Here is a 115,343-nt window from a genome sequence, read left to right as displayed (position 1 = left end):
ACCTGACACCGGCAGGTAGTCTTCCCAGGATTCCACGCCATTAAGGTAGGCTGTTAACGTGTCACCAGCAGCCATATTGCTATAAGGAGAAACCCGGAATGTAGCAAAACGTAAAAGGTTTTCGGGAATGATAACGCCACTAACATTTTCGTCAACTTTCGGCGCGGGAAGCATTTGAGCAGTAGACATCACGGTAATTTTGAGGTCAACAGAGGATGCTTTGGTGCCGTCAAATCTATCTATTTCGTAGTGTAAAGAGATGTCACTGTTATTATTTAGCAAAAGAATAGCATAGGGTAACTCAAATGAGATCTCTTCATTCAACGTTCCCGCAGTGATAGTCAGAAAGTCATGCCAGTTTGCCACGCCTTCCAGGTAGAGGTATACCGTATCACCTGCCTGCATTTCATCATAGACGGGAATTTTTGCCAAAACACCTGCCGTCGTGTTCTCCAGCAGGAGAATACCATCAGACACTTTTTCAACGGTTGGAGCAGGAAGTGCTTCATTAACCCATGACCTGATGCGCAGCGACAGCATTTCTGATGCCAGACTGTTACCATTCTCATCCGTAACCTGGTAGCTAACTCTAACACTGTTATTAATATTGACGTCGATGTAGTTTTTGGGAACGCGAAAGTTAACAGGTTTATTGAGAATCGAAGATGATACACGTAACCAATCAGCAAAATTACCTTCAGGAACAGCTGACGCCCATTTAAGGTCTATGCGGTCATTCAACATCATACCATTCCAGGGGAGAATCCTTACGGTAAGGGCAGTTTTAATCGTATCGGGATCGATCAGATCGCCACTAATTTCAGGAATCAAAGGCGCAGCCAGGCGTTTAATAACTTTTAACTGCAACTTTTCAGAAGTCAGGATACTGCTAGCGCTCGTGGTGTACTGATAATAGAGGGTAACAACCCCGCCTGCCAGAATTTTAATCGCTGCCTCATCAATGATAAATGAAACAGGAGAACTTATTGACGTTATTTTTTCAGATAAGAAACGATTAAAGTTATCTCCATTATGGGTCACCCCAGACCAATTAAGGATAATCTCCGCGCCGGGTACCATTGCGGTGAAGAGAGGAACAGTGACTGTGACGGCACTGAGATAGCCGTCAAGTGTACCTGATACCGCTTCCGCAACCTCCGGTTTGGGTAGAAGAGAACTCTGCGCGCCCGAAACTGAAATAGTCACTTTTCTTGAGGTTATTTTGCTGCTGTCAGAGGCGCTTATCAATGTGTAAGAGACAATAAACTCCCCCTGGACCAGTGCCAGTAACTGCGTGTATGGAACAGCGAATTCAAGAATAGAAGGAAATCGACTTATAGTGAGGTAATCCTCATATCGGGTCGTGCTACCCGAAGCGGTTCGCCCATTGACAACGAGCTGAACTGAATCATTAATGTTAAAACTATCCGTATCAATCGTAACCTGGATGATTGCGTCACGTTGCCCGAGGCTGTCAATATTTATAATATAATTAACCGAATCCTTAACAATCGGAGCTTTAAGATAATAGCCACCGGCACTGACGGAAATTGCTTTGGAAGGTGACCACTTGGAGTAGTTATTCACCTCATCCCGCACTTCATAAGTCACCAGCAAGTTATCACTATCCCCAGCCTCTTTAATGGTATTTTCATCAATTGTTATCGTAATCGGTTTAATGAAATCATTCTCACCGACAACGTGGCTGATGATTTTCCCTCCCCAGCTGAGGTTTATTTTATCTCTGATGCGCATATTGATATAGGGTTCAATACTAATCGGCACCCCTTTCTTTGCCTCATCAGCCCCAACACCGTTATAAATGATTGATGGTGGAATACCGGGTGGTGAAAAATTTTCATTCACATTTTGAGTTTGAGGATTAGGGTCGATCCCCCCGGGTTTATCCAATTTAATCCAAAGTGTGGAAGTGTTTGAGCTGTCGCTTATCCCACTGTCAGTATGTGTAACCGTATAGTATATTTTAAACCACCCAGCCTTAATATTTTCTGGGGGGACGATAATGTGAATGGAATCATTCACCTCCTCTTCAGACAAGATATAACTTTTAACGGGATATAATGCTGAATTCTCATCTGACTGATAAATATAGACATCAATGAGGTCCCCTTTCCTCATAATAGAGTAAGCCTCACAAATTAGCAGAAGGCCATCTATTGATGTAGTAAAACCAACCCCGATCCCACCGACAACCGGATGACTAAGAGGAATTATAATATCACTCAATTTATTTACGGAAAAAATTCCTTTAAATTTATCGTTACTCATATTCACTCTCTTTTCCAGGATATAAGGGTTGGTTTTTTAAACGAAAAAATTAGATATTATTACCCCGCAGGGCCTTTAAGATCGATTTTTACAGAGCTGACTTCGGAATCAAAGACATACCCCAACTGCCCTATAGAATAATAACATCTGGCAGATCCATAAATGACACCCTGAATATAAGGTGCATAAGGAATAACCATTACCACGGATTTATTCAAATTCGCCTTAGTGATAGTCGTTGACGTAGAGAATTTGGTACTGTCAATATCCTCACCTTGACCATTCGTTTTAGAATTTCCAATCCAGTGTAAGGTAACCACGTCTCCTTCTGCCATATTTTCATAGGCGTTGATCAGAACTGATGTTGATGGATTAACCTGGTCGCCTTCAACAAACCATCCACGTGCATTTCTTCCCAGTAAATCGGGTGCCAGAAGACCATCTGGACCGCCAGGTCCGGCTAAATGAACATCAACATATGTCGTCTGACCCAAGTTATCGTTGGTGGCATTGATGAGATCATAGGTTACTTCCCACGCAGTATTTTCTGGTGTGCTATCTACAGTATTAGCATCAATTTCAATATTAAACGCTGCTTTACTTTCATTGATGTCTTCTTTTTTAACTTTATAGTCTATATATTCACCCGATGACCGCCCCCCCCAATAAACACGTATAGTATCGTCTACTACTGGTGTTTCATAGTATGGAACAGTAACGACAGCCCCTTTACGAAGGTCGCCGGGTAGTAATTTGTTAGTTTCTTTTACACCATTACCTACAACTGTAGCCTCGGCTAAATTTTCATTAACGTCCGTCGTTTTATCAGGATCCTCAGGTCCAGGTATATTCAGATCGACTCTTACAGGATTGACATCGGACGTTGTTACAACCTTACCGCGCGTAACCTGATAATCTACTTCCCATGTTCCGCTCTTGGTTTCCCATATTTTTTCCCTGGGTATGACAAACTCAAGTACGTAAGCGTCAAGAGGTAATGGATTAGGTACAGTAAGTGAAGGTGAAATCGGCGAGTTACGCCATCTCAATGTAATAACATCGCCTGGCAAAATATTAGTGTATTTTGGTATAAGTGCGGTCACTGGCACGCGTGTTGCAGCATCAGTAATGGGACCATTTTCTGCCAGTGGCACTCGTGCCGGCGTCAGGAACTTAGCCGCAGGGTTGATTATGACCGATATCGAATGATCAGGCGATCTCACGCTGACATTCCCCGCCCTGTCGATCAGGCTATAGTATATAATTGCACTTCCCTCCCCACCGTCTATAATAACCTGCTCCGGCACATCTATAGAAATATAGTCTTTATTAACATCCTCTTCAGTAATTATATAACCTGGCAAGCGTGACGCCGTGCTATTACCGCCAATCCAGGTTATCCTTATAGTATCACCGGCATCAATACGTGTGTACGAAGGTATAAGCAGGGGGAATTTATTACCCTGAGAAATAATTTCTTCCCTTGTTATCGTATTTTCATATTCGTCCGCGATGAAAGCAGGACCAGAGGGGTTGGGAGCATCACGATCGACTATCACATTCAGAGGAAAACTTAAGCTCGAGACACCCGACGCTGCTTCAACAACGTACTGGATCTTATAGGGTCCAAAGGTTAAAAAGCGTTCTGATAACTTTAATTTAATAGGAAAATCTGTCTCATCGGGATCGTCCATAACATAACTAGCGATAAATGTCGTATCATTATCATCTAAGTAGACAAAAATCGCATCGCCTTCATCCATCCTTCTCCAGGCAGGGACCAGCAGTTCCAACCCCTGATTAAATAGATCAACCGGGACAGTGCCATCAGCCAGCAGCCCTTCAATCACCGGTGCTGTTAAAACGGGTACTGTAGGTTTGCCTGTTTTTACTTCAAGCGACTGCAGCTTTCTTTTTCTTTCTTCAAGTCGTTTAGAAATATCATTTTCATGGAATTCATTAATTGCTGACATACCCTTCTCCTCTTAATTTAACTTCAATTTATTCATTATCTTCACTTTTGCTGTAAACCAGGCCCTGCACGATGATTTCACCGTAGTTAATAAAAGACTCCTCAACGAAGATCCCGGTTGAGCTATTCATCACTGTAACCTTATTACCTATTAAATTATACTCACTGGTCCAGTAGGGTGTATTCGGTAGCCATTCACTGTAAACCGAAAGGTCACCCCACTGTTCGTATAAAGATTTCAGCGTTGATTTTGAGAGTAGCTTTTTATCTTTATCCTGAATAATTTCCTGCAAGCCTATTTTAGTTTTGGTCGGGTAGAGGTAATTATGAACATCAAATATATGATTTGACGTTTCCCCTGTGACTTTATCTTTAGCAATTATTTCACAGCTTCCTGTGAAGTAAGAAACAGCCGTGGCCTCAGCGGAACCATAATCATCACTTACAAGGCTAATATTATTTTTTTTCTCATCGCCAACACTCCATTCAACCTCTCCTGAGCCACCGCTGGTGTGCAGCAGGATACTGGCACCCTCCCAAATAAAGGTCGGCTCACCATAATAAAGCGTTTGATTCCTACTCTGCACCCGCTCAATTTTAAATATATCTCGTATTTTAATAAAATCAAAATCCGTAAAGACAACGTTTTGTTTGTCTTCAACAATAAAGCAACTCAATTCAACATGTTCAATTTGAGTACTGGTGAAACTAACTTCTACAAAGCCATCCTGGTTACTGCTAGTGGCATAGACGCCAGCCCTGCTATTGACAAAAATGGCTGCACCATCAACTTCAAATACCACACGAATATTAGCCACAGGTGCATCTTTACTTTCTATATAAAGACCAACGGTATTGATATCCCTGCCGTCAGATACCGCATTATTTTTCACTTTTTCAAGACGTAACGTCAGTTCCGCCATCTGGGCATCTTTCATAATTTACATCCTGCCAGGTTAGTTTAAAATAAAAGAATGTTGCACTCTCTACCTTATTACATTTCTTTATATCATCCACGACACTTAATAAGCAGGACGTTAATAAGAACCCACCCTATAGGCCACATTTAAAACATTTCCATTTACTTCCCATTCCTGCGTGCCGTTAGCGATATTGAAATATGTGGTAGAAAATACGCCGGTATCATTCGTCCAGTAATTGGACCGGGAAATCGTGTTCCAGGGAGCGTATGCCCTTAAGCTACCCCATTGGGTAAACAACGTTTTGTATGCACCCGGACTCAGAATATTATTTCCATATATACTTTCTGTCTGGTAGATGGTCCGCCTGGTTGCATCTATGTTGACAAAATTAGTAATCTGGAAGTTGTAGGAGACCTTCTCTTTTGTTACGCGATCTGTCCCTTCAATCAGACAAATCTGTCGGGGTCGATTGTGTATCGTCACTATTCCACTTCCTTTGCTGTCACTTTCAATAGTGACTTCAGCTGACGACTGGATGACGTTCCATTCTACATTGCCACTTCCACCGGTGGTATCTATCCGAAAGCTTGCTCCCGGCCAGGCAGTCGTTGGCTCCCCGGTTAACCTGAATAATCGGTTAGCATTGGCTACCTGACTTATTTTTAGGACATTGCTGTTTGCAATGAAATTAATGGGTAAAACCTGTTGCGTAGATTCTTCTCTGAATACCTCTGAAGTCACATTTACCTGTTCTGCCACTTTGTTAATCACAGAAAAGCGCACCAGGCCGTAAGGATCGGTATAATAGTGGTCAACCATTTGGCCATTACGTTTCAAAAGGGCATTACCACTCACTCTTACTAAAATATCTATGCTTCTTGCAGGATAGTAATCATCATCCATACAGTACACTTCAACAATATTTTCTGCTGTCCCGTCAGCTTTGGCATCGTTTTCAATGATTTTGGCATGCAGGTAAAAGCCGCTCTCTGACCTCAAATGAATTCTATTCATTAAACACCTCTAAGGATTGTTTTAAACAGCCCACCACTACAATAATATGAATACCCAAAGTCGATGACTCCAAATACCAGCATATATATAACCTCACCCGTAAATATTTGAACAACCTGACTTCCTTGTTACACACTAAATTCACCTGTAACCATTAACAGAGAAAATTCGCATTCCGTTAGCTCTTTAAAACTAGCATTTTCTCAGCTAAATTAAACAGGCATTAGTTTTATTATTTGTTGCTTAAGGCTTTTAAATTTTTAACTTCAATAATAAGCTTACCAATCAACTCATTACCCTGGAAAAACATCACTTTCATTTAATCCTGCTTTAACACCTGCTATATTTTAAAATTACATGACCAGGCAACAGAAAATATATTTATTTTCCGCAGGTATAAATTCTTGTTCGGTTTTTAAGTCTATAAAGGTGCTGACCGATCGCTTAACACCAGTCAGCACGGGTTGATCAGGCGAGACGCAGCCACCCTTCAATCAGGGCATGCTGTAGCAGCATCACTGTTTTTCCATCTTTAATCCGTCCTTCGCCAATCATCGTCCACGCCTCTGGGAAAGAGACTTCCATGACGTCAATGTCCTCATCCTCTACGCCGCCGCCTGCGTTTTCACGCAGCGAGTCATCATATTCGGCGGCGAAGAAATGCAGCAGTTCGGTGACCCCGCCCGGTGACATATACATATCATAGAGCTTTCGAACCTCCCCCACGGCGAAGCCCGTTTCCTCAATCGCTTCTTTACGAATACAGTCTTCCGGGGAATCGTCATCCAGCAGGCCAGCACAGGCTTCCACCAGCATCCCGCTCTCATTCCCGTTAAGCCAGGTGGCAATACGAAACTGCCGGGTGAGGATGACGCTATTCTTTTCGCGGTTGTAGAGAAGGATGGTTGCGCCATTTCCGCGATCGTAGACTTCGCGCTTATGCCGAATCGTTGAGCCATTGCTGGCGGTGAGATCGTAGGTGTAGTTACGCAGTACAAACCAGTTTTCTGACAGGACTTTGTTCTTAATGACTTCGATTTTGGCGGACATCTGGACTCCATTGCGTTGCCGGGAGTCTGCCATCTTAAGTCTGCAAGGCAGGGAAAACTATCTCAATTCTGAAGGTGCGGCCGGGCTGGATTGCTCACACTGATGCTTATCAGGCCGGGAGCTTAAAAAAAGGCGGCTCCACAGAGCCGCCTTTTTATGCAGTAAAAGCAGTGGATCCCTTTACTCAGCCTTAGGCTGCTGATGCTCAGTTGCGGCCACGGCATGAACCCGTTTGCGAACACCAAACCACCCCAGGATCAGCAGGAGCGCAATCAGCGGAATCGACGCAATAGTCCAGGTCCCGTTCGGGTAGTCAAATGCCATCAGCACCAGTACGCTGGCCAGGAACAGCAGCGTCAGCCACGAGGTAAAGGGTGCCCAGGGGAGCTTAAAGCTAACGTCCTCAGCCTTGCCCTCTTTGATCGCTTTACGCAGGCGCATCTGACAGACCACGATAAACGCCCATGAGGAGATAATGCCCAGCGAGGCAATATTCAGCACAATTTCAAATACCCGCGACGGAACGATGTAGTTCAGCCAGACGCCAACGACATAGACGCCGATAGTGACCAGAATGCCCATATAGGGAACCTGCTGACCGCTCATCTTCGACATAAACTTGGGTGCTGACCCGCCCATCGACATCGATCGCAGAATGCGTCCGGTCGAATAAAGGCCAGAGTTAAGGCTGGAAAGCGCGGCGCTCAGCACCACGATATTCATGATGCTTCCGACGTAGGGCACACCCAGCTTGCTGAAGAAGGTCACAAATGGGCTTTGACCAGCCTGGTAAGCGTTCCACGGCAGCAGCAGCACCAGCAGGACGACCGAGCCAACGTAGAACAGACCGATACGCCAGATAACGCTATTAATCGCTTTCGGCAGCATGGTTTTCGGATCTTTGCACTCCCCGGCTGCGGTGCCGACCAGTTCAATAGAGGCGAAGGCAAAGACTACCCCCTGCACCAGCACCAGCGCAGGCAGCAGCCCATGAGGGAAGAAGCCGCCGTTATCACTGATCAAATGAAAGCCAGTTGCATTGCCATCCAGCGGCTTACCGCTGCCGAGGAACACCACGCCGACAATCAGGAAGATAGCAATGGCCAGGACTTTAATCAGGGCAAACCAGAACTCCATTTCGGCAAACCACTTCACGCCGATCATATTCATGGTGCCGACAATCGCCAGCGCGCCCAGGGCAAATACCCACTGCGGCACGTCACCAAATGCCCCCCAGTAGTGCATATAGAGTGCAACTGCGGTGATATCAACAATACCGGTCATGGCCCAGTTGACGAAATACATCCAACCCGCGACGTAAGAGGCTTTTTCGCCAAGGAACTCGCGCGCATAAGAGACAAAGTTGCCGCTGGAGGGGCGGTGTAACACCAGTTCGCCTAGCGCACGCAGAATGAAAAACGAGAAGATGCCACAAACTAAATAGACAATCGCCAGCGCAGGGCCGGCAATTTGCAGACGCGCGCCTGCCCCGAGAAACAGACCCGTACCGATCGCACCACCAATAGCAATCATCTGAACGTGACGATTATCCATTGCTTTGTGATAGCCGGAGTCATGAGAGTTTAACCAACGTCTTCTGGCGGCGCGTTTATCCGCCCCTGCTTTTTTATCAGCTTTCATTATCTGTCCTATTAACCTGTCCACAGTGATAGGCGCAATCAACCCGGCGATCCGATCTGTCGCTGACCGACCAAACGATTGCGCGGCAGCACGAACGCCCCGGCACCAGCCCACTTTCTGTAATTATATGCCTGTTGAAAGTGGGAAAATTGCGGCGATGCATCCTAACCGTTCTACAAAGATGACGCAAAAAATCTGCAGTGGAAATCGTGTGCTTTTGTAATTTTTGCTCTCCAGCGCAAAAAAAATGTGAGACCGCTCGCGTACGACCGGCTTTCATCCGGGGCTTTTACCGCCCCTGTTTTCAGCGTGGCGGGATCAACTGAACGCGATATACTCACTCGCCTTCAGGGGGATAAATTATGTTAAAACGCTCAGTGACGGGCAGTCTGGCTCGCGTACTGTTTGCCATCGTATTGCTTTCGGTTCTGTCTGGCAGTCTGGCCCTGCTTACGCTTTCAGCCAGCCTGAACGATGCCGAGGCGGTAAATATTGCGGGTTCGCTACGGATGCAAAGCTACCGCATCGCGCTGAACGCCTCGACCGGAAAACCCGGGATTAATGAAGATATTCTGCGCTACCGGGAAACCCTTGAGGCACCGGCGCTGCGGGCGATTGACAGGCGCTATGTGCCCTTTAGCGTCCGTGAGCGCTATCATGAATTGCTGCATAGCTGGCAATCCCTTCAGCCTGCGTTGCAGGCGGGGAATACGCTGCCTTACCGGCAAAACGTCGCCCTTTATGTCGACCAGATCGATCGTTTTGTGCTGGCGCTACAGCGCTGGGCGGAACTCAAAATGAAGCTGGTCGCCGCGGCCAGCCTGTTGGGCTTTGTGACCATTACCCTGCTGGTATTCTGGACGCTGCGTTCGGTCCGCCGCCAGGTGGTGGTACCGCTCCAGACGCTGGTAACGGCCAGCGAGCAGATCGAGCGCGCCCATTTCCGACACGTGCCGCTGGATACCGCGCTGCAGAACGAGCTGGGGGTCCTGGCGCGGACGTTTACCCGCATGTCCGGTGAGCTGGAAAAACACTACCACCTGCTGGAGGAGACGGTGAGGGAGAAAACCCGTGATTTGCGGCAGGCTAACCGTCGTCTCTCCCTGCTGTATCGCTGTTCCGAAACCCTGGGAAGCCATCCTGATATCGCCCACAGCCTGCCGCTGGTGCTCCAGCAAATCCTCCAGTATGAGGATCTTAGCTGTATCTCTCTGACCGCACCGCCCCTTGGTAAGATAACCGCGGGCATGCCGGATCGGGCGATGCCGTGGCACAGCCAGCCTCTGTCGCCTGCCACAGGACATGCAATCGAGCTGCGCTGGCAGGCAAAAAAGAGTAAATCACGGCTGATGCAGGGGTTAGCCCCCCTCCTGTCGCGCTCGCTTCAGCTGGCTCAGGCCCAGCAAAAAGTTCAGCATCTTCTGTTGATGGAGGAGCGTGCCACCATTGCCCGGGAGCTACACGACTCGCTTGCGCAGTCACTCGCCTGGCTTCGCATTCAAATCGCCCGTCTGAGACGCGTGGTGAGCGAGGATAACGCGCCCGCCAGGGCGGTCGTCGGTGAAATGGATCTGGCGCTAAATGAAGCGAATCGTCAGCTCCGTGAGCTGCTTACCACCTTTCGCCTTTCGATAGAACCGGGTGAATTGTTAACTGCACTTCACCAGGTGATTAACCCGCTGCGTGAGCAAACGCGCGCGGTCATTACGCTCACCGGGGAACCCGCCAGCCGCCAGCTGGAACCGCAAAAGCAGATCCACGTGCTGCAAATCGTTCGGGAAGCGTTACTGAATGCTATCCGCCACGCTGAGGCTTCGGAGATTATTGTGCGATGTGGCATGGGTAAAGGCGGCGATAACCAGATTGAAATTAGTGATAATGGCTGCGGGATCCCCCCCCTGCCCAGCCCGGAAGGACACTATGGGCTCTCCATTATGCAGCAGCGGGCCAGCGGCCTTAACGGACGGCTGACTATCACGCCTTCACCAGGCGGCGGCACAAGCATACTGCTACAGTTTCCAGCGGCCTGAGAGTGCGCGGGCGTCTGATAAGCGGTGGCACGTTAATTTACATTTTCTCCTAAATTTCTCCACGATTCTTCACCGCCTGACGAGTAGAGTTAAACCGGGTCAGGCGGCAGCGAACAGCATAATAAAAAACGTCGCTAAATGGATTTCAGCGATGCCCGCCAGCGGACAGGATGAATGCAATACCTATCCCAATCAATTAGCCTGGAGCGCCCGTTAATGGCGAATTTTTTTATCGATCGCCCAATCTTTGCCTGGGTGATAGCGATTTTGCTTTGCCTGACCGGCACACTGGCAATCTTTTCCCTTCCCGTTGAACAATATCCACAGCTGGCTCCGCCCAATGTACGCATTACGGCGAACTATCCTGGCGCCTCAGCGAAAACGCTGGAAAACACCGTCACGCAGGTGATTGAGCAAAATATGACCGGGATCGACAACCTGATGTATATGTCTTCCCAGAGTAGCAACACCGGTCAGGCGACCATCCAGCTGACGTTCACCGCAGGCACCAACCCCGACGAGGCGCGCCAGCAGGTGCAGAACCAGTTGCAGAGCGCATTGCGCAAGCTGCCACAGGCGGTTCAGTCGCAGGGCGTGACGGTGACCAAGACGGGCGACACTAATATCCTGATGGTGGCATTCGTCTCTACGGACGGCAGCATGAAGAAGCAGGATATTGCCGACTACGTGGCCAGTAACCTTCAGGAGCCGCTGAGCCGCATTGACGGCGTGGGTGAAGTGGATACCTACGGATCGCAGTATGCTATGCGCATCTGGCTCGATCCCAATAAGATGATTAACTACGCGCTGACCACCTCCGATATCGTCAACGCTATAAAGTCGCAGAACAGTCAGGTGGCGGTAGGCCAGCTGGGTGGGCTGCCCTCGGTTGACCGACAGGCGCTTAATGCCACCATTAACTCGCAGTCGCTGCTGACCACCCCCGAACAGTTCAGAAATATCACCCTGCGCGTCAATCCGGATGGATCGGAGGTCAGGCTGGGCGATGTGGCCGAGGTCGGGCTGGGAGCTGAAAAGTACGATCTCCTTAGCCAGTATAATGGCCAGCAGGCCTCAGGGCTGGGGATCAAACTGGCCTCCGGGGCCAATGAGTTAGACACTGATAAGCGGGTACGGGCCCGTATCGACGAGCTGTCCCACTATTTCCCCCATGGCCTTGAGGCGAAAGTCGCCTATGAGACAACGCCGTTTGTAACGGCGTCCATTGAAGATGTGGTGAAAACCCTTATCGAAGCGGTGCTGCTGGTCTTTGTGGTGATGTACCTGTTTCTGCAAAACCTTCGCGCGACCTTAATCCCTACGCTGGCGGTGCCGGTTGTGCTGCTCGGCACCTTTGCCATCCTCTCAGCCTGTGGATTCAGTATCAACACGCTGACTATGTTTGCCATGGTGCTGGCGATTGGGCTGCTGGTCGACGATGCAATCGTGGTAGTTGAAAACGTCGAGCGAATAATGAGCGAAGAGGGGCTTGCCCCTCGTGAGGCAACGCGTAAATCAATGGGGCAGATCCAGGGGGCGCTGGTTGGCATCGCGCTGGTGCTGTCGGCGGTATTTATTCCCATGGCTTTTTTTGGCGGTACGACAGGCGCTATCTATCGTCAGTTTTCAGTCACTATCGTCTCCGCGATGGTGCTGTCGGTGCTGGTGGCAATGATCCTGACGCCAGCCCTGTGCGCCACGCTGCTTAAGCCGCTGGAAAAAGACCATCATCACGGTCGCCGGGGGTTCTTCGGCTGGTTTAACCGNACGTCGTTTCTGCCGCTGGAGGACAGGGGCATCTTTACCACGCAGATACAGCTGCCGCCGGGCTCGACATTACAGGAGACTAACAGGGTCGTTGATAAGGTCGAAAAGTACTATCTGACGCAGGAAAAAAACAATGTTGTATCAGTATTTTCAACCATCGGCGCGGGTCCGGGTGGTAATGGGCAAAACGTCGCGCGCATGTTCGTACGGCTGAAGGACTGGCAGGATCGTCCCGGTGCCAGTAATACCTCATTTGCCATTATTGAGCGGGCGACAAACGCCTTCCGCAGTATCAAAGAGGGCCGGGTTATTGCCAGCAGCCCGCCAGCCATCACGGGTATGGGGAGCGCCGCGGGATTTGATATGGAGCTGCAGGATCATGCGGGCGTAGGACACGACGCGCTGATGAGGGCGCGCGATCTGCTGCTGGCAAAAGCGGATGCCAACCCCGCGCTGGCGCGTGTGCGTCACAATGGTCTGGATGACACCCCACAGCTGCGGATAGATATCGATCAGCATAAGGCGCAGGCGCTGGGCATATCGCTTGACGATATTAACAACACGCTAGAAACCGGCTGGGGCTCCACCTATGTTAATGACTTTCTGGATCGGGGCCGGGTGAAGAAAGTTTATGTTCAGGCTGCGGCCCCCTATCGCATGCTGCCGGACGATATCGGTAAATGGTACGTGCGCAACAGCAGCGGTGGCATGGTGCCGTTTAGCGCTTTCGCCACCACCGCCTGGGAAACAGGCTCGCCCCGGCTGGAAAGGTACAATGGCTACGCATCGCTGGAGATTGTGGGAGAATCAGCCCCCGGCGTGAGTACCGGTACTGCGATGGACATCATGCAACAGCTGGTCAGCCAGCTGCCCGGCGGGATTGGCCTGCAATGGACGGGTGCCTCATTACAGGAGCGAATGACCGATTCTCAGGCCCCGGCGCTCTATGCTATTTCGCTGCTGGTGGTGTTCCTTTGCCTGGCGGCGCTTTATGAAAGCTGGTCCATTCCGTTTTCCGTCATGTTAGTGGTGCCGCTGGGCGTAATTGGTGCGCTGGTAGCCACCTGGCTACGCGGCTTGGAAAACGACGTCTATTTCCAGGTCGGACTGTTAACGGTTATCGGCCTGTCGGCGAAGAACGCCATTCTGATTGTTGAATTTGCGAATGATATCAACAGTCAGGGCCGTGCTCTGCTGGAATCAACGCTGGAAGCAGCCCGGCAGCGTCTGCGCCCCATCCTGATGACCTCGCTGGCCTTTATTTTCGGCGTGCTCCCCATGGCTATCAGTAATGGCGCTGGATCAGGCAGCCAGCATGCGGTTGGCACCGGCGTAATGGGTGGAATGATCTCGGCGACGGTACTGGCGATTTTCTTTGTCCCCCTGTTTTTTGTACTGGTTCGCCAGCGCTTTCCGGCCAGCGCGAAACCCGCAGGCGAGCAGGACAGATAATACGACCCAATAAAAAAGGCAGCGACAGGGCTAAAACCAGCCACCTAAGATGGCGAGGATCAGCCACCTAAGATGGCGAGGATCACAGCCTGCCGCTGCCTTGCATTGGGTTCAGGTACGCAGAAAAGTGTCACCGCTATTTCCTTATACCGGATGCCGATTGCGCGAAATTAACGCGCCAGCATCGCTTCTATAAATTCTTTCCAGTTCCCCAGCTCGACATCAATCATGCTACACCCCCGCGTTAAGATGGCTTTATTATAAGAATATTCCTAATTTTATAAAAACACTTTCACTCACTTACTGCTATCGGCAACGCTTATCAAAACTGTAATTAGCAGATGAGTTTAGGAGAGCAGATGAATCCAATGGTTCTGGTAAGGGAAAGCGGGATGGCTGATGTCGACTGGCACCAGCTTGCAGCATTGATCGAGCGGGCGGGGCTGAGCCACCGTGATCCTCGAACGCTACAACGTGCGTATCAACACTCTTCATTTGTCTGGTTCGGCTATGTTGATGGTGTTCTCATGGCTACCGCACACGCGATAAGCGATATGACCTGGGCCTCTTACCTCTCGGACGTCATTATTGATGTGGATTATCAGGGGAAAGGGTACGGTGGTCAGCTTATGGCAGCAATAATGGAAACCCTGACACCCTGCGGCAAGGTCTTTATCTATTCAATGCCGGAAAAAATTAGCTTCTATCAGCGCCTGGGCTTCGCCGAACTGACGACCGGCATGATCTATGCGCAGGGTGAGGCGCTACTGCGGCTGGAGGAAAAGGGGTTTATCAAAGCCCGCATTCAGGGAGCCTGAGACGCTCCTTTACCTCATGCCCAGGCGCGCACTGAGCCCCTGAACGAAATGATGTGATGATTGCATCGTTCAGGCATATAGCCATGGCCTATGCCGTTGTGCCGGACGCTATTTCAGTACGATTACCTTATCGTAACCACCGCTTTCGCTGTCGATATGCGTCTTTGCGTCGGGATGCTCGGCCAGCACGGCCTCAACAATATGGTTAAACTCTTCGCAGCGGCTCGGCTGCTTACGAATAATCACGATCGTAGACTGGGTCTCTTCTACCGTATGGGCAGAAGATGCTTTCATATAGTTCATATTGTCCCTCCGTTGCTGAGTCTGCTGCTTTAATGGTATCCCCGCCTTCCCTGCTGTCATGCAGGCGCATCCGATGTAGACTAACCGCCTGAACAGTCTTGAATAGTATAGAAACCCACAGAAAAAAGAAGGGAACCGTTATGCTTACAATGTATGGCATTAAAAACTGCGACACAATCCGAAAAGCGCGTAAATACCTTGAGGCACAGGGCGTGGCGTTTCAGTTCCATGACTACCGCGCAGACGGCGTGGATGCGGCCCTGGTGCAAAAATTTATTGCTACGCTGGGCTGGGAGGCGCTACTAAATACGCGCGGCACCACCTGGCGTAAACTGAGCGACGAACAGCGCAACGCAGTAAATAATGCCGAAAGTGCCCTGGCGCTGATGGTCGAACAGCCTGCCACGATCAAACGCCCGTTGCTCTGCGGCGCAGACGGCTCTATGCTGCTGGGTTTCAGTGAAAGCACCTACACGCCGTTTATCCAGGAGAAGCCGTAATTATGTTTTGTCCGGTCATTGCGCTGACGCAGCAGCTTATTCGACGCCCCTCCCTCAGCCCGGATGATGCTGGCTGCCAGGCCATTATGATCGAACGCCTGCGGGCGATGGGTTTCACCATTGAACTGATGCCCTTTGGCGATACGCTAAATTTCTGGGCCTGGCGTGGGCAAGGCGAGACGCTGGCGTTTGCCGGCCACACCGATGTGGTTCCTCCCGGAGACGGCAACCGCTGGATCAACCCACCCTTTGAGCCGACGATTCGTGACGGCATGCTTTACGGTCGTGGCGCGGCAGATATGAAAGGTTCGCTGGCGGCGATGATTGTCGCGGCTGAGCGCTTCGTCAGGGCTTTCCCTGACCACAAAGGCAGGCTGGCCTTTCTGATCACTTCAGATGAAGAAGCCAGCGCCACGTACGGCACGGTAAAAGTGGTCGAGGCGCTGATGGCCCGTCAGGAACGGCTGGACTACTGTCTTGTCGGAGAGCCATCCAGCACCGAAGTTGTCGGAGATGTCGTGAAAAATGGTCGCCGCGGCTCAATGACCGCCAATCTGACTATCCACGGCGTTCAGGGGCATGTTGCTTATCCTCATCTGGCCGATAACCCGGTTCACCGCGTGCTGCCCGCGCTAAATGAACTGGTGGCCATTGAGTGGGATCGGGGCAATGAATTTTTCCCGCCCACCAGCATGCAAATTGCTAACGTGCAGGCCGGGACCGGCAGCAATAACGTTATTCCAGGCGAATGTTTCGTACAGTTCAACTTCCGCTTCAGCACTGAGCTGACCGATGAGCAGATCAAACAGCGCGTAGAGGCGCTGCTGGAAAGCCATCAGCTACGCTACAGCCTGGAGTGGAAGGTCTCCGGCCAGCCGTTCCTGACGCCAACCGGGGATCTGGTGAGCGCGGTGGTGAACGCGGTTGCGCACTATAATGAAATTAAGCCGCAGCTGCTGACCACAGGCGGCACGTCGGATGGCCGCTTTATTGCCCGGATGGGCGCGCAGGTGGTCGAGCTGGGGCCGGTTAACGCCACCATTCATAAAATCAATGAGTGCGTTAAGGCGTCGGATCTGCAACTGCTGAGCAGGATGTATCAGCGCATTATGGAACAGTTAATCGCTTAAAGGAGTAGATATGGAACTATTAAAAGAGTACTGGTGGGTTCTGGTCATCGTGGTGATGGTAGGCATACTGATGAACGTCTACAAAGACCTCAAGCGCATCGATCCCAAAAAATATCTGGATAATAAGCCCGATCTTCCCCCGCACCGTGATTTTAACGATAAGTGGGACGATGGTGATGACTGGCCGAAGAAGAAATAGGGCCGGGCTTAAAAGATTGCAGGCTCAACCGCTTAGGCTGTGGAAACACCGCTGGCGCCGTCGCGTATCGCTGTCATCGTCGCTTTCAGCCACTGACTGCGCGGCGCATCCAGCGCTTCCAGGGCCTGCTGCGCCTCCAGGCGCCAGCCGGTCAGTAGCGCTTTGCGCCCGCTCAGCCCGTACCGTTCACAGAGTATAGCGGCTTCCACACCCTCCTCTACCGCCCCGTGCAGTAATGCCAGATCGAACACGCTGTGGTGCAGCAGACGCCCAAGCGATCCTACGCAGGCCTCGAGCGGACGCTGTGCCCACGCAAAGCCAGCCAGCTCATACCAGTCATCGTCATTAAGTCGCCGATCGGCTACGACCGGAAAGTCGAGGCCGGGTAGATCAATCCTTTTTTTCAGCCATGGCCAGTCGCACACCAGCCGCTGTACTGCGCGGGTGCATAGCGTTTTACCCCGATCGCTAACCGGCAGCATCGCCATTGCGCTATAACAGCCGCTGCTGGCCTCCTTTTGACTGCCCAGTCGTACCAGAGAGAAGCCACACGCGCGCCAGAATGCCCACAGCGATTCGGTAAAGCCAAAACTGACCGAGAGAAAATCGAGCTGGGCGGATTTGTCCAGGGTGCGCAGCACCATTTCCCGCCCCACGCCCTGGCGACGCAGTGCGGGAGCGATGGCAATGCGGCTGATGCGACGCGAGCGCATCTGCGCTGCCTCTGCAAAGCCAGCATGGGCCGCAAGCGACTGCGCAACAAGATTACCACGCGGGCGGCGAAAGCCAGCCCAGACGGCGTTCGATAGCGTCTCCGACAGCCCGCCCTCATCCGTCAGCCACAGCGCCCCCTGTACCTGCTCGCCCTGCAACGCAGCGCTAAAATGCATCCCCGGTGCGTCCATCATCCGCCGCAGATCCAGCGGCGACGTGCGATAGTGCGCGCTCGCCAGCAGCTGATAAATGGCCGAGAGCTGAGAAGGGTTGTGCTGCCAGTCAGCCTGTTCGGGAAAAATATAGCGAACGTCGCCTGCCCCAGGCTCGGGTATGAGGTCTGCGAACAGCAGCGCATCTCCGGTAAAGCGCTCGAGCGGATCGTCGGCGGCCCAGCGCAGCGGCTCGTCCAGCGTCAGCAGAGTGGCATCCGGCAGGGTGGCACAGAACTTCAGTAAAAAACCGCGCCCCGTTCCCTCGTACCCCTGAAGCGTAGTCGTCAGTAATACGCGCGGGTAAAGCCTGACCAGCCGGGTAAGAAGCGGCGTGGGGATGGCAGCCGCCTCATCGATCAGCAGCCAGTCGATGCCTGCCGGAAGGTGATCTGGAGGCGTTTCCAGCAGGCGGTCCGGTGCGATAAACGCAAATTGTTCGCCCGCGAACTGCTCCAGCACGGCGGTTGATACTTTTCCCGGAGCCGTGACCAGGCAACGTCCGGGCCAGCGCGCGGCAAGCTGGCCCGCCAGCGCCGACTTCCCCCTGCCCCGGGGGGCAATCAGCACAAAAATCCCCGGGTCGCTGGATAGCAGCCGGTTCAACAGCCTCTGCTGCTGTAGCATATGCTTCGGCTGCCAGTCAGATTCTGTGGGAACGGGAGAAAAAGATGAGGATTGAGATGGCGTCGCAGCCCTCGGCCAGTCAGGATCCCCGGGCAAGTCAGGATGCAGCACCGGCAACGCCATCGGCATCGGCATCGGTGAAGGCTGATTTGGTTGAGCGATCAGTGCAACGTCCTTATCCTGCTCAATCAACCCCTGTAGCCGCCGGATAAAGTTTGGCGTGGCGACAGGTAAATCACGTTCACTCCAGCGCAGCGAATCGTTATCCGGTAGCGCCGCCCAGCTCTGCCAGGGCGGCACCAGCATCAGCAGCCAGCTTCCGGCCTTGAGCGTCCCGGCGAGCACCGCCAGCGCCTCGGCGTGAAAACCCTGGCGCGCATCGAAAACCGCGTGAAGAAATTCGCGCCCCAGCAGCGTGCGCAGCGCAGGAAAAGCGCAGTGCAGTGGGCTTTGCGGCTTATCTCCCAGCCACAGCCAGTCGCCGGGAAGCGCATTGATCCACTCCCCTGCCTGTGCCTCTGCCCACGCCGACGTACCGCTTAGCACCAGCAGCCGGCGCTTACCCTGGCACCTGAGTGCCACAGTTTGCCGCTGTAAACCTTCGGTCTGCTGCGTTAAACCGTCAGTTTTCAGCGGCAAGGCTTCATCCTGCTGGGGGAGGCCAGCAGCTTGCCCTAATGCGCCACCAGGCTGTTCAGGCGCACCGGATTTCTGAGGCGGCAGCTGGCAATGCGTTTCCTGCGTCAGGCGGTCAGTCATGGATTAATGCGCAAAGGTATTGCACTGCCCCTGGTCGCCGCTGTCATAACCTTTTTTAAACCAGCTGTAGCGCTGCTGTGAGGTGCCATGGGTAAAGCTGTCCGGCACCACGCGCCCCTGACTCTGCTGTTGCAGGCGATCGTCGCCAATCGCTTCGGCCGCGTTAAGCGCCTCCTGCAAATCGCCCGGTTCCAGCACCTTTTCCTGCTGCATATAGTGTCCCCATACGCCCGCAAAGCAGTCGGCCTGTAGCTCCATTTTTACCGACAGCTGATTGACCTGCTTCTGGCTGGCACCCTGCTGCATCTGGCGAACCTTTGGTTCAATACCCAGCAGCCGCTGCACATGATGCCCGACCTCATGCGCAATTACGTAGCCCTGAGCAAAATCGCCATCGGCACCGAGTTTGTTTTTCATCTCGTCATAAAAGGAGAGATCGATATAGACCGTGCCATCGTTGGGGCAATAAAACGGCCCCATCACCGACTGTCCGGTACCGCAGCCGGTACGCGTGGCGCCGCGATACATCACCAGCTTCGGAGGCGTATAGGTTTTTCCCATCTGCTGGAAGATTTTCTGCCAGGTATCTTCGGTCGTCGCCAGGATAACCGAGGTGAACTTAGCCGCTTCATCCTGTTGGGGAGCAGAACGCTGCTGCTGCTGCGCAGGCTGAGAAACAGTGGTTGAACCGCCACTCAGCAGTGGCGTTAAATCATAACCGTAATAGCCCGCGATCATCACGATGACCAGCAGAATAATGCCCCCTTTCCCACGGGGGATACGCATCCGGCCTCCGCCCATTGAGGCGGGTTGATCATCACGGCGATCTTCTACATTATCGCTCTCACGACGCCCTTGCCAACGCATACACTACCCCTTGTTATTATCGCCCAGCGGCGGGTGCAGTGATTTTAGTCGGGAGAGCGGGCGAACACCAGTCCGGAGGCTAACCGCTGCCGCGCACTGCGGAATATGGCGCTGCGCGGATGACAGACGACTGCTGTCAGTTCAGCTTTAGTCGGGACTTCTGGCGACTGCTGTCAGTCCAGCTTCAGCCCCGACTTCTGGCGACTGCTGTCAGTCCAGCTTCACGCCAAGGCGGTTAGCGACTTCTTCGTACGCCTCGATCAAACCACCGAGGCTTTGACGGTAGCGATCTTTGTCCATTTTGTTCAGCGTCTCTTTATCCCACAGGCGCGCGCCGTCCGGTGAGAACTCATCCCCCAGTACGACTTCACCTTTGAACAGGCCAAACTCCAGCTTAAAGTCCACGAGGATCAGACCGGCATCCGCAAAGAGTTTGCTCAGCACCTCATTGGCGCGGTAAGTCAGCTCACGCATGCGCGCGAGGTTCTCTTTATTCACCCAGCCGAAGGTTTCGCAGTAGGACTCATTCACCATCGGATCGTGCTTCGCATCGTCTTTCAGAAACAGATCGAACAGCGGTGGGTTGAGGACCAGCCCTTCCTCCACGCCCAGACGTTTAACCAGCGAGCCTGCCGCACGGTTACGCATTACGCACTCTACCGGCACCATATCCAGCTTTTTTACCAGCGCTTCATTGTCTGAAAGCAGCGCTTCCATCTGGGTTGGGATCCCGGCTTCCTGCAATTTGCTCATAATGAAATAATTAAATTTATTGTTAATCATTCCTTTACGGTCAAACTGCTCAATACGTTCACCGTCCAGTGCTGACGTATCGTTGCGGAATTCGAGAACCAACAGATCCGGGTTTTCGGTGCTGTAGACGGTCTTCGCTTTGCCGCGATACAACTCAGCCAGTTTTTTCATCTTGTATAACTCCAGGCGTTAATTCGGGATTGAACAGAAATTACCGGTCACTATTCTATTATCTGCGGCGAAAAAATCGAAGCAATCGTTTACGCAGCCGCAAATAAAAAAGGCCGGACGTATCCGGCCTGATGCTTTTACTTGCTAAATGCGGCCTGGAAGACCGGGACCAGCGCATCATTTTGCGACTGGGTCAGCGTATGCCCTTTCGGATCGAGGAACTGCAGGCTGCTGCGGTTATCCAGATCGCCGACCTGTAGCTTATAGTCACCACTGGTCAGGCCCGGATCTTTCGCGCCCAGCTGGTCCCAGGTCTCGCTGTCAGGCGTTTTGTAGGTCACTTTCAGGCTGCCCTGAGAGTGATTTTTGTCGGTTACCTTCATGCCAACGCGCTCAAGCGCAGCGGGCAGACGTTCCCAGACGGTATTGAACGGTGCACGGACGATAAGGTCAGGCAGGCCGGTATCGTCAGCCCCACTCTGAACGTCAATCTGCGTAGTGCTGCGTTTTGCGGCGGCATCATCGCGCAGGGTTTCGATTTTATCCAGCCCCATGCTCAGCTCATTCAGCATCTGCGCGGTGTAGCGCTGCTGCTGAACCGGCGAGTTGACGCCTTTGTTTTCCTGCTGTAGCTCAAGCAGCTTAACGGTTAACGCCTGCTGGTAGCCCTGCTGCTGTACGCTGATCTGGTAGCGGCCACGGTACTGATGGTCTTCATCCGCACGGTTCCACTGAACCCAGTCGGTCGTCAGCGTCTGGCTGGCGTCGGTGCGGCTGGCAATCGGGTAGTTCCGGGCCTGTACCACATCAACCACCTGTGGCCACAGCGCACCGCTGCGGGTGTTATCCAGCATCAGCACGCCGGAGTTACCGGCAAACTGGGTGCGCGCGCCGTTAATCAGCGCCAGAGGCTGCGCCGGTGGCCGAATGTCCAGGGCCTTACCGACTGCGCCTTTACTGCTGACCGACGGGATGTCGTAGTCACCGTTTTGCAACGGAAGGATCATTCCGGCCGGAGCGTGCAGATCGCTGATATCCGCCGCTTTCAGATAGGATTCATCACCGCTGACCTGGCGCTTATAACGCTGATCGCTTGAGCAGGCTGCCAGCAGCATGACCAGTGACAGGCCAACGACTTTTGCGACCAAAGTTTTTTGTACTGAGTAAGCCATTACTTCTCCATAAATTTAAAGCAGACCCGCGTTTTTCAGCGCCTGCTCAACAACCGGACGACCGGCATCAGTCATCGGCGTCATCGGTAGACGCAACGTGTCGGTTGCAATTAATCCTAACTTTTTCGCTGCCCATTTGACCGGAACAGGATTAGGCTCAATAAATAGCTTCTGGTGCAGGTGCATCAGTCGCTGATTAAGGCGTCGCGCTTCTTTAAAATTACCCGCTTTTGCGAGTTCGCACAGTGCAGCCATTTCACGAGCGGCAATATTTGCCGTAACGGAGATAACGCCCTGCCCGCCTAACTGCATAAAATCGAGGGCGGTAACATCATCGCCGCTGACAAGGACGAAATCATCTTCAACCAGCTCTTGGATCTGACTAACCCGCGATAAGTTCCCGGTTGCTTCCTTGATTCCGATAATATTTTTGATTTTCGCCAGTCGACCCACGGTTTCGGGCAGCATGTCACAGCCGGTACGGGAAGGAACGTTGTAGAGCATCTGCGGCAGATCGGTGCTTTCAGCAATGGCTTTGAAATGCTGATAAAGCCCTTCCTGAGTGGGACGATTGTAGTAGGGGGTGACGGTCAGGCAGCCAACCACGCCGCTGTTCTCGAAACGTTTCGTTAGTGATATGCCCTCTGCCGTGGCATTAGCACCGGTTCCGGCGATCACCGGAATACGCCCATCGGCCAGTTCCAGCGTCATCATCACGACATCGCCATGTTCTTCATGGCTGAGCGTGGCGGATTCACCGGTGGTCCCCACCGAAACAATTGCCGAGGTTCCGCTGGCGACGTGATAATCAATCAGTTTTTTCAGACTCGCGCGGCAGACATGCCCTTTATCATCCATCGGCGTAACGAGTGCAACAATACTTCCCGTAAACATTAGCCATCCCCTCCATAAACAAGTGCTTCATGGTACGTTTGACCGCTATTGAAAAGCAAGCAGACAAGCCGCCAGGCCCCTTGGCAGAGGGTATTTTTTATGTTTACCTTACTGTTATCACAATTGCTAATTATCAAGACGGACAGGAAGCATCATTTTGCCGCAGTCTCAGCTTCATCATCTGGCTATTACCGCCGTTGGCGTTGACCGACCGGGAATAGTAAACACTATTACCCGCCATGTTAGCAGCTGCGGCTGCAATATCGAAGACAGCCGCCTGGCCATGCTGGGTGAAGAATTCACCTTTATTATGCTGCTCTCCGGCAGCTGGAACGCGATCACGCTGATTGAGTCAACGCTGCCGCTGAAAGGGGCCGAACTTGAGCTGCTGATCGTGATGAAACGCACGACGTTTCGCGCACGACCACCGATGCCCACCACGGTTTGGGTGCAGGTTGAGGTGATCGATTCCGCTCACATTATTGAACGCTTCACCGATCTGTTCTATTCCCATCAGATGAACATTGCTGAGCTGGTCTCGCGCACGCAGCCAGCGGAGGAGAATCAGCCTCCCCTGCTCTACATTCAGCTGACGGCACATAGCCCGGCTCATCAGGATGCCACATTCATTGAGCAGGCTTTTAACAAGCTATGTACAGAACTGGATGCGCAGGGCACTATTAGCGTGGTCAAATATCCACAGCACGAAGAGAAAATGGAGAGTAACGATGAATCCACTGAAAGCCGGTGACCTTGCGCCGAAATTTAGCTTGCCCGATCAGGATGGCGAACAGGTAAATTTGACCGACTTCCAGGGGCAGCGCGTTTTGGTTTATTTCTATCCCAAAGCGATGACGCCGGGCTGTACTGTCCAGGCGTGTGGCCTTCGAGACAGTATGGACGAGCTGAAAAAAGCGGGCGTCGACGTGTTAGGGATCAGCACCGATAAACCTGAAAAGCTGTCGCGTTTTGTTGAAAAAGAGCTGCTGAATTTCACCCTGCTTTCCGATGAGCATCACGAGGTTTGCGAACAGTTTGGCATCTGGGGCGAAAAAACCTTTATGGGTAAAACCTACGACGGGATCCACCGTATCAGCTTTCTGATCGGTACCGACGGCAGGGTTGAGAAAGTGTTTGATGATTTTAAGACCGCTAATCATCACGATATCGTGATGGACTACCTGAAAGCAGTCTGACCTGTTGAAGGGCGAGCTCATCGCCGGACGCAGAGGGTAAATCAGAAGGGCGAAATGCTTCGCCCTTCTGCCACGATCAATCACTGCTACGGCAATCGCACGTAATCTATAATGGCAGCGACAGCAGACACTGCTTTTCACATCGCGCTTAATGCTGCTACGGCAATCGCCGCTTCTCATGATGATGCTCTTCAGGCCAGGCGTGGACGACCGCCTTAACCAGCGTAGCCAGCGGGATGGCGAAGAAGACGCCCCAGAATCCCCACAGTCCGCCAAAAATCACCACGGAGAGGATAATCACCAGCGGGTGAAGGTTGACCGCTTCTGAAAACAGCACGGGTACCAGAATATTGCCGTCCAGCGCCTGAATAATCAGGTAGACGATGATCATGGTCCAGAAATCCCCGCTCAGCCCCCACTGCGCCAGGCCCACGCCAATCACCGGAAGGGTAACGGCAAGCGCCCCCACGTAGGGGATTAATACGGAGAACCCCACCAGCACCGCCAGCAGCAGGGCATAGTTCATGCCAATAGCCAGGAAACCAATCCAGGTGGCGATCCCGACCACCACCATCTCCAGTACCTTGCCACGAATATAGTTTGATACCTGCTGGTTCATCTCTACCCATACCTGCCCCGCCAGCCCGCGATTGCGCGGCAGGACACGACCGATGGCGGCCAGCATCTGCGCTTTATCCTTTAGCAGAAAGAAAACCATCAGCGGCACCAGCACCAGATAAATCGCCAGGGTCATCAACCCGACCAGCGAGGCAAGTGAATATTTCACCAGCTGATCGCCCATCCCGCTAAGCCGGCTGCGCAGGTTCTCCACCACGATATCAACAATGCCGACGTCCATTAGCGTAGGAAAACGCTCCGGCAGGCGGGTGGCAAAACGGTACAGCCCGGTCAGCATCGTGGGCAGCTCGTGGGCCAGGTTAATGCCCTGCTGCCAGGCCACCGGTGCAACGATCAGTACCAGCACCAGCAGGATCGAGGCAAAAATCACCAGCACGATGCTGGCCGCCCAGGTGCGTGAACAGCCCATACGTTCCAGGCGCACGGTCGGCCACTCAAGCAGATAGGCCACCACCAGCGCCACCAGCAGCGGTGCCAGCAGGCCGTTAAAGAAAAACAAAATGCAGAAGGCGGCAATCAAAATCGCCAGCAGCGCGATAGCCTGGGGATCGCTGAAACGGCGGCGATACCACTGTATTAACAGGTCGAGCATGGCGTAAATCCTTGCGTACTAAAAGTGGCGGGAGTGTACCTGAAACGGGCTGCCGCTGTCGCGTGGCAGGACAGCGGCGCTTATGGCGCAGCCATCCCGCAGGATTGGCTGATTATCACGCAGTTGCGCCCGGCATTTTTTGCCTGATAGAGCGCGTCATCCGCCTGCTTAAACGTTCGCTCCATCGGCATATCGTCAGCTGACCATAGCGCCACCCCAATCGAAATGGAGATGCTGCCAACGGTTTCCAGCCTCTGCTGCTCATTTTTCTGCCGTACGCGTTCGGCAATGGCCGCCGCCATTTCGCGATCGGTCCCGGGCAGGATCATTAAGAACTCCTCGCCGCCGCTGCGACAAATAACATCGGTCTGCCTTGAGCTGCTAACCAGCTGCCGGGCCACCGTTCTGATCACGTCATCACCCACGTCGTGACCCCAGGTATCATTAACCCGCTTGAAATTATCAATATCTAAAGCCAGTACCGCAAAAGGCTGGCGCGTGGCGAGAAAATACTCCAGTACCGCATTCAGGCCACGGCGATTGAGCAAGGACGTCAGGGGATCGGTTTGCACTTCAAATTTCAGGCGGCCAATTTTTTCCTGCAGCATGCCGATACCGGCGAGTAAGGCACGTTTAATCTGCGAGGCTTCATAGTACCAGGAGCGAATATCTTTGATCTCGCCGGATACGCCCTGCGCATCCATCTGGCTGGCCTTGCGCGCGAGCTGCCATAAAGGCAGGGCGATCAGCCGCGCCAGAATCCAGGCACACACCAGCGTCAGTAAGGCAAAGGGTACCGAATGCTGCAACACTTTCAGCAGCAGGCTGCTGAGTGGCGCGAGCGTGGCCTGCGTCGGTTTCATCGCGACGATAGTCCAGCCCGCAGTCGGCACGGTCGCGTAACCGGCCAGCATCGGCGTACCGCCAGGTGGGGTAACCTGACCGGAACCGTTCCCGTTGGCTTTTTGCTGCGAATCGCTGATTAACGGTGGGATTTTCTGCCCGATAAGCCTGCCATTCTGATGATACAACACGCGGTTATCATCATCGACCACATACAGCGACGATCCGTCACGGTAAAATTGCTCACCCAATAGCGCATTGAGAATGCTTTTTTTCTTCAGGTAAATAGTGCCGCCGACAAAGCCGAGGTAGCGTCCATTTTTCGCCCGGATCGGCCAGGAGACGAAGACCATCAGATTATTGGCCGCCGAAATGCTCGGGCGTGATATCAGGGGCCTGCGCTCTGAAAGCGCCTGCTCGGTGGCCGCCGTTTTCAGATGCATACCCTTCAGCATCAGCGACTCCGGTGAGATGGCCCGGACCCAGCCGCTGGCATCGACGATTGCCACGGAGTTAAAGCTGTTAGTCTGCTGCCGAAGGCGCTCGACCTCATGCTGAAGCACCGCGTCGCTCTCCTTTTCCGCGCCCAGTATTTTTGCACTATAGGCAAGCTGCGACTGGGCCAGCTGAAAGAACATTTCGGTCGTGGAGGCCAGCTTGGTGGCGTAAACGCGGTTAGACTCCAGCGTATTATTGATCAGCACTTCTCGCTGTACGCGCCAGGTGGCATACAGCGAATTGGCCAGCGTAATGACGATGCTGGTGATGGCTAAAAGCGTAATAAGCGTACGCAGGTCCGTTTTTGGCCGACTCAGCCTCAACATAGACCCACCTCAACGAGACGTTTCATATCAAGCGCCTTATTATTATCTGTGCGCGTTTGTCTGGAATTTGCGTTATGCCCTGGTAAAGCACGGCGCTGATTGTACAGGTTTCGTGCTTTTTGGGAATATTTGAAAGCTTTACCACGGCAATAAACTTCCCTGTTTTGCAGGTTCGTTTATAGTGCGGCAGGTATGTCAGAGGGAACGAGGCGGGTCGGTGACCCGCCGGAGAGAGTGAGACCGCGAGATTACATGGCGAGGAAAGCGTAACCCTGGTTTTCCAGCGTGGAAACGGTCGTCGGGCTGGAGAGCGCGTGGGTGACAGATTTATCGATCCAGTCGCGCTGGAAGTGGTGGAACGCAACGGACTGGTCGCATACGGATACGTCAACGCCGCTGGCCCGCAGCTCGCTAATTAGCTTGAGATTTGGGTTATCAATACCGAACATCTTTTTGTAGTGCGCGTTATTCAGCATCGCGGGGGTACCGTCTCCGGTGACCGACACCACAAACTTCAGCTTATCCGTCGGCACGCCGGAAGCGACATAGAGATTGACCACGCGCGCAACGCGTTGCAGCCCCAGGTTCGGATCGTTAGGGCCATTTTCAGCTTTGGTGATTTGAAAAACGACCTTATTGCTGTCACCCACCGCAGGTTTATACGCCGCGTCAGATTCGTAATGAATTTTCCCATACCCATCGACCGTCGGCGTGGTCCAGAATCCGGCGGGATCGGCTGGCTCGCTGCTAAAGCGCTCGCTAATTTTCGACGCTATTTCAGGCGCCTGAGAAAAACTGGCACCAACAAAACCCGCAACGACGGCGATTAAAACATAGGATACTACTGGACGCATGAAATGCTCTCCACTCAGGACAAGGAGCCAAACGGCTGATAAATAAAATAAGCAGGAATTCGCAAAACCTCTGCCGTAAAAGAGATATACCACAGCAATAACGGAATGTTTGCAGTGGTTTATTCTGCGAATTTGCCGCTGGTTACAGGATGAAACACCTGATGCGTCTTCATTACTTATAAAATAACTAGTTTCAGCGCAGACATTAAAAATAGCCGTCCCGCCTGTAAAATGAGCGCAGGTATCGGACTCTGGTAATGACTTAGCGAATATCAGTGAATAGAAAAGGGTAGAATAGAAATAAACGGATCTGTTTTCCTTTTTTTATAGTAACGTGCTGGATCGATAAATTTAAGACTCAGCAAAATAATCAGTAGATTTACTTAACATTTTGATGCCAGTAAAGACCTGTCCGGCGAAAGCTTTTCAGACTTTACCTAATCAAACTTCATGCCATCATCAAATTAATTGAATAAATTTACCTAACTTTAATTTCGTTCCGCGTGTACCCCGCATTTTCTCCCCTCTTTACACCAGGTAAACTACCCTGTCGGGATGATGATACCCCTGGCCTACCGAGGATGACAGGCTAGCGCCTGGGGCACAGGCGGCATCCGACGCCCACCTGCCTCAACCTGTTCAAATTTTTCCATGCAAAAAAGGGCCTTTTGAACATTTTGCTTACTTTATTGTTCCCGCTGGCCGTTTCCTTCTCGTTTCACCTTCATTTACTATAGATTGATGTCACGATTGCCGGATGGTCGCCGCAAAGCAAGCTATCCGTTTCCGGCCACGCCGAGCTTCATTGCGATGAGATTCAGGATGCTAAACCGTTTTAAACAATGCGCGATTGCGTCGTTACTGTTATCACTCTCAGCCACCGCTGTTCCTGCGTCAGCCGACATCAGCGACAATCTGCCTGAAATCGGGACCACGGCGGGCAGTACGCTGTCGATTAACCAGGAGCTGGCGATGGGCGATTTCTACGTTCGCCAGCTGCGCGGCAGTACGCCTTTGATCAATGACCCGCTGCTGAATGATTACATTAATCAGCTGGGACAGCGGCTGGTTGCCCACGCCTGGTCGGTGAAAACCCCGTTTCACTTCTTTCTGGTCGATAACGATGAAATAAACGCCTTCGCCTTTTTTGGCGGCAACGTGGTGCTGCACTCTGCCCTCTTTCGCTACACCGACAACGAGAGCCAGCTGGCCTCGGTGATGGCGCATGAAATTTCCCACGTCACCCAGCGCCATCTGGCGCGGGCAATGGAGCAGCAGCGGCGTGACGCTCCCCTGACCTGGGTGGGTGCACTGGGATCTATTCTGCTGGCGATGGCCAGCCCGCAGGCAGGCATGGCGGCGCTCAGCGGCACGCTGGCGGGATCGCAGCAGGGAATGATTAGCTTCACCCAGCAAAATGAGCAGGAGGCCGATCGGATCGGGATCCAGGTACTGCAACGCGCAGGATTCGATCCCGAAGCGATGCCGGACTTTTTGCAAAAGCTGGCCGATCGCTCACGTTTTTCGTCTAAGCCCCCGGAAATTTTGCTAACCCACCCGCTACCCGACAGCCGGCTTACCGATACGCGCAACCGGGCAAATCAGATGAAACCGGTGGTGGTACAGTCTTCCGAGGATTTTTACATGGCTAAAGTACGTACGCTGGGCATGTATTCACGGGGCGGTAATCAGCTCAGCGACGACCTGCTGGACACGTTAAGCAAGGGCAACAGCCGGGAGCAGACGGCAGCACGCTATGGCAAGGCGGTGCAGTTTTTGCAGGCCAAAAGCTTCGATAACGCGCAGAAAATTATTGCCCCGCTGCTGGCAAAACAGCCGGATAACGTCTGGTATCTGGATATCATGACCGACATTGATATCGGCCTGAAGCAGCCGCAGCGGGCCATTGCGATGCTGCAGGCGGCGCATGCAGCCAGCAGCAACCCGGTGGTTCAGCTCAACCTGGCTAACGCCTATGTGGAAGCAAAACAGCCCGCCGCAGCCAGCAAAATCCTCTATCGCTATACCTGGGCGCATAAGGACGACCCTAACGGCTGGGATCTGCTGGCGCAGGCCTGTGCCGATCAGGGGCTGACGGACGAAGAGCAGGCTGCACGGGCGGAAAGCATGGCGCTAAACGGCCAGTTGGATCAGGCTATTCGCAGCCTCAGCAGTGCTAGCGCCGCCGTACCGCTGGGCAGTCTTAAACAGGCGCGCTATGACGCGCGTATCGATCAGCTGCGAATGCTCCAGCAGCGTTTCCGCCAGTATCAGCGCTCATAAGCATTGAGCGCTGCGCGGATAGCCACCGTGATTGTTTCGTCAGAATTTCAATGGCTGATTAATTGCGCTCACAGGCAGGATAAAATTACCCTTATGATTAAATAATCAATTCAGTGATAATATCACAAATTAATACGGCGTTTATGTCGGTGATATACATGTCGTTTAATTACGGATGGTAAGATGCGTAGCCATGATTAATGCCCCTCTATTTATAACTCATGGTGGAAAGCATGAAAAAAACGACAGGTCTGACCGTCCTTATTGCCGGGCTGATTATGAGTGCAACCGCCATGGCGGATAGCCACAGCATTTCGGTCGGTTACGCTCAGAGTAAAGTGCAGAACTTCAAGAATATGCCCGGCGTTAACCTACAATACCGCTATGAGTGGGACTCGCCGGTGAGTTTACTCACCTCGTTTACCGCGTTACAAAATGACGAGGATGAATCAGGCAACTTCATGGGTATAAAAACCAACGATCATGTTAAAGCGGAATATTATTCTTTGATGGTCGGCCCGGCCTGGCGTCTTAATGATTATATCAGCCTGTATGCACTGGCAGGTCTGTCGCACAGTACGATGGAGCGCAACGCCCGTGATTATGACTACTATGGACATCCGGAACGCATCAACTTTTCCGACAGGTCTAATGCCTTCGCCTACGGCGCCGGCGTTATTTTTAATGTAACGGAGCACGTTACTCTTAATGCGGGCTATGAAGGTTCACGCACGAGCGTTGAAGCGCAAAAACGTTCAGTTAATGGTGTAAACGTTGTAATGGGGTACCGTTTCTGATGAAACAGGCACCCTGCTAATAATTGAATACGTTGTTACATTGCAGGGGCGGCTACAAAAGAGGGTAACACCCATCCCGGATGGTTACCCCATTTCACGCTTCGCTGACTTCGGCAATAAACTTTTTTACTCCCTCCTGACGTTCTCTTTATTTTACAGTGGTCCTAAATCGGTCTCTTCCCGCACGATAACATTATACCTGTGATGACAAAAAAGTTAATTTATCGTACCACTGTAATTTATTTTCACCTCCAGATCGCCTCAAGCCCCCTTCCTCCTTAATAGATAATTTAAAGAAAAAACACTTTCCAATCTGAACAACTCAAATTACTGATAATTATATTTAAAGTTATTTAAAAATATTACAGTCTCACCTTTAATATCATAAGGCTATTCCTAAAGAGCGTTTTTCTCGATAGCGAGCATTAACTGACGATAGACATTTCAGCAGCTAAGTGATGTTATTTCATTCAGCAAAAAGCAATTTTGCGCGTACGAAAATAGTTATTTCTACAAAAAAAACGCCTTAAACATGTCGTTTAACGTCATGTGGGCTTTGTCTTTTCTCTCTGGAGGAAAACACTTTGTTTAAATTAAATCCTGTACTTCTGAGCCTTATCGCTGCGCAAGGTATGTTATTCCCTTTATCAAATGCCTCCGCGGTGGAACTTAAACCCTTCACGCCTGAATTTAACGATAATAAGGTTGGCGCTTATTGCCTGTGCGACGGCAGTACGCAGACGCTAAGCGGTTTACCGCGCTTTACGCCGGGTGTTAGCGGCGAAGTCAGCATCACGCTGGGTGAATTACAGCGCGCCGGCCGCATTCAAAGTGATAATTTAATTGGCAGGGAACGTGTCGACGTGGGTGATAAAAATCTCAGCGTTGGCGTTCCCGATCGCGATAATCCCGATGCCGAATGGACCTCCGTGTCGGTTTATGACAGTGACGGCATCAGGGATTTGACGCCCATCGGTCTTAATACGTCCGTACAAGACTTTGTGGACGTAAATGATGCGCAATATATTGACGCGCGCGTGGCGTCGGTTGGCAACGGCACGCTTAACATAGACATCGGCGAGCACGGTGCTGCGCCCAGCGCCAGTAGCAATAGCTGGTCGATGGCGGCAAAACAGAGCCAGCTATTTTCCGCCACCCGACAGGGGCATCTCAACTGGAATTCAGACAACCGTATCACCTTCACCGCTGCCACAACGCCCTACGACGATCATTCGCTGGCGCTGGAGGATGAGAAAGTTGTCACCTGGGCCGGCATGTTTACCGTCACCGCGCTGGATGGCGGCACCAGCACCTTTAACGTTAACAGCCTGGACGATTTGAAAAATTACAATAACTGGCTAATCGATCAGCTTTCGAACGGCAACCTGCGGGCGAATAGCTATGATACCGAATTCAATAAAGCCTTCTCGTACGGTTACTCTGCCGTCACCTACGCCATGGGAATTAAAAACTATAAGGATGAGATCACGCAGCCGCTGGGGGATCAGGTCGTCATGCGCGCCGATGGCCCCAACGCCAGTGTGAAAATCAATGCTGGTAAAACCCTGGAGGTGCAGGACAGCCACACCGCTGCCGTACGCGCCAGCAATGGTGCAACCGCCATTATTGACGGCAAACTCGCCACCACCGGGCCGATACTCGCGGAAAGCAGTGGCCTGGAGCTGAACACCGGCGCCACCGGGATCAATAACGGTGTGATCAACGGCGGTTTCTTCAATAACGCCGACGGCACGGGGGTGGATACCAGTACGCTGGGCTATACCGATAAGGCCGTGGCCGTGAATGAAGGCAGCCAGTTTACTAATAACGGCGTGATTAACCTCGCCCTCGGTAACAGCTGGGGCAGTAAGGCCATCGGGCTCGACAACGGGAGCGCGATCAATAATGGCAATATTAACGTCGGTATAGCGGATGTGTATAACAGCGGCAATACCCGGGGGACCGGGGTGAATTACGGCTTCGGCGGCTCCTTTATCAACGCTGCGGGCGGCACCATTTATATTGGCCGCACCCCGCAGAATGCGATAACGGATGCCACCAGCGATGTCGCCGTTAATCTGGCCGGAACCGTTGCCGCAATTGACCCTTTCAACGACGGGGAAGCGATCAACGAGGGTCGTATTGTTATCGGATCCAAAGTGCAGAACGCCGTCGGCATACGCATTGATGGGGGAACAGATACCCTGGCGCTTAATGCTGGCGTGATCGATGTGAACGGGCGTGCACAGTCCGGACCCGCAGAAAATATCGCCATGCAGGCCATTGACGCCGGCAGCGGCGGACGGATTGGTAATACCGGCACCATCAACCTGAACGGCGATAACAGCACCGGCATTAAGGTCACTGCCCGAATTGGAAGGACGGCCAGCGTCTACTCCTCCGGTACGATAAATGTTAACGGCGATGCCGATGCCTGGAACGGGACGCGCAACACCGCCGTCTGGGTGACGGGCTTACCGGGACAGTATGGTATACCGGCCGGCAGAGCCAATGCGGATCTCACCGGGCCCATTAATCTGAACGGCGATGCGGCCATCGGTATCCGCGCAGAGGGCTCTGCCACTGTTAACGTCTCACCTGTGGCGGTGCCTAAACTGTCCGGCGGAGACTATCAGATTGCCTTCCTCGCCATCGGTCCGGATGCCAAAATTAACCTGCCCGCTAACCTTAATTACGCCAGCAGCGGCAGGTATTCTACTCTGTTCCGTAATCAGGACGGCGCCGATTTCGATGGCACCGGCCTGACGCTTACCGCCAGCGGGGACGGCTCAACCGCCATTGTCGGCAGCGGTGGCGGGACGGATATCGCCACCCATAACGCGATCCTCAATATCAGCCCATACGGCACTGGCGTGCTGGTTGAGGGGGGTGCGCAGGGCACGATTGATGCCGCAACCCGGTTCAACCTGACGGGCATTAATGCCGTGGCGGCTACGGCCGACGGCGATAAACACGATCTGTCAATGAAGGCCACCAATCCGCCCGCCCAGCCTTACGCCACCACCTCGCTGACTAACCATGCTGCGATAAGCAGTATTTATAGCGGCACGACTGGCCTGCTGGCGCTGAATCAGGCGCAGCTGGTTAACACGGGCAATATCAATTTAGCGGGTGAATCCAGCAACGGGATTATTGCGCGCTATGGCGCTAACGTAACGAACAGCGGCGACATCAGCGTGACCCGCAGTGGTATCGGGCTTTATGCCGACGGTTACCCCTACGTTGGCGACGGCACCACGCCAACGATCATCACCAATACCGGAACGCTAAACGTCATCGGCGGGACAAGCCAGGTGATGTCACCCACCTACGGCGCCATCGCCTACAACTCGCTGGGCCGTATTGACCAGAACGGCACCATCAATCTGTATGGCAACAATGTTGTTGGCGCAAACGCTTTTAACGGCGCCAGGATAAATCTTGGGTCAGAAAGTAATGTGGTGTTTCACGACGCCAACCAGACCGCCTATCAGGTGCAGGACGCAGACAGCAGTATTTATAGCAGCAACGGCGGCAGCATCAACGTCAGCACCGACGGGTCGACGCTCTACCGCGCGACCAATGGGGCTTACCTCTATCCGCTGGTCTCCGCTAACGTTGCGCTGAATGGCGCAAACAGCACCGGTGTGGATGTGTCTGGTGCTAATACTTATGCCTATCGCACCGATAATTATGCCGTTAACGGTGAGGGCGCCACGGCCATACGCGCCAGCTGGGGCGCCCAGGCAATCATCTCTAACCCCATCACGCTGAATGGCAATAATACTCTGGGCGCGAGCAGCAGCGGCGATGAGGCCGATATCTATGCCGCCTCCCTGATTAATGGCGGTGGCACAAATATTACCGCCCTGGACGTGAGCGGTGCCTCCAGAATATTCAATCAGTATCAGGGAAGGGTCGATCTGAGCGGTCCCAGCAGCACCGGCGTGCGCGCGCATGATGGCGGTACATTTATCAACCGTGGCTACGTCCATGTGGCCTCGGGGACCGGCGTAGATATTAGCGCCGGGGATGGCTATTTTGTGCCAACGGATAGCGAGCTGCGGGTGGATGACGGCATCGCCGCGCTGCGCGTTGGCAGCGGCGCCGCCCTGAAGATTTACGGCGACGGCCAGGGTGCCAGCTTTATCGGGGCCGGCGGCGCGGCGGATGCGCTATTGCTGGACAGCGGCGCGCAGTGGCTTGAGGCTAACGATATCATCCTGACTGCCTCGGGAAGCGGCAGCGCCCTTCACAACCGCGCGGGAACGGAGAATATCTCCCTGCAAAACGTCAGGCTCGACGTTCAGGGCGGTACCGGCATTCGCTCCTCACGGTCATTCGATGCGGATGGCAGCGCGTCAGTGATGGTTAACGGCAGCGGTACCGGCTATCTGTTTGCCAGTGAAGATGGCTCCACCACCAGTAACGATCTGCTGATCGGCCCCGGCTACGCCATTGATGTCACCGGCACCGGTACCGGCGTGCGCGCCAATACCAGCGGGCGGGTTGTATCCCAGGGCTCGATTAACATTGCGGACAGCAACGGCGGCTCAGCGATTGTCACCAGCACCGCCAGTGAGGTGCTTAATCAGGGATCTATCACTTCCCAGAGCGTGGCGTCACCGATCATTGACCTGCGCGGTGGCCAGACGGTGTTTATCAACGAAGGCACCATTACCGCACCGAACCCCGACACCGTGGTGGTGGCAGGCGGGGCAACCAATGATGTGATTGCCCTGCTGGACGGTAAGGTGGTAGGGGATGTCGATACCGGCAACGGCACCGACTCCCTGATCATGACCGGCGGCACGCTGAACGGCAGCCTGACCATGGGCACCGGCACCGATAACCAGGCCGTTCTGCAGAAGGTCAGCCTGGCGAACACCGCGCATATCACCACGGCAGGTGGGACGGGCAGCACCCTGACCCTAAGTGATATTGAGGCGCGCGGCGGCTCCTTCGCGGCGGACAATCTCAGCAAGGGTACCAACATCGGCGCGGGATGGAGCACGCTGAACTTCTTCCGCTCCCTGTGGCACTTAACGGACAATATCAAACTGGCGCACAGTACCATCAATATCGACAGCGGTTCGACGCTGTTCGCCGGGGATAACGTCAACCCCGTCCTCCAGGGGGCGACCGGGGATTCACTGATCGTCAATAACGCCGGTACGCTGGATCTGACCAACGGCGGTACGGCGGTGGGCGATACCCTGACCATCGACGGTGACCTGGCCTCGGCGGGTGGCCGCCTGCGGCTCAACTCAAATGCCACGCAGAGTGACACGCTGCGCGTCAACGGTAACGTCAGCGGGACGACGTTTATTGACGAGACCCTGAGGGGCGGCGCGCTGGCCGACACCAACCGCAATGGGGTCGTCGACCCTGCTGAGGGCGTGTCGCTGGCGCAGGTTTCCGGTAACGCCAGCGCGGGAAGTTTTGCACTGCAGCGCGGCTACGTGGCGTCGGGGCCCTGGCAGTACAGCCTCTACAGCTTCGCGCCGGGCAGCAGCGATGCCAGCCAGCGCCAGGTGAATGGCGACGGTAACGCCTTCTGGGATTACCGCCTCGCCAATACCTATGTCTGTGAAGATGGCTCGCTGTGCCAGCCTCAGCCCGGTAACGGCAAAGTGGCGGCGCGTCCGGCAGTCACCCCACAGGTGCCTTCTTACATTTCGGCACCCGTTGGCCTGGCCTATTACCAGCTGGCGGTGACCGACGATCTGCATAAGCGCCTCGGCGAGCTGCGTCAGCAGCAGCGTAACCCGGATGCCCTCGGCGGCGAGATGTTTATCCGCTATCTCGGCTCAAACCTCACCTACCAGAGCAATCGCGGGCTAAGCCAGTATGGTTACGACGTCGACCTCGACTACAGCGCCGTACAGCTGGGCGGCAACCTGCTGAAAATGGACGGCGCGCATGACAGCCTGCGCGGCGGCGTGGCCTATACGCGCGGCAATACGCGTATCCGGCCTCATGCGGCAGATGGCTACAGCTCAACCACCTTCGACAGCGACAGCGTGGCGCTGTACGGCACCTGGCAGCGTGATAACGGCCTCTATCTGGACGGTTCGCTGGCGTGGAACTGGCATCGCGGGGAGACGGATATCGCCCGTGAGAAAAAGGTCGCCTCACCGAAGGGTAACGGCTGGACGGCCTCGCTGGAGTCAGGCTATCCGTTTGAATTCGCTAACGGCGTGCGGCTTGAACCGCAGGCGCAGCTGACTTATCTGCGTCTTAAAATGGACAGTCTCACCGACAGCGATCGTACCCGCGTCTCCTGGGATACTTACGATCAAACCATCGGTCGCGTGGGGGCCAGGCTGGATCGTACCTGGGAAGATGACAGTCAGCGGCAGTACACGCCTTACCTGCGCACCGACTACTATCGTGGCTGGGGCGGCACGGCGAAGGGGAAGGTTGGTTCGACGGAGAGTGATGCCAGCCAGAACTTTAACAGCGGCAAGTTTGGTCAGATGTGGGACGCAGGCATCGGTGGCACCACCACCTTTAAAAACGATGTATCGCTCTATGCCGAAGCCGATTACCGTAAGGAGATCGACGGCAGCGGCGCGAAAGGCTGGCGTTACAATGCGGGCCTTCGCTGGTCATTCTGAGTCGTTAGTATCACGGGCTCTCAGAGATCCAGCGCCTCCTTAACGAAGGGAATCGTTAGCTTGCGCTGGGCACTGATTGAGGCACGATCGAGCTTATCGAGAGTGACAAACAGGGTGCGCATCTCTCTGTCGAGCCTTTTCAATAAAAACCGCCCGACGTCCTCGGGCAGTTCAAACCCACGAAGTCTGGCGCGAAGCTGGAGCGCCTGAAGTTTGTCTTCGTCACAGAGTGGCTGAAGCCGATAGATCTGCCCCCAGTCCAGCCTGGAGGCGAGATCGGCCAGCTTTAAATTCAGCTGACGCGGCGGACGATCGCCAGTGATCAGCAGGCGGGTTCGCCCGGTTTCAAGAATGCGATTGTAGAGATCAAATATCGCCATCTCCCAGAGCTCGTCCCCGGCAATGCATTCAATATTATCAATGCAAATCAGCGACAACTGCTCCATCCCGTCCAGTACTTCCGGAACAAACCAGGTACGCTTATCCAGCGGCACGTAGCCGACGGCCTCACCGCGATCGGAAAGCTCGGCACAGGCGGCGTGCAGCAGATGACTGCGCCCTCCCCCTTCGCGCGACCAGAAATAGAAATAGCTGCCATGCTGCTGATGCAGTGCGCTTTGCAGCGCAGCGATCAGCGACGGATTTTCACCCGGCCAGAAGCTGGCGAACGTTTCGTCATCGGGCAGATAGAGTGGCAGAGAGAGCTGTGCCGGAGTGTTCAGAAGCACCTCAGTATTGATCGGGCAAAATCCGGCGGAAGTTTATCACACCTTCGCAGGGATAATAAACGCAGGCCGCCGTTGCGCCAGGATCAGCGATCGTCGCTATCCTCGGGATCGAGAATGATCTCCTGTGGACGTACCAGGTCGATCGCTTTAAAGATGAGGCTCAGCAGAATACCCACCAGCGTGGCCAGCGCCATTCCCTTTAGCTCCGCCGCCCCAATATGCACGGTGGCCCCGCTAACGCCGATGATCAGAATAACGGACGTCAGGATCAGGTTCTGTGCTTTGTTATAATCCACCTTCGACTCAATCAGTACGCGGATCCCGGAGGTGGCAATCACGCCGTACAGCAGCAACGAGACGCCGCCCATCACCGGTACCGGCACCGCCTGAATCGCCGCCGCCAGCTTACCCACGCAGGAGAGCAATATCGCCAGAATCGCCGCACCGCCAATCACCCAGGTACTGTAGACGCGGGTTATCGCCATGACGCCGATATTTTCTCCATAGGTGGTATTGGGTGTGGATCCGAAGAAGCCGGAAAACACCGTGGATATGCCGTTAGCAAACAGGGAACGATGCAGGCCCGGATCTTTCAGCAGGTCTTTTTTAACGATATTCGCGGTCACCACCAGATGGCCAATATGCTCGGCGATAACCACCAGCGCGGCGGGCAAAATCGTCAGCATGGCAAACCATTCAAAACGCGGGGTATAAAAGGTAGGTAGCGCAAACCAGGGTGCCGCCTCAACCGGTGCCCAGTTAACGACACCCATTGCCCCGGCAAGCCCGTAGCCCACCAGTACCCCGATAAGGATCGGGATAATCGCCAGGAAGCCGCGAAACAACACCGAGCCCAACACCGTCACCGCCAGCGTAACCAGCGAAATAATAATGCTTTTATCGTCAACCGCTGCGCCGCTGGCCGGTAACAGCCCCGCCATGTTAGCCGCCACGCCCGCCAGCTCCAGCCCAATTACCGCCACAATGGCACCCATCGCCGCCGGGGGGAACATCACGTCCAGCCAGCCCGTTCCGGCCTTTTTCACCACCAGCGCCACCAGGCAGAAGAGCACGCCGCAGAGAATAAACCCGCCCAGCGCGACCTCATACCCTAACGGCAGCAGCAGCAGCACCGGCGAGATAAAAGCGAAGCTGGAACCGAGGTAGGCCGGGATTTTGCCTTTACAGATAAACAGATACAGCAGCGTACCGATGCCGTTAAACAGCAGCACGGTGGCCGGATTAATATGAAACAGGATCGGTACCAGTACCGTTGCGCCGAACATGGCAAAAAGGTGCTGAAAGCTGAGAGGAATAGTTTGCAGCAGCGGTGGCCGCTCGCTTACGCCAATTGCGCGACGCGTCATATCTTTACCCTTTCTTTAATTATACCCAATAAAAAGCCGACTCTGCGGTCGGCTTAGCGTTTAATAGCGGCGTACTTATTTAGTACCGAAGATCTTATCGCCGGCGTCCCCGAGCCCGGGAATGATATATCCCTTATCGTTCAGCCCCTGATCCACCGACGCGGTGTAAAGTTCAACATCCGGATGCGCCTTCTCCAGCGCCGCGATACCTTCCGGGGCAGCAACCAGTACCAGCACCTTAATGCTGGTGCAGCCTGCGTTTTTCAGCAGGTCGATGGTGGCGATCATCGATCCGCCGGTGGCCAGCATCGGGTCAACGACCAGCGCCATGCGCTCTTCAATATTAGAGACCAGCTTCTGGAAGTAAGGCACCGGTTCCAGCGTTGTCTCATCGCGATAAACGCCGACCACGCTGATGCGCGCGCTCGGCACGTGCTCCAGTACGCCTTCCATCATGCCCAGACCGGCACGCAGAATGGGCACCACGGTGATTTTTTTGCCTTTAATCTGGTCAATTTCTACCGGGCCATTCCAGCCTTCGATGGTGACCTTTTCGGTTTCTAAATCGGCGGTGGCTTCATAGGTCAGCAGGCTTCCCACTTCCGACGCGAGCTCACGAAAACGCTTGGTGCTTACGTCATGTTCACGCATCAGACCCAGTTTATGTTTGACCAGCGGGTGTGTGACTTCCACGATTTTCATTGTTCTACTCCCGGAGTGTTAAGCTGCAAAAAAAAATCGCGAGATTATAGCGCTATTTTCTCATCATGCTCTATGACTTAATGCAACTTCTGCCGTATCCGCGCACTTCCGTCATCATAATCTGACACCTGACCCAGCACAACGCGTGGTAAGAAGGCGCTCGCAAACGTTTGCCTGCGCTGTTAGAATTGCCGCGCTCTATTTTCAATACCACCAACCGCAAACCGCGTGGGGACTTCGCAGTGACCGACAAAACCTCTCTCAGCTATAAAGACGCCGGCGTAGATATCGACGCAGGCAATGCTTTAGTCGATCGTATCAAAGGCGTTGTGAAAAAGACGCGTCGCCCGGAAGTCATGGGTGGGCTGGGCGGCTTTGGTGCCCTCTGTGCGCTGCCGCAAAAATACCGCGAACCGATTCTGGTTTCCGGCACTGACGGCGTGGGCACCAAGCTGCGCCTGGCGATGGACCTGAAGCGTCACGATACCATCGGTATCGATCTGGTGGCGATGTGCGTCAACGATCTGGTGGTACAGGGCGCCGAGCCACTGTTTTTCCTGGACTACTACGCCACCGGTAAGCTGGATGTGGATACCGCGGCCAGCGTGATAACCGGCATTGCCGAGGGCTGTTCACAATCCGGCTGTGCGCTGGTTGGCGGCGAAACGGCCGAAATGCCGGGGATGTATCACGGTGAAGATTATGACGTCGCCGGGTTCTGCGTCGGCGTGCTGGAAAAGTCAGAAATTATTGACGGCAGCAAAGTCAGCGATGGCGACGTGCTGATTGCCCTCGGCTCCAGCGGCCCGCACTCCAACGGCTATTCGCTGGTGCGTAAAATCCTTGAAGTCAGCAATACCGATGCACAACAGACCCAGCTTGAGGGTAAATCGCTGGCGGATCACCTGCTGGCCCCTACCCGCATCTATGTCAAAAATATCCTCAGCCTGATCGAGCAGGTTAACGTTCATGCTATCGCCCACCTGACCGGCGGCGGCTTCTGGGAAAATATTCCCCGCGTGCTGCCGGACAACACCCAGGCGGTGCTCGCCGAGTCAAGCTGGGAATGGCCTGCGGTATTCGGCTGGATGCAGAAAGCAGGCAACGTCAGCCGCTTTGAGATGTATCGCACCTTTAACTGCGGCGTCGGCATGCTGATCGCGCTCAGTGCTGAAGAGGCGGATAAAGCGGTACAGCTGATGACCGATGCGGGCGAGAAGGCGTGGAAAATTGGCGTGATTAAGGCGTCCGATTCCGACGAGCGTGTGGTCATTAACGCATGATGCGGCTGGTGGTGCTGGTTTCCGGTGAGGGAAGCAATCTGCAGGCCATTATTGATGCCTGCCAGCAGGGGCGAATCAACGGCAGCGTGGCCGCCGTGTTCAGCAATAAGTCAGAGGCTTATGGCCTGTCGCGCGCCCGCGCGGCGGGCATTCCGGCCCATGCGCTTGCTGCGTCTCAGTTTGGCGATCGCGAGGCGTTTGATGCGCAGCTTGTGCAGGAAGTGGATGCGTATGCGCCCGACCTGGTGATTCTGGCCGGTTATATGCGCATCCTCGCGCCGGCCTTTGTCGATCGCTATGCCGGTCGTATGCTAAATATCCACCCCTCCCTGTTGCCGAAATACCCCGGTCTGCATACTCATCGCCAGGCGCTCGAAAACGGCGATAGCGAACACGGCACCTCGGTGCATTTTGTGACCCGTGAGCTGGATGGCGGCCCGGTTATTCTTCAGGCGAAGGTGCCGGTATTCCCCGACGACAGCGAAGAGGATGTGTGCGCCCGCGTACAGCATCAGGAGCACGCCATCTATCCGCTAGTGGTGAGCTGGTTTGCTGCCGGGCGACTGGCGATGAAGGATGAAGCCGCCTGGCTGGACGGCAAACCGCTGCCGCCGGAGGGATATGCCTGGGATAGCGTCTGAGCAAGTAGGGGTATTGTGCGAGCTGAAGACGTGTGAAAGCGGCTGAAGGGCTCAGCGACTAAAGAGAATTAACACGGGAAATCAATGGGGATGGAACCTGAGGAAAGCCCGCTTAGCCGGAACACCACAGACGATATCCGTCCCAATCATATGGGGCCATGTCCTGCCGTCAAGGGCGTTGAGCGTCTCCAGAACGCCATGTGATTTTTTTGTAAATCAGCTCCACCACGTCCAGGTGGTTCCGCTTTTCCCCGTACTGAGATTTGACGTCATACAGGATCGGCCCCACGCTGACGACCGTCACGCCTGCCATCATGGCCCGCAACGTCGACAGAGCCGCGAATATCCGCGCCGCCGTCGTCTTTGAGCCATAAAGAAGCTGGAGTAGCCATAGCTTTAAACTCCATTTTAAAGAGAGTAACAGCGGCGAAGCTGGTGACCTTTACCAACCGCCCGGACGCGCGCTGGCAGCGAACGGTTTACGGTATGGACGGGAATAAAGCATGGAAATAATTCGTCTGGCCGGGCTGCTTTCGCTAATGACGTTGACGGCCTGTCAGGGGCCGATCAGCCCAGTACCTTACTCAAAACCGGTATGCCCACCGAGTGGAAATTTAATTTTTCACGCCCAGGGTGCTGCCTGCACTGGTGACGTTTGCTGTTGTTCAGGATTCTGACGAAACGATTTACCGGTTTAATACGCTGAACAGTTCACCCGATCTGCCTAAAGTTATCGGTGAGTGGAATGACAAGGATCGCGCTCCCGGAGGCTACTGGAATCACGTTGAGCGTCCTCCTAAACATATTCTTTTTTGCTGGGATTCCATTATTGATAAAAAGGTCAATAAAACGCATCTCACTTTATCAGCTGCCGTTGTGGAAAAGATGCGCAGTCCCAGCGGGAAAAGTGATCCGTACAATAATACCTATGACACTGTGCTAATTGGTCTGGCACCGGAAGGAAAGGTGGCGGTCTGGCTACAGGGCATAGGATTTGAGCCTAATTACCGTATAACGCCGTCAGTCCTGAATTTTCTTATGGATATGACAAAGATATAAAGGATTTCATCAAAGGGAAAAAATATCCTTACGGTGAGTGGTAATGGCAGCACACGAAAGGATCCTTTTTTAAAAAAATCGCATTACTAAAATTCCTTAACGTGAGTTTTCGTTCCACTGAGCGTCAGACCCCACTACCGCGCCCGTTCAGGTAACTAATCACTTGAGTCCAACCCTGAAAGACACGAAAAATCGCCAGTGGCGGTAGCCATTGGTAAGCGGAATGTACGAGAGAGATATTTGAGAGGTCTTAAAGTTTGGGCCTGACTGCGGCTAAACTGAAAGAACAGTTTTGGTTTCTGCGGTCTCGTACATCCAGTTACCTCGGAGTTAAGAGTTGATAGCTCTGAACTCCGGCAAAAAAGCCACCGTTGATAGCGGTGGTTTTTTTGTTTACAGGGCAGGAGATTACGCTCAGAAAAAAGGATCTCAAGCAGAGCCTTCCACGATCACTGCCATCATCTCAAAATAAGGAGCCTTTGATAGTCAGGCTTTATCTTGCGAACATGTTCAATACTGCCATCAGGATAGGTTATCACCATCCCAACCCCCCGCTCCCTATCAGCCTCAAGTAACACTCCCTTGTCAGCATGAAACATTGGCTCTATCACTATCTTTTTAGTATCAAAAAGCCTGTAACGCCTGCTCCATTGTCCATAATCCGTATCCCCCCCAAACATTTCAATAATCGTCTCATTAAACATATGACTGATATATGTCATCGGGAAAAAATCCGTCTTTAAAACAAGATCTCCACTGCCCTCTTTCGCCCTTCCTGTTCCGTATCCGTCACTAAGCCCGTAATTATCAAAATCAAAGATATAGCTGGTTTCAATAACCTTTTTACCCTTCACGAGAGGATTGTTATCCGCGATCTTAAAGCTGACGCGGAGAGAATTAAGCTGCCACTGGCACGGGCCTCCCCCGTCAATGGCGATGCGCTGCTGCCAGATGTTACCGTTACCCTGTTGGCTGAACGCCTGCTTAAAACCGTTAAATCCGCGTATTTCATAGGCTTCATTACTCGAATTATAGTCTTTGCTCTTACACTGTTCCGAACGGTAAAGCATCTGCATCGGCAACAGCGTAATACCCTCAGGCACCCTGACGGCCACCGTCACCCGTCGCGCATTATCCGGCGGTAACAGCGTTTGATCCGTACGCCTATCACACCCTGATAGCAACACAACAGCAGGCAAAAACACAGCGATATTAGATAGAAAATTCAACTTCTTCCTCCGTTACCGCCGTAAAGCGGAGCAGAGCATTCTTCCCGGTTTCCTCTGTCTGCGTCCGTTGCAGCGTAACCGGCAACATGTTCTGGAGGGCAATGAACTGCCGGTTACGCTCAACCTCATCCGGATTGCTGTAGGCCGCGCTTTTCTCAACTTCCTCCCGGAATTTTTCCCGCATCGTTTTCCTGCTCATCTTCCGCGCCGGATCGGCCAGCTCCAGCACCTGATTATGGATATAGGGCAGGTAGCGGTGCGCCATCGAGTGACTGCGGGGATCTGTACCGAGACCGTCCAGCGTGGGGTTGGTGTTTTTCGGAAAGGTCTTTTCCAGACTGGTCGGGTTCAGGCACTGGATAAACGCTGCCTGATGCTCGCCGGTTGCTTTCAGACACTCATCGTTCAGGGAGGGCACCAGAAAGAGCTTAACGGCCACAAAATGCCGGGCATATACCTCACCATCAACCAGACTCTTCCGGTTCGGGCTGGTGAGCTTAATCGAACACTGCTGCGCCCGGAAGAAGACTACGGTGTTGCCGTGATGCCAGTAAGGATCTGTTTTCAACCGTATCCCCGTTTTTAACTCCATGTCTTTCTGCCAGAGAGAGACCGGCAGCCCGGCAACCGAGGTCGTCAGCCAGTTAAAACCCAGCTTGTCGCCCAGCGGTCCCAGCGTCTGATAGAACAGATTGTCCATATCTGTTTCCAGCGGCACCTGTGGCACGGTGTCGTTATCATTGACGTGCCGGTAGTGGGTAATACTGTCCAGAAACGGCATCGCCGCGCGGGTAAACGAGCGCGGCATCCCGTAGGTGTACAGCACAGGCCGATAATTTTTCATCTCGGCGGCATACAGCAGCGCCAGAGATCCGCCCAGACTGTGACCGCAGATAAACAATTTTTTCGCTCCACCACCTTCATCAAGAGACTTATTTATCGCCTGAAATATAGGCTCAAACTTCCGTTTAGCCAGCTCATAGGCTTCCAGAAAACCGCCGTGAACATTACCCGCTCCGGCAAGCTCCGGCAGGCACTTCTTCGGCCCGAATGAGGCATCCGTCAGGGCGTTCAGAAGGCTGTCTGTTCCGCACCACGCAACCAGCACATGAGTACCGCACTCGGCCGTAAAAAAGCGGCTATCACCTTCCGAAGGCTCAATGTCTTTTGTATTCAGATATACAGGTGCCAGATAACGATCGCGAAATGGCACGTCCACCGTCAGCGTGTGAAAGTAAGACGGAAACTCGGCAAACTGCGGGATGCAGGACAGGTCCAGACATTTCTGCCGGAAGAAGTAATCGACTGTTTTATTCTCTTTTTCGGCTGAATAAGCAAGGTCGGCCATGATACCGAGGTTCAGCCCGTTGGCGAGGTCATACTCTTTCGTATCATGCAGATCCAGCACCCACGCCCGGAACGGGCAGATCTCGATAACGTGCCGCTTATCCAGTGCCTCCCGCGCTATCTCTGTGCCTTTCAGTGACCGTCCCGGTGGAAAATGAAACTTCGGCGGCACCGGCTCAGTCCAGCCCTCGATCTCCGGTAGCCGATCGCAAAGCTCCCCGATGGTCACATAGTGATGGATGTACCCGGCAGCCTCGGCTTTTTCCTGCACGTCTGAGCGCCATTTGGGGTCGCGGGTTTCCGGCCGGAACATGTTGTTGCTCACCGGCTGGCTGTTCGGGTTGCGCCGCAGGCCCAGCGGGCGTTTTTCCATCTCGTCGGCCAGTGGCTGGGCGTCGGTCTTCACGTCAACCGCTATCCAGTACAGGTCGTCGAAGCGCACCACGCCCTGACCGTCGGTAACGCCCGCCGGAGGATTGGGCGGCGGAGCCGGATCGTAGTCGTGGCCGAATTTTCGCCACATATCCACACCCTTCGCTGACGCCAGCGGATGGTACTCCAGCCTCACGTTCAGCCCGGAAACCGGGGTATTGTTCTCATCCATGAACTGGAGTTCAAGCCTGTATTTATGCTGTTCACCGCGACACTGAACGACTTTATATTTAGGCCTGAGACTGGTGACACAGGTATTGTCGCCAATAATTTCCATGCTAATTCCTTGCACATTAGAAGGGTACGCCCCGCATCATACGCCGAATAGAAATTAACCTAAATCCCTTATATCAGGGGTCTGACGCTCAGTGGAACGAAAACTCACGTTAAGCAACGTTTTCTGCCTCTGACGCCTCTTTTAATGGTCTCAGATATCCTTTGCTCACCAGTTCTGCCAGCGTGAAGGAATAATGGCCGAGCATATTGATATGTCCGTGGCAAAGCGGGGAGAGGCGTGCGATATCTTCATCATTCAGTGTTTCGCCCTGCACCCGGAGATGATCCAGGGCTGCCTGCATATAAATAGTGTTCCATAACACGACGGCGTTAGTGACCTGCCCCAGTACTCCCAACTGATCTTCCTGACCGTCGGTATATCGTTTTCTTATCTCACCTTTTTGACCGTGACAGATGGCTCTGGCAACGGCATGGCGGCTTTGCTGGCGGGCAGATCATTAACTCTGGCACTGAACAGCGTGAAACCGGCCTGGCCGGAGCTGGCCCTGCCGGGCGTACACTCTGATATTGGCGGCGGCTACAACCCCGACGAGCACGAAATCCATTTTCTGACCCACCCGCAGTTTGAAACCGTGCCGCTCGCTAAACCTGACAGCAATACGCGGATTTACCAACAGGCCGGTGGAAAGTCTATCCGTATGGTGTCTGGTAGATCTGTCCTGGTTAACCGTAGCGCCCGGTAATATAATCCTCGGTGCGCCTCTGGCGCGGTGTGGTAAACAGCCTGTCCGTCTCATCAAACTCCACGACGCTGCCCTGATGCATAAACGCCGTATAGTCCGAGACGCGCGCGGCCTGTTGCATATTATGGGTGACCAGAATCAGCGTGAAATGCTGCCTGAGCGTGCACATCAGCTCCTCAATCACCAGCGTGGAGATCGGGTCCAGCGCCGATGTCGGTTCATCAAGCAGCAAAACCTCAGGCTCAATGGCAATGGCTCTGGCGATCACCAGCCGCTGCTGCTGGCCGCTCGACAGCGTTAGCGCATTCTGCCAGAGATTCTCTTTCACCTCGCCCCACAGCGCGGCGGCGCGCAGCGCGCTTTCTACCGCCTCATCCAGCACGCGCCGGTCGCGTACGCCCTTAAGCCGCAGGCCGTAGGCCACATTTTCATAAATCGTCTTTGGGAAAGGGTTAGGCCGCTGAAAGACCATGCCTACCCGTCGGCGCAGCGCCGACAGATCCGCCTGTTCGTGGAGAATCGACTGCTGATTCAGCAGAATATCGCCCTCTGTCCGGCAGCCCTCGATCAGATCGTTCATGCGGTTAAAGCAGCGCAACAGCGTCGACTTCCCACAGCCGGAAGGACCGATCAGCGCGGTAATGCGATGTTTAGGCACCTGCATACTGATGCCGTTAAGCGCCTGTTTAGCGCCGTACCACAGCGACAGGTTATCCAGCGTCAGCGACGTTTCCGGCATATTTTGCATCACTTTCCTTAACCCTCGTTAGTTCATCAACGCGCGATAGCGCTCGCGGAGGCGGTGGCGCAGTATCATGGCCAGCAGGTTCAGGGCCAGAATAATTAACACCAGCAGCAGCGCGGTGGCAAAGACCAGCGGGCGGTCTGCCTGCGCGTCTGGACTCTGAAAAGCGAGATCGTAGATCTGGAAGCCAAGGTGCATAAATTTACGGTCCAGATGTAGAAAAGGAAAGACCGAGTCCAGCGGCAGCTCAGGCACCATTTTCGCCACACCAACCAGCATCAGCGGTGCGGTTTCCCCCGCCGCCCGCGCCACCGACAGAATTAATCCGGTAAGCATGGCAGGTACTGCCATGGGCAGGGTGATATGCCACAGCGTTTCGGCCTGCGTGGCGCCTAAGGCTAACGACCCCTGCCGCAGGGAGGCGGGAATACGCGACAGCCCCTCCTCGGTGGCGACAATCACCACCGGCAGCGTCAGCAGCGCCAGGGTCAGCGAAGCCCACAGCAGGCCCGGCGTACCAAAGGTTGGATTAGGCAGAGAGGTCGAAAAGAACAGTCTGTCGATGCTGCCGCCCATCATCCAGACAAAGAAGCCCAGCCCAAACACCCCGTAAACAATAGAGGGGACGCCAGCCAGATTGATTACCGCAATGCGTACCAGACGGGTCAACAGGCTATTGCCCGCGTACTCATGCAGCCAGATGGCCGCGACCACGCCCAGCGGCATCACCACCACTGACATCAGCAGCACCATCAGGATGGTGCCAAAAATCGCCGGGAATACGCCGCCGTTACCCGGCCCCTCGCCCGGCGGGTTGCTGACAAAGTGCCAAATCTGCCAGCCAAAATGCTGCCATTTTGCCCCGATGCTCATTGCGTTGGGATACCATGCCGCGAGGATTTGACTCAGCGGGATGCGATGCTGCTGCCCGGAGACATCCCGCAGGATCAGCTCCGTGCTATCGTTTTCGCGGTTAAGATCGTTCCGCAGCTGGGTACGCTGGGAGAACTGCCGCTTGAGCTCCGCGCTATCGGCCAGCAGAATGGAGTCCGTCTGTGCGCTGTAGCCCTCTGCTTTTTGCAGCCGCTGGCGCTGCGCGGCAAGCTGTTCCAGCTCGTTGTTTAACCGGGCCATACTGACGCGGCGGATTTTATCAACCTGAGCCTGACGCTCACGGCTCTGGTTGATGCGCTGCTGGAGCGTATGTTGCATATTAACGGCAGTCAGCGGCTGCCCCTTTTCCAGCAGCCCGTCAAACCAGCCAAAGGCTACCCCACCCTGTCGTCGTTGCAGCACCAGCAGGTTTGCGGGCCGCTCCTGACGCAGGATATCGCTGCTTAACAGGCTGCGGAAACCGGTTCCGCCCACCTCTCGGCTGCCGGTGTTAATCAGCAGGCGCGTCAGTTCGCTAGGCAGACTCGCCGGGAGGCGCGCGCCACTCTCCTGAAGCTGCTGGCGGGTGACCTTCTGCGACTGTGCTATCTCGCCCAGCAGCGAAAATTGGGACGTGTTCAGCAGCAGCGTTGTCTCGCCGGAGAGCGGTGGGCGGGTATCGCCCTGCAACGGCGTTGTCTCGCTGGGCTGCTGCGGGCGCAGACTCCCGGAGGCGCTCTCACCCGGTAGCTGAACGCTAAACAGCGTTACCGGCTGCGGCCAGAAATAGCTCAATCCCTGCCAGCCGAGCAGCGCTATCAGCGCCAGAAAGGCCAGCAGACAGAGCGCAACCGCTCCCCCGGTCAGCCAGCGCCAGCGGTGATTAACCCGTGCTGCTCTCATTCCTGCCCCTCCCGCCAGGCAATGCGTCCGTGATAGCTTATCCTTACCGCCCTCATCCCTGCCCCTCCTGTCTGGCGAAGCGTCGACGCAGCCGCTGACGAATAAGCTCAGCCAGCGTGTTCACAATCAGCGTGAACACCAGTAGCACCAGCGCACTTAAGAACAGAATGCGGTAGTGGGCGCTGCCGCTGGCGGCCTCGGGCATTTCAATCGCGATATTCGCCGCCAGGCTTCTGACGCCCTCTAGCAGCCCGCCCCCGGTGACCGGCGTATTGCCCGTTGCCATCAGCACAATCATCGTCTCTCCCAATGCGCGGCCAAAACCTATCATCAGCGCAGCGAAAATTCCGGCGGAGGCAGAGGGTAACACCACGCGTGACAGGGTCTGCCACGGCGTCGCGCCAAGCGCCAGCGATCCCTGCCCCAGCGAGGCGGGAACGCTGAAAATGGCGTCTTCCGCGAGGGTAAAGATTAGCGGCACCAGCGCAAACCCCATCGCCACGCCCGCGATCAGCAGATTACGCTGCTGATAGCCTCCGCTCAGCCGGTCGGCCAGCCCCTGCCTGAACAGGGCGTGCTCCAGCAGCGGAATACACCACAGGCAAAATACCGTCGTCAGCAACAGTAAAGGCAGCAGCAGCCAGATCTCGCGGCCTTCATCGCACAGCCGCCTGCGCCAGCGCGACGGCAGACGGGCGGAGGCCCAGCTACAGAGCAGCAGCACACCGGCCAGCATTAGCGGCAGCAGCAGGACACCGGCAAGCCTGTCGGCCAGCTGCGGCGCCAGCCACAGTCCGGCGATAAGCCCTATCACCACGCTGGGCAGCGCGCCCATCATCTCAATAGCCGGTTTAACCCAGCGCCTCAGGCCGGGGCTCATAAACCAGGCGGTGTACATGGCAGCAGCCAGCGCCAGCGGCGTGGCAAACAGCATCGCCAGCCCGGCCGCCTTAAGCGTGCCTGACACCATCGGCACCAGGCTGTATTTCCCCTGATAATCATCATCAGCCGAAGTGGACTGCCAGACATAGTCCGGCGAGGGATAGTTTTCATACCATACCTTCTGCCACAGGCTGCGCCAGCTGATATCCGGCCAGGGGTTTGACAGGCGCAAATGCTGCCAGCGGCCCTGCCGCTCAATCAGTATGCCATCCCCCTGGGGTGCAAATGCGGCGCGGATGACGCCCGGTCCCAGCGGACAGGTGAAAATCGCCCCCGGCTGTTTACTGGCGTACAGGGAAAGGGTCCCCGCCGGGCTGACGGTAGCGAATACGCGGCGGTGCGCCTCGCTGAACAGCAGCGGCTGGGCGCGGGCGTCGCTGAAATAGCGGATCTGACGCAGGTGAAGCCCGGTTTCACTGGCCAAATCGAACCACTGCGAGAGGCCCTTCTGGTCGGCAAGCAGCAGCGACTGGCCGCCGCTCAGCAGCAGCATCTGCTGCGGCTTCTGCGCCAGCGTAATGCTGTCGCGCAGGGTCAGACCCTGCTCACCGATCTGCCAGACGCGCAGCAGCGCCCCCGAGAGGGTAAACAGGCGCTGACCGTCCGGCGCCAGCAGCATTTGGTTGATATCACTGACCGCCATGCTAAAGCTCAGAGGCGGCTGGGAGGGCTGAAACTGTTGCAGCGTCAGGCGCTGCGGGCTGGCCTGCGCCACCAGCCAGCGATCCGCCTGCGGATGCGCCAGCGCCAGTACCTGAGCGTCAGGATCGGCGGCGATCGGCGCCTCACCCAGCGGGAATCGCCAGCGCGGCTCCGCCTGACTAAAATCAGGCACCACCAGCAGCAGACCGGCGGCGCTTTTTAGCAGCACGTTGCTATTATCCGGGGTCGCCGTTGCGTTCACCCTGCCACTGCCCTGTAATGCTGCAGCCGCGTTCACGCTGCCAGTGCTCATTGCTGCCACCGCGTTCACATTCCCCGTCCCCATTAATGCCGGGGAGGAAGCCGTCTGACCCGCGAGGGGAATAAACTGGCCTTCGCCAACATCGTCAATGCGCCAGCCCCACTGTTGCTGCGGACCCAGCCCCATTGCCACCACGGGCCGGGCCTGCCCCAGCGGGATAGCCTGGCTGCCCTCGACGGCGGGGGAGCTGAACAGCGGCACCACAACCCCTGCCAGCCAGACAAATAGCAGCAGCATAACCAGCAAAATGGCCAGCCCACACGCCATCACCACGCGGCGCGTCAGCCGGTCTATAAGCTGGCGTCGCCGGTCGTTAAACTGAGCGGGAATGGGGGTTGGGATCATGCTATGTGTCGCTTTCCTGTGCGCTGAGGGCCTTATGTTGCCCGTATGCGGTTAATAAGACAATGAACAATGTCCGTTGGACATTGCTGCCCTACTCTCGCCATAATAAAGACGGACAATGACCGGCCAAAGGCAAGTTGGGTCGTGAATCTGCAAATGGAGTACAAATGGGTCAGGAAAAGCTTTATACCGTTAAAGAGTTGAGCTGGCTCTCCTTTAACGAGCGCGTCTTACAGGAAGCAGCCGATAAAACCAACCCGCTGATTGAGCGCATGCGTTTTCTGGGCATTTATTCCAATAACCTTGAAGAGTTTTACAAGGTGCGCTTTGCCGATCTTAAGCGCAGGATCCTGATTGGTGAAGAACAGGGATCCCCCAGTACACCGCGCCATCTGCTAAAAAAAATCCAGGCGCGCGTGCTGAAGGCAGACCAGGAGTTTGACGGCCTGTATAACGACCTGCTGCTGGAAATGGCCCGTAACCAGATTTTCCTGATCAACGAACGCCAGCTCTCGCCCAATCAGCAGAGCTGGTTACGTCACTATTTTAAACATCATCTGCGCCAGCACATCACGCCTATCCTGGTCAATCACGATACGGACCTGATTGAATTTCTTAAGGATGATTACACCTACCTGGCGGTGGAGATCATCCGTGGCGAGGAGATAAATTACGCGCTGCTGGAGATCCCGTCCGATAAGGTGCCGCGTTTTGTTAACCTGCCGCCCGAAACGCCACGGCGCCGCAAGCCGATGATCCTGCTGGACAATATCCTCCGCTACTGCCTGGGCGATATCTTTCGTGGCTTCTTTGACTATGACGCGCTGAACGCCTACTCGATGAAGATGACCCGCGACGCCGAGTACGATCTGGTCACGGAGATGGAGTCGAGCCTGCTGGAGCTGATGTCCTCAAGCCTTAAGCAGCGTCTGACCGCCGAGCCGGTGCGCTTTGTTTATCAGCGCGATATGCCGGATGCCATGGTGGAGATGCTGCGTAAGAAGCTCAATATCTCCAACTATGACTCCATTGTGCCGGGTGGGCGTTACCATAACTTCAAAGACTTTATTACCTTCCCAAACGTCGGCAAGGCAAATCTGGTCAACAAGCCGCTACCGCAGCTGCGCCATATCTGGTTTGACCGCTTTCGTAACGGTTTTGACGCCATTCGCAACCGCGATGTGCTGCTTTACTATCCCTATCATACCTTTGAGCACGTGCTTGAACTGCTGCGCCAGGCTTCGTTTGACCCGGCGGTGCTGGCGATAAAAATTAATATTTACCGCGTGGCAAAAAACTCGCGCATCATTGATGCGATGATCCACGCCGCCTACAACGGCAAGAAAGTGACCGTGGTGGTTGAGCTACAGGCGCGTTTTGATGAAGAAGCCAATATCCACTGGGCTAAACGGCTGACCGAGGCGGGCGTTCACGTTATTTTCTCCGCGCCCGGTCTGAAAATTCACGCGAAGCTTTTTCTGATTTCCCGACGCGAAAATGGCGAGATCGCCCGCTATGCGCATATCGGCACCGGCAACTTCAATGAAAAAACCGCGCGGCTCTATACCGACTACTCGCTGCTGACCGCCGATGCCCGCATCACTAACGAAGTCCGCCGGGTATTTAACTTTATTGAAAACCCCTATCGGCCCGTCTCGTTTGAACACCTGATGGTCTCACCGCAAAACTCGCGCCAGATGCTTTATCAGCTGATCGACAGTGAAATTGCCAATGCGCAGAACGGCATTCCCGCCGCCATCACCCTTAAGGTGAATAACCTTGTCGATAAGGGCCTGGTTGACCGCCTCTATACCGCCTCCAGCGTGGGCGTTAGCGTCAGCCTGCTGGTGCGTGGCATGTGTTCCCTTATTCCCAATCTTGAAGGAATTAGCGAAAATATCCGGGTGATCAGTATTGTTGACCGCTATCTCGAGCACGATCGCGTCTATATTTTTGAAAACGGCGGCGACAAAAAGGTCTTCCTCTCCTCCGCTGACTGGATGACCCGCAACATTGATTATCGTATCGAGGTGGCAGTGTCAGTCCTGGATCCTATTCTGAAACAGCGGGTGCAGGATATTATTGCCATCCTCTTCAGTGATACGCTTAAGGCGCGCTTCGTAGACAAAGAGCTAAGCAACCGGTATGTTCCGCGCGGCAATCGCCGCAAGGTACGCGCGCAGCTGGCCATTTACGATTACATTAAATCTCTGGAACAACCTGACTAACTTTATGCCTATATCCCAGAAAAATACGCCTAAACCGCAGGAATTCGCCGCAATTGATTTAGGCTCGAACAGTTTTCATATGGTGATTGCCCGCGTGGTCGATGGCGCGATGCAGGTGCTGGGCAGGTTAAAACAGCGCGTCCATCTGGCTGACGGGCTGGACCATAACAATGTGCTGAGCGAAGCCGCCATTGAGCGCGGGCTAAAAAGCCTGGCGCTGTTCGCCGAGCGTCTTCAGGGATTTAGCCCAACCAATGTCACCATTGTCGGCACGCATACGCTGCGCCAGGCGGTTAACGCCGAGGATTTCCTGCGCCGCGCCGCCGACGTTATTCCCTATCCGATTGAAGTGATCTCCGGCAATGAAGAGGCGCGTCTGATTTTTATGGGCGTCGAGCATACTCAGCCGGAAAAAGGTCGCAAGCTGGTGATTGATATTGGCGGCGGTTCTACCGAGCTGGTGATTGGCGAAGACTTTGAGCCAAGCCTGGTCGAGAGCAGACGCATGGGCTGCGTCAGTTTTGCTAATCTCTACTTTCCCGGCCGCGTGATCAGTAAAGAGAACTTCCGCCGGGCAAGGCTGGCCGCGGCGCAAAAGCTGGAGACGCTGGCCTGGCAGTATCGCCTGCACGGCTGGCAGTATGCGCTGGGCGCGTCCGGCACCATTAAGGCCGCCTGCGAAGTGCTGCTGGCGATGGGGGAAAAAGAGAAGCTGATTACCCCCGAGCGTCTGGAGATGCTCTACGCCGAGGTGATGAAGTATAAATCTTTCGACGCGCTCAGCCTGCCGGGGCTGTCAGATGAGCGCAAGGTGGTGTTTGTTCCCGGTCTGGCCATTCTGTTCGGCGTTTTTGACGCCCTGGCGATCCGTGAGCTACGCCTGTCCGATGGGGCCCTGCGCGAAGGCGTACTGTATGAAATGGAGGGCCGCTTTCGCCATCAGGATATCCGCAGCCGCACCGCTCAAAGCCTGGCAAATCATTACGCCATTGACAGCGATCAGGCGCGACGGGTGCTGGAGACCACGGAAGGGCTTTACCATCAGTGGCGCGATTGCAACCCGAAGCAGGCGAACCCACAGCTGGCCGCCCTGCTGAAGTGGGCGTCCATGCTGCATGAGGTCGGCCTGACCATCAACCACAGCGGATTACAGCGCCACTCCGCCTATATTTTGCAGAATACTAACCTGCCGGGTTTCAATCAGGATCAGCAGACCCTGCTGGCCACGCTGGTGCGCTTTCACCGTAAAGCGGTAAAAGTAGACGAGATGCCGCGCCTGACACTGTATAAGAAAAAGCAGTTTCTGCCGCTGGTTTTCCTGCTGCGGCTGGGTGCGGTACTGAATAACCAGCGTCAGGCCACCTCAACGCCAGCAACGCTCCGGTTAACCACCGACGAAGGCCACTGGACGCTGACTTTCCCTCACGGCTATTTCAGCCAGAATACGCTGATCCAGCTCGATCTTGAGCGCGAGCAAAACTACTGGAAGGATGTGACCGGCTGGCAGCTTACCATTGAGGAAGAGCCTGGGGCATGAACATCTCTCATCCGGCGGACGATCGCTACTACACCGAGAAATATCAGCTCACCGCCACGCACTCCGAAGTGGTTGACGCGATGACGCTGCTTAAGCCCGGCCGGGCGCTGGATTTGGGCTGTGGCAGCGGTCGCAATGCGCTCTATCTGAATGCTAAAGGGTTTGACGTCACGGCCTGGGATAACAACCCGGCCAGCCTCGCCCGGCTTAACCAGATAATCGCCAGCGAAGGATTAAGCAATATTCACACCGCCGAAAAGGACCTGAACGCCCTGCGCTTCAACGGCGCTTATGACTTTGTTTTTTCTACGGTGGTGATGATGTTTCTAAAGCCCGATGTCATTCCCCAGCTGATTGCGGATATGCAGGCCAGCACGGTCAGAGGCGGCTATAACCTGATTGTCGCGGCGATGGATACCGAAGATTACCCCTGTAACCAGGGGTTCTCATTCGCCTTTCGCTCAGGCGAACTGAGTGAATATTATCGCAAATGGCATATTGTGAAATATAACGAGCATGTGGGCCAGCTTCACCGCACCGACAGCGAAGGCAGGCGCATTTCTCTGCGCTTTGCCACGCTGCTGGCGCAAAAGGATCTGGTAAAGGCGTAACGCCCGATACAGGCAGCGGCTGCGCCATGCAAAACGCAGACAGGCTGTGAATCCGGCCATAGAGCCCCGGTTGGCGCATCCCGGCGGTCTGCTTATCTGCTGACTCCACCCGTAGCACCATTTGGAACCGCTATTGCGGAGCTGGGCCCTCGTCCGGCTTAGTCGGCGGGATCGGCTCAACGCTTTCGCACAAATCCTGTAGCGCGCAGGGCTGGCTGATAAAGTCGCCCTGCAGGTAGTCCACCCCCAGCAGGCGCAGCAGCCGCTCGGCCTCTTCCGACTCCACGCCCGAGGCGATAACCTGCATGCGCTTTAGCCGGGCTATCATGCAGATGGACTCAATAAGTTGATAATTCAGGCTGCTGCTAAGCATATTGCTGACAAAGGTGGGGCTGATTTTCAGCATATCCATCTGCACCTCTTCCAGCTGGTTATAGCTGGCATAGCCGCTGCCAAAATTGTTAATCGCCAGCCGACAGCCGAGATGCCGAAGCTGAGTAATTGAGCGGTTTCCCCAGCTGTAGTCGGCCAGCATGGGCGACTCTTCCACTTCAATAATCAGCTGCCAGGGCTCAACGCCATACTCCTGCATAAAAACCTGCAGTTCGCGGGCCAGCTGTGGCCGACACAGGCTGGAGGCGAAGAGCCGGATGGCAAAGCGTACGCCCGGCAGTTTTTCCCTGTGGCGCTGTATAAAAGCCAGCGCCATCATGATCACCTGACGGTCTGCTTCCCACGTCAGGCCAAATTCATTGATAACGGGTATTAAACGCGAATATTCGACCCACCCGCCATAGCGGTCCGCCATCTGAGGCCGGATTTCGTAATAATCATCGCCGCGAACGCCAGCGATCTTTTGCACCATCAGCTGAAAACCGCCATGTTTAAGCGCGGTCTGCGTATCATTCAGCAACGCGATCTTTTCAGCAACCTGCCGCTGTGCCGTCTGCCCCCGACGCTGCTGTAGGTTTTCCGCGACGCCACTGCGCAGTGAAACCTCTGCCATGGCGCTTAACTCACCCAGCAGCTCATGCAGATGGTTGACCGGTGGCCGGACGCTACAGTAGCTCAGTCCCACGGCCGGATGGATCGGCAGGCCATCCCAGCTAAGCTGATAATCTTTCAGTCTTACCGCAACATTCTCAATGCGCTCAACGTGGTGGTCATAATTCAGACGCATCACCAGATCGAAACCCGGCAGCTGATAGACGTCCTCCCCCGGCTGTAATTCAGGCATCAGATGGATAGCAAGGCTGCGTTTATAATGGATGCGCATCTGTAGCCCGTAAGTTCTGCTCAGGCGGTCCAGATCAGGAATACTCAGGAAGCAGAGCGTTGAACGCGGGCTCTCTGCCAGATCCTGCGCCAGCGCGCGCAGGTTAGGCAGCCTGAACACCGGGTCGCTGAGCGAGGCGCGTTTTACCCTCGCCAGTGCGAAGCGCTGCCGCGTACTGATACTCGCCATCAGCAGGATAGTCAGCGTAAACACCAGCATATTGACGGAGATGACCGCCAGATGGTGGGGGTCCGTCTCCGGAGAGAGAAAGCGATCGCGCAGCTGGTAAATGCAGAGTAAGAGCATCGCCCAGCTTAGGGAGGTAATAAGATAGCCGAAGCGCACGGCTGACCACAGCATCAGCGGCAGAAACAGGGGCAGACCATAATCCGTATTTAGCAGGTTTTCATCGGCCTGTTCGAACTGTAGCTGCACCCCCAGCAGAAAGATCAGCAGGCCGGCCCATAGCGTCAGCTCAGCCTTACTGACGCCCGTGGCCATTTGCCTTACGGCCCGACGGGCGAGCAGGCTAATAAACGCTGGCTTGCGAATGCTGCGTATTACAAAGTAGCACAGCTGGATCATCACCAGGCAGGAGAGCAGCACTGACTGATAATTAAGCAGCGTGTGCAGCGACAGGGCTGAACGGGAAAATACGGAGTGATTAAACGGTGTCAGCCCCAGCAGCGTCATTACATGCATAGTGAACACAAACAGCGTGGGCGTCATAAATGCCAGCCAGAACAGGCGAACTGACATCATGCGGAATTCCCCGTAATCAACCCCCCAGCGCTGGCGACTATGTAAACGGTAGCCCGCCCAGCACAGCATCAGAACGGTAAGGAAAACAGCGACAATGACGCTGGCCGTAAGCAGGTTGTAGCGAAAAAAGTAGTAGCTGGCTAACCCCAGCGCGATGCCCGGAAAAGCGGCCCAGTCATAAACCAGCAGCATCGCCACCAGCATTGCCAGCGGAAGATAAATCAGATACACGTAGCCATCCGCCATCCACAGCCGGATGGAGAGCTGGGTACACAGCGGCATCAGGATCAGCGGAAGTAGCAGGGGTAATCCCAGTCTGCTGTGATAAAAATATTTGAACCAGTGGGTAATTCTCATTGGGCTCGATATGCTGTGCGAAAATAACGATGATTCCCCGGGCGGGCTGCCTGACGGGGGACACTCTTTTGCGCGCCATGGTAAAGTCTATCAACTACTATAACTTGATCTAAGTCAAATTAGTGCAATTTTCATCCACATCAGTTTTTACCTTTGCGTGAATCCGCGCTTATTCAGCCACTCCCCGTGAACCTCTGCGATCTCACCCTTTATTGACTCGTTTTCATTGATCAAATCACGCGACTGTGTCTAAATTGCACTATTGCCCGCATGGGCTAACCTCAGGACAAACTGCGTGAACAGGGCTATGCCATTACCCCGACGTAAAAAAACCAGCCGGATGACCCTCATCGTACTGCTGGTGAGTTTTATTCTTCTTGCCGCCAGACTCATTTTTGTAATCCCGGGCGCTATTGAGCATCATCAACAGAAACAGCACGACGCTCCCGTACCTACCGTCATAGCGAAATAGCTGTATGAGTAACCGTTTACGCCTCTGAATAGCTGCATGAGTAACCGTTTGCACGTCTGGTGACGCAAAAAAAAACGGGCTTAGTCGCGGCTAAGGCCATATTGCGCAATACTTATCCCCCCGACTTTCTTTTGCCAGACACAAGGGAATTTTTATGTCTGTAGCTTTATCTCACGCCCAACAGCTCTCTGAAATACGCAGTCGTATTCTCAACCTGCTGCTGAACGATGGCGATCTGGTCGATACGCTGCTTGGACGTCCACTGAAAGAGTCCCCTGCCGATGCCAAAGCACATCAGGAGCAGGCTGAAGAGATCGCCCAGTATATCCCACTGCTGCACGCGGCTGACCTTGCCGATCTGCTGGAAGCGCTCCCCGAAGAGGAGCGCCTGGCGCTGTGGCAGCTGATCGGCACCGATCGCCGTGGACGCGTCCTGATCGAAGCCTCGGAAAGCGTCTGGGAAAGCCTGATTGAAGAGATGAGCGACCGCGATCTGCTGCGCGCCATTGAACCTCTGGATATCGACGAACAGGTCCACCTTGCTAAATATCTGCCGCGCGATTTAACCGGCCGCCTGCTCACCTCCCTGGAACCGTCACTCCGCTCCCGCGTGCTGGAAGTGATGGATTTCGACCGCGATCGCGTGGGTCGCATTATGGATTTCAATCTGATCACCGTTCGGGCAGATATTACCCTGGGGACCGTTCAGCGCTTTTTGCGCCGCAGAAAAGTGATCCCGGACGGGACGGATAAAATTTTTATCACCGATAAAAACAATATGCTGCTGGGTGAGGTTACGCTCACGGATATCCTGCTCAATACGCCGAAAATGAAGGTCTTCGACGTTATGAATGCCAGGCCGACCACCTTTCTGATTAATGACAAGGCAGAGGATGCCGCAGGGGCATTTGAGCGCTATAACCTGATCTCCGCAGCGGTGATTGATATTAAAGGAAAGCTGATGGGGCGCGTCACCGTCGAGGAAATTGTAGACCTGGTGAATGAAGAGAGCGACAGCAATATCCGTAAAATGGGTGGCGTAAACCCGGATGAGGATGTGTTTGCCCCGGTCAGAAAAGCCGTACGCACGCGCTGGACGTGGCTGGCCGTCAATCTCTGCACCGCGTTTGTTGCCTCGCGGGTGATTGGCCTGTTTGAAGATACCATCTCTCAGCTGGTGGCGCTGGCGACGCTGATGCCAATCGTGGCGGGCATTGGCGGGAACACCGGTAATCAGACCATCACCATGATTGTCCGTGCACTGGCGCTGCATCAGGTCGAACCGGGTAACTTCTCCTTCCTGATTGGCCGCGAGCTGGGCGTCGCACTGATTAACGGGCTGTGCTGGGGAGGCATTATGGGTGGCGTCACCTGGGCGATGTACGGCAACCCGGAACTGGGCGGCGTCATGATGCTGGCAATGGTGCTAAATTTGCTGCTGGCGGCGCTGATGGGCGTCCTTATCCCACTGATTATGACCAAACTCAAGCGCGATCCCGCCGTTGGCTCCAGCGTATTGATTACCGCCCTGACCGATACCGGCGGATTTTTTATCTTCCTGGGTCTGGCAACGATCTTCCTGCTGCACTGATTTTCCGGCAGCCTTCAGGGCTGCCGGGGCGCTGTACCACATTTCCGGCAGCGGCTTGCCATCATCGCCTGCCGTTTCGCATTCAGGCTGGCTGGCTTCCAGCAGGCCGGTAATGAGTTCGAACAGCGGTGGGAATGCATTGCCCTGTTCCTGATGGTCATAATCGGGGATGGCGTCCAGATCGTGCTCAAGCGAGAACGTCAGCATGCTGCCGGCCAGACGGGCCAGTTCAGCCCATACCTGTTCCGGATATTGCAGAGTATCTGGGGAGTGATCTGGCAAAAATTACTACCAGAGTGCCTGAGAAACAGTAATGCACGTAGACTGGGGAAACACGTATTTCAATTGGCGATGCACGCTTATTGAGCAATGAAGAAAATATTGTCGCAATCAGAATCGACAGTAAGAGTGAAGTCGGAATCGTCAGTCCTGACTTTGAGTGCACTGGCATCGTCACGATTTGGCCCTTGATTATCCCTATGAGGACGCCAGTAACCATCGGTACAAAGCAACAATATCTCTCCATCTCGCCAGTTAAAATTTACCTGGTCTGGCGCGGTAAACCGACGAGCTTTTAAAACCCGGGTGAGGAAGCAAGCATAACTTTCATCTAACTCTGGGAAGGTGTTAACAATAATATGAGGCTCGTTAATCCAATTAATATCGTAGTGATTGCTTATGCCCAGTCTACAATCGCCGACATAAACAATCTCTCCGCTACGATCCTTTAAGTCAATGTCGATCAGAGTATAACTAGCACTCTCGGTAAGATAGTCAGGGACCAGTGTCCGGTGAATATCTTTCAGAAGCGATACGACTGATTCATGTTCTTGCTTTATGTAACTCGTTAACAGTGTTTTTGCCCAATATTCAGCCAGGCGTCTGGGTGCTTTACCTTTATCTGACGCATCAACAATAACCGCAGAAAAATGGTTATCATTCGCTCTGATGGCCACATAATCATTATTATTCTCATGTGATGAGCCTTTTTGACTCTTCCAGGATATATTCATTAGCATGAGGTCCTGGTGACTATCTCTTCAATACGCTCGAATATAACCCTTTCACGCTGGGAACTATTGTTGCTTTGACTGCTTACCGCATATTCAAAATTAATATCGTCCAGCAGCTGGCTAAATTGCTCTGAGATAAACGCTTTAACCGCATATGATGCATTGCCCAGTTCACTCATCAATTCTTCACGCCCATCGATTAAATTTATGATATCCTCAATGTCGCGGCTTGTTAATGCGTCCCCTTTACCTCTTCCAAGCCAGGCTTCAAGTTTGGTGGCAACAAAGTACTCCGGAGAAACAATTCTTATAATAATGTCATCATTAAGTTGATAATTAAAAGCATTGTCCATGGCTTCTTTATACCATCTGTTACTGAACCCCAGAATTGATTCATCATCTGGCATAATATCTACACGCAATTCATTCAGGCGCATGGCGCAAATGGGGATATCTTCATCTTCATCGGGGGCAACAATCTTGAACCCCCTATTATTTAATTCTTCCTGAAGAGCATGATATTTTGCATAACTAATTACATGAACAATTAAGTCCACATCATCTGTATGCCGGACCTGCTCTGCAGTAACCTCGTCCGTCAGTAAAAGTGCAGTAGTACATCCTCCGACAAAAGTGACCTGCTTCAACAAATCAGGACCCAGTGCCAGAGCCACTTCGACCAGCATACGATGTTGCTGTTTAGCTTCCATGAATCATATCCCCATAAATATTTTTTCCAGCATATTTGCAGCTAAGGCCGCCTCACGCTGGTTTCCGAGCCTGATGGCATCCACCAGAGCAAGCATTGCATATAAATCACCATCCTGCCGAACAGCATGGGGAACGGTGTGGAACAAAGGTATCACTTTCAATCCTTTACTTTTTGCTCTTTCATCAGACCAGACCGCGATTAACTCACCCGAACTGAAAAGCCTTTCGTTTAACACAGGAGCAGAAAAAGAAGTGGCTATTCCACGAGTCAACTCTCCCATCCTGACGGGGAAGACATACCTTATTCCGTAGATGATAAATTCGAGCAGGGATTTCTTATTTGTTCTCGGCACCCCATATTTTCGGTCTTTCTTAGCCAGACCAATATCCATGCATCTCTTAATAGAATCTGCTATTTGTGTTTTACTTATACCCGTAGTTTTTTCCAGGCCACGAACCGTATAAAGACTTCCACGGTAAACTTCAATCTCACTAAATTCAATGATTCCTTTTTGCTCCAATACCTCTTCTTCTGTGACGTCCCAGTCCTGCCATGACTCAGGCCATGGCCTTAATTTTTCAGCACCGCCCAGATGCTTTTCCTGACGTTGCAGCGATACCAGCTTCAGCAACAACAAAATGTCTTGACCTTTCATGCTCTCCTCACCCCCCATGTCCTATGTCCCGGGACCAGGGACAATACTGGTTTGGTTAAATTAATAAAGCAAGTTAAATTTTAAATCGAGCCGGGTCACAGAGAATAAAGCGAGGTTTGTTACTCACATCGTTCATCGGCAGGCAGAGGGTATAGGTGATGCTCAGCACGCTCCGGATCAAGGTCGAGCACCCAGTCCTGACTCAATGTAGTCCTTGCGCTTCGCTAGTCCTTCACCACTATCAGGCTGGGCAGAGGAGACTCTACCCCCCCCCCCCCCCCCCCCCCCCCCCCCCCCCCCCNACCCCCCCCCCCCCCCCCCCCAAGCTAACGCCAGACACAAAAACAAAAAAGCCCGCAGTTACGCGGGCTTAGAGATGTTTTACTGCTTTTACGTGCAGGCTGTTGCCAGACGTTAAATCATTCCCACTCAATCGTCGCCGGCGGCTTACCGGAGATATCGTAAACGACGCGGGAGATACCGTCGATTTCGTTGATGATGCGGTTAGAAACGCGACCCAGGAACTCGTAAGGCAGATGCGCCCAGTGGGCGGTCATAAAGTCGATGGTTTCCACCGCGCGCAGGGAAACGACCCAGTCGTATTTACGACCGTCGCCCATGACGCCGACGGAACGTACCGGCAGGAACACGGTAAAGGCCTGGCTAACCCTGTTGTACAGGTCGGCTTTATGCAGCTCTTCAATAAAGATGGCATCTGCACGACGCAGCAGATCGCAGTACTCTTTCTTCACTTCACCCAGTACGCGCACGCCCAGACCCGGCCCCGGGAACGGATGACGGTAGAGCATGTTGTACGGCAGGCCCAGCTCCAGGCCGATTTTGCGCACTTCATCTTTGAACAGCTCTTTCAGCGGCTCAACCAGGCCCAGCTTCATCTCTTTCGGCAGGCCACCGACGTTGTGGTGCGACTTGATCACGTGGGCTTTACCCGTCGCGGAAGCGGCCGATTCAATCACATCCGGATAGATGGTGCCCTGCGCCAGCCATTTCACCTCGGTCAGGCGGGTTGCCTGCTCGTCGAACACTTCCACAAACACGCGACCAATGGTCTTGCGTTTCGCTTCCGGTTCGTCAATGCCCGCCAGCGCGTCCAGAAAACGTGCCTCGGCTGGAACGTGAACAATGTTCAGGCCGAAATGGTCGCCAAACATATCCATAACCTGTTCGGCCTCGTTAAGGCGCAGCAGGCCATTATCGACAAACACGCAGGTCAGACGATCGCCGATGGCGCGATGCAGCAGCATGGCGGTAACCGATGAATCCACCCCGCCGGACAGGCCAAGGATCACTTTGTCATTGCCGACCTGCTCACGCAGGCGATCGACGGTATCCTCGATGATTTTTGCCGGCGTCCACAGCATTTCGCACTGGCAGATATCGCGTACGAAACGCTCCAGCAGGCGCAGCCCCTGGCGCGTGTGGGTCACTTCCGGGTGGAACTGCACGCCGTACATACGCTTCTCTTCGTTAGCCATAATGGCAAACGGGCAGGTCTCGGTGCTGGCAACGGTGACGAAGTCTGACGGGATGGCGGTAACCTTGTCGCCGTGGCTCATCCAGACGTCCAGCAGAGGTTTACCCGCCTCGCTGAGCGAGTCTTCGATATCGCGGGTTAGCGCGCTTTCCACCGCCAGTTCTACCTGCGCATAGCCGAATTCACGCTCGCTTGACCCTTCTACCTTGCCGCCCAGCTGGAGCGCCATGGTCTGCATGCCGTAGCACACGCCCAGTACCGGAACGCCGGCGGTGAACACATATTCTGGCGCACGCGGGCTGTCATGTTCGGTGGTGCTTTCCGGGCTACCGGAAAGAATGATGCCGTTCGGGTTGAACTGGCGGATCTGCTCTTCGGTAACGTCCCAGGCCCAGAGCTCACAGTAAACGCCCAGCTCGCGCACGCGGCGCGCAACCAGCTGCGTATATTGAGAACCGAAATCGAGGATCAGTATGCGATGTTTATGAATATTTTCCGTCGTCATTTAATGCGTTTTCCGGCAAAGAAATGAATATAAAAATCGATCGGTTCTGTACGGCAGGTGACAACCAGGGGTTTTACTCGTCGCGCCGTGGACAGATGATCAATAAGCAATGCGGACGGCGAACGGCAGCACGCTGAGCCGTTCGCCGCAGCCATATCAGGAGCCCATGCGGTAGTTCGGAGACTCTTTAGTGATGGTCACATCGTGCACGTGGCTTTCCGAGATCCCGGCGCCGCTGATGCGAACAAACTCCGCTTTGGTACGCAGTTCGTCGATAGTAGCACAGCCGGTCAGGCCCATACAGGAACGCAGGCCGCCCATCTGCTGGTGAACGATCTCTTTCAGCAGGCCCTTATAGGCCACGCGGCCTTCAATCCCTTCCGGCACCAGCTTATCGGCGGCGTTATCGGTCTGGAAATAGCGATCCGACGAGCCTTTGGACATCGCGCCCAGTGAACCCATGCCGCGATAGGATTTGAAAGAGCGTCCCTGATAAAGCTCGATCTCGCCCGGGGACTCATCGGTCCCGGCCAGCATCGAACCGACCATCACCGCCGAGGCGCCTGCGGCAATTGCTTTCGCAATATCGCCGGAGAAGCGGATACCGCCGTCAGCAATAACCGGGATCCCGGTTCCTTCCAGCGCCGCTACCGCATCAGACACGGCGGTGATCTGCGGTACGCCCACGCCAGTCACAATACGCGTGGTACAGATTGAGCCAGGGCCGATGCCGACTTTCACCGCGCTTACGCCCGCTTCCACCAGCGCCAGCGCGCCAGCACCGGTCGCCACGTTGCCGCCCACGATTTGCAGATCGGGGTATTTGGCGCGCGTTTCGCGAATGCGCTGAAGTACGCCTTCGGAGTGGCCGTGTGAAGAGTCAATCAGCAGCACATCCACACCTGCCGCGACCAGCGCGTCCACGCGCTCCTCGTTACCGGCACCGGCGCCAACGGCGGCACCCACGCGCAGGCGGCCATGTTCGTCTTTACAGGCGTTAGGCTTACGCTCGGCTTTCTGGAAGTCCTTGACGGTGATCATCCCCAGCAGATGGAAGCTATCATCCACTACCAGCGCTTTTTCAACGCGTTTTTCATGCATTTTATGCAGAACCACTTCGCGAGATTCACCTTCGCGCACGGTCACCAGACGCTCTTTCGGCGTCATCACCGCCGATACCGGCTTGCTTAAGTCGGTGACAAACCGCACGTCACGACCGGTGATGATCCCCACCAGCTCGTTATCATCGTTTACCACCGGGTAACCCGCAAAGCCGTTACGCTGGGTGAGTGCTTTCACCTCGCTCAGCGCGGTCGTCGGCAGCACGGTTTGCGGGTCGGTAACTACGCCGCTTTCGTGCTTCTTCACCTTACGGACTTCTTCTGCCTGGCGTTCGATAGGCATATTCTTGTGAATAAAGCCCAGTCCCCCCTCCTGCGCCAGCGCAATGGCCAGGCCCGCTTCGGTAACGGTATCCATAGCAGCGGAGAGCATGGGAATGTTCAGGCGAATGGTTTTAGTGAGCTGGGTGCTGAGGTCGGCCGTGTTAGGTAATACAGTCGAATGAGCGGGAACGAGCAGGACGTCGTCAAATGTCAGGGCTTCTTTAGCGATTCTTAGCATGGCAATATCTCAACCTCAGGGTGCGTGAGAACAATTTAAAATATTGCCGCGGCATTATACAGGCCGTAATCGATTGCCTCCAGCATTATTTACGAAAAAACCTTGATCCCCTCAATGAGCCATGTAGTATCGGTTGATTAACCCTCTGATTTAAAGTTTGATCTTCATCACATGTCGCTACCGCCAACCGCCAATATATTTACCGTCAGCCGTCTTAATACCACGGTGCGTAAGCTGCTGGAGATGGAAATGGGCCAGGTCTGGCTGAGCGCCGAGATCTCCAATTTCTCCCAGCCCTCTTCGGGTCACTGGTATTTCACCCTGAAGGATGACGGTGCCCAGGTGCGCTGCGCTATGTTCCGCAACAGCAACCGCCGCATGACTTTCCGACCGCAAAACGGTCAGCAGGTGCTGGTACGGGCAACCATTACGCTCTATGAACCTCGCGGTGACTATCAGCTGATTGCGGAGAGCATGCAGCCCGCGGGTGACGGTTTACTACAGCAGCAGTTTGAGCAGCTCCGCCAGCGGCTGCTGGGCGAAGGACTCTTTGATCAGCAGGCTAAGCAGCCGCTGCCCGACCCGGCCCGCCAGGTGGGCGTGATTACTTCCGCGACCGGTGCCGCCCTGCATGACGTGCTGAGAGTGCTTCACCGACGCGATCCGTCACTGCCGGTGGTTATCTACCCCACGCCGGTTCAGGGCGCAGACGCGCCCGCCCGCATCGTGCGCGCCATCGAAATGGCTAACGCGCGCGCGGAGTGTGACGTGCTGATTGTCGGCCGCGGCGGCGGGTCGCTTGAAGATCTCTGGAGCTTTAACGATGAGCGGGTGGCGCGCGCTATTTTTGCCAGCCGCATTCCCATTGTCAGCGCGGTCGGCCACGAGACCGACGTAACCATCGCCGATTTTGTAGCCGATCTGCGCGCGCCCACGCCGTCGGCGGCGGCCGAGCTGGTGAGCCGTAATCAGCTGGAACTGCTGCGCCAGCTGCAAAATCAGCAGCAGCGCCTTGAGATGGCGATGGACTACTACCTGGCCCAGCAGAACCGCACCTTTACCCGTCTGCATCATCGTCTGCAACAGCAGCACCCTCAGCTACGTCTGGCTCGCCAGCAGACCGGGCTGATGCGGCTTCAGCGCCGTCTGGATGATGCCATGCAGCTCAGCCTGCGTCAGGCGCGACGTAAGCAGGAAGGCGCGCTACAGCGCCTGAGCGCTTTCCAGCCGCAAAAGCGAATTTATCGTGCGCAGCAGCAGGTTCAGCAGTGGCAGTATCGCCTGCAGCAGGCGATGCAGCAGCAGATGAACGGCAGTAAACAGCGGTTTTCCACGCTGGCCGCCCAGCTGGAAGGCGTCAGTCCCCTGGCGACGCTGGCGCGTGGCTTCAGCGTAACCACCTCCGCAGAAGGCCAGGTGGTGAGAAAAACCCGTCAGGTTCATCAGGGTGACAGGCTGAAGACCCGGCTGGACGACGGCTGGGTTGAAAGCGAAGTGACCGCCACTACCCCACTTAAAGCACGGCGTAAGCCTAAAGGCTGAACGGTACTGTCTGCACAGGGTTAGCAGACAGTGCCATTCACTTCTGGAAAGTTTAAGCATACTTATGATTCGTTAACTATACTTTTTTGACACCTACTGTCGATTAAGGAGTTCCGAATGCATTACGGCGTCATTCCTCCCTATATTTTGCGCAAAATCATTGATAACGGTTCCGATGCTCAGCAGCACTGTGCCAGGCAAACCCTGGTCCACGTTCAGGCCCTGATGGCCGAAGAGTGGATCAAACCTCAGGGTGCGAAAACCGCAGCGGCAGGCAAAGTTCAGCGAGAAATCTACGACGCGCAGCAGAAAGAGACGCTGCCCGGCAAGCTGGTGCGTAGCGAAGGGGCCGCGGCTACCGGCGATGTCGCCACGACCGAAGCCTATGATTATCTTGGCGTCACCTACGATTTTTTCTGGCAGGCCTACCAGCGTAACTCTCTCGATAACAACGGGCTGGTGCTGAAGGGAACCGTTCACTACGGCAAAAATTACCAAAACGCTTTCTGGAACGGACAGCAAATGGTCTTTGGCGATGGCGATGGCCAAATCTTTAATCGCTTCACCATCGCGATTGACGTCGTGGGACATGAACTCTCTCACGGGGTGACGGAAACTGAAGCCGGACTGATCTATTTCCAGCAGGCTGGCGCGCTGAACGAGTCCCTTTCCGATGTGTTTGGCTCACTGGTGAAACAGTTCCACCTTAAACAGACTGCCGATAGCGCCGACTGGATCATCGGTGAAGGACTGCTGGCAAAAGGCATTAAAGGTAAGGGTCTGCGGTCGATGTCCGAACCAGGGACCGCCTATGACGATCCGCTGCTGGGTAAAGATCCGCAGCCTGCCAATATGAAAGATTACGTCCAGACCCGCGATGATAACGGCGGCGTCCATCTTAACTCCGGTATCCCTAACCGGGCATTCTATCTGGCGGCTAAGGCGCTGGGCGGCCACGCCTGGGAACGCGCGGGCTGGGCCTGGTACGATACCGTGTGTGACAAAAGTCTGCCACAAAATGCCGATTTCAAAACCTTTGCAAAGCTGACCATCCAGCACGGTAAAAAACGTTTTGACCAGTCGGTAGGTCAGGCCATCGAGACCGCCTGGAAACAGGTCGGCGTACTGCCATGAGTTCCCTCCCCGAGCTGAGCGACGACGCCGTAATTGATGTTGCGCGCGAAGGCGGTTTTGCGTTTATTCCCCGGCTGGCAGAACCGAGGCGCATTACGCTTGCTCAGCTTGATGGCGCGCAAAAACAACACGTGTGCAGTGTGCTTCGCCAGGCACTGGCGTTGGGTACCCCGCCCGGAGAGCAGAGTACTGCCGGACGCGGTGACCAGCGTTATTATCGTATCGAGATTAGCTATGCCACCCCCCAGCGGATTGGCAATATTGTCCTGCAAATCCCGGAAGATCTGGCGCCTCCCGCGCTGGTTCAGCTCTGGCAGCACGGCCAGTAGCCTTTCTGAGGCATAAAAAAGCCCCCGCCATCGCTGGCGGGGGCTTTTTATTATGGGTTACGGGGAATCACTCCCCCACGCGTTATTTATCCAGTGCGTAGGCAATCACGTAGTCACCCCGATCCGGGGACTGACGCGCACCGCCAGCAGAAATCAGGATGTACTGTTTTCCGGTTTTAGGCGATTTGTAGCTGATTGGGCCGCCCTGGCTACCAACCGGCAGGCGTGCTTTCCACACTTCTTTACCGGTGGCAGTATCGAATGCGCGCAGATAGTAATCCTGTGTGCCAGCGATAAACACCAGCCCACCCTGCGTCGCCAGCGTACCGCCCAGCGTTGGCATACCCACCGGCATCTTCACGTGCATTTTGATGCCGAATGGACCGGTATCCTGTACCGTTCCAACCGGTACCTGCCATACCACTTTACGCGTCTTCAGGTCGACCGCAGAAAGCGTACCAAACGGTGGCTTCTGGCAGGGAATGCCCAGCGGAGACATAAAGCGATTTTTATTTACCGCGTAAGGCGTGCCTTTCAGCGGTACCGCTCCCATACCGGTGTTAATCGCTTCACCGCCGTTGCTACCACGTGAAATCGCCGCGGTGTTGGCTGGGATCATTTGCACCCACAGACCCAGACGCATATCATTCACAAAGATGAGATGGTTATTAGGGTCGGTAGAGAGGCTACCCCAGTTCATGCCGCCCAGCGAGCCCGGGAAGCTAAGCGCTTTATCGGTACCGGGTACGGTATACAGGCCATCATAGCGCATTGATTTAAAGCCAATGCGGCAGGCCAGCTGGTCGAATGGCGTGGCACCCCACATATCAGATTCGGTCAGCGTTTCGGCACCGATCTGCGGCATCCCGACGGACTTAGGCTGGGTGGCAGTATACTGCTCGTTCGGAATGTTCCCTTTCTTAACCGGGAACTCCTTCACTTCGGTCAGCGGCTTACCGGTCAGGCGATCCAGCACGTAGATCTGACCTGCTTTGGTCCCAATAACCACGGCGGGTTTAGTGGTGCCATCTTTTTCCGGGAAGTCGATAAGGCTTGGCTGCATCGGTAAGTCGAAGTCCCACAGATCGTTATGTACGGTCTGATAAACCCATTTCTCTTTACCGGTGGTTGCATCAACGGCCAGAACCGAGGCGCCATATTTGTGGTTAAGCGCGGTACGGGTTGCGCCCCACAGGTCAACGGACGAGCTGCCCATAGGCATAAATACGGTGTTCATGCCGGGATCGTAGGACATCGGGCCCCATGAGTTCGGCGTACTGCGCACGTAGGTTTCGCCGGGCTTCAGCTTAGCCGTTGGGTCATCTTTACCCGGATCGAACGCCCAGCGCATCGCGCCGGTGATCACATCGAAACCGCGAATCACGCCGCCAGGCATATCGGTCTGGACGTTATCCGCTACGCGACCGCCCACCACCACGGTGGTGCCTGCAAGCGTTGGCGCAGAGGTCAGCTGATATTTAGGATCTTCAGCCTGGCCCAGGCCATCTTTCAGATTGACCACGCCGTGGTCGCCAAAGTTCTGGCAGAACTCACCGTTATCGGCGTTGATAGCAATCAGGCGCGCATCAATGGTGTTCATCAGCAGACGACGCTGGCAGGTATCACCTGCTGCCAGTGCAGGCTGAGGAACCGGCGTAGAGCCTGGAACGGTAGGCTGGGTCAGCGGCTTCGTTGCATCAAAGTAAGCCAGACCACGGCAGCGGTTCCAGACTTCCGCCTGAGCGTTAACGACGCGCTTCCAGATCTCTTTACCGGTATCGGCATTAACGGCGATAACGTTGTTATGCGGGGTACAGAGATAGAGCACATCGCCAATCTGTAGCGGCGTCTGCTGATCTTCTGCGCCGTTGCCCGTAGGGCTTTCAGGGATATCACCGGTGTGATAAGTCCAGGCCACCTTCAGATCTTTTACGTTATCGCGGGTAATCTGATCCAGCGCGACGAAGCGGCTGCCGCCCGGCGTGTTACCGTAGTTATCCCAGTTTTTTTGCTCAGCGGCTTTATTAACCGGCACCAGCGGCAGCTCTTTACCGTCAGCAACGGGAGAGTGTGGCTGAAACATCTGCACGAAGGTGGCGACCATACCGATAGCCACCAGCGCGGCGATGGCCCATGCGGGCTTCGTCGCTGGCGTTTTCCCTTCGCGCTTACGCAGTGCCGGCAGCGTAACCAGCGCCAGCAGCAGGAAGCCCGCCAGCGTCATCAGGCGTGACACCAGCGGCCAGAAATCTATTCCCGCATCCTGCACGGCCCAGATGGCAGAGCCAATAAAGACCAGGACAAAAAGGGTAACGGCAGAGGATTTACGGCGGAAGAATTGAATAGCAGAGAGAACGGTGACGATACCAGCAATCACGAAATACCAGCTGCCACCCAGTGAAACCAGTTTCCCACCACCAATGACAAAGTAGAGGCCGGTTGCAAGGAACAGTAAGCCCAGCACAAAGCACCACAAGCCCAGCCATTTAGATGACGGGGCGTTCGTTTGAGACATGATAAAAATACTCCTGAACTAAATAGGGCCTTAGCACAATCTTCATTCTCTGTCTGTTACCCACACCCGATGACGCGGGACCAGAAAGAAAAGAACATTATTCTTTAGTCGCTTATTTTAATTAACAATTTGATACGGGTCTGCCCCGTTTCTCGCTAACCAATACCGCAGTTTTCGTCCCCTGGTGGAGAACTGTGTCACTCAGCTAACCAAAAAATTGTACCACGCGGTTCATAAAGCTATAAACATAAAATTAACAAATAACACACTTACAGACCAAAAATCCGCTCTGGTAACAGCAGTAATTTCAATGAAATAATAGTTCATATAATCAATAATTCATTTTATCTAAAGAATAATTTCGGTATTTTTCAGTTAAAACAACAAGCGGAATGGCAACCCAGAGGATGGCGGGCAGAAAAGCGATTAATTAACCTTATAATAATTACAGGATTAGCTGAGGCCAGGCTAATGTTTTTTAGGGCGGCTTATTACAAACTGCCTGTTAAGCTATTTATTACCATGATATCTGTCAGGCTATTCCAGCACTGGCATCTTTATGCACTCTGAAGAGTTTGAAATAGTGTAAGCTCAGGAAAATTCTGTATCTGGCAGATAAAAAAAGGGGCCATCAGGCCCCTTCAGGTTTAACGTTTGTTCTTTTTCAGGTGACTCATCAGACGCTTGCGTTTGCGCTGCTGGTTTGGCGTCAGCAGGTTGCGTTTACCGGCAAACGGATTATCGCCCTCTTTGAACTGAATACGGATAGGCGTACCCATCACCTCCAGCGAGCGGCGGAAATAGTTCATCAGATAGCGTTTATACGAATCCGGCAGATCTTTGACCTGGTTACCGTGGATAACCACAATCGGTGGATTGTAGCCACCGGCGTGGGCGTATTTCAGCTTAACGCGACGGCCCTGAACCAGCGGCGGCTGATGGTCGTCAGCGGCCATGTTCATAATGCGGGTCAGCATTGACGTATTAACACGCCGGGTTGAACAGTCATAGGCTTCGGTAACGGATTCAAACAGGTTACCTACCCCACTGCCGTGTAGCGCAGAGATAAAATGCACGCGGGCGAAGTCGATAAAGCCCAGACGCAGGTCCAGCGCATCTTTCACCTCATCGCGCGCTTCCTGCGTCATGCCATCCCACTTGTTAACCACAATCACCAGTGAGCGACCGCTGTTAAGGATAAAGCCCAGCAGCGACAGATCCTGATCGGAGATACCTTCGCGGGCATCAATGATCAACATCACTACGTTGGCATCTTCGATGGCTTTAAGCGTTTTGATGACCGAAAATTTCTCAACGGTATCGGTAATTTTTCCGCGCTTACGCACACCGGCGGTGTCGATCAGAATATATTCACGACCGTCACGCTCCATGGGAATATAGATACTGTCGCGCGTGGTGCCCGGCATATCGTATACCACCACCCGCTCCTCGCCGAGGATACGGTTCGTCAGCGTCGATTTGCCCACGTTAGGGCGTCCGACGATGGCCAGTTTGATCGGCAGATCGAGAGGGTTAAAGTCATCCTCGGCCTCTTCCTGCGCCTCATCGCTCTCTTCGGCTTCCAGCGCCGCCCAGTAGGCTGCGTTCTCTTCTTCCTCGGTCAGCGGTGCCTGGGGCACCACTTCTTCCATCCACGGCAGGAGGACCATTTCCAGCAGGCTGGTCACGCCACGTCCGTGAGAGGCGGCGATCGGGTGAATTTCACCCAGGCCCAGCGCATAGAAGTCAACCACGGCGGAATCAGGATCCATGCCGTCGGTTTTATTGGCCACCAGAAAGGTGGGTTTCTGCCGCGAGCGCAGATGTTGGGCAATGCCCTGATCGGCAGGCATCAGACCGGCGCGGGCATCGACCATAAACAGCACCACGTCAGCTTCCTCAATCGCCAACAGAGACTGCTCGGCCATGCGCGTTTCCACGCCCTCTTCGTTGCCATCAATACCGCCGGTATCAATGCAAATATACTCCCGCCCTTCGACCTCGGCACGACCGTATTTTCGGTCACGCGTAAGGCCAGGAAAATCCGCCACCAGCGCATCTCGCGTGTGCGTGAGACGGTTAAACAGGGTGGATTTTCCCACATTGGGACGCCCGACCAGCGCGACCACAGGTACCATATTGAAGCCTCATTACAAAAATTAAGCGCCTGACATACACCTTATTCTATACGACAAACAAAGGTTGCTGCCGCAAGGGCTCAGGCTGACGGCGTCAAGAATAACACGCCCAGAGAAAAACGAAACGGCCCCTGATGAATCAGGAGCCGTTACAGAGTGACGATCTAAGAAGGTATTAGCGGGTAAACGCGTAAACTTCGCCGCCCTTCGCCTGAATTAACAGCTTGTCGCTGGCGACTACTGGCTCGGTCTGGAAGCCGGAGCTGTCGACTTTCTGCTGGGCAACGAAACGCCCATCGTCAGTGTTGATCCAGTGCAGATAGCCTTCGCTGTCGCCAACCACAATATAACCGTTGAAGAGCACCGGTGAGGTCAGGTTACGGTGCAGCAGATCGCTTTGACGCCAGACCGTTACGCCCCCTTCCGTGCTCAGAGCCACCACGCGGTCGTCCTGATCAACCAGGTAGATACGGCCCGCATCAACGATCATATCGTGTACAGAGCCGATTTCACGCTTCCACAGGATCTGGCCGGAGCGGAGATCCAGCGCGCTGAGATTGCCATTATAGGCCAGCGCATAGACCACGCCGTTCAGGACGATTGGGGTGGTATCCACGTCGGACAGACGGTCAATTTCCGTTGCGCCAGTCGGCTGGGAAATACGCTGCTGCCAGATAATCTGGCCCTGATTCATCATCACCGCGCTGACGCGTCCGTTGTCACCGCCCACAATAGCCGCACCGAAGGCGGTCGCGGGTGCTGACTCACCGCGCAGCGACAGGGCTGGCACGTCAAGGTTGACCGTCCATTTCACCGCGCCGTTGGTCTGGTCCAGACCCTGCAACATACCGTTGCTGGTGTGGATCAGCACCAGGCCATCACTGACCACCGGACGTGAGAGCACTTCACCGGCCGCTTTAGCCTGCCAGGCAATGGAGCCGTCGCTGCTGTTTAAGGCATAAACCTGTGCGCGTTCGCTGCCGACGTAGACGTGTCCACCGTCGACGGTCACGCCACCGGAGAGCAGCGCGGGATGATTTTTAGAGAAAAAGCCGGTTTTTTCTGACAGATCGACTTTCCACTGCTCTTTGCCATCACCCGCGTTTAGCGCTTTGACGATGCCGAAGCGATCGGCCGCATAAACGGTACTGTCTGCCCAGGTCGGATGCAGGTTGGAGTAGAAATCACCTACGCCGTCACCGACCGACGTGCTCCAGACTTTTTCCGGGGTAAACTGATTTTCTACTTTTGGCAGCGGCGACATTTTGACCACGTCTTCTTCGCCGCTAAACCATGAACATCCGCTAAGTAAGGTGACTGAGATCAGTCCCGGCAGAAGTATCTTACGCAATTCCATGAAATCCCTCTTGAGCCTGTTTGAGGCAATTTAAACCACCGGACGTTAGCCCGGCAGATTATTCATCTTCATTTGCAGCATCTCTTTCAGCGCCGGTGACGCATCAGAGGCAATGCCTTTACTCCAGGCATCGCGCGCGCCGTGGGTATCACCTTTACTCAGCAGAGCTTCTCCGCGTACGTCGGCGACAATCGCTGTCCAGCCATCACCCTTCACGCTGTCGAGGGTTTTTAACACCTCATCCGGCTTCTTCTGCTGCAGCTGAATACGCGCCAGACGCATATTCATCACCGCCTGAAGGTTGGCATCGTTGGTATCTTTCAGCCCGACCTGGAGCTGCTCGGCGGCTTTATCCAGCTGATTCGCATCCACATAGCGCTTAGCCAGATCCAGCGAAGCCAGCGCACCATAGGTATTGCTGTTTTCGCTGGCAAATTTGGCCGCCGCATCCAGCGTTGCAGGCTTGCTGGCATCCAGCGCGGTCGAAACCTGCTGATAAGACGCCGAGGCCTGACGGCTGCCGCCATCTTCATGGCTGCTCCAGTAGCGCCAGCCTGCCAGCGCACCGATGCCAATAATCACTCCGATAACCAGCGCCTTGCCGTTCTGGGCAAAGAACTGTTTTACCGCGTCGATCTGTTCATTTTCGTTGCTATATACTTCCACGCAAACCTTCTCCTTTTAATCGCGATTCTGCTTATTTCAACATTACCGCGAGCGTTGCTGCAGCATCACGCTGCGCCAGCGTTTGCTGCTCGCCGTTGCGCAAATCTTTAATAACGACCTGACCGTTAGCGACTTCGTCTTCACCCAGCACCAGCGCGACGCGCGCGCCCCACTTATCGGCACGGGCAAACTGCTTCTTGAAGTTGCCGCCGCCGAAGTTGGTCATCAGCTTAAGTGACGGGTCGGCATCACGCAGCTGCTCGGCCAGCTGCATCGCGGCAGACTGCACGCCCTGGCCCGAAGCGATAACATAGACATCGACAATGCGCGTCGGTTCAAATTCAGGATTAACCGCCTGGACTAAAAGTACCAGACGCTCCAGTCCCATCGCAAAGCCTACGGCTGGCGTTGCGCGTCCGCCGAGCTGATCCACCAGGCCATCATAGCGCCCACCCGCACATACGGTCCCCTGCGCGCCAAGGCTACTGGTGACCCATTCAAAAACGGTGCGATTATAGTAATCAAGTCCGCGCACCAGCCGCTGATTAACGGTATAGGCGATACCCGCCGCATCCAGCAGCTTACGCATCCCTTCAAAGTGCTCACGGGATTCGGCATCCAGATAGTCACCCAGTTCTGGCGCGTCGTTAAGCAGCGTCTGCACGTCGGGATTTTTGCTGTCCAGCACGCGGAGCGGGTTACTGTACATGCGACGCTTGCAGTCTTCGTCGAGCACCTCTTTATGCTGCTCGAGGAAGGCCACCAGCGCCTCGCGATAGTTTGCGCGAGCCTCAAGGGAACCAATGGAGTTCAGCTCCAGACGAACGTGATCGGCAATGCCTAACGCTTTCCACCAGCGCGCCGTCATCATAATCAGTTCGGCATCAATATCCGGGCCCTGCAGGCCAAAGACTTCGGCACCAATCTGATAAAATTGACGGTAGCGCCCCTTCTGTGGACGCTCGTAGCGGAACATCGGACCGATATACCACAGACGCTGTTCCTGATTGTACAGCAGACCGTGTTCGATGCCGGCGCGCACGCAGCCCGCCGTGCCTTCCGGACGCAGCGTCAGGCTTTCACCATTGCGGTCATCGAAGGTGTACATCTCTTTTTCAACCACGTCGGTGACTTCACCGATAGCGCGTTTGAATAACGGGGTCTGCTCTACAATCGGCAGGCGGATTTCGCTGTAGCCATAGCTGGACAGCCCCTGCTTGAGGATCTGTTCAATACGCTGCCATACAACGGTATCCGCAGGCAGGTAATCATTCATGCCGCGAATAGCCTGGATATTTTTTGCCACTACTTTTCTCTCACCCTTTAGCTGGAGTCCCTGGCGAAATTTAATCGCCAGGTTCAGTTCCGGCCGGTAAGTCGTAACTCACCCGCCAGCCGTCAGATTATTTTTCAACCTGCTGGACGTCAATTCGACGGGACGCATCCATCATCGCTGCTTTTGCACGGATACGTGCTTCCAGCTGATCGATCATATCGTCATTGTCCAGGCGCTCACGAAGACGTACGCCATCCTCATAAAAGCCGCTTTTTTTATTGCTGCCGGTCACCCCAAGGGTGGAGACCAGCGCCTCACCGGGGCCGTTAACCACGCAGCCGATGATTGACACGTCCATCGGCGTAATGATGTCTTCCAGCCGCTGCTCGAGCGCGTTAACCGTGCCAATCACGTCGAACTCCTGACGCGAACAGGTCGGGCAGGCAATAAAGTTGATGCCCCTGGCGCGAATACGCAGGGATTTCAGGATATCGAACCCAACCTTCACCTCTTCCACCGGGTCGGCCGCCAGGGAAATACGCAGCGTGTCACCAATTCCCTCGGAGAGAAGCAGGCCAAGACCGATCGCTGATTTCACCGATCCTGCCCGCGCGCCGCCCGCTTCCGTGATACCCAGGTGCAGAGGCTGATCGATCTGCTTAGCCAGCAGACGATAGGATTCTACGGCGAGGAACACATCTGAAGCTTTAACGCTGACTTTAAACTGATCGAAATTGAGGCGATCGAGATGATCGACATGGCGCATGGCCGACTCAAGCAGCGCCTGAGGCGTAGGTTCGCCATACTTTTCCTGCAGGTCCTTTTCCAGCGACCCGGCGTTGACGCCAATGCGAATCGGAATGTTGTAGTAGCGGGCGCAGTCAACCACCTGGCGGATACGCTCTTCGTTACCAATGTTGCCCGGATTGATGCGCAGGCAGTCAACGCCGTACTCGGCAACCTTAAGGGCAATACGGTAATCAAAATGGATATCGGCAACCAGCGGGACGTTAACCTGCTGCTTGATCAAACGGAAAGCCTCTGCGGCCTCCATGGTCGGTACGGAAACGCGTACGATATCGACGCCAACACGCTCAAGCGCTTTAATTTGGCCGACCGTTGCCGCCACGTCGGTGGTACGGGTATTCGTCATGGACTGTACGGCAATAGGTGCACCGTCGCCCACTGGCACCTTGCCGACGTAAATGCGCGTAGATTTGCGACGGATGATGGGTGCTTCGTTATGCATGTTTTTTCTCCACAATCACTCGCGACCGGAAGGATGCGTTATTGCGCACCCACCGACAGGCGAGCAACCTGGTTGGTACGGATGAAACGACTCAAATCGACCGGCTGGCCCTGATAGTGAATCTGGACTGCGCTCGGTGCGCCAATTTTCAGGCGATAGGGAGCAGTGCCATTGAGGCTGAGTTTACCACCGCTGCGCTGCATGCCGCTGAACAGTTTTTTTCCCGAGGCATCGGTCACTTCCAGCCAGCAGTCCTTAAGAAAGTTCAGTACCAGCGCATTACGGTCAGCAGCGGAAGCGTCTACGCTGGCAGCGGCAACGGGCATCTGCCCGCTGGCGCTCACCGCTGCGTTATTATCGGCCTGCTGTGCGGGTGAAGCGGCAGCGGGCTGCTGCGTCACAGGTGCACTGTCCGCCGGGGCAGTGGCAGCAGGCGCGGCGGCGGGCGCCGCCTGAGGCGCAGGTTCAGCGTTCTGGGCGGGTTCATTCTGTACCGGTGCACTGGCTGCCGTCTGCGAGCCGTCGGCGCTGTTATCGGTCAGAGGAATGGACTGACCGTTTTCGCTGCCAGAAGACGCGTTCTGATCGGCCATTGACACCAGATCGTCCTGCGCGGCCTTATGGTTTTGCCACCACCAGGCACCCGTTAAACCGACCACCACAAACAACACCAGCCAGGTGAAGGTCATCAGCCAGCCGTCGCGTTTTTTACGCCGCTTCCCTAAAGAGAAACTTTGCATCGGTTCCACTTTCGCCGCGCGGACGGGGGCCTGTTTGGCCATCATCGGCAGCAGTTCTTCCTCAGGTACATGCACCAGACGTGCGTAAGAACGGATGTAACCCCGCAGGAAGGTCGACGCCAGATTGGCCGGCGATTTGTCCTCTTCTATCTCCCGGACGGTGGAAAGTTTCAGGCAGAGGCGCTCAGCAACGTTCTGCTGAGTGAGTCCCATCTCTTCACGGGCCCCGCGGAGGCGCTCGCCTGTTGAATTTACTGCTGTTTTGTCTTGATTGGCTTCAGTATTCATTAGCTAAAAAATGCAGGTGCTGTATCGATTGTGGAAAATTTCGCGCCAGCTGCTCCCCGGCAAGCCTGACGCCCTCCGGATGCTGCGCCAGCGCGGCGAAGCGAATCTCTAACCACAGACTTTCCGCCGAAGCAGTAAAGTTGCGTTGATAAACATCTAACAGGAGCCGGGATGAAACCAGCTCCCTCTTTCCAAATCGCCTTTCGGCTTCTGCCAGCAACGCCAGGCCTTTATCCGGATGATGCATTGTCGCACGGGTGAGCGCGACGACAGCCTTATTCTGCTCTCCCGCAATGAGATAGCAGTAACCGGCATTCTCTAACGCATCCGCACGTCCGCCGTTTGACGTTAATTCTGCGGCCCTGCGGAACTGACGTTGAGCCGCATCATACTGCCCTAAACGACAGAGAAACGCACCGTAATTATTGATTACATCACGGTTTTCTGGAGCCAGAGCAAGTGCCGAACGATAAAAGTCCGTAGCGGCTTCATCATCCCCCCCCCGCTGCTGGTAGCGAGCCAGCGCCAGCTGGGTACGATAGTCCTGCGGGGCCAGCGCCGCCGCCTGGCGGAGGTTGCGCTGTGCAGCGATCAGGTCACCCTGAGTCAGATATTCAAGCCCTAACTGTAGTCGGGTTTGCACCCGTTCGCTGCGCGGCATGGCGGGGCTGCACCCCGCCATAAGTATGGCAATCAGCCATACCAGTAATCCTTTACCCATCCCGGCCTCCCTGAGGTTAAGCGCACTATCCTACGCCAATCCCCTCAGGTCCAACAGCAGCCCCGTCGATGAAGCCTCAGGTTTCAGAGCGCTTTCACAGAAATGGCCTCTCCCGCCATTTTTTTACGCAGCGTTCGCTTCGTGCGGTCAATCACCTCGCCAGCAAGCTGACCACAGGCGGCGTCGATATCATCTCCGCGGGTTTTACGCACGATCGTGGTAAACCCATATTCCATCAGTACCTTAGAGAAGCGATCGATCCGGCTGTTGGAGCTGCGGCCATAGGGCGCCCCCGGGAAGGGGTTCCAGGGAATAAGGTTGATTTTGCACGGCGTATTCTTGAGCAGTGCGGCCAGCTCATGCGCGTTATCGGTACTGTCATTGACCTGATCGAGCATGACATATTCAATCGTCACGCGGCCCTGATTAGCATTTGATTTCGCGATATAGCGGCTAACCGCCCCTAAGAAAGTCTCGATATTGTACTTTTTGTTGATCGGCACAATTTCGTCACGAATTGTGTCATTCGGGGCGTGTAGCGAAATTGCCAGCGCCACGTCGATCATATCACCCAGCTTGTCCAGCGCAGGAACCACGCCGGAGGTTGAGAGCGTGACGCGACGTTTTGACAAACCGAAGCCGAAATCATCCAGCATAATTTCCATGGCCGGTACAACGTTATTCAGGTTCAGCAGCGGTTCGCCCATCCCCATCATTACCACATTGGTAATAGGACGCTGGCCGGTCACTTTCGAGGCGCCGATAATTTTGGCCGCGCGCCAGACCTGACCGATAATTTCAGATACGCGGAGGTTGCGGTTAAAGCCCTGCTGAGCCGTCGAGCAGAATTTACACTCCAGCGCGCAGCCAACCTGTGAAGAGACGCAGAGCGTGGCGCGATCCTTTTCGGGGATGTAGACGGTTTCGACCTGCTGTCCCCCCACGGTAATCGCCCACTTGATGGTGCCATCCGATGAGCGCTGCTCTTCTGCCACTTCCGGGGCACGGATCTCAGCTACCTCTTTCAGCTTGCCGCGAAAAACCTTGTTGATGTCGGTCATCTCGTCGAAATCATCACAGCAGTAGTGATACATCCACTTCATCACCTGATCGGCGCGAAAGGGTTTCTCACCCAGGCTGGCGAAGAATTCGCGCATTTGCTGGCGATTAAGATCGAGCAGGTTAATTTTTTCTTTTTTGGCGGCGGCGATGACGGGGACGTCGGACGACGGACTCACAATATGTTCAGACATAATTCCAGGCCTCGTTATTACACGTTATGGCAGAGGGGATAAAAGTATATACCCATTCGGGACGGGGCCGCGACATAGCAACGCGCCTGACGCTTCACAGCGTATGCGTCAGATGGCAAGCCCGACAGAACGATGGATATAAATGAAACGCCCCTGATGAGCATAGTCTCACCAGGGGCGCATTATTGTACTCGCGAGCGACTTAAGGTCAAAGGACGCAGCCAAAATAAATTGTAAACGCCCTGCCCTCAGTCTGCGCTAATGATTAGCGGGTACGCGGGCACACTTCGTTTTCGCCGAAGAAATAAGCGATTTCGCGCGCGGCAGATTCAGCAGAGTCTGAACCGTGGGTGGCGTTCTCAGTGAAGCTGTCGGCGTAATCTGCACGCAGCGTACCTGCCAGCGCGTTAGCCGGGTTGGTAGCGCCCATCAGATCGCGGTGACGCTGTACGGCATTTTCGCCTTCCAGCACGGAAACCACTACCGGGCCAGAGGTCATGAATTCAACCAGGCCGTCGAAGAAAGGTTTGCCCTGGTGCTCAGCGTAGAAGCCTTCAGCCTGCTCTTTGCTCAGGTGCAGCATTTTGCTGCCAACGATTTTGAAGCCAGCGCTTTCAAAACGGTTAAAGATGGCACCAATCACGTTTTTTGCCACCGCGTTCGGCTTTACGATGGAAAAAGTACGTTCAATAGTCATATGGACCCCTGTTTGATGTCGAGTGTAGCCGGCGAAAAGGTTCCCCGGTCTGGAAAATGGCGCCGATTATAGGGGGCATCGTTCGCGTTGCCTATCGGAGATTCAACATATTATTAAAAAAATGCGATCCTGATTCCCACAATTTCTCAACGGCTTTCGTCCCAGGTACGATCTCTGCATGCCAGCGCGAAGCCTGGGGGATTACATCTTGTGATGCCCGCCAGGATCGTTGACACTCACTGTTCTCATCACCTTAAGCGAGGCCGCTATGAATCGCTCATTTTTTGTTACCGCCGCCTGGCTGGCAGAACACCTCTCCGATGACGCTGTGCAGGTCATTGATGCCCGTCTGCTGCCCCCGGGCCAGGAGAAGCTGCGCGATATTCAGGCTGAGTATCTGGCGAAACATCTGCCTGACGCGCCGTTCTTCAATATTGAAGCGCTGTCGGACCCGCTCAGCCCTTATCCCCATATGATGCCCCGCGCAGAAAGCTTTGCCGTCGCCATGCGCGAACTGGGCATTAGCAGTGATAAACATCTGGTGGTTTACGATGAGGGTAATTTGTTCTCTGCCCCGCGCGCCTGGTGGATGCTGCAACAGGCTGGCGTGGGCCAGGTGTCGATTCTCGCCGGGGGGTTGCAGAAATGGGAGCAAGCCGGTTTGCCACTGCAAAGCGGCGAAGTACATCTGCCTGAGGCCGAATTCGAGGCCGCCTTTGACGATGATGCCGTGGTGCGTTTAACGGACGTGCTACTGGTAAGCCATGAGCAGAGCGCACAGATTATCGATGCGCGGGCGGGAAACCGGTTTCGGGGTGAAGTGGATGAACCGCGTCCCGGTTTGCTGCGAGGACGCATTCCTGGCAGCCTGAATGTGCCGTGGAACGATCTGGTGGAAAACGGCGAACTCAAGCCCGCGACGGCGCTTAAAGCGATTTTCCAGCAGCAGGGTGTCAGCCTGACCCAACCCGTGGTGGCCAGCTGTGGTTCCGGCGTGACCGCCGTGGTGGTGATCCTCGCGCTGAACAGCCTGGGTGTGGAAAATGTCCGACTGTACGATGGTTCCTGGGGGGAATGGGGAAGCCGAAATGATTTGCCGGTTACCCTCGGCTAAGCATCGGGCCATTCACGCCGGGCTATGGCATCGTTGCCCGGCCAGATAGCCGATGGCATTTATCAGAGGCAGCTTAACTGGTGTCATCAGCGAATATTGTCAGCGAGCCGCATACCATAATCAGCATGCGACTCGCCTGTAGAAAAGTTTGGCCGCTTCCGTGCCTGCCTGGACTTTACTGCACTATTTGGCAGGCAGCACCAGGGGAATGGACATCTCGTGGCGGAAGAGATTTTTGGGATCCACTGCCTGTTTGGTTTTCACCAGACTCTCGGCTTTGTCCCCGTAATAAAGTGTTAACCACTCTGGATCAACTTTCGCATGGTCGGCGGCGGTATATTTCATATCCGTGTCGGGGTAGTTGATGTAGCACCCCTGATAGCGGCCATCATTACCGTAAGGTTTGCCGCCCTGATCGGCAAAACAGGCGGAATAAAGCTTCTGCATCCAGTTAATGCAGTATTGATCGTTCGCTTTATCGGTCCAGTACACCTGGAACTGCGCCTTTAACAACGAGCTGCGCTGATATACCGAGGTCGGGTTGGTGGTTTCATCATTGGTATTAATACAGCCGCCGTAAGAGTCGATCTGCACCAGCGCCTGATTAAGGAGAGGATCGTCTGCGCCGTTCAGCCCTTCCCACAATGCGGTAATCTCGGTTGCGCCAAAATTACCAATCTGCTGGTCAGATTTATATTTGCCACGCTGGTTATCCCCTGAGCCATTGAGCGTCTGGGTGGCATACAGCCAGTCGATTAGCCGCGCATCCTTGACCGCGTCTTTGAACTTTCTTTTGCTTTCAGCCTGAGCGTTTACCACCCCATACGTCATGCCCATCTCAATAACATCCGGCACGACGCCAGCCGCCTTGTTCATGGTGTCCACGAAGTCAGAGAAGGGCTTTTCCTGCCCGCTGCCGTCCACCCGGCCATCATTGCCCGTGTACTGAATAAGCAGATGAATGTCGCCGGTGGAGCGGTGCTGGAGCTTCAGTAATGAGAAGAGTCCACCGTTAGCCTTCGTGATATCCTGGCTGTTCCATTCTGAATCATGGGTGTTAAACCACTGCCAGTAGCTATTCAGGAACTGACCAAAGTGCGCTTTGTCTTTAAAAGTACTCCATGGCCAGGCCAGCGACAGCAGATAAACCTGCTCAGGTGCAGCAGGCAGTTCGGCAAAGTAGTAGTTAAGAATAATTCCGAAGTTACCCCCGCCCGCACCGCGACAGGCGATAAAAAGATCGCGATCGCTTCCGGTACTTTTCAGGCTCACGTGCTTTGCCAGGAGCGATTTTCCATCAGCCGCCGGTACCAGTATATCCACGCCCGACAGCCAGTCGACCGTCAGACCATGCAGGCGGGAGAGCAGCCCATATCCGCCCCCGCTGATATGACCGCCAGCGCCGACAGAGTAGCAGGAGCCGCCGGGAATAGAGCGGTTTGCCAGTTTGTATAAATTAACGGTGCCGTCCCAGTTTTGATTACCACTTGCCGCACGAAACTTGTACTTTGCGCTGGTATCCCAGGGTGAGCTGATATCAGCATTTTCACTAAAATCCATCCCCACCAGCAGGCTGAGATCGATTATCGCCAGGGGGGGCGTCCCATCCGCCGCCAGCTTGTTGCTGACAAAGCCTTCATAGCAGTGACCGCCACTGCGCACCGTAATCCGCTGATTACGCGCCAGAGCGGCATTAGCCGCAGAGAGGACGTCTCCACTGTTGTTGCAGACATAAATATAATCTGCCCCACTGCCCTGCTCGGGCCAGCGTAAATTAAACCCCTTTTTTAACGTTTCGAATCGGGTATCGGTTTTATCAATCAAGTTATAGCTACTCATTCTATTTCTCCGTCTTAGTTTGGATAACGTCATAAGATGCAGGAAAGTAGCCGATTCATAAGGATGAAGGAAATTAAAGAAGAAGGTAAATATTGCTAATTGACTTACACCACCCAAATGGAAATTATTCACGCCAGAGGCATAATAGTGACTCATGCCACCCATAGTAGTCATGAGTTAATTCATTCACTTTGCTTTTTTTGATATTTTAACATGTAAAAAATGTCAAAATAACGCTCCCGGCTGACGTAGCAACGTGCAACGGTATTCCGTGCAGTTAATTAGCGAAGCACATTACGACGGTGAATGGGGTAATGGCCATCATTGCAGCGGTGAATGGGGTTATAGCCCATCATCGCGGCGGGTAACGCTGTGGGTCAGCAGCCTGATGTGGGCGAGTCATTGAGTCAGCGTAAAATTAGCGCCATCAGATTAATGCGGTAATTTGAAGTCGCGGAGGAAGCTTCCCCACTTCCGCTGATAAAAAGGGGTAATATGTGCGATAAAAAAATGGCTGATGCCTTTTTCATTTTCGACAACCTGACAAATATCTACCGGCTCATCATCCGTTAATGTATCCGTGGCGACGCTACCGGCCGCCTGGATGATATTTTCAATGTCGCTGTCTGCCTCAATGCCAATAAGCAGGTTAGCGGAGGCATCGGCTGATTCTTTAATTAAGGCTACCCAGGCGTGGCGCACCTGTTTATGCTTCGCAAACAGCTGAGTCAGAGAGGCGATCATCTGTGCGGGCGGTTCGGCATGTTCAGAGAGCAGCAGGGATGTGCCTCCCTCAATGACCGTTTGCTCACTCAGCGCATTACCGCTCTCCCCCAGCAGGCTGGCGATTTCACGCGGTGAAAACTCCTTGCCGGTCGGCAGCTTCGGGTTAAGAAACAGCGTTTCGCCCAGCGTCATTTCGAATAACGCGCGCACCGGGATCACCAAAAAGGGCTGCTCCCCGCTGACTGCCTGCTGCATAGCGGTGAGTGAGGTGAAAAAAGGAATGATGCTGGTACCGTCGTCCTTTTCCCAGTGCTGTATCTCCACGGCCGGAGCCGCATCACCTTCTCCCTGTGCCGGGCTCTCGCCCGGAACCCAGACGCTGGCGTCCAGCAGTAGGGTAAAAAACTCGGGCCGGTGTGCCGGCTCGTTGGCCGCCAGTTTCAGCACCTCTTCAAGGCGCGGGTTGGTTTCATTCATGGCTCTGATTCACTAAACGTTAACGGGCAGGACGCCGCCTGCCCTGCGGGGTTATCTGCCGATCCCGAGGAGATGTGCTCTCCCCGGAACCTCAGGCATCACCAACGGATTATTTCAGCAGCAGGTTAGCCACCGTGCGAACGCCAAGGCCGGTGGCACCTGCGGACCACTGATCCACCGCTCCCTTACGGTAGGTGGCGGAGCAGTCGATATGAAGCCAGCCCTGCTGATAACGGCTCACAAAGTGAGAAAGAAACGCCGCCGCCGAACTGGCTCCAGCCGTATGGGACGGGGCCGCGATATTGTTCAGATCGGCAAAGTTAGAGGGCAGGTAGCCGCGGTGGAACTCCGCCAGCGGCAGACGCCAGAAAGGCTCATTTTCATGCGCGGCGCTGCTGAGCAGCGACTGAGCCAGCGAATCGTCGAAGCTAAAAAGGGCGTGATAATCATTACCCAGCGCCGTTTTCGCCGCGCCGGTCAGGGTGGCGGCATCGATCAGCAATTCCGGATCCTGCTGGCTGGCATCAATCAGGCCATCGGCCAGCACCAGGCGACCTTCCGCATCGGTGTTCATCACCTCAACGGTTTTACCGTTGCGATAACGGATAATATCGCCCAACCGCAGCGCGTTGCCGCTGACCATATTATCCGCGCAGCAGAGATAGAGTTTGACGCGCTTTTTCAGTCCGCGAACAATAGCCAGCGCCAGTGCGCCGGTCAGGGTCGCGGCCCCGCCCATATCCGATTTCATCGAATCCATGGATCCGCTGGGCTTCAGGCTGTACCCACCGGTATCGAAGGTAATACCTTTACCGACCAGGCAGGCAAATACGGGGGCATTTTCATCCCCGCCCGGATTATAATCCAGCACCAACAGCGCAGGTGCGCGGGTCGATCCCCGGCCCACGGTATGCAGTCCGGAATATCCCTGCTGGCGCAGATCGTCACCTTTGGTTATGCGATAGCTCACGCTTTCGCCAGCCACGCCGGACAGCAGATCGACGGCGCGCTGGGTCAGCTGTTCAGGGCTGAGATCTTCAGCCGGCAGGTTAATGGTGTTGCGTACCCAGTCAATAATCTTAAGGCGGTTATCAAATTCAGCGCGATCGCTCTCATTCAGATCGGCCCATTCGACTTTACGCTCGCCTTTGGGACCGCGATAGCCCTGCCAGAACGCCCAGCTTTTCTCCAGATCCCAGTCGCCACTAAGACTCACGTGCCGGATCCCCTGCGCATCGATTTTTCTCGCCGCGCGCTGGATAGTGGTCAGGGCATCGCCACCGTTAAGATGGATAGTCATGCCGCTGTCGTTGCTGGTCAATGTTGCCTTTTCTCCCCAGCGTGGATCTGCCGCTGTCGTTGACAGTGTTATTTTCATTGGTGTTGTTGTCATCGCATGGCTCCTTTTGAGCTGTTCATCGAATTTGGTCTTGAATGCGTCGGTCACTACAATAAACCTTTATTTGCTTTCGTCTAACCCAAAGCGCAATTAAACGCAAAACGGGCCAGTTTTACCCGGCCCGTCAATGACATAAAAGCATGGCCTTAGCGCACGGCGAGCTCACGCAGGCGGCGAATAGTCCGCTGGATCAGCTGAACGGCATAGTCAATTTCTTCTTCGGTGGTGTAGCGCCCCAGCGAAAAACGGAGCGAACTGTGCGCCAGCGCCTCAGACAGCCCCAGCGCGCGCAGCACGTAGGAAGGTTCCAGGCTGGCAGAGGTACAGGCAGAGCCGGAGGAGAGCGCGAGATCCTTCAACCCCATGATCAGCGACTCGCCGTCAACATTACTGAAACTGACGTTCAGAATATTGGGTGCGCCGCCTTCTGCAACGCCATTCACATACACCCCGTCAATTTCGCTGATGCCCCGCCACAGACGCGATCGCAGCTGATCTATGCGTGCCATTTCAGCCGTCATTACTTCTTTAGCAATACCGTAGGCTTCGCCCATACCGACAATCTGATGCACCGGCAGCGTGCCGGAACGCATACCGCGCTCGTGGCCGCCACCGTGGATCTGCGCTTCCAGTCGAATACGGGGCTGGCGACGCACGTAAAGCCCGCCGATCCCCTTTGGACCATAGAGTTTATGCGCGGAAAATGACATCAGATCGACCGGGAGCTGGCTGAGGTCGATGGGGAGTTTCCCCACGCTCTGCGTGGCGTCAACGTGAAAGAGGATATCGCGCGCGCGGCAGAGTTCGCCAATAGCGGCGATGTTCTGGATGACGCCGGTTTCGTTATTAACGTGCATGATAGAGACCAGAATGGTGTCTTCACGCAGGGCGTTTTGAATGGAGGCGAGATCGATCTGACCGCTGCGCTGCGGGGCAAGCCAGGTTATCTCGAAGCCTTCGCGCTCAAGCTGCAAGCAGGCATCCAGCACGGCTTTGTGTTCGGTCTGGCAGGTAACGATGTGTCGCCCTTTTTCCTGATGAAAATGAGCAGCACCTTTGATGGCGAGGTTATCAGATTCGGTCGCGCCGGAGGTAAAAACAATCTCACGCGGGTCGGCGCCAATCAGATCGGCAACCTGATTACGGGCCACGTCAACGGCCTCTTCCGCCTGCCAGCCGTAGCGATGGGAGCGGGAAGCCGCATTACCGAAGGTTCCGTCCAGGGTGAGAAACTGCATCATCTTCTCTGCCACGCGCGGATCGGCAGGCGTGGTGGCGGCATAGTCCAGGTAGATCGGTAATTTCATGACGTTCGGCTCCGTATCGCTCACAACCTGTCGGGCAATCTGACAGTGTGGCGACAGGTTCCTGCTGATTTCACGAAGGGGAGTCGGGAATCAGCAGGAAGCTTTAGCAACCGTCAGGCACGCAGGTTGACGTTAATGGTTTCATGCGTGCGCCCGGCAGGCACACGATTTTTTTCAGTGGTGTTCTGGCGGTCGGCTACCTCAAGGATATCCTGATTATTGACCAGTTCAGCCAGCGTAATATTGTTCAGGAAGTCGCTAATGCGCTCACTCAGATCGCGCCAAAGTACGTGGGTCAGACAGCGTTGACCACCCTGACAGCCCTCTTTGCCCTGGCACTTAGTGGCATCAACTGACTCATCCACGGCGGTGATCACCGCGCCAACGGCGATAGCATCCGAGGCTTTACCCAACAGATAACCGCCACCCGGTCCGCGAACGCTGGCGACCAGACCATTTTTGCGCAGGCGAGAGAACAGCTGTTCCAGATAGGAGAGGGAGATGCCCTGACGCTCTGAAATATCCGCGAGTGGCACCGGCCCCTCATGAGAGTGCAGCGCAACATCAAGCATAGCGGTAACGGCATAACGGCCTTTGGATGTCAGTCTCATGGCGTAAACGACCTCAGTTGTCCCCTGGTGGGGTTTAACAAAATGATGTCCGCAAGTCTGCCATTCCCGAGTGATTTGGTCAACTATTTAACCAAGTAAAATACTCAACTATTTAACCTGGTAATTTACTCAACTATTAGCCCGCTTTCCGCCCTCCGCCGACCTCTACTTTTCGCCCTTAGGCTTCTCCACCGAAGAGAGCATGCCGCGCAGGATATTCAGCTCGTCACGCTCCGGACGCGCCCGGGTATAGAGGCGACGCAGCTTGCTCATCACCTGGCCGGGATTGCCTTCACGGATAAAGCCGCTTCTGACCATCATCTGCTCCATATGCTGATAGAAGCGTTCGAGATCGTCTACCAGCGGATAGGGGGATTCCTCATACTCAGGCTTCGGCGTTTCCTGCTGCTGGAGCCAGGCCATACGCACTTCATAAGCGACGATCTGCACCGCCATCGCCAGATTCAGCGAGCTGTATTCAGGATTGGCAGCAATGGCAACGTGATAGTGGCACTTTTGCAGTTCATCGTTGGTCAGGCCCACGCGTTCGCGGCCAAATACCAGCGCAACCGGAGCCTGCTGCCCCTCCGCAACGCTTTTGATGCCGCATTCACGCGGATCGAGCATCGGCCACGGCAGCGAGCGGGAGCGGGCGCTGGTGCCAACCACCAGGCTACAGCCCGCCAGCGCGTCATCCAGCGTATCGACAATCTTCGCTTCGCCAATGACGTCACTGGCGCCGGCGGCCAGCGCAATGGCCTGCGAGTCGGGTTTTACCAGCGGATTAACCAGATAGAGGTTGGTCAGGCCCATGGTTTTCATCGCGCGGGCGACGGATCCCATGTTACCGGTGTGAGAGGTTTCCACCAGCACGATTCGGATATTTTGCAGCATAGGAATTCTGGTCTGTGAGATAATTTGGGGATACTAGCATATTTTCAGGACTTCTTACGATCTCCCTGCTATAATCCGCGCCGTTTTCCCGTTCTTTAACATCCAGTGAGAGAGACCGATGCATCCGATGCTCAACATCGCCGTGCGCGCTGCGCGCAAGGCCGGTAATTTAATTGCCAAGAACTACGAAACTCCAGACGCCGTTGAAACCAGCCAGAAAGGCAGCAACGACTTCGTTACCAATGTTGACCGCGACGCCGAGCGCCTGATTATCGAGGTGATCCGCAAGTCTTATCCGCAACACACCATCATTTCTGAAGAGTGTGGTGAATTAGCCGGTGAAGACAAGGATGTGCAATGGGTTATCGATCCACTGGATGGCACCACCAACTTCATTAAGCGTCTCCCTCACTTTTCCGTCTCTATCGCCGTGCGCATCAAAGGCCGTACTGAAGTCGCCGTGGTTTACGATCCGATGCGTAATGAGCTGTTCAGCGCGGTGCGCGGTCAGGGTACACAGCTGAACGGTTACCGTCTGCGCGGCAGCACCGCTCGCGATCTGGATGGCACCATTCTGGCGACCGGTTTCCCATTTAAGCATAAGCAGCACGCCACCCCTTACATCAATATCGTTGGCAAGCTGTTTTCCCAGTGTGCTGATTTCCGCCGTACCGGTTCCGCCGCGCTGGATCTTGCCTACGTGGCCGCTGGCCGCGTAGACGGCTTCTTTGAAATCGGCCTGAAGCCATGGGACTTTGCAGCAGGCGAGCTGCTGGTACGTGAGGCGGGCGGTTTGGTGACTGACTTTGTTGGCGCACACGGTTATCTGACTTCCGGCAACATCGTTGCGGGTAATCCACGCGTGGTGAAAGCGATGCTGGCTAACATGCGTGACGAACTGAGCGAAGCGCTTAAGCGCTAAGCCGGTCAGGCCATCCCGAAAACGGGGTAAAGGGGCCGGGCGCGGGGAAACACTTTCCCGCGCCCGGGCCCTGCTTTCCCGCCCGACAGGTCGTCTGTCGATGCCGGCATCAGTGCAGAAACATCGGCCGAATGCCGCCTGACATCACCGGCTGAGCACTCAGCCACAGCACACCGCCCATCAATATCAGCAGTATGCCGCCGACCAGCGACAATACCGGACGTCCCAGCCTTATCCAGCCCGTCGATGTGCCTTTGCGGCTAAGCTTTAGCGCCAGCGCACGCGAAACCTGCACCAGCAGCGCCATGGCAGACACCGTGAACGCCGTTCCTGCCGCCATCGTCAGCGCGGAGAATACCCCCCACAGATAGACGCCCGTTACCTTAGAAAACAGCAGCATCATAATGGCGCCCGAACAGGGACGAAGCCCCATCGACAGCACCACCATCACCTGAGTTTTCAGGCTGACCGCCTTTTCCAGCTGCGCGGCATCCGGTACGTGTTGATGCCCACAGCCGCAGCTGACCGGGTGGGAGTGGGAGATTGTCTGTTGGCCGGACCGGGTGCCAGCAGTCTGCTGCATAAGCCGGTGCCGACCCGATGACAGGAGCCTGGCCGGATGATTTCCGGCGGGCATCATCCGGCGGTATAAGGGCGAAGCCCGCCGCGCCTGGCCGAGGCTTACTGCTGCCCGCCAGCAGAGCCACAGGCCCAGCCCCACCACCAGCAGATAACTCCCCTTCTCCAGCCAGTAGCTGCTGATATGCAGCTGGCGCGAGGAGAGTTTCAATGCGCCCAGCAGCACGGTTACCAGCGCAATCGCCACACATCCCTGCACCAGCGACGCCGCCAGCGTGAGCTTAAGGCTGGTTTTAACCCTGGTCGGATGGGTGGCGAGAAACGCGGCGATCACCACTTTGCCATGTCCCGGCCCCAGCGCGTGCAGTACGCCATAAGCCAGACTAAAGCCCATTAGCGCCAGGCCCGTCTGTCGGGGATGGCTGGCGACCTGTTGCAGTAGCGTGGTCATCTGCTGATGAAGCACTTTCTGCCACAGGATGCTCTGCAATAAAATCTGCGGCCAGTACTGCCAGACGGCAAGCGCCATGCTGGCAAAGGCCACAATCAGCAGAAGTAGCGGCCAGGCCGAAATTCCGCCGCGAAGGGATCGGTTCAGAGGTGATTTTAACGACATATCAGCGTCACCGTCTGGGCAAACTGTCGGCCCAGATCATCATCTGCGCGCGGCGCATCAGCTTTATCCAGCGACAGCGCCCAGGCCTGCAGCGCAGCGTTGGGTTTCGGCGTCTTTAGCGTCATTTTGCACTGTTTTTTCAGCTCAGCGGGCACGTGCAGGGATTGTTCAGAATCGTAAGTCATATCCACAAAATAGGTTGGATCAAAGGTCGAGAACCGGTAGCGCTGACCCGTCAGCGGCTGCGGTTCAGCCAGCGGCAGTATAAACTCCAGTACCGCCTTAGACCCCTGACGGGAGAGGTGATACTCCGGGGGCAGGTTTTCAAACTTCACCGCTTTGCCCTCATGCCAGAACTCACTGAAATAGTGCTGTCCCAGCACGTTTGCCATGACTTCTGCCGCCAGTTTTTTCCACGCCACGCTGTCGGGTTTCGCGTCGCCCGCATCATAAAGCAGGTCCGCAGAGGTAATTTCATCCATCACCCAGTGCATTTTTAACCCGGTAAGCAGGTTATTTTTATGCACCAGCGTGACCTGCATGCTAATAAAACTGTGGGGATGCGCCAGCGCCTGCGTGGCTGTCGCCAGCAGAATGACGCACAACACCAGCTTTTTGCATATGTTATAACATAACAATTGAAAATTCCTCATCCTTCATCAACAAAATTTGTGACCCGGCTAATAAGCTTTAAATAAATCAGCGGCAGGATCCAGCAGCAGGTAGCGGAGAGTCTATTCTTAGAAGGTTACATTTACCGGGACCGCAGACAATGAGTTCACCCCCCGTTGAGAATTCTGCCCTCTCCACGTCGCAGCGTCACTGCCACCTCCTTTTGACGTTATTTCTTTCTGCCTCTTCCACCAACCTCGAGACCCTGAGCCAGCTCAATGGCGTGAATCCTTCCGTCACTGAACAGGATCTTATTGAAGTTGCCTCCGCAATCCAGCGTTATCACCGGCTGAAGCTTACCTGCTGCCCGGCTGGCCACTATCGCGTAGAGGGGGAAGCGCTGGATCGTAAGCTCTGCCTGGTCTACTGGCTGCGCCGTGCGCTGCGGCTATCGCCTGCGTTTATCCAGCATCATTTTGCGCCGGCGATCAGGCTCCAGCTACAGGCCTGCCCGATTGATGCCTCCCTGTATGATGAGATGCAGCTAAAGCAGCTGTTAACCCAGTGCGCACTTAAGCTTTCACGCGAGTTCTCCGAGCGCGACGGCCAGTTTTTCCAGCTTTTTATGCAGCATATTCTGTGCGATCGCTGCTGCACGCCGTTTACTCCTTCCCAGCGCGTATGGCTTACCGCACGCATTGAGCATCAGGTCGCCGATGAAATGATGGCGCAGTGGTGGCAGGACAGCGGGCTGATATCGGAACCCGGTGACGTGCTGCTGTTTGCGCTGCTGTTCAGTCAGATGCACGTTCCCTCTGTCGACGAGGCGCAGCATGAACACGAGCGGGCCTTGCTGCATGCGGTAAAAGAGTTAATTGTGCGCTTTCAGTCATTTTCCGGTATGCGATTTAGCAATAAGGAGGGGATTTGCAATCAGCTCTATACGCACCTTGCGCAGGCGATGGAGCGATGCCTGTTCGGCATTGGCATTGATAATACCCTGACGGAAGAGGTGGGACGCCTCTACCCCAAACTGCTTCGCACCACGCAAAAGGCGCTGGCCGGTTTTGAACAACGCTACTGTCTGACCTTTTCGCCCGAAGAGGTGGGTCTGATTACCGTCATCTTCGGCGCCTGGCTGATGCAGGAAAGCGTTTTACAGGAAAAACAGGTGCTGCTGCTGACCGGCGGCAACCCGGCGCTTGAACAGCAGATTGAGCAACAGCTGAGGGAGCTGACGCTGATGCCGCTGAACATTAAATATCTTGAGGTCGGTGAATATCAGCGCAGCAGTGCCCCAAAGGGCATTGCGCTGGTGGTGACACCCTATGCCACCCCGCTGCCGCTCTACTCGCCGCCGCTGATCCACGCCGAGCTGCCTTTACAGCCGCACCAGCAGCAGCGAATTCGCCAGCTGCTGGAGTCGTAAATTTCACACCCGGGCCTTGCCGTTGGCGTCACGCGCCTGAAACGCCTGGCCGTTCAGGAAACCCTGGGCCGCAGAAACAGCGCGGGTACCACCAGCACCGCCATCACCCAAAAAATTCCTCCGTGTAACGGCTGATACAGCACCCCGCAGACCATAGTCATAACGGCGATACCACCGCCCATCGCCAGGGCAGAGTAGATGGATTGCAGACGGATGACCTCGGCCCCCTGCCGCGCCGCGATAAAGCGCATGGCCGCAAGATGGCAAACGGTAAAGCTGCCGCAGTGCAGGATTTGCGCCACAATCAGCCACGGGAGCGCCGTCGTCGCGCCCAGCAGGCTCCAGCGGATAATGGCGCATATGCCCGATAGCAGCAGGAGCTGGCTGGCACTCCAGCGGCGAAACAGCCGGTGGCTGAAGGCGAAGATGACGATCTCAGCGATGACGCCCAGCGACCAGAGATAGCCGACCACGCTGGCGGTGTAACCCGCTTCCTGCCAGTAAATGGCGCTAAAACCGTAGTAGGCCGCATGTGCGCCCTGCATCAGCGTGACGCACAGCAAAAAGCGCCACACCGCGTTTTCCTGAAGCAGGCGCTGCCATTCCGGCCACCCTGCCCGCACATTTTGCTTCGTGTCGCCCTGCGGCATAACGGAGGGGCGCATAAGCATACCAGCGAACATGGCCGCCACGCCAAGGCAGAGCATTGCCAGCACGGCCTGATAAGAGAATGCATTCACCAGCACGCCCGTAAGCGCGGAACTGATCACAAATGCCAGCGATCCCCAGAGTCTGACCGGCCCATAGGCCATGCCAATCTGGCTGAGCCAGGTCGATGCCAGCGCGTCGCTAAGGGGAACCAGCGGCGAGAAAAACAGATTAAAGGCAATCATCACCAGCAGCAGCCATACCCAGAAGGCGCTTACCCAGAAGCTGAGGACAAAAAGCAGCGATAGCAGTGCCAGCAGGCGAAGTACGGTAATTAGCTGCGAGGGGTGAGTTACGCGGGAAGCAATCAGCAGGCTGCCGAGAAAGCGGGCAATCATACCGCAGCCGAGCAGCAGGCCGATTTTCTCAGCCGTCAGGCCAGCGCCTTTAAGCCAGACGGCCCAAAAAGGAAGCCAGACGCCCCAGGCAAAAAAGTAGGTGAAATAGCCCAGGCCAAGCCAGTAAGCAGAACGAATGGTCATTTTCCCTCCGACGATGTGCGCGCTACTCTGTCAGAGGTGGGGTTTAAGATCAAACAACGGGACAATTTGTCCCGTTGTTATCACATTTCAGGTGCGCGGGAGCCTGTCAGGCATACACCGGGAAACGTGCACAAAGTGCCAGAACCTGTTTCTTGATGCGCTCGATGGTGCCTTCATCACCGATGTTATCAAGAATATCGCTGATCCAACCGGCCAGCTCACGCACTTCAGCCTCTTTGAAACCCCGGCGGGTAATCGCAGGGGAACCGATACGAATACCGGAAGTGACAAACGGACTTTTCGGATCGTTAGGCACGCTGTTTTTGTTTACGGTGATATTTGCACGACCCAGCGCGGCATCCGCCTCTTTACCGGTCAGGTTTTTATCAACCAGATCCAGCAGGAACAGGTGGTTATGGGTGCCGCCTGAAACCACGTTATAGCCGCGCGCCAGGAACACCTCGACCATCGCTTTAGCATTTTTCGCGACCTGCTGCTGATAGACCTTAAACTCCGGCTCCATCGCTTCTTTCAGCGCGACCGCTTTACCGGCAATCACATGCATCAGCGGGCCGCCCTGGCCACCAGGGAAGACGGCAGAGTTCAGCTTTTTATACAGATCTTCGTCGCCGCCCTTCGCCAGGATCAGGCCACCGCGCGGCCCTGCCAGGGTTTTGTGGGTGGTAGTAGTGACGATGTGGGCATGAGGTACCGGGTTCGGGTAAACGTCAGCCGCAATCAGGCCCGCCACGTGCGCCATGTCCACGAACAGCCAGGCACCGATGCTGTCAGCAATTTCGCGCATTTTTGCCCAGTCACAAATACCGGAATAGGCGGAGAAGCCACCGATAATCATTTTTGGCTTATGCTTCTGCGCCTGGGCGGCCAGATCTTCGTAGTCAATTTTACCGGTTTCGTCGATGCCATACGGCACCACGTTATACAGCTTACCGGAGAGATTTACCGGCGAGCCATGCGTCAGGTGGCCGCCGTGCGCCAGATTCATACCCAGAATGGTATCGCCCGGCTGTAGCAGTGCGGTATAGACCGCAAAGTTGGCCTGTGAGCCAGAGTGAGGCTGCACGTTGGCATAGTCGGCGCCGAACAGGGCTTTAGCGCGATCGATAGCCAGCTGCTCAACGATATCAACGTATTCACAGCCGCCGTAGTAGCGTTTGCCCGGATAACCTTCGGCATATTTGTTGGTCAGCTGAGATCCCTGCGCCTGCATTACGCGCGGGCTGGTGTAGTTTTCGGAAGCAATCAGCTCAATATGCTCTTCCTGACGCACTTTTTCCTGCTCCATTGCCTGCCACAATTCGGCATCGTAATCAGCAATATTCATATCACGCTTTAACATCCGCATCTCCTGACTCAGCTAACTTCATATCGGTATTTAACGGCCCGTTAGGGCGAAGACACACAGTGTAAACTGTTTTACCTGGCGAGGGGTAGCCACAAAGCAGGCTTTTTACGCAAACGATTGGCCTGAGAGCGGGCAAGGGTTGGTTACCTTTTTTGCAAGCCTGATTGTCCGGCATTTTCGTCATCGCCCCCTCCCCCAGGATTCACCTGTTGCCTGCCGGGGCAGCCTAATGCCCCTGCTAACTGCGCGGAGAATTTTACATCGCAAACCTTCGCGCGATAAGATGTACGGTAAGTTAACTCAATACATAACGCATGGAGAGCCTATGTTAGACGCTAAAACGATTGCCGCCGTGAAAGCCACAATACCCGCCCTGCTGGCTGTCGGTCCCACCCTTACCCTACGCTTCTACGATCGAATGCTTCGTGATAACCCAGAGCTTCAGGATATTTTCAATATGAGCAATCAGCGCAATGGCAGCCAGCCTGAAGCGCTGTTCAATGCTCTCTGCGCTTACGCCTGCAATATTGAAAATCTCGCCGACCTGCTGCCTGCGGTGGAAAAAATCGCCCAGAAGCACACCAGCTTTGCCATTCAGCCCGATCAATATCAGATTGTCGGTACGCACCTGCTGGCAACGCTGGATGAACTGCTCAGCCCTGGCGAAGAGGTGCTGGAGGCCTGGGGCAAAGCCTATAATGTGCTGGCGAATGTTTTTATCCAGCGTGAGGCGCAGATTTATCAACAGGCAGAAGCTAAGCCAGGCGGCTGGCGCGCACCGCGGGCCTTTCGCATCGGCGCCATTACCCAGGAGAGCGACGTCATCAAAAGCTTTATTCTGCAGCCGGTGGATGGTCAGCCCGTGATGGACTATCAGCCCGGACAGTATCTGGGCGTCTGGCTGCGCGCGAAAACGTTTGAACATCAGGCGATCCGGCAATATTCACTGACCCGCGCACCTAATGGTCGGGATTACCGCATTGCCGTTCGTCATCAACCCGGCGGCGTCGTTTCTGGCTGGCTGCATCATCAGGCGCAGCCAGGTGATGAAATCCAGCTGGCCGCGCCGGCAGGCGATTTCTTTCTGTCAGTCACGCCAGAGGTGCCGGTCACGCTGATCTCCGCCGGTGTGGGCCAGACGCCTGTGCTGGCGATGCTGGACGCGCTGGCGGCTCAGCGCCACCCCGCCCATGTTAACTGGTTCCATGCGGCGGATAACGGCTCAGCGCATGCATTTCGGCATGAGGTCGCCGCGACAGCACAGCGGCTGCCGGATTTCTCACAGCATATCTGGTATCGCGCACCGCGTGAGCAGGACAGCGGTCAGTTTGATACGGAAGGTTTGATGAATTTACTGCCGCTGGAAAGTCAGCTGAGCGATCCGGCCTGCCGCTATTACCTCTGCGGTCCGGTGGGATTTATGCAGGCAGTGGCACAGCAGCTGCTGAAGCTGGGGATTGACGCATCCCGTATTCACTATGAGGTGTTCGGGCCTCATAAGGTTCTCTAACCATCCGGCAGAGATCGCCGTCCGTGATGGGCGGCGAACGCTCCGGCGGCAAGGCAGGGACTCAGATCGCCTCTTCGTCTTCTTCGCCGGTGCGAATACGCACCACGCGCGCCACGTCGAAAACAAAAATCTTGCCGTCACCGATTTTACCTGTATGCGCGGTGCGCATAATGGTGTCCACGCAGGTGTCGACGATATCATCAGCAATCACGATTTCAATCTTCACCTTCGGCAGGAAATCGACCATATACTCGGCACCGCGATAAAGCTCGGTATGACCCTTCTGGCGGCCAAACCCTTTCACTTCAGTCACGGTCATTCCGGTAATACCCACCTCGGCCAGCGCTTCGCGCACGTCGTCGAGTTTGAACGGTTTGATAATGGCATCAATCTTTTTCATGGCAGACCCTTTTCAGTCCCCCCATCCGGGAGGGCAATTTCTATTCAGTATATGTGCAGCGGACAGATACCGCCGCGCGGTCCGTCTCTTTTCGGCATGCTACGCTACCATATCCCACCGGGGTAGCGGCACGGAAAATACTATTCCTTAAAGTCTGAGGCATCCAGCTCGTGCCGCGACAGCAGCTTATAAAACTCAGTGCGGTTACGCCCCGCCAGTCGGGCGGCGTGAGTCACATTGCCTTTGGTCATCTGTAGAATCTTTCTTAAGTAGTTAAGCTCGAACTGATTTCTGGCTTCCGCAAAGGTGGGCAGTGCGGTATTTTCCCCCACCAGCGCCTGTTCAACCAGTGCCTCGCCGATGACCGGAGCCGTGCTTAGCGCCACGCATTGCTCGATCACGTTAACCAGCTGGCGGACATTGCCTGGCCAGCTGGCGGCCATCAGCCGCTTCATCGCCTCGGTGGAGAACCGGCGTACCGAGGGTTTATGGCGTTCAGCAGACTGTTTAAGCAAATAGTTTGCCAGCAGCGGAATATCCTCCGCCCGCTCCTGAAGCGTGGGGATCTTAAGGTTTACCACATTCAGCCGGTAAAAGAGATCCTCGCGGAACTCCTTTTTCTCCATGGCCTTAGGCAAATCGCGATGCGTGGCGGAAATAATCCGCACGTTGATATCCAGATCGCGGTTACTGCCCAGCGGCCGCACTTTACGCTCCTGGATCACCCGCAGGAGTTTTACCTGCAACGCCGGTGGCATATCACCGATCTCATCCAGAAACAGCGTTCCTCCCTCCGCAGCCTGGAACAGCCCCTCGCGGCTGCTGACCGCGCCGGTAAAGGCCCCTTTCGCATGACCAAAAAGTTCCGACTCCAGCAGCTGCTCCGGCAGTGCGCCGCAGTTGATGGCGATAAAAGCCTTGTTCGCGCGTGGACTGGCAGCATGAATAGCCTGCGCCAGAATCTCTTTGCCGGTGCCGCTCTGCCCGTTGATCAGCACGCTGACGTCCGACTGGGCTACCATCCGCGCCTGTTCCAGCAGACGGAGCATCAGCGGGCTGCGGGTCACAATGCCCTCGCGCCAGCTTTCGTCTCCGGCGGGCGCACGGTGTGCGAGTGCCTGATCGATGGCGCTATAGAGGGCGTCGCGATCCACCGGTTTGGTCAGAAAGCCGAACACTCCCTGCTGGGTAGCGGAAACGGCATCGGGAATGGAGCCATGCGCCGTCAGGATGATCACCGGCATGCCCGGCTGCTGCTGCTGGATTTCACTGAACAGCGCAAGGCCGTCCATCTCATCCATGCGCAGATCGCTGATGACCAGATCGATTCGCTCTTTCAGCAGCATTTTCAGCGCTTCAGGCCCGCTGGCTGCGGTACAGACGCTAAAGCCCTCGCTGGTCAGCCGCATGCCTAGCAGTTTGAGCAGGCTGGGATCATCATCCACCAGCAGCAGATTCGCCGATTTTTTTATCATGGCTGCGGGGCATCCTGGGTTGTGTTATCCGGCACTGCGACACTATCGCCCTGTGCGGCGCCATTTTTATCAATGTGGCCGTTATCTGAGGTATCAGGCGAGCGGCGCGAGGAGAGCTGTCGCTCAATATCGGTCAGCGTTTGCAGCTTGCGGCGGACCAGCACCAGCTCTTTATTCTGGGCAATCAACTGCTGGCGCAGGGCATCAAGCTGGGCATCGCTGCTTTGTTGCAGATGATGATACCGCGTGCGCGCTTCGGACAGCTGGAGCTGCGCCAGCTGGTTATCGCGCCAGAGCTGTATTAGCGGTCGCAGGGGAACAGGATAATCGCCGATAAACCCATCCAGCCGCTGCAAATACTGCCGCCTCTCCACCGGCGTTTCGTTGCCATTATCCATCAGCATCGCCTGCTTAAACGCGCTCTGCCAGTCATCTGCCGGCCAGAGTCTGGCCTGCGCGCGTGCCTCCGCAGGTGATAACCTTACCGCACAGTCGATGGCTCTTAGCCAGTAGAGACTGCTGTCCATGACTTTGTTATCCGGCACGTCCCAGATCTCTTCGCAGGCCACCAGCGAATAGTTAACCACTTTGATTTCTGGTTCGGGCAGTGAATGCATATTACTGACGCCCGGATCGGCTGCTTTATTAACACAGGCCGTCAACGCCGTTGCCAGCAGTATCGTCAGTGCTACCCTGGCGCAGGGGGCAGATCGCATGGCTGAAAAAAGGCGGGATGATTTCATTATTTTTCGTTCCCTGAGAGGGTGTTAAGTTCGATACGAAAGCAAACATCAGCCGCATTGCTTTCCACCAGCTGGAGTTCTCCTCCCAGCCGATGGATGGAGTCTTTGGCGATGCTCAGGCCCAGGCCACTGCCTTTCACGGCGCCTTTACGCTGGAGGCTACCCTGATAGAAGGGTTCAAATATCATCGCCTGCTCGGCGGCGGGGATCGGCGTTCCGGTGTTCGCCACCTCCACCAGCACCCTGCCGCCCTGCCGACGGCTGCGGATCCAGATGGTACCGGATTCACTGCCATAATGTATTGCATTCGAGTAAAGATTATCAATCGCACGCATCAGTAATGCAGGTTCGGCAAGGCAGCTCGCTTCGGCAAGGTTAATTTCGGTACGCATCGCCTTGGCGCGCGCCGTCAGGCTGTGCGTGGCGATGACCGCGTCCACAAGGGGAGCAAGGGCCACCGGGGTCCGTTCTACCGGTGCATCTGAAAGTTTGCGATTATAGTCCAGCAGCTGTTCAATCAGCCGCTGGAGATGGCGGCTGCTTTCGTCAAGAATGCCCACCACCTCATGCTGATCCGGCGTTAGCGGCCCGGCTATCTCATCAGCCAGCAGGGCCGTACCTTCACGCATGCTGGCCAGGGGCGTTTTCAGTTCATGGGAGATATGACGCAGAAACTCATGTCGCTGGGATTCCAGCCAGGCCAGCCGCTCACTCAGCCAGAGAATGCGTTGGCCCAGCGAACGTAGCTCTCGAGGCCCCTTTGCGGCGAGGTTATAGCCAGGCGGTTTGCCCTCGCCAAGACGGTTGATCATTCGCTCCACCGCCTTGACCGGCCCGATAATCATGCGGGTGAAGAGCAGAACCAGGCCGAGGCTGAGCAGAAAGAGGATCAGCGCCTGCCAGCCAAAATACTGCCCCCGCTCGGCAATTTCCCGCTGAAGCTGCAACCCGCGAGAGAACACCACTTCCCGCGTGGACTGAACCAGCTGGGTATTGGCGGCGGAGAAGGCTTCCAGCCCGTCGGAGGCGGCTTTGACCGGGCTACTGTTGTCGCAGGTGATATCACTCAGCTGCACCAGCCCCTGCCGCAGCGCATCGTAGATGCGCACGTCCGGCAGCACGGATCCGTGTGCATCCAGCATCCGTGCATACTTAGCCCGCTGGGTCTGATAAAGCCTGGCCAGCATCGGATCGTCGAGCACGCAGTATTGCCGGTAGCTGCGCTCCAGTTCCAGCGCGGTGCGTGCCATTGCTTCACTGCGGCGAACGTCGGTGAGGGTGGTACGGTTGGTTTCTGCCGCGCGATCGCTCAAAGCAGACAGACTTTCCCAGGCCTGCCAGGCCAATACCAGCAGAGGAAGCAGCACCAGCAGAAACGCCATCAGCACCAGCTGGCGAAGGGAGCGGGGGAACAGACGCCATTTTTTCACGGAATACCCTCACAAAACGCAACGTCTGGATGCTAGCTGACCTGGAGGCGGGAGGGAAGTGCTGTTATCAAAACGAAAAATGGCAGATTCAGGGAATCTGCCATTTGCCCGGAAGCGTGCGCTCCCTGAAATAGGTGGTGCCTAACTCAACGTTGCGTCCGAAATTTGATAAAGCCACAGAGTGGACTGTTATCGGTTTGGTGGACGGCAGGCACCGTATTGTGCGTCATTCGATGTGTTATGAAGCGCTTGTCCGCTTTCGCAGGGCTGTCGTAACGAGGTGAATGAGCCACTGGCAGTGTAATAGCAATTATCGTGCCATATCTGAATTTTTTATTTAATATCCATGTTTTTCAGCAATCTGAATAGCATTACTTGTTTTCTAAGCAACAAAAACGTCACCTTTGAGAATCAAAGTGTCGCTATCGGGCAACATTTTTAACGCTTATTACAGTATTACCTATAAAACATAAAGTTAAATGTCTCCAGTTGAAGACAGGTATTTAGAGTCCTGTCGTTTATCTGTAACACTTACGCCATGCATCCTAACGCATATGCGCTCCTGACAGGAAAGCGCCCCCAACGCGCTGAGGCTCTGAGGGGTCAGTATGGATATCGAAAATTGTAGTACGTTTAGATTGGATCCTGGCCATTAAGATAGCTTTGTTGAATAAATCAGACTCGGGGCGAGCGGCCCTGTGGCTTGTCGGGTTTTCAGTCAATACCCTCTCTTCCTGGCATACCTGCCTTCGTCATCTGTCCCAGAAACCGATATGCCGCTTTGCTGTTACGACGCAGGGATCTTCGCAACAGTGCCCGTTTTCGTTCGATTGGGTTTCAGCCCCCGAGTAAGAGCGTTTTTTTATAAAAAAAAATTTTAATTTATGCTCTAATTCGTATTTGAAATTTTGAGGTGTATATATGATTTCTAATATTTCGAGAGTGTCATCTTTTTTGGTAAAAAAAATATGCAGCAGAAAAATCAGCAACCTGGAGGTTCGCTCTGAGAAAAAATACGGATTTATCGGGAATCTTTTAAAGATAAACAATGAAGTTATTACTTTCTCTTTTAAAGGAAAAAAGGAAAGATTTGAAAGTAAAGATCTATACTCAGTAATAGATAAAGCACTTAAAGGCAGTAGAAAAACAGAGTGGTTTAAGGAGGAAACGATAAGTATTTTATCCTCCGAGGTTAATAAAACTATCGATGCAGCATGTGAACAACAGGGTAACATTATAAACAATAAACAGAGAGATGATATTTTTCTTAAAGTATCATCGAGGCTTGGCGCGGTGAAATTAGATCCGAAATGTACGCAAAGTAGCATCTCACAGATACTGTATAACAATAAGTCTTTATCAGAACGGATTGAGAGATTATCTTCTTATTCGCAATCTCGGGATGAAAAAAATAAATTGAAAAATATCGTAAATTCAAGACTAACCGATCAGGTTTTCATGAGAAAGTTTGGGGGTATTGATTTAAATCTGTTAAGACAAAAAACGGCGGAAGAAATGGCGTTTTTGGTAAAATTAGCTCATAACTACTGAAAATCAACTTTCGTCTTTTTTTGAAAGACCCTAAAGCCAGCACATCAGAGCTATCGCGCCAGCGAACTGACGCTGTTGACGGTTGCGATCTTACTCTGGAATACCGTGTATATGAAATGCCGTAAAGGCGTGATAAGGGCCGGTAAGAGGCCGGAAGCAGCACGCAGCACGTGCAGGCTTCCGGCTACAGCGATTAACCCAGCTGCTTGCGCGCATTGCGGAAAATACGCATCCACGGGCTGTCTTCGCCCCACTCCGCCGGATGCCACGAGTTACTCACCGTACGGAATACGCGCTCAGGGTGCGGCATCATTATCGTCACCCGCCCACTTTCGTTGGTCAGCGCGGTAATGCCGTTCGGCGATCCATTTGGGTTCGCCGGATACTGCTGAGTGACGTTGCCCGCGTTATCGACAAAGCGCAGCGCCACCAGCCCCTGATGCTCAATCTTCGCCAGATGGGCCGCATCCCGCACCTCCACGAAACCTTCACCGTGAGAGACGGCAATTGGCATACGCGCCCCCACCATGCCGTCCAGCAGTAGCGACGGGCTGGCAGCCACTTCTACCAGGCTGAAGCGCGCTTCAAACCGTTCAGACTGATTACGCACGAAGCGTGGCCAGGCGTCACTACCCGGGATCAGCTCATGCAGATTGGACATCATCTGACAGCCGTTACACACTCCCAGCGCCAGCGTTTGCGGGCGGTGGAAGAACTCTTCAAATGCGTCACGCACGCGAGTATTGAACAGGATGGATTTCGCCCATCCTTCACCCGCGCCCAGCACGTCGCCATAGGAGAAACCGCCGCAGGCGACCAGCGTCTGGAAACGTTGCAGATCGGTGCGCCCCGCCAGCAGGTCACTCATATGCACGTCAACGGCATCGAAGCCTGCCCGATGGAAAGCCGCCGCCATTTCAACGTGAGAGTTAACGCCCTGCTCGCGCAGAACGGCCACTTTTGGCCGCGCGCCGGTGGCGATAAACGGTGCGGCAACGTCCTCTTCCGGCCTGAACGTCAGCGCGACGTTGAGACCCGGATCGCGACTGTTTTTCTTCGCTTCATGCTCCTGATCGGCACAGTCCGGGTTATCGCGCAGTCGCTGCATCTGCCAGGTGGTTTCTGCCCACCAGGTGCGCAGCTGGGTGCGGCTCTCGCTGTAAACCGCAGATTCGCCCGAGGTGATAACAAAACGATCCCCTTCCTGTGCCCTGCCAAGGACGTGAACGCAGTCGGCCAGGCCGTTATCCGCAAAGGCCTGCTCAACCTGAGCGCGATCGGCGGCGGCAATCTGAATAACCGCGCCCAGCTCTTCGTTGAACAGCGCTGCCAGCGCATCATCGCCCAGCGTGGCAATATCGACCTGGAGTCCACAGTGGCCGGTAAACGCCATCTCTGCCAGCGTGACCAGCAGGCCACCGTCTGAACGGTCGTGGTAGGCCAGCAGTTTGCCCGCGGCCACCAGCGTCTGGATGGCGTTAAAGAAGCCCGCCAGCTGTTTGGCATCGCGCACATCCGCGGGTTTGTCGCCCAGCTGGCGATAAACCTGCGTCAGCGCGGTCGCCCCCAGCGCGTTATTCCCCTTACCCAGGTCGATAAGCAGCAGCGCGTTATCCTGCCCGGGTTGCAGCTGCGGCGTCACGGTACGGCGGACATCCTCGACGCGGGCGAAGGCGGTGATCACCAGCGACAGAGGCGAGGTCATTTCGCGCTGTTCGTTGCCCTGCTTCCAGCGGGTTTTCATCGACATGGAGTCTTTGCCGACCGGGATAGTAATGCCCAGCGCCGGACAAAGCTCCTCGCCTACCGCCTTAACCGCTTCGTACAGACCGGCATCTTCACCCGGGTGACCCGCCGCCGCCATCCAGTTGGCGGAAAGTTTGATACGCTTCAGCGAACCGATCTGCGTGGCGGCAATGTTGGTCAGGGCTTCCCCCACCGCGAGGCGACCGGAAGCAGCAAAATCCAGCAGGGCAACCGGCGCACGCTCACCCAGCGCCATCGCCTCACCGTAGTAGCTGTCGAGGCTGGCGGTGGTCACGGCGCAGTTAGCCACCGGGATCTGCCAGGGACCAACCATCTGGTCGCGAGCCACCATCCCGGTCACCGAGCGGTCACCGATAGTTATCAAAAAGGTTTTTTCCGCCACGGACGGCAGATGAAGCACACGCCTGACCGCCTCGGCCAGGGTAATATCGTGGCGATCCAGCGGCTCACCCACCGCTTTCAGCGTACTGACGTCGCGGGTCATTTTTGGCGTTTTGCCCAGCAGCACGTCCAGCGGCATATCAATAGGCTGCGTGTTGAAGTGACTGTCGGAAAGTGCCAGATGCAGCTCTTCGGTCGCTTCACCAATTACCGCGTACGGTGCGCGTTCACGCTTACACAGGGCATCAAACTGCGCCAGCTTATCCGGCGAAACGGAGAGCACGTAGCGCTCCTGCGATTCGTTACACCATACCTCCAGCGGGCTCATTCCCGGCTCATCGCTGAGGATGTCGCGGAGGTTGAAGCGACCGCCACGACCGCCGTCGCTAACCAGTTCCGGCATGGCGTTTGACAGGCCGCCCGCGCCCACATCGTGGATAAACTGAATCGGGTTGTCCTCGCCCAGCTGCCAGCAGCGATCGATCACTTCCTGACAGCGACGCTCCATTTCCGGGTTGTCACGCTGTACCGAGGCGAAGTCCAGATCGGCATCAGACTGCCCTGACGCCATAGAGGAGGCTGCGCCGCCGCCCAGGCCGATATTCATCGCCGGGCCACCGAGAACGATCAGCTTCGCGCCCACGGTAATTTCACCCTTCTGTACGTGGTCGGCGCGGATATTCCCCATGCCACCCGCCAGCATAATCGGCTTGTGGTAGCCACGCAGCTCAATGCCGTTGTGGCTGTTTACCTCTTCTTCATAGGTGCGGAAGTAGCCATTCAGCGCCGGACGTCCAAATTCATTATTGAATGCCGCGCCGCCCAGCGGGCCATCCGTCATGATATCCAGCGCCGTGACGATGCGTTCCGGCTTGCCGAAATCTTCTTCCCACGGCTGTTCAAAGCCTGGAATGCGCAGGTTGGAGACGGAGAAGCCCACCAGCCCCGCCTTCGGTTTAGCACCGCGGCCTGTCGCACCCTCATCGCGAATTTCACCGCCGGAACCGGTCGCGGCGCCCGGCCAGGGGGAGATTGCCGTAGGGTGGTTGTGCGTCTCCACCTTCATCAAGATGTCGGTCTGTTCCTGATGAAAGTCGTACTGATGCCGCTCGGCGTCGGCGTAGAAGCGACCTACCGTCGAGCCTTCCATTACCGCCGCGTTATCTTTATAGGCAGACAGCACGTAGTCAGGCGTTTTCTCGAAGGTATTCTTGATCATTTTGAACAGCGATTTTGGCTGCTGCTCACCGTCAATGATCCAGTCGGCGTTGAAGATTTTATGGCGGCAGTGCTCGGAGTTTGCCTGAGCAAACATATAGAGTTCAATGTCGTTTGGATTGCGCCCGAGGGTCTGAAATGCGCTAAGCAGGTAATCGATTTCATCCTCTGCCAGCGCCAGGCCCAGCCTGCGGTTGGCCTGCTCCAGGGCGCTACGCCCTTCGCCCAGCGCATCGACGCTCTGGAGTGGCGCAGGTTCGTGCTGAACAAAAAGTTGTTCAGCCTGGCTCAGCTCAGTCAGCACCACTTCCACCATCCGGTCGTGCAGCATCATACCCAACTGCGACCAGTGTGCGGAGGTCAATGACGGGCCTTTAATGTAAAAAGCCAGCCCCCGCTCAAGACGCCTGACCTGCGGCAGACTGCAGTTATGGGCGATATCGGTCGCTTTTGACGACCAGGGTGAGAGCGTGCCGGGACGAGGCGTTACCAGCAGCAGGCGCCCTTCGGGGGTGTGTTCGGCGAGAGAGGGGCCATATTTCAGCAGGCGCTGCAGGCGAACCTTGTCTTCTGCATTTAGGGGCGCGCTGACATCGGCGAAATGGACGTACTCAGCGTATATATCACTCACCGGCAGGTGAGCGTCCTGAAAGCGGGCCAGCAGTTTGTTAATACGAAATGCCGACAGAGCGGGCGAACCACGCAGAATTTCCATCATCAAAGATCTCTCGTCTTCGAAGCGCCGGGCGACGCTTCTTTGGGCGCAACAGGGAAAACGGGGGCCATTATAGAGAATCCCCGCCCTTTACGAAACCGTTTGCGCAGAATATATCGACCTGCGGAATTGGCTGAAAATCACCCAATTCCATATTAATTCTGTTGCGCAAGGGACATGAGTTGCGCAAAATGCCCCACGCTCGGGAGCCAATACAAACAACATATACTGCCGCTAAAGGCAGAAACCTGAGCGAATTAGAGAGATAACTATTTGAAACACCTAAAATTTAATTATCTTTTCATCGGGCTAATCACCGTGCTGCTCGCGCTGGCACTGTGGCCTGCGATCCCCTGGCATGGGGGGTCGCAGGACCGTATTGAGCAGATAAAATCGCGGGGCGTTCTGCGTGTCAGCACGCTAAATTCCCCGCTGACTTACTACACCATCAATAAAGCACCGGCCGGTATGGATTACGAGCTGGCGAAACGTTTTGCCCGCTATCTGGGCGTTAAGCTGCAGGTAACCGTTCGTCAGAATTTGAGTGAGCTGTTTGACGACCTGGACGACGATCGGGCTGACGTGCTGGCGGCGGGACTGATTTATAGCAGCGACCGGTTGAAACACTTTCGTACCGGACCCGCCTATTACTCCGTTTCACAGCAGCTGGTTTACCGTATGGGTCAACCGCGCCCTAAAAGTCTGGCAGACCTGAAGGGGCGCCTGACGGTGGCCTCCGATTCTGCTTATCTCTCTACGCTGCGAAACATGAAGCAGGCGCAGTATCCGCATCTCGACTGGGCCATCTCCACCGATCAGAGTCCCAGCACGCTGCTGGAAGCGGTCGCTGACGGCAAACTTGATTATACCGTGGGCGATTCCGTCTCCATTGCCCTGCTCCAGCGGATCCACCCGCAGCTGGCGGTGGCGTTTGATATCACGGAAGAGGAGCCGGTCACCTGGTATATTCAGCGTGACCGCGATGACAGCCTGGATGCGGCGATGCTTGATTACTTCAATGCGATGGCTGAAGAGGGGGCGATGGCACGGCTGGAGGAGAAGTATCTCGGACATGTCGGCACCTTCGACTATGTTGATACGCGCACCTTCCTGCGCGCCATTGATGGCACGCTGCCCGCCATTCGCCCGCTGTTTGAAAAGTACGCCAGCGCCATCGACTGGCGCCTGCTCGCCGCGATCTCCTGGCAGGAGTCACACTGGAACCCGCAGGCAACCTCCCCTACCGGCGTACGCGGCATGATGATGCTGACGCGCAATACGGCAGAGAGCCTGTCGGTCAGCGATCGTACCGACCCGGAGCAAAGTATTCGCGGCGGCAGTGAATACCTGACAAGAATGATGGAAAAGATCCCGCAGACGATCCCGGAAGATGAGCGGATCTGGTTTGCGCTGGCGGCCTATAATATGGGCTATGCCCATATGCTGGACGCGCGAACGCTGACGCAGAAGCAGAATGGCAACCCGGATAGCTGGGCCGACGTGAAGCTGCGCCTGCCGATGCTCAGCCAGAAACGCTATTACAGCCAGACCAGCTATGGCTATGCGCGCGGGCAGGAGGCCTATAACTACGTGGAGAATATCCGTATTTACCAGCTCAGCCTGGCGGGATATTTACAAGAGCAGGAGCGCAGGCTGGCCCAGCAGGCCGCACTTGAGGCGCAGCTGGGCCACGCCTATCCGGCGGTGGAACCGCAGATCGCGCTGAACTGATGGGCTGATGGGCTGATGGGCTGATATTGTGCGGTGGTGGAGCGGTATGACGCGCCGTTGTTTAGCCCGTTTTATCGCCGGAAGCCTGTTGCCGCGCTAACTCGCGCTGCGCTTTCTTCTCGGCACGCCGCTGGCGGAAGAAGTCGCTAAGCAGGGAAGCACAGGCTTCCGCCCGGATCCCCTGCTCAACTTTCAGCTGATGATTCATGCCGGGATGGCCCAGTACATCCATCAGCGAACCGGCCGCGCCGGTTTTCTGATCTTTGGCTCCAAATACCAGTCGGTCGATACGGCCATGGACCATCGCGCCCGCGCACATCACGCAGGGTTCAAGCGTGACGTAAAGGGTCGTATCACAGAGCCGATAGTTTTTCAGCGCAATACCGCCCTGCCTGATGGCCATAATTTCCGCATGCGCGGTAGGATCGTGATGACCAATGGGCCGATTCCAGCCCTCACCAATAATCTGACCATTCTGCACCAGAACGGCCCCGACGGGCACCTCGCCCTCTTCCCATGCCCGACGCGCCAGCATTAACGCATGGTCCATCCAGAATTCGTCGTCTGTGGTCGTATTCACCTGAGTCTCCAGCTTAAAACGCCGGGCATTATATACGCCTGCCCCTGAAATAACATATCTGCAGGCATCAGGCGTCGTGAGAAGAGACGGTCGGGCGGGCGGGAAGAGAAGACTATTCCAGCTGCTGGAGCTGTCCCTGCGGCGTCACCCGCCAGCGGTGCTGGCAGAAAAACAGCAGCGGGTTATCCTGCTTGCTGTCGCTGTAGCCGCTATAAAGTTGCAGAGGCGTACCGATCTGCTCCTCAAGCTGCGCGACTTTTTCATGACCCAGACAGCGCATTGCCAGCAGGCGACCACCGTAACCGCGACGCATCTGGCTGGCAATCAGCTTCACTTTCGGCAGAAAGGCCGAGTCGAAATAGACCTGCTCTACCAGCGGCTGTGGGGAACCGGTGATCAGCCAGACGTCGGCGTCGGAACTGTTGAGATAGTCGGTCAGGCGCTGCTGCACGACGGGAAAAGCCGTGACGCGCTGGCGAAACCAGGTGGCAAAGGTTTTTTCCCGGGCACAGAGCCGGGCTTCGGTGTGGCCAAAGGTGATCGACCATAGCAGCAGGCTCATAGGCCAGCGCGCCGCCCGCCCGCTGATCAGCAGGCCAGCACCGATGACCGGCAGCAGCGGCACTACCAGTAGCAGGTTGAGCGGTTGCCGCCACAGCAGGTAGCGCATAAAGGTGCCAAACATATCCTGCTGATGCAGCGTGCCATCAAGATCGAAAAAAACTACGCGTCGTTGCTGACCGGTTATCAAACATTACTCCCTGGATATCATTAAATTCTGTACTTTGTGCCGTGCACGATACTCATACCTTAGCAGCGATAATGATGAACGCCAACGCGATGCCCTGCCGTAGCTGCTGTCACTCTGCATTGTGAACGCTAATGCTAAATAGCCGGGCGTAACAGGTACCACGGTTGCGCTATTTGTGCCGCAATTGAGTTACCAGCGCGTTCGCTTACGCTTTATCTCCGAGGGCGGCACGGAGAAATCCATTATGCTTTGCCAGCCCTGCGCTTGCCTGCGCGGCTGAAAGGCCGGTAAGCACCATCAGCACGGCGGGTTTAACCTCAAAGTGGGTCTGCTTTAGCGCATGCTCCGCTTCCTGTGCCGTACAGCCGGTGGCCTGACACACCATCCGGCAGGCCCGATCGACCAGCTTAACGTTGGTTGCCTGCATATCCACCATCAAATTCTGATAGACCTTGCCGACTTTAACCATCGCGCCGGTAGAGATCATATTCAGCACCAGCTTCTGCGCCGTACCCGATTTCAGCCGGGTTGAGCCGGTCAGCGCCTCCGGCCCCACCACTGGAGAAATGGCAATTTCAGCCTCTCGGGCAATGGGCGAATCCGGGTTACAGGAAACCGCCGCCGTACGGCAGCCCAGCTGGCGGGCAAAACGTAATCCCCCTATCACATACGGCGTTCTGCCAGAGGCGGCCAGCCCAACAACCATGTCGGCTGAGGTCAGGTTTAGCGCCTGCAAATCATCAATTCCCAGCTGCTCGCTGTCTTCAGCGCCTTCCACCGCCTTAAGCAGCGCACCGGGGCCGCCTGCAATCAACCCAATAACCTGGCCGTGAGGGACGCCAAAGGTTGGCGGGCACTCAGAGGCATCGAGCACGCCCAGACGCCCGCTGGTACCTGCGCCCATATAAATCAGCCGCCCGCCTGCACTAAACGCGGCAGCAGCAGCCTCAACGGCCTGCGCAACCTGGGGCAGCGTCAGACGGACGGCTTCCGCCACCTTTGCATCCTGCTGATTGAATGCCGTTACCATCTCAAGCGTTGAGAGGCTGTCGAGATCCATTGTTTCACTATTACGTGTTTCCGAAATCAGGGTACCAAGATTCATAACGGGCTCATGTGTGAATTTTTAATTCAGTAATATAACCTGGTAAGGAATATTATATTCGCAGTCGGGCATCGGGGCTCACTTTTAATGATGTTATGCGATAACCGTGCCGCAGCGCTACCGGCAGGCTATTATCACTCTCTTTCGTTCAGGAAATTGTTACTCTCAGGAGAGATAAATCAATGAGTTCACTACTGCGCATTCGTCAGCTCTATCCCAGTCTGGCGCTCAATGAGCGTCGGGTGGCTGATTTTGTATTGTCCCAGCCGGATCGTGCACGACATCTCAGCTCACAGAAGCTGGCGGAGGAGATCGGCGTCAGCCAGTCAAGCGTGGTGAAATTCGCGCAAAAGCTGGGCTATAAAGGCTTTCCTGCCCTCAAGCTGGCGCTGAGCGAATCGCTGGCCGGTAAAGATGCCCTCACCGTCCACAACCTGATCCTGAGTGACGATCCGCTGAAGGCGGTGGGAGAAAAGCTGCTGATGGAGAAGCAGTCAGCGATTCGCGCAACGCTGGATATTAACAGCGAGGCCATGCTGCTTGAGACGCTGAGGCTGCTGCAGGAAGCCAATCGCATTGTGCTGGTGGGGATTGGCGCATCGGGTCTGGTGGCAAAGGATTTCTCCTGGAAGCTGATGAAAATCGGCATGAGCGCGGTCGCCGAACAGGATATGCATGCCCTGCTGGCCAGCGTACAGGCGCTGGGCCCGGGCGATCTGCTGTTAGCCATCTCCTACACCGGCGAGCGACGCGAGATCAACCTCGCGGCCCAGGAAGCCCAGCGCGCCGGGGCGAACGTGCTCGCCTTCACCGGCTTTACTCCCAACACGCTACAGCAGCGCGCTAACCACTGTCTTTATACGGTAGCCGAGGAGCAGACCACGCGCAGCGCGGCAATCTCTTCCACCACCGCCCAGCTAACGCTGACCGACCTGCTGTTTATGGCGCTGGTACAGCGCGATCCCGAGCGGGCCGGGGATCATATCCGGCATAGCGAGGCGCTGGTGAAAAAGCTGGTTTAGGAAAGGGGCGCTATTATTTCTGCTGCGCACGGAAAGAAACTCACTATCAGCGCCCACATAGCGCATGCGCCGGATGATATTTATAAACCGTTTTCTCAGACACATCGTAGATGCGGGCAATTTCCGCGCGGCTGTGGCCCGCTTTGATCAACCGACCAATCTGTTCCCACTGCGCATGGGTTAATTTCGGCCGACGCCCGCCAATTCGCCCCTGCTCACGCGCTGCAGCCAGGCCCGCTCGGGTGCGCTCAACGATAAGCTCACGCTCCATTTCGGCCAACGCTCCCATGATATGGAAGAAAAAGCGCCCCATTGGCGTGGCGGTATCAATGCTGTCGGTCAGACTTTTAAAATTAACGTCCCGCTCGCGCAGCTGCTCCGTCAGCATAACCAGATGTCGCATACTGCGCCCAAGCCGATCGAGCTTCCAGACAATCAGCGTGTCCCCCGCCTGCAGCATGCGCAGAGCCTTTTTCAGCCCCGGCCTGTCAGTCGCCTTACCGCTGATTTTATCCTCAAAGATCTGCTCACAATTTGCACTCTGAAGAGCCATTCGCTGTAAGCTGGTGTTCTGCTCATTTGTTGACACCCTGATATAGCCAATTAGCACGATTTTCTCCCCCGACAAAAGTCATGAAGTGTGCCAGCAAGATGTTTATCAGGGCCAGGGTTTGTTTTCGTGGAAACCTTGGTTTA

General features: G+C 55.0%; 86 protein-coding genes and 5 pseudogenes (1 of these 91 running past the window's edge). 29 read left to right on the top strand and 62 right to left on the bottom strand.

The window, feature by feature from the left end; genetic code table 11:
- The 6 genes from A1830_RS15560 to ansP form a co-directional block, all read right to left on the bottom strand.
- Positions 1-2,289, bottom strand: the 5' portion of a protein-coding gene (locus A1830_RS15560) for an RCC1 domain-containing protein (RefSeq protein WP_067708155.1). The gene continues 2,193 nt to the left of window position 1, outside the view; 2,289 of the gene's 4,482 nt are visible here — the first part of the coding sequence; the start codon lies at positions 2,287-2,289; the stop codon falls past the left edge of the window.
- A gap of 59 nt (positions 2,290-2,348) precedes the next feature.
- Positions 2,349-4,262: a hypothetical protein gene (locus tag A1830_RS15555; protein ID WP_067708152.1), complete on the bottom strand. Its 1,914-nt coding sequence runs from the start codon at positions 4,260-4,262 to the stop codon at positions 2,349-2,351.
- A gap of 28 nt (positions 4,263-4,290) precedes the next feature.
- On the bottom strand, positions 4,291-5,199 hold the full coding sequence (locus tag A1830_RS15550) for an Ig-like domain-containing protein (protein WP_067708149.1): 909 nt from the start codon (positions 5,197-5,199) through the stop codon (positions 4,291-4,293).
- Positions 5,200-5,298: 99 nt separating this feature from the next.
- The gene (locus tag A1830_RS15545) at positions 5,299-6,198 is read right to left on the bottom strand and encodes a hypothetical protein (RefSeq protein WP_067708147.1); all 900 of its coding nucleotides are present in this window, start codon (positions 6,196-6,198) and stop codon (positions 5,299-5,301) included.
- 468 nt (positions 6,199-6,666) lie between these two features.
- The gene (gene nudK / locus A1830_RS15540; RefSeq protein ID WP_067708143.1) at positions 6,667-7,248 is read right to left on the bottom strand and encodes a GDP-mannose pyrophosphatase NudK; all 582 of its coding nucleotides are present in this window, start codon (positions 7,246-7,248) and stop codon (positions 6,667-6,669) included.
- 180 nt (positions 7,249-7,428) lie between these two features.
- On the bottom strand, positions 7,429-8,889 hold the full coding sequence (gene ansP / locus A1830_RS15535; protein ID WP_067708140.1) for an L-asparagine permease: 1,461 nt from the start codon (positions 8,887-8,889) through the stop codon (positions 7,429-7,431).
- Positions 8,890-9,251: 362 nt separating this feature from the next.
- Between ansP and narQ the strand changes: the two genes are divergently transcribed.
- Entirely contained in the window at positions 9,252-10,919 is a 1,668-nt protein-coding gene (gene narQ, locus A1830_RS15530; RefSeq protein ID WP_231877648.1) for a nitrate/nitrite two-component system sensor histidine kinase NarQ, read from the top strand.
- A gap of 216 nt (positions 10,920-11,135) precedes the next feature.
- Complete coding sequence (locus A1830_RS15525; RefSeq protein ID WP_067708134.1) at positions 11,136-14,138, top strand: efflux RND transporter permease subunit; 3,003 nt, start codon at positions 11,136-11,138, stop codon at positions 14,136-14,138.
- Between the two features lie 170 nt (positions 14,139-14,308).
- On the opposite strand, the gene ypfM is transcribed toward A1830_RS15525, so the two are convergent.
- Positions 14,309-14,368, bottom strand: a complete 60-nt coding sequence (gene ypfM / locus A1830_RS24035) for a protein YpfM (protein WP_156485018.1) — start codon at positions 14,366-14,368, stop codon at positions 14,309-14,311.
- A gap of 138 nt (positions 14,369-14,506) precedes the next feature.
- Between ypfM and A1830_RS15520 the strand changes: the two genes are divergently transcribed.
- Positions 14,507-14,956 carry a GNAT family N-acetyltransferase gene (locus A1830_RS15520; protein WP_067708131.1) on the top strand — a complete coding sequence of 150 codons (450 nt, stop codon included), beginning with the start codon at positions 14,507-14,509 and terminating at the stop codon, positions 14,954-14,956.
- Positions 14,957-15,064: 108 nt separating this feature from the next.
- On the opposite strand, the gene A1830_RS15515 is transcribed toward A1830_RS15520, so the two are convergent.
- Entirely contained in the window at positions 15,065-15,259 is a 195-nt protein-coding gene (locus A1830_RS15515; RefSeq protein WP_067708128.1) for a hypothetical protein, read from the bottom strand.
- A gap of 140 nt (positions 15,260-15,399) precedes the next feature.
- Here A1830_RS15515 and A1830_RS15510 point away from each other — a divergent pair, with 140 nt between their 5' ends.
- Genes A1830_RS15510 through A1830_RS15500 form a run of 3 tightly spaced genes read left to right on the top strand, consistent with a single transcriptional unit; the run spans position 15,400 to position 17,088 of the window.
- Positions 15,400-15,759, top strand: coding sequence for an ArsC family reductase (locus A1830_RS15510; protein ID WP_067708125.1), 360 nt, complete (start codon positions 15,400-15,402; stop codon positions 15,757-15,759).
- Between the two features lie 2 nt (positions 15,760-15,761).
- A complete protein-coding gene (dapE, locus tag A1830_RS15505) occupies positions 15,762-16,889 on the top strand; it encodes a succinyl-diaminopimelate desuccinylase (protein ID WP_067708122.1) in 1,128 nt (375 codons plus the stop codon).
- A 10-nt stretch (positions 16,890-16,899) separates the two neighbouring features.
- Positions 16,900-17,088, top strand: coding sequence for a YpfN family protein (locus tag A1830_RS15500; RefSeq protein ID WP_067708119.1), 189 nt, complete (start codon positions 16,900-16,902; stop codon positions 17,086-17,088).
- Between the two features lie 32 nt (positions 17,089-17,120).
- Here the strand turns inward: A1830_RS15500 and A1830_RS15495 are convergent, their stop codons facing one another.
- From A1830_RS15495 to dapA, 5 genes are all read right to left on the bottom strand, one after another.
- Positions 17,121-19,400: a tRNA(Met) cytidine acetyltransferase TmcA gene (locus tag A1830_RS15495; RefSeq protein ID WP_082804192.1), complete on the bottom strand. Its 2,280-nt coding sequence runs from the start codon at positions 19,398-19,400 to the stop codon at positions 17,121-17,123.
- A 3-nt stretch (positions 19,401-19,403) separates the two neighbouring features.
- A complete protein-coding gene (locus A1830_RS15490) occupies positions 19,404-20,267 on the bottom strand; it encodes a KPN_02809 family neutral zinc metallopeptidase (protein WP_067708116.1) in 864 nt (287 codons plus the stop codon).
- 210 nt (positions 20,268-20,477) lie between these two features.
- Positions 20,478-21,191, bottom strand: a complete 714-nt coding sequence (gene purC / locus A1830_RS15485) for a phosphoribosylaminoimidazolesuccinocarboxamide synthase (protein ID WP_067708113.1) — start codon at positions 21,189-21,191, stop codon at positions 20,478-20,480.
- Between the two features lie 137 nt (positions 21,192-21,328).
- The gene (gene bamC / locus A1830_RS15480; protein WP_067708110.1) at positions 21,329-22,363 is read right to left on the bottom strand and encodes an outer membrane protein assembly factor BamC; all 1,035 of its coding nucleotides are present in this window, start codon (positions 22,361-22,363) and stop codon (positions 21,329-21,331) included.
- Positions 22,364-22,378: 15 nt separating this feature from the next.
- Positions 22,379-23,257 (bottom strand): 4-hydroxy-tetrahydrodipicolinate synthase, encoded by an 879-nt coding sequence (dapA, locus tag A1830_RS15475; RefSeq protein ID WP_067708106.1) that lies wholly within the window; start codon positions 23,255-23,257, stop codon positions 22,379-22,381.
- 157 nt (positions 23,258-23,414) lie between these two features.
- Here dapA and A1830_RS15470 point away from each other — a divergent pair, with 157 nt between their 5' ends.
- Both A1830_RS15470 and bcp read left to right on the top strand, forming a co-directional pair.
- Positions 23,415-24,008 carry a glycine cleavage system transcriptional repressor gene (locus tag A1830_RS15470; protein ID WP_067708102.1) on the top strand — a complete coding sequence of 198 codons (594 nt, stop codon included), beginning with the start codon at positions 23,415-23,417 and terminating at the stop codon, positions 24,006-24,008.
- Positions 23,986-24,453, top strand: coding sequence for a thioredoxin-dependent thiol peroxidase (gene bcp, locus A1830_RS15465; protein WP_067708099.1), 468 nt, complete (start codon positions 23,986-23,988; stop codon positions 24,451-24,453). Before A1830_RS15470 ends, bcp begins: the two co-directional genes overlap by 23 nt.
- Before the next feature lie 157 nt (positions 24,454-24,610).
- Here bcp and A1830_RS15460 read toward each other — a convergent pair whose 3' ends face one another.
- The 3 genes from A1830_RS15460 to A1830_RS15450 form a co-directional block, all read right to left on the bottom strand.
- Complete coding sequence (locus A1830_RS15460) at positions 24,611-25,684, bottom strand: AI-2E family transporter (RefSeq protein WP_067708096.1); 1,074 nt, start codon at positions 25,682-25,684, stop codon at positions 24,611-24,613.
- 80 nt (positions 25,685-25,764) lie between these two features.
- On the bottom strand, positions 25,765-27,351 hold the full coding sequence (locus A1830_RS15455) for a sensor domain-containing diguanylate cyclase (protein ID WP_067708092.1): 1,587 nt from the start codon (positions 27,349-27,351) through the stop codon (positions 25,765-25,767).
- A gap of 248 nt (positions 27,352-27,599) precedes the next feature.
- Positions 27,600-28,205 (bottom strand): DsrE family protein, encoded by a 606-nt coding sequence (locus tag A1830_RS15450; RefSeq protein ID WP_067708090.1) that lies wholly within the window; start codon positions 28,203-28,205, stop codon positions 27,600-27,602.
- A gap of 822 nt (positions 28,206-29,027) precedes the next feature.
- Between A1830_RS15450 and A1830_RS15445 the strand changes: the two genes are divergently transcribed.
- The 3 genes from A1830_RS15445 (at position 29,028) to A1830_RS15435 (ending at position 37,905) form a co-directional block, all read left to right on the top strand.
- Complete coding sequence (locus A1830_RS15445) at positions 29,028-30,488, top strand: beta-barrel assembly-enhancing protease (RefSeq protein WP_067708086.1); 1,461 nt, start codon at positions 29,028-29,030, stop codon at positions 30,486-30,488.
- Between the two features lie 233 nt (positions 30,489-30,721).
- On the top strand, positions 30,722-31,285 hold the full coding sequence (locus A1830_RS15440; RefSeq protein WP_067708083.1) for an Ail/Lom family outer membrane beta-barrel protein: 564 nt from the start codon (positions 30,722-30,724) through the stop codon (positions 31,283-31,285).
- Between the two features lie 662 nt (positions 31,286-31,947).
- Positions 31,948-37,905 carry an autotransporter outer membrane beta-barrel domain-containing protein gene (locus A1830_RS15435; RefSeq protein ID WP_231877647.1) on the top strand — a complete coding sequence of 1,986 codons (5,958 nt, stop codon included), beginning with the start codon at positions 31,948-31,950 and terminating at the stop codon, positions 37,903-37,905.
- Positions 37,906-37,925: 20 nt separating this feature from the next.
- Here A1830_RS15435 and hda read toward each other — a convergent pair whose 3' ends face one another.
- The 3 genes from hda to upp form a co-directional block, all read right to left on the bottom strand.
- Positions 37,926-38,633, bottom strand: a complete 708-nt coding sequence (gene hda / locus A1830_RS15430) for a DnaA inactivator Hda (protein WP_067708076.1) — start codon at positions 38,631-38,633, stop codon at positions 37,926-37,928.
- Between the two features lie 83 nt (positions 38,634-38,716).
- On the bottom strand, positions 38,717-40,000 hold the full coding sequence (gene uraA / locus A1830_RS15425) for a uracil permease (protein ID WP_067708073.1): 1,284 nt from the start codon (positions 39,998-40,000) through the stop codon (positions 38,717-38,719).
- A 75-nt stretch (positions 40,001-40,075) separates the two neighbouring features.
- Entirely contained in the window at positions 40,076-40,702 is a 627-nt protein-coding gene (gene upp, locus A1830_RS15420) for a uracil phosphoribosyltransferase (protein WP_067708070.1), read from the bottom strand.
- 242 nt (positions 40,703-40,944) lie between these two features.
- Here upp and purM point away from each other — a divergent pair, with 242 nt between their 5' ends.
- Complete coding sequence (purM, locus tag A1830_RS15415; RefSeq protein ID WP_067708256.1) at positions 40,945-41,985, top strand: phosphoribosylformylglycinamidine cyclo-ligase; 1,041 nt, start codon at positions 40,945-40,947, stop codon at positions 41,983-41,985.
- Positions 41,982-42,626: a phosphoribosylglycinamide formyltransferase gene (gene purN, locus A1830_RS15410; RefSeq protein WP_067708067.1), complete on the top strand. Its 645-nt coding sequence runs from the start codon at positions 41,982-41,984 to the stop codon at positions 42,624-42,626. Before purM ends, purN begins: the two co-directional genes overlap by 4 nt.
- A 308-nt stretch (positions 42,627-42,934) precedes the next feature.
- Here the strand turns inward: purN and A1830_RS24030 are convergent.
- Positions 42,935-43,018: pseudogene (locus A1830_RS24030) on the bottom strand (type VI secretion system tube protein Hcp); the annotation flags it as partial.
- Between the two features lie 111 nt (positions 43,019-43,129).
- On the opposite strand from A1830_RS24030, the pseudogene A1830_RS15405 reads away from it, so the two are divergent.
- Positions 43,130-43,729 (top strand): annotated as a pseudogene (locus tag A1830_RS15405) (DUF2931 family protein).
- A 414-nt stretch (positions 43,730-44,143) separates the two neighbouring features.
- Here the strand turns inward: A1830_RS15405 and A1830_RS23005 are convergent.
- The 3 genes and pseudogenes from A1830_RS23005 to A1830_RS15390 all read right to left on the bottom strand — a co-directional run.
- Complete coding sequence (locus A1830_RS23005) at positions 44,144-44,914, bottom strand: hypothetical protein (RefSeq protein ID WP_067708063.1); 771 nt, start codon at positions 44,912-44,914, stop codon at positions 44,144-44,146.
- A complete protein-coding gene (locus tag A1830_RS15395; protein WP_067708060.1) occupies positions 44,898-46,970 on the bottom strand; it encodes a lipase family protein in 2,073 nt (690 codons plus the stop codon). Before A1830_RS15395 ends, A1830_RS23005 begins: the two co-directional genes overlap by 17 nt.
- A gap of 142 nt (positions 46,971-47,112) precedes the next feature.
- A pseudogene (locus tag A1830_RS15390) lies at positions 47,113-47,418 on the bottom strand (Tn3 family transposase); the annotation flags it as partial.
- Between the two features lie 18 nt (positions 47,419-47,436).
- Here A1830_RS15390 and A1830_RS15385 point away from each other — a divergent pair.
- Positions 47,437-47,613, top strand: a pseudogene (locus A1830_RS15385) (DUF2235 domain-containing protein); the annotation flags it as partial.
- A 40-nt stretch (positions 47,614-47,653) separates the two neighbouring features.
- Here A1830_RS15385 and pstB read toward each other — a convergent pair.
- The 3 genes from pstB to A1830_RS15370 are packed head-to-tail and all read right to left on the bottom strand — an operon-like array spanning position 47,654 to position 52,445.
- On the bottom strand, positions 47,654-48,421 hold the full coding sequence (gene pstB / locus A1830_RS15380; RefSeq protein WP_067708057.1) for a phosphate ABC transporter ATP-binding protein PstB: 768 nt from the start codon (positions 48,419-48,421) through the stop codon (positions 47,654-47,656).
- A gap of 18 nt (positions 48,422-48,439) precedes the next feature.
- The gene (gene pstA / locus A1830_RS15375) at positions 48,440-50,194 is read right to left on the bottom strand and encodes a phosphate ABC transporter permease PstA (protein WP_082804191.1); all 1,755 of its coding nucleotides are present in this window, start codon (positions 50,192-50,194) and stop codon (positions 48,440-48,442) included.
- Positions 50,195-50,246: 52 nt separating this feature from the next.
- The gene (locus A1830_RS15370; RefSeq protein WP_067708056.1) at positions 50,247-52,445 is read right to left on the bottom strand and encodes an ABC transporter permease subunit; all 2,199 of its coding nucleotides are present in this window, start codon (positions 52,443-52,445) and stop codon (positions 50,247-50,249) included.
- A gap of 167 nt (positions 52,446-52,612) precedes the next feature.
- On the opposite strand from A1830_RS15370, the gene ppk1 reads away from it, so the two are divergent.
- From ppk1 to tehB, 3 genes are read left to right on the top strand one after another with little or no spacing between them, the layout of a single operon-like run.
- Positions 52,613-54,673, top strand: coding sequence for a polyphosphate kinase 1 (gene ppk1, locus A1830_RS15365; protein ID WP_067708055.1), 2,061 nt, complete (start codon positions 52,613-52,615; stop codon positions 54,671-54,673).
- Positions 54,674-54,677: 4 nt separating this feature from the next.
- Entirely contained in the window at positions 54,678-56,210 is a 1,533-nt protein-coding gene (gene ppx, locus A1830_RS15360; protein WP_067708052.1) for an exopolyphosphatase, read from the top strand.
- A complete protein-coding gene (tehB, locus tag A1830_RS15355; protein ID WP_067708047.1) occupies positions 56,207-56,821 on the top strand; it encodes a tellurite resistance methyltransferase TehB in 615 nt (204 codons plus the stop codon). Before ppx ends, tehB begins: the two co-directional genes overlap by 4 nt.
- 130 nt (positions 56,822-56,951) lie before the next feature.
- On the opposite strand, the gene A1830_RS15350 is transcribed toward tehB, so the two are convergent.
- Positions 56,952-59,216: a sensor domain-containing phosphodiesterase gene (locus A1830_RS15350; protein WP_156485015.1), complete on the bottom strand. Its 2,265-nt coding sequence runs from the start codon at positions 59,214-59,216 to the stop codon at positions 56,952-56,954.
- Between the two features lie 626 nt (positions 59,217-59,842).
- Between A1830_RS15350 and mgtE the strand changes: the two genes are divergently transcribed.
- Positions 59,843-61,279 carry a magnesium transporter gene (gene mgtE, locus A1830_RS15345; RefSeq protein ID WP_067708043.1) on the top strand — a complete coding sequence of 479 codons (1,437 nt, stop codon included), beginning with the start codon at positions 59,843-59,845 and terminating at the stop codon, positions 61,277-61,279.
- Positions 61,280-61,315: 36 nt separating this feature from the next.
- On the opposite strand, the pseudogene tssK reads toward mgtE, so the two are convergent.
- The 6 genes and pseudogenes from tssK to guaB all read right to left on the bottom strand — a co-directional run.
- A pseudogene (gene tssK / locus A1830_RS22250) lies at positions 61,316-61,534 on the bottom strand (type VI secretion system baseplate subunit TssK); the annotation flags it as partial.
- A 104-nt stretch (positions 61,535-61,638) separates the two neighbouring features.
- Entirely contained in the window at positions 61,639-62,292 is a 654-nt protein-coding gene (locus A1830_RS15335; protein WP_067708037.1) for a hypothetical protein, read from the bottom strand.
- The gene (locus A1830_RS15330) at positions 62,292-63,002 is read right to left on the bottom strand and encodes a hypothetical protein (RefSeq protein ID WP_067708034.1); all 711 of its coding nucleotides are present in this window, start codon (positions 63,000-63,002) and stop codon (positions 62,292-62,294) included. Before A1830_RS15330 ends, A1830_RS15335 begins: the two co-directional genes overlap by 1 nt.
- A gap of 3 nt (positions 63,003-63,005) precedes the next feature.
- The gene (locus A1830_RS15325) at positions 63,006-63,659 is read right to left on the bottom strand and encodes a hypothetical protein (protein WP_067708250.1); all 654 of its coding nucleotides are present in this window, start codon (positions 63,657-63,659) and stop codon (positions 63,006-63,008) included.
- 419 nt (positions 63,660-64,078) lie between these two features.
- On the bottom strand, positions 64,079-65,659 hold the full coding sequence (gene guaA / locus A1830_RS15320) for a glutamine-hydrolyzing GMP synthase (protein ID WP_067708032.1): 1,581 nt from the start codon (positions 65,657-65,659) through the stop codon (positions 64,079-64,081).
- A 156-nt stretch (positions 65,660-65,815) separates the two neighbouring features.
- Positions 65,816-67,282: an IMP dehydrogenase gene (guaB, locus tag A1830_RS15315; RefSeq protein ID WP_067708029.1), complete on the bottom strand. Its 1,467-nt coding sequence runs from the start codon at positions 67,280-67,282 to the stop codon at positions 65,816-65,818.
- 171 nt (positions 67,283-67,453) lie between these two features.
- Here guaB and xseA point away from each other — a divergent pair, with 171 nt between their 5' ends.
- From xseA to A1830_RS15300, 3 genes are all read left to right on the top strand, one after another.
- Complete coding sequence (gene xseA, locus A1830_RS15310; protein WP_067708027.1) at positions 67,454-68,824, top strand: exodeoxyribonuclease VII large subunit; 1,371 nt, start codon at positions 67,454-67,456, stop codon at positions 68,822-68,824.
- Between the two features lie 117 nt (positions 68,825-68,941).
- A complete protein-coding gene (locus tag A1830_RS15305; protein WP_067708024.1) occupies positions 68,942-69,958 on the top strand; it encodes a M4 family metallopeptidase in 1,017 nt (338 codons plus the stop codon).
- Positions 69,955-70,287, top strand: coding sequence for a protealysin inhibitor emfourin (locus tag A1830_RS15300; protein ID WP_067708022.1), 333 nt, complete (start codon positions 69,955-69,957; stop codon positions 70,285-70,287). The genes A1830_RS15305 and A1830_RS15300 overlap by 4 nt, the downstream gene beginning before the upstream one ends.
- An 82-nt stretch (positions 70,288-70,369) precedes the next feature.
- Here the strand turns inward: A1830_RS15300 and A1830_RS15295 are convergent, their stop codons facing one another.
- From A1830_RS15295 to ndk, 10 genes are all read right to left on the bottom strand, one after another.
- Positions 70,370-72,802 (bottom strand): glucose/quinate/shikimate family membrane-bound PQQ-dependent dehydrogenase, encoded by a 2,433-nt coding sequence (locus A1830_RS15295; protein ID WP_067708018.1) that lies wholly within the window; start codon positions 72,800-72,802, stop codon positions 70,370-70,372.
- Between the two features lie 647 nt (positions 72,803-73,449).
- Positions 73,450-74,940, bottom strand: a complete 1,491-nt coding sequence (gene der / locus A1830_RS15290; RefSeq protein WP_067708015.1) for a ribosome biogenesis GTPase Der — start codon at positions 74,938-74,940, stop codon at positions 73,450-73,452.
- Between the two features lie 175 nt (positions 74,941-75,115).
- The gene (bamB, locus tag A1830_RS15285; RefSeq protein WP_067708012.1) at positions 75,116-76,297 is read right to left on the bottom strand and encodes an outer membrane protein assembly factor BamB; all 1,182 of its coding nucleotides are present in this window, start codon (positions 76,295-76,297) and stop codon (positions 75,116-75,118) included.
- Between the two features lie 45 nt (positions 76,298-76,342).
- On the bottom strand, positions 76,343-76,963 hold the full coding sequence (locus A1830_RS15280) for a YfgM family protein (protein WP_067708008.1): 621 nt from the start codon (positions 76,961-76,963) through the stop codon (positions 76,343-76,345).
- Positions 76,964-76,994: 31 nt separating this feature from the next.
- Positions 76,995-78,269, bottom strand: a complete 1,275-nt coding sequence (gene hisS, locus A1830_RS15275) for a histidine--tRNA ligase (protein ID WP_067708005.1) — start codon at positions 78,267-78,269, stop codon at positions 76,995-76,997.
- A gap of 97 nt (positions 78,270-78,366) precedes the next feature.
- Positions 78,367-79,488 (bottom strand): flavodoxin-dependent (E)-4-hydroxy-3-methylbut-2-enyl-diphosphate synthase, encoded by a 1,122-nt coding sequence (gene ispG / locus A1830_RS15270; protein ID WP_067708000.1) that lies wholly within the window; start codon positions 79,486-79,488, stop codon positions 78,367-78,369.
- Positions 79,489-79,526: 38 nt separating this feature from the next.
- Entirely contained in the window at positions 79,527-80,516 is a 990-nt protein-coding gene (gene rodZ, locus A1830_RS15265; protein ID WP_067707997.1) for a cytoskeleton protein RodZ, read from the bottom strand.
- On the bottom strand, positions 80,506-81,237 hold the full coding sequence (gene pilW / locus A1830_RS15260; RefSeq protein ID WP_067707992.1) for a type IV pilus biogenesis/stability protein PilW: 732 nt from the start codon (positions 81,235-81,237) through the stop codon (positions 80,506-80,508). The genes rodZ and pilW overlap by 11 nt, the downstream gene beginning before the upstream one ends.
- An 83-nt stretch (positions 81,238-81,320) precedes the next feature.
- Entirely contained in the window at positions 81,321-82,490 is a 1,170-nt protein-coding gene (locus A1830_RS15255) for a dual-specificity RNA methyltransferase RlmN (protein ID WP_067707989.1), read from the bottom strand.
- A 265-nt stretch (positions 82,491-82,755) separates the two neighbouring features.
- A complete protein-coding gene (gene ndk / locus A1830_RS15250) occupies positions 82,756-83,187 on the bottom strand; it encodes a nucleoside-diphosphate kinase (protein ID WP_048915172.1) in 432 nt (143 codons plus the stop codon).
- Between the two features lie 268 nt (positions 83,188-83,455).
- On the opposite strand from ndk, the gene sseA reads away from it, so the two are divergent.
- Complete coding sequence (gene sseA, locus A1830_RS15245; protein WP_067707986.1) at positions 83,456-84,301, top strand: 3-mercaptopyruvate sulfurtransferase; 846 nt, start codon at positions 83,456-83,458, stop codon at positions 84,299-84,301.
- Positions 84,302-84,484: 183 nt separating this feature from the next.
- Here the strand turns inward: sseA and A1830_RS15240 are convergent, their stop codons facing one another.
- The 6 genes from A1830_RS15240 to trmJ all read right to left on the bottom strand — a co-directional run bounded on the left by A1830_RS15240 (position 84,485) and on the right by trmJ (position 91,554).
- Complete coding sequence (locus A1830_RS15240) at positions 84,485-86,140, bottom strand: FAD-binding oxidoreductase (protein ID WP_067707983.1); 1,656 nt, start codon at positions 86,138-86,140, stop codon at positions 84,485-84,487.
- A 432-nt stretch (positions 86,141-86,572) separates the two neighbouring features.
- A complete protein-coding gene (gene sseB, locus A1830_RS15235; protein WP_067707980.1) occupies positions 86,573-87,343 on the bottom strand; it encodes an enhanced serine sensitivity protein SseB in 771 nt (256 codons plus the stop codon).
- Between the two features lie 109 nt (positions 87,344-87,452).
- Entirely contained in the window at positions 87,453-88,736 is a 1,284-nt protein-coding gene (gene pepB / locus A1830_RS15230; protein ID WP_067707976.1) for an aminopeptidase PepB, read from the bottom strand.
- Between the two features lie 152 nt (positions 88,737-88,888).
- On the bottom strand, positions 88,889-90,049 hold the full coding sequence (locus tag A1830_RS15225; RefSeq protein ID WP_067708247.1) for an IscS subfamily cysteine desulfurase: 1,161 nt from the start codon (positions 90,047-90,049) through the stop codon (positions 88,889-88,891).
- Positions 90,050-90,162: 113 nt separating this feature from the next.
- Positions 90,163-90,660 carry a Fe-S cluster assembly transcriptional regulator IscR gene (gene iscR, locus A1830_RS15220; protein WP_067707973.1) on the bottom strand — a complete coding sequence of 166 codons (498 nt, stop codon included), beginning with the start codon at positions 90,658-90,660 and terminating at the stop codon, positions 90,163-90,165.
- A 165-nt stretch (positions 90,661-90,825) separates the two neighbouring features.
- A complete protein-coding gene (trmJ, locus tag A1830_RS15215) occupies positions 90,826-91,554 on the bottom strand; it encodes a tRNA (cytosine(32)/uridine(32)-2'-O)-methyltransferase TrmJ (RefSeq protein ID WP_067707970.1) in 729 nt (242 codons plus the stop codon).
- A 118-nt stretch (positions 91,555-91,672) separates the two neighbouring features.
- Between trmJ and suhB the strand changes: the two genes are divergently transcribed.
- The gene (suhB, locus tag A1830_RS15210; protein ID WP_067707966.1) at positions 91,673-92,476 is read left to right on the top strand and encodes an inositol-1-monophosphatase; all 804 of its coding nucleotides are present in this window, start codon (positions 91,673-91,675) and stop codon (positions 92,474-92,476) included.
- 109 nt (positions 92,477-92,585) lie between these two features.
- Here the strand turns inward: suhB and A1830_RS15205 are convergent, their stop codons facing one another.
- Both A1830_RS15205 and A1830_RS15200 read right to left on the bottom strand, forming a co-directional pair.
- The gene (locus tag A1830_RS15205) at positions 92,586-93,671 is read right to left on the bottom strand and encodes a nickel/cobalt transporter (protein ID WP_067707963.1); all 1,086 of its coding nucleotides are present in this window, start codon (positions 93,669-93,671) and stop codon (positions 92,586-92,588) included.
- Complete coding sequence (locus A1830_RS15200; RefSeq protein ID WP_082804190.1) at positions 93,662-94,324, bottom strand: DUF1007 family protein; 663 nt, start codon at positions 94,322-94,324, stop codon at positions 93,662-93,664. Before A1830_RS15200 ends, A1830_RS15205 begins: the two co-directional genes overlap by 10 nt.
- A gap of 119 nt (positions 94,325-94,443) precedes the next feature.
- Between A1830_RS15200 and csiE the strand changes: the two genes are divergently transcribed.
- The gene (csiE, locus tag A1830_RS15195) at positions 94,444-95,712 is read left to right on the top strand and encodes a stationary phase inducible protein CsiE (RefSeq protein ID WP_067707957.1); all 1,269 of its coding nucleotides are present in this window, start codon (positions 94,444-94,446) and stop codon (positions 95,710-95,712) included.
- A gap of 53 nt (positions 95,713-95,765) precedes the next feature.
- Here csiE and A1830_RS15190 read toward each other — a convergent pair whose 3' ends face one another.
- A complete protein-coding gene (locus A1830_RS15190) occupies positions 95,766-96,902 on the bottom strand; it encodes a 3-phenylpropionate MFS transporter (RefSeq protein WP_067707954.1) in 1,137 nt (378 codons plus the stop codon).
- Between the two features lie 106 nt (positions 96,903-97,008).
- Positions 97,009-98,262 (bottom strand): serine hydroxymethyltransferase, encoded by a 1,254-nt coding sequence (glyA, locus tag A1830_RS15185; protein WP_067707950.1) that lies wholly within the window; start codon positions 98,260-98,262, stop codon positions 97,009-97,011.
- A 331-nt stretch (positions 98,263-98,593) separates the two neighbouring features.
- Here glyA and hmpA point away from each other — a divergent pair, with 331 nt between their 5' ends.
- Positions 98,594-99,778 carry an NO-inducible flavohemoprotein gene (gene hmpA / locus A1830_RS15180; protein ID WP_067707947.1) on the top strand — a complete coding sequence of 395 codons (1,185 nt, stop codon included), beginning with the start codon at positions 98,594-98,596 and terminating at the stop codon, positions 99,776-99,778.
- Between the two features lie 61 nt (positions 99,779-99,839).
- Here hmpA and glnB read toward each other — a convergent pair whose 3' ends face one another.
- The 4 genes from glnB to A1830_RS15160 form a co-directional block, all read right to left on the bottom strand.
- A complete protein-coding gene (gene glnB, locus A1830_RS15175) occupies positions 99,840-100,178 on the bottom strand; it encodes a nitrogen regulatory protein P-II (RefSeq protein ID WP_067707944.1) in 339 nt (112 codons plus the stop codon).
- Positions 100,179-100,318: 140 nt separating this feature from the next.
- Entirely contained in the window at positions 100,319-101,653 is a 1,335-nt protein-coding gene (glrR, locus tag A1830_RS15170; RefSeq protein WP_067707940.1) for a two-component system response regulator GlrR, read from the bottom strand.
- On the bottom strand, positions 101,650-102,396 hold the full coding sequence (gene qseG / locus A1830_RS15165; protein WP_067707937.1) for a two-component system QseEF-associated lipoprotein QseG: 747 nt from the start codon (positions 102,394-102,396) through the stop codon (positions 101,650-101,652). Before qseG ends, glrR begins: the two co-directional genes overlap by 4 nt.
- Positions 102,396-103,826 carry a sensor histidine kinase gene (locus tag A1830_RS15160; protein ID WP_067707935.1) on the bottom strand — a complete coding sequence of 477 codons (1,431 nt, stop codon included), beginning with the start codon at positions 103,824-103,826 and terminating at the stop codon, positions 102,396-102,398. The genes qseG and A1830_RS15160 overlap by 1 nt, the downstream gene beginning before the upstream one ends.
- Positions 103,827-104,747: 921 nt before the next feature.
- Between A1830_RS15160 and A1830_RS15155 the strand changes: the two genes are divergently transcribed.
- Positions 104,748-105,377, top strand: coding sequence for a type III secrection system effector, WxxxE family (locus A1830_RS15155; RefSeq protein WP_067707932.1), 630 nt, complete (start codon positions 104,748-104,750; stop codon positions 105,375-105,377).
- Positions 105,378-105,570: 193 nt separating this feature from the next.
- Here the strand turns inward: A1830_RS15155 and purL are convergent, their stop codons facing one another.
- Positions 105,571-109,461: a phosphoribosylformylglycinamidine synthase gene (gene purL, locus A1830_RS15150; protein WP_067707929.1), complete on the bottom strand. Its 3,891-nt coding sequence runs from the start codon at positions 109,459-109,461 to the stop codon at positions 105,571-105,573.
- A gap of 270 nt (positions 109,462-109,731) precedes the next feature.
- On the opposite strand from purL, the gene mltF reads away from it, so the two are divergent.
- Entirely contained in the window at positions 109,732-111,189 is a 1,458-nt protein-coding gene (gene mltF, locus A1830_RS15145) for a membrane-bound lytic murein transglycosylase MltF (protein WP_067707925.1), read from the top strand.
- Positions 111,190-111,250: 61 nt separating this feature from the next.
- Here mltF and tadA read toward each other — a convergent pair whose 3' ends face one another.
- From tadA to murQ, 3 genes are all read right to left on the bottom strand, one after another.
- Positions 111,251-111,769 carry a tRNA adenosine(34) deaminase TadA gene (gene tadA / locus A1830_RS15140; RefSeq protein WP_255362090.1) on the bottom strand — a complete coding sequence of 173 codons (519 nt, stop codon included), beginning with the start codon at positions 111,767-111,769 and terminating at the stop codon, positions 111,251-111,253.
- 112 nt (positions 111,770-111,881) lie between these two features.
- Positions 111,882-112,520, bottom strand: a complete 639-nt coding sequence (gene yfhb / locus A1830_RS15135; protein WP_067707921.1) for a phosphatidylglycerophosphatase C — start codon at positions 112,518-112,520, stop codon at positions 111,882-111,884.
- 205 nt (positions 112,521-112,725) lie between these two features.
- On the bottom strand, positions 112,726-113,625 hold the full coding sequence (gene murQ, locus A1830_RS15130) for an N-acetylmuramic acid 6-phosphate etherase (protein WP_067707917.1): 900 nt from the start codon (positions 113,623-113,625) through the stop codon (positions 112,726-112,728).
- 182 nt (positions 113,626-113,807) lie between these two features.
- On the opposite strand from murQ, the gene A1830_RS15125 reads away from it, so the two are divergent.
- Positions 113,808-114,647, top strand: a complete 840-nt coding sequence (locus tag A1830_RS15125) for a MurR/RpiR family transcriptional regulator (protein WP_067707914.1) — start codon at positions 113,808-113,810, stop codon at positions 114,645-114,647.
- Positions 114,648-114,693: 46 nt separating this feature from the next.
- Here A1830_RS15125 and A1830_RS15120 read toward each other — a convergent pair whose 3' ends face one another.
- Positions 114,694-115,257, bottom strand: a complete 564-nt coding sequence (locus A1830_RS15120) for a recombinase family protein (protein WP_067708239.1) — start codon at positions 115,255-115,257, stop codon at positions 114,694-114,696.
- Positions 115,258-115,343: the final 86 nt, after the last annotated feature.

The sequence above is a fragment of the Erwinia sp. ErVv1 genome, from assembly GCF_900068895.1.
In the GTDB taxonomy this organism is placed as follows: Bacteria; Pseudomonadota; Gammaproteobacteria; order Enterobacterales; family Enterobacteriaceae; genus Erwinia.
Note: the sequence above shows the minus strand (reverse complement) of the source record. Positions and strands in the feature narration are given on the sequence as shown.

Excerpts from the sequence above, each read along its gene's own strand:
- A1830_RS15555 (WP_067708152.1), bottom strand. The coding sequence starts at position 4,262 with ATGTCAGCAATTAATGAATTCCATGAAAATGATATTTCTAAACGACTT.
- A1830_RS15550 (WP_067708149.1), bottom strand. The coding sequence starts at position 5,199 with ATGAAAGATGCCCAGATGGCGGAACTGACGTTACGTCTTGAAAAAGTG.
- A1830_RS15545 (WP_067708147.1), bottom strand. The coding sequence starts at position 6,198 with ATGAATAGAATTCATTTGAGGTCAGAGAGCGGCTTTTACCTGCATGCC.
- nudK (WP_067708143.1), bottom strand. The coding sequence starts at position 7,248 with ATGTCCGCCAAAATCGAAGTCATTAAGAACAAAGTCCTGTCAGAAAAC.
- ansP (WP_067708140.1), bottom strand. The coding sequence starts at position 8,889 with ATGAAAGCTGATAAAAAAGCAGGGGCGGATAAACGCGCCGCCAGAAGA.
- narQ (WP_231877648.1), top strand. The coding sequence starts at position 9,252 with ATGTTAAAACGCTCAGTGACGGGCAGTCTGGCTCGCGTACTGTTTGCC.
- A1830_RS15520 (WP_067708131.1), top strand. The coding sequence starts at position 14,507 with ATGGTTCTGGTAAGGGAAAGCGGGATGGCTGATGTCGACTGGCACCAG.
- A1830_RS15515 (WP_067708128.1), bottom strand. The coding sequence starts at position 15,259 with ATGAACTATATGAAAGCATCTTCTGCCCATACGGTAGAAGAGACCCAG.
- A1830_RS15510 (WP_067708125.1), top strand. The coding sequence starts at position 15,400 with ATGCTTACAATGTATGGCATTAAAAACTGCGACACAATCCGAAAAGCG.
- dapE (WP_067708122.1), top strand. The coding sequence starts at position 15,762 with ATGTTTTGTCCGGTCATTGCGCTGACGCAGCAGCTTATTCGACGCCCC.
- A1830_RS15500 (WP_067708119.1), top strand. The coding sequence starts at position 16,900 with ATGGAACTATTAAAAGAGTACTGGTGGGTTCTGGTCATCGTGGTGATG.
- A1830_RS15495 (WP_082804192.1), bottom strand. The coding sequence starts at position 19,400 with ATGACTGACCGCCTGACGCAGGAAACGCATTGCCAGCTGCCGCCTCAG.
- A1830_RS15490 (WP_067708116.1), bottom strand. The coding sequence starts at position 20,267 with ATGCGTTGGCAAGGGCGTCGTGAGAGCGATAATGTAGAAGATCGCCGT.
- purC (WP_067708113.1), bottom strand. The coding sequence starts at position 21,191 with ATGAAAAAACTGGCTGAGTTGTATCGCGGCAAAGCGAAGACCGTCTAC.
- bamC (WP_067708110.1), bottom strand. The coding sequence starts at position 22,363 with ATGGCTTACTCAGTACAAAAAACTTTGGTCGCAAAAGTCGTTGGCCTG.
- dapA (WP_067708106.1), bottom strand. The coding sequence starts at position 23,257 with ATGTTTACGGGAAGTATTGTTGCACTCGTTACGCCGATGGATGATAAA.
- bcp (WP_067708099.1), top strand. The coding sequence starts at position 23,986 with ATGAATCCACTGAAAGCCGGTGACCTTGCGCCGAAATTTAGCTTGCCC.
- A1830_RS15460 (WP_067708096.1), bottom strand. The coding sequence starts at position 25,684 with ATGCTCGACCTGTTAATACAGTGGTATCGCCGCCGTTTCAGCGATCCC.
- A1830_RS15455 (WP_067708092.1), bottom strand. The coding sequence starts at position 27,351 with ATGTTGAGGCTGAGTCGGCCAAAAACGGACCTGCGTACGCTTATTACG.
- A1830_RS15450 (WP_067708090.1), bottom strand. The coding sequence starts at position 28,205 with ATGCGTCCAGTAGTATCCTATGTTTTAATCGCCGTCGTTGCGGGTTTT.
- A1830_RS15445 (WP_067708086.1), top strand. The coding sequence starts at position 29,028 with ATGCTAAACCGTTTTAAACAATGCGCGATTGCGTCGTTACTGTTATCA.
- A1830_RS15440 (WP_067708083.1), top strand. The coding sequence starts at position 30,722 with ATGAAAAAAACGACAGGTCTGACCGTCCTTATTGCCGGGCTGATTATG.
- uraA (WP_067708073.1), bottom strand. The coding sequence starts at position 40,000 with ATGACGCGTCGCGCAATTGGCGTAAGCGAGCGGCCACCGCTGCTGCAA.
- upp (WP_067708070.1), bottom strand. The coding sequence starts at position 40,702 with ATGAAAATCGTGGAAGTCACACACCCGCTGGTCAAACATAAACTGGGT.
- purN (WP_067708067.1), top strand. The coding sequence starts at position 41,982 with ATGATGCGGCTGGTGGTGCTGGTTTCCGGTGAGGGAAGCAATCTGCAG.
- A1830_RS15395 (WP_067708060.1), bottom strand. The coding sequence starts at position 46,970 with ATGGAAATTATTGGCGACAATACCTGTGTCACCAGTCTCAGGCCTAAA.
- pstB (WP_067708057.1), bottom strand. The coding sequence starts at position 48,421 with ATGCAAAATATGCCGGAAACGTCGCTGACGCTGGATAACCTGTCGCTG.
- pstA (WP_082804191.1), bottom strand. The coding sequence starts at position 50,194 with ATGAGAGCAGCACGGGTTAATCACCGCTGGCGCTGGCTGACCGGGGGA.
- A1830_RS15370 (WP_067708056.1), bottom strand. The coding sequence starts at position 52,445 with ATGATCCCAACCCCCATTCCCGCTCAGTTTAACGACCGGCGACGCCAG.
- ppk1 (WP_067708055.1), top strand. The coding sequence starts at position 52,613 with ATGGGTCAGGAAAAGCTTTATACCGTTAAAGAGTTGAGCTGGCTCTCC.
- ppx (WP_067708052.1), top strand. The coding sequence starts at position 54,678 with ATGCCTATATCCCAGAAAAATACGCCTAAACCGCAGGAATTCGCCGCA.
- tehB (WP_067708047.1), top strand. The coding sequence starts at position 56,207 with ATGAACATCTCTCATCCGGCGGACGATCGCTACTACACCGAGAAATAT.
- A1830_RS15350 (WP_156485015.1), bottom strand. The coding sequence starts at position 59,216 with ATGAGAATTACCCACTGGTTCAAATATTTTTATCACAGCAGACTGGGA.
- mgtE (WP_067708043.1), top strand. The coding sequence starts at position 59,843 with ATGTCTGTAGCTTTATCTCACGCCCAACAGCTCTCTGAAATACGCAGT.
- A1830_RS15335 (WP_067708037.1), bottom strand. The coding sequence starts at position 62,292 with ATGAATATATCCTGGAAGAGTCAAAAAGGCTCATCACATGAGAATAAT.
- A1830_RS15330 (WP_067708034.1), bottom strand. The coding sequence starts at position 63,002 with ATGGAAGCTAAACAGCAACATCGTATGCTGGTCGAAGTGGCTCTGGCA.
- A1830_RS15325 (WP_067708250.1), bottom strand. The coding sequence starts at position 63,659 with ATGAAAGGTCAAGACATTTTGTTGTTGCTGAAGCTGGTATCGCTGCAA.
- guaA (WP_067708032.1), bottom strand. The coding sequence starts at position 65,659 with ATGACGACGGAAAATATTCATAAACATCGCATACTGATCCTCGATTTC.
- guaB (WP_067708029.1), bottom strand. The coding sequence starts at position 67,282 with ATGCTAAGAATCGCTAAAGAAGCCCTGACATTTGACGACGTCCTGCTC.
- xseA (WP_067708027.1), top strand. The coding sequence starts at position 67,454 with ATGTCGCTACCGCCAACCGCCAATATATTTACCGTCAGCCGTCTTAAT.
- A1830_RS15305 (WP_067708024.1), top strand. The coding sequence starts at position 68,942 with ATGCATTACGGCGTCATTCCTCCCTATATTTTGCGCAAAATCATTGAT.
- A1830_RS15300 (WP_067708022.1), top strand. The coding sequence starts at position 69,955 with ATGAGTTCCCTCCCCGAGCTGAGCGACGACGCCGTAATTGATGTTGCG.
- A1830_RS15295 (WP_067708018.1), bottom strand. The coding sequence starts at position 72,802 with ATGTCTCAAACGAACGCCCCGTCATCTAAATGGCTGGGCTTGTGGTGC.
- der (WP_067708015.1), bottom strand. The coding sequence starts at position 74,940 with ATGGTACCTGTGGTCGCGCTGGTCGGGCGTCCCAATGTGGGAAAATCC.
- bamB (WP_067708012.1), bottom strand. The coding sequence starts at position 76,297 with ATGGAATTGCGTAAGATACTTCTGCCGGGACTGATCTCAGTCACCTTA.
- ispG (WP_067708000.1), bottom strand. The coding sequence starts at position 79,488 with ATGCATAACGAAGCACCCATCATCCGTCGCAAATCTACGCGCATTTAC.
- rodZ (WP_067707997.1), bottom strand. The coding sequence starts at position 80,516 with ATGAATACTGAAGCCAATCAAGACAAAACAGCAGTAAATTCAACAGGC.
- pilW (WP_067707992.1), bottom strand. The coding sequence starts at position 81,237 with ATGGGTAAAGGATTACTGGTATGGCTGATTGCCATACTTATGGCGGGG.
- A1830_RS15255 (WP_067707989.1), bottom strand. The coding sequence starts at position 82,490 with ATGTCTGAACATATTGTGAGTCCGTCGTCCGACGTCCCCGTCATCGCC.
- ndk (WP_048915172.1), bottom strand. The coding sequence starts at position 83,187 with ATGACTATTGAACGTACTTTTTCCATCGTAAAGCCGAACGCGGTGGCA.
- sseA (WP_067707986.1), top strand. The coding sequence starts at position 83,456 with ATGAATCGCTCATTTTTTGTTACCGCCGCCTGGCTGGCAGAACACCTC.
- A1830_RS15240 (WP_067707983.1), bottom strand. The coding sequence starts at position 86,140 with ATGAGTAGCTATAACTTGATTGATAAAACCGATACCCGATTCGAAACG.
- sseB (WP_067707980.1), bottom strand. The coding sequence starts at position 87,343 with ATGAATGAAACCAACCCGCGCCTTGAAGAGGTGCTGAAACTGGCGGCC.
- pepB (WP_067707976.1), bottom strand. The coding sequence starts at position 88,736 with ATGACAACAACACCAATGAAAATAACACTGTCAACGACAGCGGCAGAT.
- A1830_RS15225 (WP_067708247.1), bottom strand. The coding sequence starts at position 90,049 with ATGAAATTACCGATCTACCTGGACTATGCCGCCACCACGCCTGCCGAT.
- iscR (WP_067707973.1), bottom strand. The coding sequence starts at position 90,660 with ATGAGACTGACATCCAAAGGCCGTTATGCCGTTACCGCTATGCTTGAT.
- trmJ (WP_067707970.1), bottom strand. The coding sequence starts at position 91,554 with ATGCTGCAAAATATCCGAATCGTGCTGGTGGAAACCTCTCACACCGGT.
- suhB (WP_067707966.1), top strand. The coding sequence starts at position 91,673 with ATGCATCCGATGCTCAACATCGCCGTGCGCGCTGCGCGCAAGGCCGGT.
- A1830_RS15205 (WP_067707963.1), bottom strand. The coding sequence starts at position 93,671 with ATGTCGTTAAAATCACCTCTGAACCGATCCCTTCGCGGCGGAATTTCG.
- A1830_RS15200 (WP_082804190.1), bottom strand. The coding sequence starts at position 94,324 with ATGAGGAATTTTCAATTGTTATGTTATAACATATGCAAAAAGCTGGTG.
- csiE (WP_067707957.1), top strand. The coding sequence starts at position 94,444 with ATGAGTTCACCCCCCGTTGAGAATTCTGCCCTCTCCACGTCGCAGCGT.
- A1830_RS15190 (WP_067707954.1), bottom strand. The coding sequence starts at position 96,902 with ATGACCATTCGTTCTGCTTACTGGCTTGGCCTGGGCTATTTCACCTAC.
- glyA (WP_067707950.1), bottom strand. The coding sequence starts at position 98,262 with ATGTTAAAGCGTGATATGAATATTGCTGATTACGATGCCGAATTGTGG.
- hmpA (WP_067707947.1), top strand. The coding sequence starts at position 98,594 with ATGTTAGACGCTAAAACGATTGCCGCCGTGAAAGCCACAATACCCGCC.
- glnB (WP_067707944.1), bottom strand. The coding sequence starts at position 100,178 with ATGAAAAAGATTGATGCCATTATCAAACCGTTCAAACTCGACGACGTG.
- glrR (WP_067707940.1), bottom strand. The coding sequence starts at position 101,653 with ATGATAAAAAAATCGGCGAATCTGCTGCTGGTGGATGATGATCCCAGC.
- qseG (WP_067707937.1), bottom strand. The coding sequence starts at position 102,396 with ATGAAATCATCCCGCCTTTTTTCAGCCATGCGATCTGCCCCCTGCGCC.
- A1830_RS15155 (WP_067707932.1), top strand. The coding sequence starts at position 104,748 with ATGATTTCTAATATTTCGAGAGTGTCATCTTTTTTGGTAAAAAAAATA.
- purL (WP_067707929.1), bottom strand. The coding sequence starts at position 109,461 with ATGATGGAAATTCTGCGTGGTTCGCCCGCTCTGTCGGCATTTCGTATT.
- murQ (WP_067707917.1), bottom strand. The coding sequence starts at position 113,625 with ATGAATCTTGGTACCCTGATTTCGGAAACACGTAATAGTGAAACAATG.
- A1830_RS15125 (WP_067707914.1), top strand. The coding sequence starts at position 113,808 with ATGAGTTCACTACTGCGCATTCGTCAGCTCTATCCCAGTCTGGCGCTC.